The sequence below is a fragment of the Psychrosphaera ytuae genome (genome assembly GCF_017638545.1).
In the GTDB taxonomy this organism is placed as follows: domain Bacteria; phylum Pseudomonadota; class Gammaproteobacteria; order Enterobacterales; family Alteromonadaceae; genus Psychrosphaera; species Psychrosphaera ytuae.
Genome location: NZ_CP072110.1, coordinates 1440674 through 1556016, shown reverse-complemented (window position 1 = coordinate 1556016; position 115343 = coordinate 1440674). Strand labels below are relative to the sequence as shown.

Here is a 115343-nt window from a genome sequence, read left to right as displayed (position 1 = left end):
GTGAAGTTCGCAACTTACAACTAGAGTTATTATTGTTAGCCGATGTGGGTATGTTAGGTCTACCAAACGCTGGTAAATCGACTTTTATTCGCTCTGTGTCAGCTGCTAAACCAAAGGTAGCGGACTACCCATTTACAACGCTTGTACCTAACCTTGGCGTTGTCCGCGCTGGTAATTCATTCGTTGTTGCTGATATTCCCGGTTTGATCGAAGGTGCCGCAGATGGCGCTGGTTTGGGTATTCGTTTCTTGCGCCATTTAGAGCGTTGCCGAGTACTGCTTCATTTAGTCGATATTATGCCGGTTGATGGCTCTGATCCTGTAGAAAATGCTAAAGTGATCGTAAGTGAACTTGAGCAATACAGTGAAAAGCTAGCAGAAAAGCCACGCTGGTTAGTATTTAACAAAATCGACTTGCTACCTGAAGATGAAGCAAATGAGCGCTGTAAAGAAATTGCAGAGCAGCTAGGTTGGGAAGGTCCAATTTATCAAATTTCAGCGTCACAAGGTTTAAATACTAAAGATCTTTGTAACGATCTTTCTGACGCACTTGAAGAAATGCCTCGTGAAGTTGTTGAAGAGCAAGAAGAGAAAGTAGAGTTCCAGTGGGACTCTTACCACAATGATGTTATTGATGACTTCGACGATGACGATGATTTTGACGAAGATGATTATGACGTTGAGGTAATTTACAAGCCTTAATGTCAAACGATTGGTTGGACTTGAATAGAAAGTATTTAACCACATTGATGAAAAAGATATGATAGCCCTCTAATTAAGAGGGCTTTTGTATATTATGACCAAAATTTCACTCATTGCAGCAATGGCGAACGGTAGAGTTATCGGTAAAGATAATGACATGCCGTGGCATATGCCTGCAGATTTAAAACATTTCAAATCAGTTACTTTGGGTAAGCCCGTGGTTATGGGAAGAAAGACATTCGATTCAATTGGTCGTCCGCTTCCTGGCCGTCAAAACATTGTAATTACGCGTAACTCAGAATGGCAACATGAAGGGGTATTGACCGCTCACTCTACTGAGCAAGCTCTATCTCTATTGAAAGATGCGCCAGAGATAATGATCATTGGTGGCGGTCATATTTATGAGCAATTTTTGCCATTAGCAAGCCACTTGTACTTAACTTTTATAGATCTTGATGTAGAGGGCGATACAAGGTTTCCAGATTGGACTGAAGTAGCGGATTGGCAAGAAACAGAGCGTCAAGCTCATGATTCAGATGATAAAAATCCTCATCAGTATCAGTTTGTAACTCTTAAGCGACAAAGCAAATAATTCGCTATGCTACGCAGGTCAGATTTGCTATATTCTGAACAAGTAGTAATGTTCGCAAAAAATTAATAACGAGAAGTATATGAAATTATTGGTATCTTTATTATCAACTGTATTAGTTGTATCAGCGTTATCTACAAGTGCACCAGCACAGGCAGATGTTGCGTCGTTTTTAGCAGGAGTTTGTGACAACGTTGCAACGGATAACAAAAGCCGATTCCGTAAAAAGTTAAAAAATGCGGGTGTAAAACTACGTAACATTTACGACGGTGTTACTTGTGGTGGTGATAACTTAATTCGCTACGCAATGCAAAAGAACGCAGAGTCTGTTGGTGTATTTATGGTTAAGCGCCTTCCTTCATCTCACTTTGATGGGTCTGGTGATTTAGAGTGGGCAAAAGCAAACGGCTTTGGTGACTCTAAGATTGCAGAGGCTATTGCAAGTCGCTAATTTCAGTTAAATATAAAAAAACCGCCATACGGCGGTTATTTTATATTTGTTTTTTGTTATTCAAAGTTATTGGGATCAAATCTAAACTCTATGGCTTCGTTAAGAGGCAGTGGACGGCTAATAAAGTAACCTTGAGCATAAGTCACCCCCAAAGATTTTAAAGAATCAAAGATTTCTTTGGTTTCAACAAACTCGGCAACACTGGTTTTGTTTAAAACCATAGCGACATTACTTATGGCCTCAACAAGGGTTCTGTCAACATCATTACAGATCATATCCTTTACAAATGAGCCATCTATTTTAACAGAGTGGGCCGGCAGCTCTTTTAAATATGCAAAAGTACTAAAGCCTGTACCAAAGTCATCAATAGAGAACTTACAACCTAGCTTACTCAACTGTTCAATCATACGGCGGGTGCCACTAACGTTGGTTAAACTGGCCGACTCGGTCAATTCGAATATAATCCTTTCACCTGCGACGTTGTACTGTGACAGCTTTTCTTCAATAAGTGGTAAAAGTCTCTCATCTGAGAATGCTTGAGCAGATAGGTTAATTGCAACTCGGTGTAATTTAGGATTTTCACTAGCGAGCTTAATAGTTTTGTGGACGACCTGATGATCTAAAAAGCTAATATCTTCAGCGCGTTCTAATGCAGGAATAAACTCATTCGGATAACTCAGTTTGTCAGCTACTTGTAAACGAACTAGGGCTTCGAAGTACGCGACATCATTGTCGTCATAGGACCAAACAGGCTGGAAGTGCATTACTAGGTTGTCGTCAATGATCGCTTGTTGAAGCCTTTGAACCCACTTCATGTTATCTAGTTGCTGGGTTGACTCTGTGTCTCCTTCAACATAGCTATGGGTGCGGTTACGGCCTTTGTTTTTAGCGACATATAAAGCGATATCAGCTTGTCGCAAATACTCGGCAGCGGTTGCTTGGCCATCAATTTCAGAGACTCCGATAGAAGCACTGACTTTATAGGTGTTGTTGCCAAATTGGAAATGGGCATTTGCGATTTGATCACAAATATTATTACCAATATCAATGGCATCTTTGAGCTTGGTCTCTGACAATAAAATAACAAATTCATCGCCACCAACACGGCACAAAATATCAGAGTGACGCAACCGAGTCGAAAGGATTTGAGAGACTTCCTTTAATACAAGATCGCCCATTTGATGTCCTTCTGTATCATTGATGATCTTAAAATGATCTAAATCTATGTACAGTAAACAATGTGTTTCATTGCCCCGAGAAGCAAGCAATGTCATGCGGTTGAGTTCATTGTCGAAATAATAACGATTATAAAGGCCTGTGAGGGTATCGTGCAGAGCCAGATGTTGTAACTTTTCTTCGGCTTTTTTGCGATCGTCAATATTATCGAGGGTGGCTGTTAAGCCGTGAACTCGACCCTCTTTCACTAGTTGGTGAAGTCGCACTTCGACCCAAACCGTCTTGTTCATGACAGTTCGAATTTTTACTTCTGCCGTAGTACTGGTGACATTTGCCATCAAAATATCATTCAATTGATTGCTGAATCGATTGTGACCCAAATCATCAAATTCAATGAATTCCATAAGCGTTAAGTTGAGACTGTCTTGAATGGAAAATCCAGTGAGTTCCTGCCATGCACGATTCATAAACTTAATTCGACCGGCATTATCTAGCTCCATAACTACCGAACTTAGGTTTTCTAATAGTTTGGTGTGAGCATCTGACAGGTTTTTAAACTTTTGCTCGCTTCGCTCTAACTGATTAACCTTAGAAGCAAATTGTTTGTTACTGATAATAAAGTCATTTCGCTGTGCGGCACGTTCACAAATGTTTAGTACACGGTTTTTATTTATAGGGTTATAAATAAAATCACTGGCGCCGTTGGTCATATAAAATTCGGCACGCTCTGTGTCGTCGCGTGGAATTATTACTACGACTGAAATTTCGGGCTTTTCCTGCCGAATACTGTTCATCAAAACAAGCGAGGTTTCATCTGGTAGATCACTGTCCAAAACAACAAGGTCAATATCGTGTTGGCGAATTAATGCGAGTCCTTGCTTTGCACTTTCGGCTTCTAAAGTCGCGAACTTTACATTAAACAGAAGGTTTAGTTCGTCGCTTAGGTCAGGGTCGGCAACCACAGTTAATGTCGTTAATTTAGTAGAAACTGGTAGTTCACTAGAAAAAGCGTCAGCTAATATTGTATTAACTTCATTTAATTCACTTTTTGTGACAACGGCATTTATGCCAAATGATTTTGCGGTTGCTTCAGCGATGCGCTCGCAATGTGTATCGGTTAGTAGGACGATAGGGACTTTTTTGTCAGACTTGTAAATATCTGAACGAATTAAACTGGATAAACTCCAGCCATCTACCTTTCCCGCGTTAATTTCTGAAATGATAAATTGGTATTTTTTACGCTTGAGGTGCTCGATAGCAATACTGCTATCAGGGACGGTATCAATGTCAAACAGTTGTAACGAGTTAATTTTTTCCATTAACAGCCGTTTAGTACGAAAATCAGAGGTGATCAATAAAAGTGGCAGCAACTGCGGCATTTTCCCTACCTAAAAACTTTACCTGAGAGGATACTTTATAAACTAATTCATAAATTAACAAGTTAACATTCGAGTTTCTGTGAATGGTTTTAGTGTGGTTATAAGTCAAACACTGGTATAATTCTGCGCAAATTTTTTTAGTTTCTGTTTTACGTTTATAGGTGTGTTGTGCAAGTCGCAGATTTTCATTTTGATTTACCTGAAAAATTAATCGCTAAATCACCCAAAAAAGAGCGCTCAGCCAGTAGGTTGATGCAATTAAATGGTGAGACGGGCGAGATTACTCATCGTCAATTTGAAGAAATTATCGAATTGATCGAGCCCGGTGATTTGTTGATCTTTAACAATACTAGAGTAATTCCGGCACGCTTATTCGGCCAAAAAAGTTCCGGTGGTAAAGTTGAAATTTTGGTTGAACGTTTATTAGACGAACATTCAGTTTTGGCTCATGTACGTGCCAACAAATCGCCAAAACCTGGCAATGTCATTCACTTTGACGGCGGTATTAGTGCACAAATGGTACAACGTCACGACGACTTGTTTGAGTTGCGATTTGAAGGTGAGACACCAGTATTAAACCTGCTAGAACAACATGGCCACATGCCATTACCGCCCTATATTGACCGCCCTGATACAGAAGATGACAAAGAGCGTTATCAAACGGTTTACAATGAAAAGCCTGGTGCAGTAGCGGCCCCAACAGCAGGACTTCACTTTACTGAAGAATTGTTAGCAAAAATTGAAGCTAAAGGCGCCAAAAAAGCATTTGTGACGCTACATGTTGGAGCGGGTACGTTCCAGTCAATCCGAGTTGATGACGTGACTGAACACAAAATGCACTCTGAATACGCAGAAGTTCCTCAAGATGTTGTTGATGCTGTCATCGAAACCAAAAAAGCGGGTGGTCGGGTTATTGCAGTAGGCACTACCTCTGTTCGTTCGCTTGAATCTGCTGCTTGGAAATCAGAAATGGCCACCAAGCAATTCGAACAATTGACACCATTTACAGGCGAGACAGACATTTTTATCTATCCTGGTTTTGAATTTAAGTTAGTTGACGCAATGGTGACGAACTTCCACCTTCCTGAGTCAACATTGATAATGTTGGTGTCTGCTTTTTCTGGTAAGCAAAACATATTAAAAGCCTATAACGAGGCGATTGCCGAAGAATATCGTTTCTTTAGTTATGGCGATGCAATGTTTTTAACTCGAAAAGAGTTAGAAGGCTAGAAATTCTCGTCTGGTTAGGCGACTTTGAGCAGTGATTTCGATATACTACTGCGCAGTTTTGTAAAGCTGGTTTTGTTCTAAAAACATCCAGCAAGTTGAACACAAAAAAGAGTTTAAAAATGAAGTTTGAGTTAATCAACACTGATGGTAAGGCCCGCCGCGGCAAAATCACATTCGAACGTGGTGTCATCGAGACTCCAGCGTTTATGCCAGTGGGTACCTACGGCACAGTAAAAGGTATGACTCCGGATGAAGTGAAAGAGACCGGCGCTCATATTTGTTTAGGTAATACTTTTCACCTAATGCTTCGCCCGGGAACTGAAATCATCAAAAAACACGGTGATTTACATGATTTCATGAACTGGGACAAACCGATTTTGACCGACTCTGGCGGCTTCCAAGTCTTCAGCTTGGGCGAGATGAGAAAAATCACTGAAGAAGGGGTTGAGTTCCGCTCTCCAATCAACGGTGAAAAAATCATGTTGACTCCTGAGCGCTCAATTGCGGTGCAACGAGACCTAGGCTCTGACATTGTTATGATTTTTGACGAGTGCACGCCTTATCCTGCGACACGTGAAGAAGCGAAAAAGTCTATGGAGCTGTCTTTGCGTTGGGCTGAGCGTTCTAAACAAGAACACGGTGACAGTGAGTCGGCGTTGTTTGGTATCGTTCAAGGTGGCATGTATCCGGATCTTCGCGAAGTATCTTTAGCAGGTTTGGTAGAAATTGAATTTGATGGCTATGCAATTGGCGGTTTGTCGGTAGGTGAACCAAAAGAAGACATGATCAATATTCTAGACACTACTGCCTATAAACTTCCGGAGCACAAACCTCGTTATTTAATGGGTGTGGGTAAACCAGAGGATATCGTTGAAGCGGTTCGTCGTGGTATCGATATGTTTGACTGTGTTATGCCAACGCGTAACGCAAGAAATGGTCACTTATTCATTACTGGTGAAGTAATCAAAATCCGTAATGCTAAACACAAAGACGATACATCGCCTTTGGATCCGCACTGTGATTGCTACACATGTAAAAACTACTCGCGCGCGTATCTTCATCACTTAGACAAGTGTAACGAAATCTTAGGTGCGCGTTTGAATACGATTCACAACCTGCGTTATTACCAACGTGTTATGCAGAGCTTGCGAGATGCCATCGAGGAAAATCGATTGGACGAATACGTAGAAGCTTTTTATGCACGTCGCAACTTACCTGTTCCGCCATTGTCGGAAGAAGGTATGCCTAAAAAATAATTTGCAGTTTTTGGGGCTTTAGTATTGTAGAGTCAGTACAAAGTCCCAATATATTCTTTCATACATTAAAAAAATAATAACCTTTAGGGGAATTTCAATGAGTTTATTTATCTCAAATGCGCACGCAGCAGCACCAGGTGGTGCGGCAGCCGCTGGCCCAGACATGATCATCATGTTAGTTGTTTTTGCACTGATCTTTTATTTCATGATCTACCGCCCTCAATCAAAGCGTGTAAAAGAGCACAAAGCACTAGTTAGCTCGCTAAGCAAAGGCGATGAAGTGCTAACAGCAGGTGGTTTAATTGGCAAAATCACAAAAGTATCTGAAGAAAAAGACTTTGTTAAAGTTGAGCTTTCTGAAGGTAACGAAGTGATGATTCAAAAAGCCTCTATCAACTCAGTATTGCCAAAAGGCACTATCAAGTCGATTTAATATCAAGCCAGTCGCTTTGCGGCTGGTTTTTTGTTTGGATAAAAGATTCGAAAAGGGTTAGTTCGTGTTAAACAAGTATCCGATGTGGAAATACATCATGGTTGTTATGGTGCTGCTGATTGGCGCATTGTACTCAGCCCCTAATTTATATGGTGAAGATCCGGCTGTTCAAGTATCAGGTCTTCGCGGCGCAGAAGTGGATGAAGTGATTCTAGATAGAATCATCAATACCTTAGATGAACAGCAAATCAGCTACAAAAAAACCGAACTGGCTGCAGGTCGATTGTTGATTCGTTTGAAAAACGAAGACCAACAACTTCGCGCAAAAGAAGCAATTTCAGAGAAGCTAGACGATAAATTTGTTGTTGCCTTAAACCTTGCTCCAGCAACGCCTGACTGGTTAGAGTCATTTGGCGCGTCGCCGTTAAAACTTGGCCTTGATTTACGTGGTGGTGTTCACTTCTTGATGGAAGTTGACATGAAAGAAGCCATGAACAAATCATTTACGCAAATGGTTCAAGACTTCAGAGCAGACTTACGCGAAGAAAACATTCGTTATCGCACCATTAAACGAGACATCGCTAAAGACGCGGTGATCGTTCAAGTTCGCAAAGCCGAAGACTTAGATGCTGCTCGTCGCTTTTTACAAAACCGTTACCCAGACCTATCTGTGACAGAAGACTCGTATACAGACGAGCCTGACTTAATGGTCAAGATGACCGAAGAGCGTATTAAGGAAACTCGCCAATACGCGGTTGACCAAAACATCACTATCATTCGTAACCGTGTTAACGAACTTGGTGTTGCTGAGCCTCTAGTTCAACGTCAAGGTTTGGACCGAATCGTCGTTCAGTTACCTGGTGTTCAAGACACTGCTCGTGCTAAAGAGATCCTAGGTGCAACGGCAACACTAGAATTTAAAATGGTTTATGAAAACGGTGACATTAACGCTGCGTTACGTGGCCGTGTTCCTCCAAAAGCAAAACTATACGAAGATGCTGATGGTCGACCTGTATTACTAGAAAAGCGTGTTCGTCTTACTGGTGACCACATTGTCGATGCGCAAAGTGCGTTTGACGAGTACGGTATGCCACAAGTTGTTATCAACCTTGACACCAAAGGTGGTAACAAAATGCAGGCGATGACTAAAGACAACGTCGGTAAGCCAATGGCTGTGGTATTTATAGAGTACAAGCCTACGGAACAAAAAGACGAGAATGGCGTTTCTAAACTCAAGAAAGTTGAACAAGTTATCCAGGTTGCAACGATTCAATCGCGTCTTGGCCGTCGTTTCTCAATTACTGGTATAGACACACCGCAAGAAGCACAAAACTTAGCATTGATGCTACGTGCAGGTGCCTTGATTGCACCAATTCAAATTGTTGAAGAGCGAACGGTTGGTCCAAGCCTAGGTCAAGAAAATATTGACGCTGGTATGAGTGCCGTAATGCTTGGTTTTGCTTTGGTACTGATCTTTATGTTGGGTTATTACAAGAAGTTTGGCTTGGTCGCTAACATTGCACTTGGCGCTAACCTTATTTTGATTGTAGGTGTTATGTCTATGATCCCAGGAGCCACTCTTACATTACCGGGTATTGCTGGTATCGTTCTTACGGTAGGTATGGCGGTTGATGCCAACGTTCTAATCTTTGAGCGTATCCGTGAAGAGCTTCGCGCTGGCCGTAGTCCGCAGCAAGCGATTCACCACGGTTATGATAGCGCCTTCTCAACCATTGCTGATGCCAACATTACCACCTTTATCGCCGCTGTGATTTTGTTTGCAGTTGGTACAGGTCCTGTAAAAGGCTTCGCTATTACCTTGGCGATTGGTATTGCAACATCAATGTTTACTGCCATTGTGGGAACACGAGCTATCGTGAACGCCGTTTGGGGTGGTAAAAAACTTGATAAGCTTTCTATTTAATTGGTGGACGGAAACATGCAGTTATTAAATTTGGAAAAAACCATCAACTTTATGTCAATCCGCCGTTTTACTGGTGCGATTTCAATATTGTTGATCATTGCGTCGTTGGCGTCGTTTGCTATTAAAGGCATGAATTGGGGATTGGACTTTACCGGTGGTAGTTTGATCGAAGTCTCTTTTGATAAAAGTGCGGATTTAAAACAGATCCGCGGTGTGTTAGCAGAAGAGGGTTTTGGTGATGCAACAGTTCAAAACTTTGGTTCGAGTAAAGATGTTCTTATTCGATTAGCACCGCGTAAACGTGCAGATGACGAGTCAAATGGCGAAAAGATTACCGCTGCTATGATTGGCGACAGCATTATGTCTGCGCTTCAAGAAATGGACTCATCTGCGACTAAACGTCGAATCGAGTTTGTGGGTCCAAGCGTAGGTGACGAGTTACGTGAACAAGGTGGCTTGGCAATGCTAACCGCTTTGATCTGTATCTTGATTTATGTTGCTTTGCGCTTTGAGTGGCGTTTTGCCTTGGGCTCTGTATCTGCGTTAGCTCACGATGTAATTATCACATTAGGCTTGTTTAGCGCATTGGGTATCGAGTTTGATTTAACCGTGTTGGCGGCGATTTTAGCGGTGATTGGTTACTCTCTAAACGATACCATTGTTGTATCTGACCGAATCCGTGAAAACTTCAGGAAGATGCGTGACGGCGGACCAGAAGAAATCATCAACGAATCTTTAACTCAGACTCTAAACCGTACTATGGTTACGTCAATTACAACTATTCTTGTATTGATTGCGCTGCTTGTAATGGGCGGTGCATTGATTAAAGGCTTTGCAACTGCATTGCTATTCGGTGTTGTGATTGGTACATATTCATCAATCTACGTTGCAAGTTCGATTGCGTTGTCATTAGGTATCAGTAAAGAAGATCTAATGCCGACAGTCGTAGAAAAAGAAGGTGAAGACCAAGACCAGCTTATGCCATAAGTTGATTTTGGTGAGGTTTGATTAGGCCGGACTATGTTTGGCCTATTACCAAAAAGAAATCATCAGATATAAAAAAAGCGCCCTAAGGCGCTTTTTTTATATACTTTCCGGCATCCTATAAACTGAATCCTTCAGTCCGTCTTCCCTAGGCTCCCTGCTGTCATTTCCTTCGACGTCCTGCTCCCTGTAGTTCCAAGAATTCCATCTCAAAAGCGTCCTGCTTTCCCTTCAATCCTTTGCGCATCCTACGCTTCCAATCCATTTATTCCTGGCGTCCTGCCTTCCTTATTCCATCCTTTTAGTCAGCTCCTGCCTTCCTAACTTATGTCCCTAATCGCATCCAGCGTGTCCATTCCCTGTGTGTTAAATCATTTAACACTCTCGTCGTTAAGTGGGATTAATACTAAATGAAATTTGCTGTGCGAGAAGTTCTAAAATAGAAAAAAGTTTCTTGAAATGATTTTGAAACCCTAATTATTAGTAATTATTTCCTTTTAAAACAATGAGTTGGGAAAAGTTAGTAGGGGTTTTACCCATAAATTTAGGCCAAATCTGCAAGTGTTGTGAGATATATCTCACAAGGTGAGGGGAATAACGACTATGTTTTCCAATTTGGAGTATAATCTTAGTTATTGTATACGCCAAAACCTGAGGGAGAGTTCATTTTGGACGTTGATTTTATTTATGACACTGACAACCGAGTTCACTATATCGAATTTGATGGAGAACACAAAGCTCTCGCAAACTTTTTAAACAGTGAATTTCACCCGGGTAGGTATGAAAGCAAAAGTTTGAAAGAATTTGTCGAGCGATTAGAAGCAGAACAAGGGGATATTTCGTATTCTGAGTGGACTGTGTCCTTTGACCGCAATGAAGTGAGCATCGTCAATAATGCGATAAAAACTCAAGCCCACCCAGCGCATGAGGATACCTATCACGTTATGGAGTGGGAATATCAATACTCGTGTGGGAAGCTCGATATCCTGGCTGTATTAATGGACTGGATTGACTTTATCGAACAAAGTTAAGCTAATTGGTGTTATGCCGTATAAAACTTTAAAGCACTCTCAATTGCTTTTATCTCTTGTACAGACGCATTTTCAAACTCGATGCCTGCGTAAACATGTTCACCTTGTTCTTTTTGCCAAGCAAGGTGTCCTTTTAATACGATTGGGGCTTGGTCTCGGTACTCATTCAAATCTTGGCACGGAAGTTTTAACGAGATGGTCATCGGCTCCAAATCTTTTAATTCCGGAATCGGCTGAGTAAGCAGTAGACCAAGCCCTGTCGTGCTTAAGTCTTTAGATAGACCGTTTAATTCACCAAACTCGCCTTTGATACTGACTAGGTTATGACCTGTTATACGCGTCGCTTTACGTTTACAAAATTCTTGTTTGGCTTTTTGATCGTTAAACTGAACGGACTTATCGATATTTAGACCAGATAACTGGGCATTTAGAGATTGCGTCAAGTTGTTTAATGACGTCGAAATATTTGATGAGTTACTGATCTTCTTACTGTTTGTCGCAATCGTTTTAAATAGTACTTTGAGTAGGCCATTTAACTGATTAAAGCTTAATATTTGTTGTTGCACGACTTGTTCTATTTGTTGGTTTAACTCAGACGTGTCGGTAATGTCAGTTTGCATAGTTTGAACAACATCAGCTGTTTGGGTAATTTGATTTTGGCTCTCGTTAATGTTTTCGACGAGTAACTGCATAGAGGATTGGGCTGTGGTTACTTTACTTAACAGCTCATCTAAGATTTGCGTAATTTGATTAGCTGAGTTTTGTGACCGAACGGCTAACCCGCGAACCTCATCCGCAACAACTGCAAACCCCTTGCCTTGTTCACCTGCACGCGCAGCTTCAATGGCGGCGTTAAGTGCGAGTAAGTTGGTCTGTGCGGCGATGTCTTTTATCGTCGAAAGTATGGAATTGATATTACGACTAAACTCGACTATCTCTTCTACTTGTGCAGAAGTCTCACCGATATTGCCTGACACGTGAGTCAACTGACTGATTGATTCAGTCAGAGAGGTGAAACTTTTTTTCGCTTGTTGCTCTGCTACTAGTGAGCGCTGATTGGCTTCTTGGCTAATTGTTTGAACTTGTTCCGCTACGTTTTGAACCTGGAGGGTAGCTTGGTTAATTTCGCTTTCTTTTGCTTTTTCTGTCTCGGTCATAACTTCTATTTCTTGAGAAATAGTCGCTATCTGAAAGGCACTTTGGCCCATGTGTTTGGTCGAACGCTCAACGTCATTGAGAATTGAATTTAGCTTGCGGATCATTAAGTTAAAACGTCGCTCTAGTTCACCAATTTCATCTTTTGAATGAACCTCTACCGTTTGAGTTAAATCTCCGTGTTCTACCGCTTCTAATGATTTGACTAAGTTTAGTATTGGTTCAACAAAGAGTTGTGCAACTAGCATAATCACAAAAAACTGAAGACCAAACTGTATCAATGTGTCCCATATCGAATTGACGTAGAAATCTGACAGTTGTTGGTTGAGCGTAGCAATAAGGGCAGGATCTGAGGTGTTTTTTGAAACCGTATCGATCACGTGTTCAATTTCATTGGACGCGATGATTCTGTTGTAGACAGTAGTGATCATGGCGATAGCCATAAAGCCGACTTGTAGTTTCCATCGAAGGCTCAGTTTCAACCAAAATTCTTTCATTGTTATACTTATTATTATTTGAATGGTCTATTAAAGGTATACGGCAATCTATGTGTCGGCCTTGGCTTAGATTACTTTAATTTGGAAAGAAAATACAAAAAAAGGCGCTATCTGCGCCTTATTTATTCAAAAATGAGTCATTAATGACAATTAGTGACTGTGGCCACAGCCGCCAGCACCGTGGGCATGACCGTGAGCGATTTCGTCAGCCGTCGCTTCTCTAACGTCAATGATTTCAACGTCAAATTTAAGGTCAACACCAGCTAGAGGGTGGTTACCGTCAACGGTAACAGACTCATCGTCTTTATCAACAACGATGACTGTTTGGTCGCCGTTATCTGTAGTGGCACGTAATTGCATGCCAACTTCAACGTCAAAATCTGCAAACATTTCATTACCAATGCGTTGTACCAGACCATCGTGACGCGGGCCGTAAGCATTTTCTGCATCTACTGCAACTTCAAAAGTATCGCCTTTTTCATGACCGATTAACGCATTTTCTAAGCCTTCAATCAAAAACTTAGAGCCTTGTAGTAATACCAACGGCTCGCTGTCATATGAGCTGTCGATTAAGTTATCTTCTTTATCTTTAACAGCATAGTGCATGGTTACAACTGAGTTATTTGCGATTTTCATAGGGATCCTTAATCTTGTTCTAGGGTGTAGGGAAGAGGCATAATTTGCGCACATATGTCGCTCTCTTCGTCGATGAACAGGTGTTCACTTTGTTCTGTGTCGTTTGGCAATACCACTTGGAATACGGTCTTGCCATTACCCGCTTGACTGGTAATTACTTTACCACTTTTACGGCGACGTTCATTCATTTCTCGATAGATATCTTGGCCAGGCGTTAACTCAACTTCCGTGTCTATTTCTGCAATGTACAGGGCACGTTTGTTTTTGCCTAAATAGCGCATGCGAGCGACCATTTCTTGGCCCATGTAACAGCCTTTTTTAAACGAAATATAATCTAACGCTTGTAGGTTCATCATTTGCGGAACGTATTCACCAATGATGTTGTTATAAAGGTGAGCGCGACCAGAGGCGACTTCAAGTTGCCACCATGTGGTGTGGGCTTCTTTAGAGTCTGTAGCCTTGTCTTCTTGGTTTTGTTTTGAAACAAGAAGTTGATGGCTGGTGGTCAAATCAAAGATAACGTCGCTTTCAGTAATATTGTCAGTAAAACTGTCTGTTAAACCGGTTACCCCGTAAACATACCAGTTAGCACTGTCATCGGTTATGTCAGTTTTGGCAAACACTGCATATTTATTGAGTTCAGCAAGGGTAACCTTGAGGCTGTCTTTTACCATCACCAAAAACAAATCTTGGTTCTGTTCAAACGCTAAAAATGCAGACCAAGCTTTACCTTTAGCATTACAATGGGCTCCTGCGATCCACGCTTTTTCTCGTAATTGAAAAACGTCACAGGTTACTTGACCTTGTAAAAACTCATGGCTTTGTTCGCCGGTTAATTTGATTACGCCAAATTCTGGTAGAGTAACTAATTCGCTCATTATTCTCTTCAAAGTTAATCTTTCCTTTATCTATGGGGGCATTGTACAGAAGAACAAGGTGGGATGGCAGAGTTATGCTATAAGTTTAAAAAAGTGTGATTAATTTTGCTAATAAGACAGTATAATCAAGGCTAAGCAAGAAGAACCAATCAGGAATGCATTACTCATGACAGAATCTAAAGCAAAAGTTGTTTATGTCGATGCCTCAGGCACAAAGTTTCAATTGGACTCCAAACCTAAGTTGAAGTGGGCGTGTCGCCGTGGCATGTTAGAATTAGACGTCTTGTTCGAACCTTTTGTCGATGAAGCATATGATGCATTAGATAATGCCGACAAAATGGCGTTCCAAAAACTATTGGCGTGTGAAGATCCCGATCTTTTCGCTTGGTTTATGGGTCACAAAGAGTGCGAAGACGCTGAGCTAAATCGCATAGTCCAGATCATTCTGAACCGTGTAAAAGCATCTTAATTCAATAAAGAAGCTACAATTGGGTGATGAAACAAAATCACCCTCTCGAAACCTCAATCCCTCTGATTTCCAGCCGACTTAATCAGCGCCACTTAACTTCAATTCGACCTTTATCCGTCACCCGTGCGTTGCTCTACTTTTCTCACTATATGTTGTTGGTGGTGTATTTGACTAAACAGCACTTAGGATCAGTCCACTATGACGTTCTGCGATTTATATTTTCGAGTTATGTGATTTTGTTGTTGGTGTTTTTGGTTGAACTATTGTTATTTGGGTGTTGGCGAACAGCGAGAAGTCAGATAAACAAAAAGGAAGAATATCAGCTGCTTCCTTCTAGTTTGCGAATTGGCCCATTGATGATCTTAGATATTTACTGTAGCCCGTACCGATCAAACAATGCTCCTAATCAGGGTAATCACAAAAGCCAGCAACCAGCCCAAAAGAGCGAGAGAAAGCTCACCATGGGTGATGGGGTGTACTTAGTTTTAGTGGTTTTTTCTGATCAAGTCAGTACCAAGTGTTGGCGGGAATGGTGCTTAAAACTAGCGTTTATCCGCAGCCAATCCTCCTAACCTAACTGATATTTATCCACCTAGACTTTACTCAATATCGTAGGCGAAGAGGTTGGTAACGTTTCTGGATAATCAATGGTGTAATGCAATCCACGGCTTTCTTTACGAGATAAGGCACTTTGAACAATTAGTTGAGCGACTTGCACTAGATTACGCAGCTCCAACAAGTTATTACTAACTCTAAAAGAGGCATAAAACTCATCAGTTTCTTGTTTGATAAGTTCGATACGCTTTAGTGCTTTAATTAGACGTCTATCCGAGCGCACAATTCCGACATAGTCCCACATTAATAAGCGCAACTCATGCCAATTGTGGCTAATAAGAATATCTTCTTCGGAGCTGGTTACTTTGCTCTCATCCCAGTGGGCAATATCACCTGGCTCTGGTTGCTGCTCAAGACGCGTCAAGATTTGCTCAGCGGCCCCTTGGGCAAATACAATACACTCTAACAAGCTGTTACTCGCCATTCGATTGGCGCCGTGTAGACCTGTGTATGCAACCTCTCCAATCGCAAATAAGTTACTGATGTCAGTTTGTCCTTTTAAGTCGGTCATCACACCACCACAAGTATAATGGGCCGCTGGCACGACAGGGATTTGCTCTTTGGTAATATCTATACCCACTTTAAGACAAGCAGCGTAAATCGTTGGAAAGTGCTCTAAGATAAACTCTTCTTCTTTGTGAGTAATATCCAAATACATGCAATCCGCGCCCAAACGCTTCATTTCAAAGTCGATGGCACGGGCAACGATATCGCGTGGAGCTAATTCTTCACGTTCATCAAAATCGGGCATAAAGCGCGTTCCGTCAGGACGACGAAGCTTTGCTCCTTCACCTCTTAGCGCTTCTGAAATTAAAAAGTTTTGGGCTTTTTCGTGATACAAACTGGTTGGATGGAATTGATTAAACTCCATATTAGCGACTCGACAACCAGCTCGCCAAGCCATGGCAATTCCATCACCGCTGGCGATGTCAGGATTAGAGGTATATTGATAAACCTTGCTCGCTCCACCGGTTGCTAAAGCAATAAACTTAGCACGCACGACTTCTACGCGCTCTAAATTGCGGTTCCAGACATAGGCCCCTTTAACGGTTTTGTCAGTGCTACCGTTACTGTCGTCTGCGCTTTTTTCGCTGACTAAGTCCAAAGCATTAAATCGTTCAAATAGGCGAATGTTAGGGTGTGCTTTTACCTTATCGAGTAAGGTCGTTTGCACTGCTTTACCCGTAGCATCTGCCGCATGTAATATCCGACGGTGACTGTGTCCACCTTCTCTAGTTAAGTGATAACGAGAAGAACCATCAGAGTCGGTAACTTGGTCAAAAGGGACGCCTTGGGCTATGAGCCATTCCATAGAGGACTTAGCGTGGCTAGCCGTATATCGAACAGCTTCTTCGTCACACAGGTTTGCACCAGCAATCAAAGTATCTTGAACATGTGAGTCTATGCTGTCGTTTTCATCAAATACGGCTGCGATTCCGCCTTGTGCATAAAGAGTCGAGCCTTCTTTTAAAGCTGACTTACTCAAAACGATGACCTTTGCTTGATCTGCAATACTCAGTGCCAAGGTCAAACCCGCGGCGCCGCTGCCAATTATTAAACAATCTGTGTAGTGCTGAGTATCGTTCGACATTAAATTTACCAAGTAGTCATTGTGTTACACTTTGAAAACCAAAGCAGAAAAAGAGTAAAAGACGTTTAAAACATTCACAAATGGTGGTTGTACGTCTATTTTATAAAAAAAATCAAAATAAATTAGAACTTTTTAAATAAGCGACAGTCATAAAGACAGCAAAAGCCGATATTAGCAGACTTTAGGCGCTAGCTAAAAGCAGGAGTAGTAGCTCTGATGAGCGAGCAGAGTAAAGATTTAGGATTAGTCAGAAGAGCGCAAGCGGGTGATAAAGCGGCATTTGATTTGCTAGTAAGAAAGTATCAAAACAAAGTCGTAAGCTTGGTATCTCGATATTTAGGCAACAACGGCGATGTCCAAGACGTCGCTCAAGATGCATTTATCAAGGCTTATACCGCGTTGCCAGGGTTTAGAGGTGAAGCTGCATTTTATACGTGGCTATACCGAATCGCAGTAAACAGCGCCAAAAACTATTTAATGGCAAAAGGCCGCCGTCCCGCTAATGTGGATGTTGATGCCGAAGAAGCTGAGTACTACGAAACAAGTGATGCATTAAGAACTAACGCATCACCTGAGCGACTTGCGCTAACTGAAGAAATAAAAAAAGTGATTTTCGATACCATTGAACAATTACCGGAGGAGTTGCGTGTTGCGATTCAACTTAGGGAAATCGATGGGATGAGTTACGAAGAGATAGCAACTGCTATGGGGTGTCCAATTGGAACTGTGCGTTCTCGAATATTTAGAGCACGTGATGCCATCGACGCCAAATTACAGCCGCTGTTAGAAAACCGTTAAATGGAGCCATTCGCAATATGACGAATAATTACCAAGAACCATTATCTGCATTATTAGATGACGAGTTGTCAGAATCTGAATTACACGACGCTCTCTCTTCTGCAGAAGTTGACGTTGAGGCCAAAGAGCAGTTTAGCCGCTATGCGTTGATTGGGGATGTAATGAGAAACGAGCAAGAGTTGATAGTGCAAAGTAGCTTTGCAGCGTCAATTCAGCAAGCGGTCGCAAACATTGAGCTTCCTGTAGCAGATGCGATAGTGGAAGAAAGTGCTAAGGCCGAGACTCCAGCGAGTGTAACGGCGATATCTTCCCATCCAAAATGGCGTGAGCGGTTTACCACACTGGTTACTCAGATTGGCAACAGTGCAGCCGCGAAAAGCGGTACTCAATTTGCCATTGCAGCATCAGTTGCGTTAGTTGCGGTGGTTGGAGTTGGCAACATGCAAACAAGTCAAACGGAGCGCGTCTCTTCGCCTGTGTTAAATACGGTACCTATTGTGCAGGACTTAAAACCAGTTTCTCTTGATGGAACACAAAAGAAACCAACAGCAAATCAAGTTACACAATCGCGTATTAATGCTTTGATGGCAGACCATAACCAGCAAGTACGTGCAGCTGAAGAGCAAGCAGAAGAAAAGTCTGACCCTGCATCTGACGCCAATGGACAAGAGCCAATTCAAAATTAATCAGCGATTGTTCAACATACTATAAGTGAATGCTAACGCCTGTGGTAACATCTCATTTGAGGATACGCCCGGGCGTTTTTGTTTTTCAGAGTTTATTTAAGTTTGATGTTGTTTTTTATTGAGGCTCACATCTCTCTCTTCAAAGTCATCAAACTGTGTTAAAGAAGTAGGTGAAAAGTGATCAAAGGAAGCACGACACAACACGTTTTTTTAGTATTAGCACTGAGCTTATTCAGTTCCTTTTCTATCGCAATTCCTCAGCTCAATATCGACCCTGAAGAGGGTGTAAGCACCAATAGTCCGAGTGAACAGCCACCAAGAGCATCTTTAGTCAGTGCTGGCCAAGTCAAGCCTGACCCTGTAACAGACATGTCGGCTAGCGCTGAAAAAATCAACGCTGCGTTTTGGTTAAAAAAACTAAGAACTGCATTAAGAGAAAGTCACTTTGAGGCGGGTATCATGCGTCAAAAAGGACAAAAAACCGAATCGTATCAATGGTTACACGGTACCGTAGGAGAGGGTGAAAACAAAGTTGAAGTTGAGCGCGTCTCGCAACTTGTAGGTGGCGTTGGTACTATGATCCGTCGCGACAATACCATTGCTTTTTTTGACTCAAAAAAAGAGCCTTACGCTGTTCAGGGCAATAGTATTCGCAACTTTATGCCGCCAATTTTCTACCGCAATGCGGGTGAGCTTATTGATAGTTATCAGTTTGTTTTAGTGAGTAAGAGTCAGATTGCAGGACGCTCAGCTCAACTCATTCGAATCGAATCCATTAAGCGCCAAACTTATAACTTTTGGGTTTGGATAGATGTTGAAAGTGGGCTGCCTTTGCGTATGGTTTATGTTGACGATGAAGGCGAAGCGGTCGAGCAAATTGTCATGATGCATTTGTCTGTGTATAACCAACACACAGAAGAGATGGTCAAACTCTCGACTATGGAGCTACCAGAAGCGCCTGCTGCCGTAGCTGCTAACCAACAAACAAATAACTGGATAATTTCTCATATTCCTAAGGGCTTTGAATTGATCAAAAGTGACCGTCATCACGTGTCAATTAGCCGAGAAGTGTCCGATTATTACCTATTTAGTGACGGTTTGGTTGAGTTTTCAATTTATGTTCAGCGACCTTTGGACAACTTCACCAGTCCAGTTGTATTAACCGATGGTGCAACCTCATTTGTGATGATTCATGCTGGTGGCTTTGATGTCACTGTTATTGGTATGATCCCACCGGAAACAGGATTCGAAATAGCTAAAGGTGTATCTGCTAAGTGATAAAAGAACGCGGTCAAGTGGTTCAAATTGACGAACAATTTATTTGGGTTGAAACCGCAATCAAGTCGACCTGTTCGTCCTGTGCTGCCAAGTCAAATTGTGGGACAAGTTCGGTTGCGGAGGCATTTGCGGGCAAGTCTGTGATCAACAAGGTACGCAACCACTTAAAGGCTCAACTTCATGACCAGGTAGAAATCGGGATTCCTGAAGAAAGTTTAATCCAAGGGGCATTTTGGGTTTACCTCGCCCCTTTGATCAGCGCCATATTATTTGCCTTAGGTGCCGAATACTGGCTTTCTAGGTTTATCGACATTGCAGAATGGCAGGTGATCATATTCACTATACTCGGCGGTGCAGTGGGGTTTGGCGTGGCTAAATACAAACTAAAATCCGATGGTCCAGAGCGATATGAGCCGCAATTATTAGAGGTTTTATCTGTAGTTAAGGGGAGTGACGGCTCTCAAGACATTGAGGTCAAACAAGTTAACTAAGACAGAGTTGGCGGCATTCAATTCCACTTCAAGCTCAGGTCCTAATCAAGGACAGTTCTAATTTCTATCGAATCTTTGCCAAACACACTAAAATAGTGGAGAGCAAAGGCAATAACGTGTAAAATTGCGGCCTTTTTATGCATTCTGTATTTATTGAATTCGGATAGTGTTTTGGCTTTTACTTGTTTATAAAAATGCGAGTAAATGTTCACTATCAACAAGAGAAAGATAAACACTAAGAGTACTTATACGCTGCTGAGGCAGCGTGATGTTAACGGTAATAGGTAAAGTACAAAATTTTATGAAGAACATTCGCAACTTCAGTATCATCGCCCACATCGACCACGGTAAATCAACCTTATCAGACCGCTTAATTCAGCACTGTGAAGGATTGACTGATCGCGAAATGAAAGCGCAGGTACTTGACTCGATGGATATCGAGCGTGAGCGTGGTATCACAATCAAGGCACAAAGCGTAACGCTAAACTATAAAGCGAAAGACGGTGAAACATACCAGCTTAACTTCATCGATACACCAGGGCACGTTGACTTTACCTATGAAGTATCTCGCTCACTAGCAGCTTGTGAAGGTGCACTGTTAGTTGTTGATGCGGGTCAAGGCGTTGAAGCTCAGACGGTCGCCAACTGTTACACGGCGATTGAGATGGACTTAGAAGTTCGTCCAATCCTTAACAAAATTGACTTACCACAAGCTGATCCTGAGCGCGTGGCCGAAGAAATTGAAGACATCGTAGGCATCGATGCCGTTGACGCCGTGCAGTGTTCGGCTAAGACAGGTATCGGTATCGAAGACGTACTTGAAGACATCGTCAAAAACGTACCTGCACCAGAAGGTGATCCTGATGCGCCAGTACAAGCGTTGATCATCGACTCTTGGTTTGACCCATATCAAGGGGTTGTATCATTGGTACGTATCAAACACGGCCAGCTGAAAAAGGGCGATAAAATCAAAGTAATGTCGACGGGTGAATCTCACATCATTGACAAGATTGGTATCTTTACGCCAAAACAAACTGATACAGGTATCCTAAGAACAGGTGAAGTTGGTTTTGTTATCTCAGGTATCAAAGACATTTTAGGTGCACCAGTTGGTGATACCCTAACAACAACGGTAAATGCAGCAACCGCACCGTTACCGGGTTTTCAAAAGATTAAACCGCAAGTATACGCGGGTGTATTCCCTGTTAGCTCTGACGACTACGAAGCATTCCGAGATGCACTAGGCAAGTTAAGCCTGAACGATGCGTCATTGTTCTACGAGCCAGAGAGCTCTACTGCACTGGGCTTGGGTTTCCGTTGTGGCTTCTTGGGTATGCTACACATGGAAATCATCCAAGAGCGTTTAGAGCGTGAATACGACTTAGACCTAATCACTACAGCACCGACGGTAAACTACGAAGTATTGACCAAAAAAGGTGAACTATTGAGTATCGATAGCCCGTCTGAGTTACCAGCTGTAGGTGATATCGATGAAATTAGGGAACCAATTTGTAAAGCAGATATCTTAGTACCACAGGAGTACTTGGGTAACGTCATTACACTTTGTGTTGAAAAACGCGGTGTCCAAACGGCAATGAGTTACCACGGTAAGCAAGTTGCAGTAAGTTATGACTTACCAATGGCCGAAGTTGTTATGGACTTTTTTGACCGTTTAAAATCAACCAGCCGTGGTTTTGCTTCACTAGATTACAACTTCACTCGCTTTGAAGCAGCTGACATGGTTCGCGTTGACATTTTATTAAACGGCGAACGAGTTGATGCATTAGCGATGATTTGTCACCGTGATTTTGCACAAGGCCGAGGCCGTGAGCTAGCAGAAAAGTTAAAAGAGCTAATTCCACGTCAAATGTTTGATATCGCAATTCAAGCAGTTATCGGTGTACACGTTATCGCTCGTACAACCGTTAAACAATTGCGTAAAAACGTAATCGCCAAGTGTTACGGTGGTGACGTATCTCGTAAGAAGAAACTCCTTCAGAAACAGAAAGAAGGTAAAAAGCGCATGAAACAAGTAGGTAATGTTGAGTTACCACAAGACGCGTTTTTAGCAATTCTAAAAGTTGGTAAATAATCGGCCATTAGGCCGATTTGTTCACACAGGAAGAACTGAGTATGGCAGGATATTTTGCAGTATTTTTAGTGGTGTTAACCTTGGCTTGTGGCCTTATTTGGCTAATCGATGCAAAGCTATGGGCACCGGCTCGTCGCGCTAAAGTAGAACAAGCATTAGCCGTCGCGGGGGGCACTCTTCCTGATGATGAACTTGAAAAAGTCGCCCCTCAGCCAGTAATTGCGGAAACGGCACAGTCAATTTTTCCAATATTGGCGTTAATTACCATATTTCGTTCTTTCTTATTCGAACCATTTCAAATTCCGTCAGGCTCTATGATGCCAACTATGCTAGTCGGTGATTTTATCTTGGTTCAGAAGTATTCGTATGGTGTTCACGACCCAATTTGGCGTTCAGAACTGATTGAGACTGGCAAGCCTGAGCGCGGTGATATTGCGGTATTTAAATATCCACTTGATGAACGTTTAGATTACATCAAGCGTGTTATTGGTGTGCCAGGCGACAGAGTTATTTATCGCAACAAGCAGTTGTTCATTCAACCGAGCTGTGAACGTCAGCCGGACGATTGTGGCAAACTAAATCGCGTCGAGCTAAACAAAGTTGCTCAGGGTGAGTTTGAGATGATGGGTGTACCTTTGATCACAGCCAAAGAGCAGTTAGGCAATGTAGAGCACGATGTTCTGATTAACCCGAGATATCCAGATATGGCTGAGCAGTTTTATTCGCAACCTGGCACTCGTCAGGGAGAGTGGATTGTTCCAGAAGGGTATTACTTTATGATGGGTGATAACCGCGATAATAGTACTGACAGCCGCTTTTGGGGCTTTGTTAGCGAAGAACAAATGGTGGGTAAAGCGGTCTTCATTTGGATGAGCTTTATCTTTAACGACGGAAAGATCAGCTGGCTACCGGACTTTATTCCAGTAGACATTCGATTTTCACGTTTGGGAAGTGTGCAGTAAACACTTCCTTCTTTGCCGAATGCCACATACTAAGTGGCACAGCAAAGATGATTTAAGACAAAAGAGTAAGCATTGATCAAAAAAGATTACACACAGTTAGGTAAACAACTCGGTTATCAATTTAATAACGAGTCTTTATTAAAACAAGCACTGACTCACCGCAGTGCAAAGGGCGCTCACAATGAGCGCCTTGAATTTATCGGTGACTCTCTTCTCGGGATGTTCGTTGCCGAAGCCCTGTACTTTAATTTCCCTAAAGCGACCGAAGGTGAACTGACTCGCATGCGCTCTCAAATTGTTCGTGGGCAGACGTTGACCAAAATCGCCAAAGCTTTTGAGCTAAGCAATTGGTTGGTCTTAGGTCCAGGTGAAATGAAAAGCGGTGGTTTTAGACGTGATTCAATTTTAGAGGATGCAGTTGAAGCCATTATTGGTGCGGTTTATTTAGACTCAGATATCGAACAATGTAAAAAATTTGTTCTAGGCTTAGTAGAAGAATATTTAGCTGCGGTTGATCCATCAAAAGCATTAAAAGACCCCAAAACACGACTGCAAGAGTGGCTGCAGTCTAGACAGCAACCATTGCCTGTTTATGAAGTGATTGAAACAACAGGCCAGGCACACAACCAGATGTTTACCGTTGAGTGCCGATTAGAGACGGGTGAGTCAATGGTTGCAAAAGGGTCAAGCCGCCGTAAAGCAGAACAAGCTGCGGCAGAAAAAGCATTAGAGGTAATTACAAAGTGAGCAATTCAGATCAAAACCAGGCCGAATTAGATGCCTTGTTAAATAACTTAAACAATCGCGCTGATTTAAGCCAAACCAAAAAGTGTGGTCTCGTTGCCATTGTTGGTCGTCCAAACGTAGGTAAGTCTACGTTGATGAATCACATTCTTGAGCAAAAGATCAGTATTACCTCCAAAAAGCCGCAAACAACGCGTCATCGTATTTTGGGTATTCACACTGAAGGCAACGAGCAAATCGTTTATGTTGACACACCGGGTCTTCACAAAGAAGAAAAGCGCGCCATTAACAAATTAATGAACCGTGCAGCATCAAGTGCCCTTGGCGATGTTGAAGTAGTGTTGTTTGTTGTTGAAGCTCTAAAGTGGACTGAAGATGACGAAATGGTCTTAACGAAGATCCGTCGTTCTAAAAAGCCAGTGATTTTATTGATAAACAAAGTCGATATGATCAAAGACAAAGAGACTTTGATGCCGTTTTTACAGACTCTATCGGCTAAGCACGACTTTGAAGAGATTATTCCAATTTCTGCCGAAAAAGGCACTAACGTTGAGCCAATTAAAGCTTCAGTACGCAACTACTTACCAGAAAATCCATTTTTCTTCCCTGAAGATCACGTAACAGACCGTTCTTCACGTTTTATGGCGGCTGAAATCGTTCGTGAAAAGCTAATGCGCTTTATGGGTGAAGAGTTGCCATACTCTGCAACTGTCGAGATTGAGCAGTTTAAATGGGATGAAAAGATTTGGCGTATCAATGCATTGATTTTGGTTGAACGCGAAGGCCAAAAGAAAATGGTTATCGGTAAAAAAGGCGAAAAACTAAAAGTGATTGGCCGTGATGCTCGTCAGGATCTCGAAAAACTATTAGACGAAAAAGTCTACCTAGAACTTTGGGTTAAAGTGAAAAGTGGTTGGGCTGACGATGAACGTGCGTTGCGTTCGTTGGGATATTCAGAAGACTAATTTATAAGTGGGCAAGTAATGGCAAAGGAACTGGAGTACGCGCCCGCTTTTATTCTGCACACTCGACCGTTTAAAGAAAACCAACTGTTAATTGAAATGTTGGTTGCCGGTGAAGGGCGCATGTCCATCATCGGCTTTAAAGGCAGTAAAAAAAACACCGCGAAGACGGCACTATTCAGACCATTCAGACCACTGGTAATTCAATTTCGAAAAACATCTGGGCTGCGCACGTTAAAAAGTGTTGATGAAAACCAATCATTAGCTAGGCAACTAACTGAACTGAAGGGTAAAGCCTTGTTTTGCGGCTTTTACATCAACGAACTAATATGTCGCTTGTGTAAAGCAGACGAAGACTACCCAGAGCTTTATGCGTTATACACCTATGCACTCAAATACCTAGCTAAAACCCCCGAACAACTCGGTAGCGAAGGGCTTTGGTTAGAGTTGATTTTGAGGCAGTTTGAGTACCGTTTGTTAGTCATGTTGGGATACGGTATTAGTTTTCAGAACGAGTGTGAGCATGGTGTAGAAATTGCGTCTGGAGCAAGTTACGAGCTTAGGCCCGACCGAGGTTTTGTGATGACAAGTGACAAGCCGGGTAGTATTACAGGACACCAAATACTATCTTTGGCTCAACGGTTAGACACAACACTCGATATGGTCGAAAATCCGGATAGTGAAGTATTAAAAGAAGATTTACGAGTGGCTAAAGGAATTATGCGTCTTTGCTTACAGGTTCACTTAGGTGATAAGCCACTCAAATCAAGAGAATTATTTAGAAAATAACAGGTTAAAAACAGGAATTGGAGTAGATATGAGTGAAATTCATTTAGGGGTGAACATTGACCACATTGCAACGTTACGACAAGCACGTGGAACGACGTACCCTGACCCAATCCATGCAGCCGCTGTCGCTGAACACGCCGGTGCAAGTGGCATTACTATTCACTTACGAGAAGACCGCCGTCATATCCAAGACCGCGATGTTTATACTCTAGCTAAAACGATTCAAACTCGAATGAATTTAGAGATGGCAGTGACCGACGAAATGATCGCAATTGCATCCGAAGTTAAGCCACCTTTTGTTTGTTTAGTACCAGAAAAGCGCGAAGAGTTAACCACCGAAGGTGGCTTGGACGTTGTTGGTCAATTCGATAAAGTAAAAGACGCCGTTGAGCGTTTGACGGCGATTGGTTCAAAAGTATCTTTGTTTATTGATGCTGACGAAGCTCAAATCACGGCAGCTGCCAAAACTGGTGCGCCTTATATCGAAATCCACACCGGCCACTATGCCGACGCTGAGACTGAGCAAGAGATGGAAGCTGAACTTGCTCGAATTCAGCACGGTGTTGCCTTTGCCACTCAGCAGGGGATCATCGTTAATGCTGGCCACGGTCTTCACTACCACAATGTTAAGCCGATCGCGGCTATTCCTGATATTTATGAGTTAAATATCGGTCATGCAATTATTGCTCGTGCTGCTATTGATGGTTTGGACAAAGCCGTACGCGACATGAAGACACTAATGAACGAAGCTCGTCAGGGTATTTAACAATGTCTGTGCTAGGTCTAGGGACGGATATAGTTACCATTAGTCGAGTAGAGCAGGCGATTGAAAAATCCGATCGCCTGGCTGAACGGGTTTTGACGGAAACTGAGCTGTCCATTTTTCGTCAACACGCTCAGCCTGGCCGTTATTTAGCCAAACGCTGGGCAGCCAAAGAAGCGGCTGCTAAAGCGATAGGCTTAGGTATAGGGCGCGGAATATCTTTCCATCATTTCGAAATTACCAATGATGAATACGGCGCGCCTCATATGACCTTTTCTGCAAAGGCACAAGATATTGCCAGTCAACGTGGAGTGAAGAGTGTTTTACTTAGTATCAGTGACGAGCAAGACGTTGCGGTTGCGACAGTCGTTTTAAGTAATTAAACCGCTTTTTTAAAACGCAAGTGGCTTTAACCTTGCCGGATCAAACTTTTTGACCATATTATCGAACGACTCAGCAAGTCTTTCTGTTTCTTCAAATACCGTATGCCAGTAGCGAATTCTAGTTGTGGCATCCATTTTTTCAAAGTCAGTTCTATCTGGTATTTTGCTAAACGGCAATTGGCTTACAAATTCATCAGACGGTACCAGCATAACTGTTTTGTCGTAGTGCTTGGCACTGGCAGTACGTTTTAGGTTTTTGTCAAACCAGCCAGCCTTCGGGGTTTTATTAAAATGAGGGTATAGCGTAAGGCCGTCGTTTTGCACAGTAAAATCAAAATGGTAGTCAATGATCCCGCCATCGCGATACATACCTTTTGGAGCTCCTGGAATATCAGGTATACCCAACATCACCATAGGGATAGCACCGCTGGCTAATAATGCCGAATGAAAGTTATCTTGGCTTAATGGTACGGTTTCGGTCGTGAAGACCGCCGTTTCTTGTAAAGACAATGGTTGTGGATTGCTCGAAAAAATGACGCGTTGATATTGCTTTGTTAGGTGTTGTCGGCCGATTGCATTATTGATGAGGCTTTTGGCCAAGCCCAACCCCTGTTTTAATTTGTTTTCATTGGCTACGGAACCTAAACAACGAGCCGTCAAAAAGTGAACTCTACGCTGTGGGTTATCAAGTACTTCCTGGCACTTATCTGTCGGAAGAATATGGCCAAGTAACTGTTGCGCAGCCCTTGTTACACCGGTTGGAGTTGCATCTAACGCAAAATCAGTCGCAGCATAACGATATGCAAGCTCTGATATCGCCTGCACAGGGTCGTTTTGAGCAAGACAAGAGGCTCTAAAAGCACCAGCAGAAGAGCCAATCAAGTCCATTGAGTGAAACGAGTCTTTAAAAAACTCTCCAAACAAATATTTGTCTAAGCCAAATAAGCTAAACCACTTGGGTCCACCAGACGCACCCAAAAACGTGGAAAAATCTTCCGGCCGAAAGCCTCTCTCTAAAATTTGTTGCTTTGCTGCTGGGCCTGCGTAAATGTCTAACACCACTTCCCTCAATACTCTGCCTTTTTGGCATGATACCAAACCGTTTACATTTAGTGACAAATATCATCGTGAATTCATCTAGTTTTGTCTCAAAGGGGATTACTTTTTGAACAAAAATCGGTAACACTAAAAATGTTATTTTATAACTTAAAGACACTCAAAAAGGTCAAGGAAATCTAATGATTAAAAAGTTAATGACAACAGGGATTGCACTTTCGGCTCTTGTTGGCGCGACTGCACAAGCAGACGAGGGTATGTGGCAACCTCACCAATTACCGCAAATCAAAAAACAATTAAAAGCGGCGGGTCTAAAGCTTAATCCAGAAAAAATGGCAGATTTAAGCCAATTCCCAATGAACGCGATAGTAAGCTTGGGGGGCTGCTCTGCATCGTTTTTGTCAGAGCAAGGCTTGGTAGTAACTAACCACCACTGTGCGTATGGCAATATTCAGCATAACTCTACCGCAGAGAACAACTTATTAGTTAATGGCTTTGTTGCCAAAAGCAAAGACAAAGAGCTGGCTGCAACGCCAAACTCTCGTATTTACGTGACTGAATCACTCACAAATGTGACGAAAGATATCAAGTCGTCTATTCCTCATGGTGCCACGGGTGTGGCGTATTTTGATGCGATTGATAAGCGTGAAAAAGAGCTAGTCGCAGACTGTGAAGCATCACAAGATTACCGTTGTAGTGTTTACAGCTTCCACGGTGGCGCAGAATATTTTTTAATTAAACAGCTCGCTATTCGCGATGTTCGCTTAGTCTACGCACCGCCTTCAAGTATTGGTAAGTTTGGTGGTGATACGGACAACTGGATGTGGCCTCGTCATACTGGTGACTGGTCATTTTATCGCGCTTATGTTGGTAAAGATGGCAAGCCAGCTGATTACTCAGAAGATAACGTGCCGTTTAAACCAGATGCATTTTTGAAAGTAAATGCAAATGGCGTTGATGAAGGTGATTACGTGATGGTGTTGGGCTACCCAGGCCGAACAAATCGCTACCGAACCGACGTCGAAGTTGAAAATCAATTTACCAATGTCTATCCGCGTTCTAAGCGCCTTCAAGAAGAGTATATTGATGTTATCAAAGCAAACTCAGAAGAGGGCAGTGACGCTCGTATCAAGTACGCAGGTACGATTGCGGGTTTAGCTAATTACGCCAAAAACTACGGCTCAATGATTGAGAGCTACAACAAAGGCGACATGCTTGAGCGTAAACGTCAGTTAAACAATGACTTAAAAGCTTGGATTAACGCAGATAAAAACCGCAAAGCCAAATATGGTAAGGCCCTCGATACCTTAAATGCACTGATTCTAGAATCGCAAAAAGATCAAGAAGCAGATACGTTGTTAGGTCTTGTGAGTCGTGGCAGCATGATGCGAGTTGCATCTAATTTGTATCGATTAGCGCACGAAAAGCAAAAGCCAAATGTAGAGCGTCGTCGTGGTTTCCAAGACCGTGATATGCGTCGTTTTGAGCAAGGTATGAAAGTGCTCAACAAACGCTTTGATGAGCAAGTAGATAAAGCATTGTTCCTACACTTTGTTAAAGAATACATGACGCTTCCAGCTGAAAAGCGCAACGAGACTTTTGATGTTTACTTTGGCTTAGACCAAGGTTTGGACATGAAGGCATTGGAAGACAAGATCAACAAAATGTACGCTGAGACAGAGCTAACTACGGCAGAAGCTCGTTTGGCTTGGATGGAAAAATCAGTCGAGGACTTTGAGAAAAGTGACGATCCATTCATTCAATATGCAGTTACTATGTATGACGTTGCAATGGCCAAAGAAGAGCAAGACAAAGCGCTAAGCGGTAAATTGCAACAAGCTCGTCCTGCGTATATGGAAGCTATGATCGCCTTTAAGAAAAGCCGTGGTGAAGCCGTTTATGCAGACGCGAACTCTTCACTTCGTATCACTTACGGCAACGTAAAAGGCTACTCACCTCAGGATGGATTATACGCGACACCATTTACCTCACTTGAAGGTATGTTAGCGAAATACATTCCGGGTGACGACGAGTTTGATTTGTTCCCGAACATTCGCGAAGCCATTGCTGCGAAGAAGTACGGACCATACAAAAATGAAAAACTAGGGTCTGTTCCGGTAAATTACCTATCAACCCTAGACATTACAGGCGGTAACTCAGGTTCTGCAACATTAAATGACAAAGGTGAGTTTGTTGGTTTAGTGTTTGATGGTGTTTACGAATCTATCATAGGTGACTGGGATTACGATCCTAAGTTAAACCGTGCTATTCACACTAGCGTACCGTTTATGCTGTGGACAATGGAATACATCGATGGCGCGCAAAACATCATCGACGAGATGACTATTGTGAAGTAAAACTCGATAGCAACCTACTTTGGTGACCTAGTGTTACATGCTATGTCACTAATAACTATTCTAAAAAGCAGTGGACTTCACTGCTTTTTTTTGTCCGATTGGTTATTATGAGCGGTAATAAAATCGAGGAGCCTTTATGTCCAATCACAACGTGATTAAGTTGAGTAAGCTCAAGTTTAGTTACCCGCAAGCGCCTGAACGAACCATATTGTCAATTGGTAGTTGGGAAGTTCAGCGGGGAGAACATGTCTTTTTGTACGGGCCATCTGGGTCGGGCAAGTCAACCTTGCTCAATATTTTAACCGGCATGGTTGAGCCAAACTCTGGCAGTATTGCAATTCTTGATACTGACTTGGCAACGCTTAAAAACAAACAAAAAGACAAATTTAGAGCTCAACACATAGGTTTTGTATTTCAGCAGCTAAATTTGATCCCTTATTTATCGGTACGAGACAATATTTTATTGGCCGACTATTTCACAGCTAAGCCCGCTGTAAAAGAACAGGTCGAAGTTCATTTACTCCATTTAATTGAAAGTTTGCAATTACCCCATTCAATCCTTTCACAACCTGCGTCCCAATTGAGCGTAGGTCAACAGCAACGAGTCGCCATTGCACGCGCTATGATCAATAAGCCAGAGTTATTGATTGCCGATGAACCGACTTCAGCGTTGGACCAAAATAGCCGTGACGCATTTATTGAATTGCTGTTTAAACTCGCTGACGAATCACAAGCGACGTTGGTGTTTGTCAGTCACGACAAAACACTAGCAAGCCACTTTGGCAACGTATTAGATATAGAGTCGATTAACCAAGTACAGGGGCAAGCGCAGGATGTTTGTTAATATCGCCAAACAGAGTTTGGTCAACCGCAAAGGTACCGTGTTACTGACGGTGTTGGCTTTGACCATCAGTATTTTTGTGTTGTTGGCGGTCGAGCATATTCGAGCGCAAGCCAAACAAAGTTTTAGTCGCACCGTATCGGGTGTCGATTTAATAGTTGGCCCTCGCACCGGACCACTTAACTTACTATTGGGCTCAGTGTTTAGGATAGGAGAAACCGGTCAAGCGATCAGTTGGCAAACATATCAAACATTAAAAGATCACCCTATGGTGAGTTGGGCTGCGCCAATTGCATTAGGTGACTCCCACAAAGGCCATCGTGTGCTGGCTACAACTTCACAATATTATGAACATTTTAAATATGGCAACAAACAAGCCCTGAGCTTTGCAATTGGCAATGAGCCACAACAGGATTTTGATCTTGTTTTAGGTGCGGATATCGCCAGTAAATTTAACTACCAGGTTGGTGATGACATCGTCTTGTCCCATGGTACTGGCGTAACCAGTTTTACCCATCATGATGGGACTCCTTTTAAGGTGGTTGGTATTCTCGATAAAACAGGAACACCAGTAGATCAAACGTTACACATTAATTTTCATGGCTTAGCGCTCATGCACGGCGAAGAGCATGAAGAGCATGAAGAGCACGAAGCTCATGGACATCATGGCCACGACCATGATCACAGCGAACATCTCCTCTCTGCGCATAAAGCAGCTGATGTCGACGATAACGAAACAAAAGTATCGGCGATATTCGTAGGACTCAAAGCGCGTTACGCCAGTTTGATCATGCAAAAATGGGCAAACGACTTCAAAGGTGAGCCCATCTCTGCCATTTTACCTGGTGTTGCATTGACTCAACTTTGGCAAATTGTCGGCTCTATCGAAGTGGTTTTACAGGTAATAGCAGGTCTGGTTTTACTAACGACTCTCATTGGCATGAGCACTATGTTACTTGCCACTATGAAAGAGCGGACCCGTGAAATCGCTATTTTTAGAACCCTAGGTGCACGTCCTGTTTTTGTCTTTAGCCTAATTCAACTAGAGGTCATAATCATAACTTTGGTGTCTATGATTGTTGCGGTGGTGGTGTTGTGGCTTGGGATGATGATGGCTCAACAGTACTTAGCCACACAAATGGGGTTATTTATCGATGCTAACGTATTGACCGTTGAGACGCTTTGGCTATTGACCTTTGTTTTATTAGGTAGTGTGGTTATCGGTATGATACCTGCGGTGAAGGCCTATAAGAGTTCGTTGCATACGAGTTTGCAGATAAAGCAGTAAACAGCACTGTTGAAGACAAAAAAAGCGGCATGTTTGTATACTTCATGCCGCTTTTTTATTTACGCTTGAGTAATGTCCCTAACTAACAATTGAACGTTGATGTTTCCTCTAAACTCATTGATATCGAGCTGATAAACGATCTGTGCTTGGTCACAATGGGGATTTGGCCACTGACTAAGGTCGGCATTAAAGTGGATGCCATCAAACAATTGACCATGTCGGTCTGAGAGCACCAGTTTTAAATGCTTTGCGCCGACTAGGCGTTGATTAATAATGGTAAACACGCCATCGAAGGTGGGCTCGGCAAAACCTTGACCCCAAGGTCCTGCATCCGCTAGTTGCTGACAAAAATCAACAGTAAAACAATCTGCAGGTAGCTCACCATCGGTTAAGATGACTTGCGTCAATACATCTTCAGTTAAGTGTTGGTTTAGGACCGTTTCAAAGGCACTTTGAAACTCTGCCAACTTGCTCTCGATGATACTGAGTCCAGCTGCCATCGCGTGACCACCAAATTTTAGGATTACTCCTGGGTACTTAGTGTTTACTTCGTCCAATATATCTCGAATATGTAACCCAGGAATCGAACGTGCAGAGCCTTTTAATTCGCTGTCTCCTGTCGCGCTTACGTCGGCTTTTGCAAACGCAATGGTTGGTCGGTAATACTTTTCTTTAAGTCGACCTGCAACGATACCAATAACACCCTGATGCCAGTCGGGCTTGTACACACAAATGCCCGCAGGTACATCTCCCTCAGATAAGGTAAGGTCGTTTACAACGGCTTCAGCCTCTAGACGCATGCCTTGCTCAATGTCTTTGCGCTCGTTGTTCAAGTCATTGAGATCTTCAGCCATTTTAAGTGCCTGACCATAGTCTTCTGTTAATAAACAACGGATCCCAAATGACATGTCGTCCAAACGACCTGCTGCGTTTAACCTAGGGCCAATAACAAAACCAAAGTCAGACGACTTGACCTTATTGAGGTCTTTGTTGCTCATGGCTAATAAGGCTCTAATCCCCGGGCGGCATAATCCACTTTTAATTCGCGCCAACCCTTGATGCACTAATATACGGTTATTGGTATCAAGCTTAACCACATCAGCAACAGTACCTAATGCCACCAAATCAATATACTCAGCCAAATTAGGTGGAGTAATTTGCATTGATTGATAATAACCTTGGTCGCGAAGATACGCTCTAAAACCCAGTAAGAGGTAAAACGCAACTCCAACACCGGCGATGTTTTTACTGGCAAACTCACACCCAGGTTGATTTGGGTTAATGATCGCATCAGCGTTAGGCAAGATGTGACCCGCTAAATGGTGATCAGTAACAATAACCTTTATGCCTGCCGACTTTACAATGTCGATACCTGCGATACAGGAGATGCCATTGTCGACTGTGATGATTAAATCGGTATCGGTTTTGATCAGATCGTTAGCCAGTTCTGGGCTTAAGCCATATCCATAGTCAAAGCGGTTAGGTACTTTATAACTGACTCGAGTAAAGCCCAGTTTTCGCAACCCCAACATCATGAGCGCCGTGCTGGTGGCTCCGTCGGCGTCAAAGTCACCGACTATGGTGATGTGCTGTTGCTGCAGCAGTGCTTCATGGAGCAAAGGAACGGCATCATCTATACCTTTTAAGGTACTGACGGGTAACAGCTCACCCGCTTTGCGCTTAATTTCGCTTGGGTTTGTAATACCACGACCTGAGTATATTTTGGCGATAACTGGGTGAAGCTCTGAAGAAAAAGCCGTGTCAGAAGTGACACGGCGTTGAATATTTAACGACATATTCTATTAGTACCTACTGCGAAGCTAAAAGTGGTTATTGAACGCGTTGTAAGTCTTGTAATAGAGCCGAAGGTGGCTTGTAACCACCAATGAACTGACCATCTTCTAGAATGATCGCAGGGGTGCCAGTGACACCAGCACTGATACCAAAGTTATAATGCTCGGCGACTTTAGTGTTGCAGTTAGGGGCATCAATATATTGGCCCGCTTTTGCTTCTGTCATTGCTTTTTGCTGATCTGCAGAACACCAAACTGCTTGGATTTGATTAGCGCCTTGTGAGGCCATGCCGCCACGTGGGAACGCCAAATATTGCACTGTAATACCTAAGTCGTTGTACTCATCCATTTGTGCATGCATCTTTTTACAATAAGTACACGTTGTGTCTGTGAAAACGGTAATAACGTGTTTTTGCTCTTTAGCTGGGAACACAATCATTGAGTCTTTATATTTTTCAACGCCTTCTAAACGAAGGTCTGACAAGGCAAGGTCTGTCAGGTTTTGCATACCGTTTTCAACGTCAAACAAACGGCCAGCCATAAAGTATTGACCGTCAACTGACGTGTAAAATACGCCACGAGAAGTCAGAACTTGTTTTAGACCTGGAATCGGTGAGTCTTGGACTTCATTAACCGTAAGACCAATTTTAAGAAGTTTGCTTTTGATCACAGCGTCTTGTGCTTGTTTATCTGTTTTGTCGGCGCTAACCGCCGGATTACTTGCACTAAATAGCGCCACGATGGCAATTATGGCTGTCATATTTAAAATTTTCATAGAGATTCCTGTTTTCCTAACTTCGGATATTGACCGGAGTCTAACAAAGAAAGTTTCTTGATTGTGTGAATTTATTTATAAAATTTGTTTCTAAGCGTAAAACTTAATGCTGTTAATAGTACAGGTGACCCAAAGATAACCTGGTTAACCCCTTGGATGATGTTCTGCATGCACGCTTTTAAGGCGCTCTTTGGCGACATGAGTATATATTTGTGTAGTCGACAAATCGCTGTGCCCTAATAACATCTGAACAACCCTAAGATCGGCGCCGTGATTTAACAGATGAGTTGCAAACGCATGGCGTAATGTATGAGGTGATAAGTGGCATTGAATACCTGCAAGCGTCGCATAGTATTTGATCCTATGCCAAAACGTTTGACGGGTCATTTGAGTACCGCGCTTAGACGGAAATAACACATCAGATTGTGCTTTTAACAAAGCAGGTCTATGCAACTTTATGTAGTCAGCTAACCATTCTGATGCGACTTCTCCCATCGGAACCAAACGTTCTTTTCCACCTTTACCTGTTACCCTCACCACGTTTTGTTGAAGACTGATGTCGCTCATTGTTAACCCAACTAGCTCAGTGACGCGTAACCCGGTTGCGTACAATAACTCGAGCATGGCTCTGTCTCGATACTCCAAGCTGTCGTCTAAGTTTTGGACTGACAATAAGTTATCTATGTCTTGTTCTGACAAAGATTTGGGAATGGGTGGCGCTAATTTAGGGCCTTTGATCAGAGCCGTCGGGTTATCAGTACGTATTTTGTTGGCTAGTAGGTATTTATAAAAGCGTTTAATTGCACTTAAGCACCTTGCGGTACTGCGAGTCTTTAACCCTTGTTCCCCCCTAAAAGCCAAATATGCCTCAATATCCAATTCAGTACATTCGCGCATATTGGTATTCAACGTCGATAGAAAACCAGCAAAATTACTCAAATCGTTTTTGTAAGCACTTAAGGTGTTGTCCGATAGACCCTTTTCTAGCCAAAGATGGTCTATGAACATAGTCATAATTGACTTGTTATCAGCGTCGAGTGCGTTCAAAAATAACTCCTTTTGGCCGCGCGATTCGTAAGTTAATAGAGTGAGCGATGAAAGAACCTTTAGTTGGTCAGTAAAAGTTTGATAAACTCTCGCCGCATTCTCATCTTGTAATTAGTGTTTACTTTACCGAATAGGAGTATTAATGAAAATCGGTTTGTTTTATGGCTCGACGACTTGTTATACCGAAATGGCTGCCGAAAAAATTCAAACGCAGCTCAATACTCTGTTTGATGCTCCTGTCGTCGAAATGTTTAATATAAAAGACACACCATTGGTAGAGATGCTAAATTTTGACTGGTTGATATTAGGTATTTCAACCTGGGACTTTGGTGAATTACAAGAAGATTGGGAAAGTCATTGGTCTGATGTTGAAGCGCTCGACTTAACTGGAAAAACGGTGAGTATTTTTGGTTTAGGCGATCAAGTTGGTTATACAGAGTGGTTTCAGGACGCAGTGGGCATGCTTCATGATTTAGTGGTTGCTCAGGGCGCTGAGCCGATAGGCTATTGGCCAAACACTGAGGATTATGAGTTTGAAGGGTCTAAAGCGCTAACTGAAGATAAAAGCCACTTTGTTGGATTGGCTTTAGATGACGAATCTCAATATGAAAAAACCGACGAGCGTATCGCATCGTGGTGCGAACAATTACTGTCAGAAATCGAAGCTTGATTATAGGGCTGTGTTAGCAACGAAATAACCCTTAAGAGTTGCTTTGCTTTAAGACCTCTTTCACTTGCGCAAAGGTAACTGGACGAATGTCTTTTTTATCGAGGTCGATGAGTTGTAGTTGACCTTGTTTCATCACAATTAGTTTTTCGGTGTTGAGCCACTCAAGGGCCGTCAACGAATCGTCTATAGTGACGATGTGATGTATTTCCTTTTCGTCGAGTTGTATTAAGTACAAGCCGCTCGAACCATTTTTGAGGCGTTTGAGTAGTGCAACTTGTTGGTTTGGGCGATGTACCGCAAAGTTGTAATCCACCGCAAATTTATCTGCCTTAGCTGTAGACGTTACAAGCGACTCCATCTCCCTAATTTCACCCGTTGAAATATTGAGCATGGACAACGCGCCATACTCAAATTTGTCTGACTTAGCGATGAACAATAAGTTATCGTCATCTAAAAATGAAACAGGCGTTTTTTTCTGCTGAAGATCACAGTTTTCCAAGACTTGGTGACTACCTGGTATTAATTGACTTTTAAGAGTTAGTTCGATGACGTTGAGGCGACATGATTTGTCTCCGGTTGTGACAAATGCAATGCGCTGGCCGTTAGGTGAAAAAGCAGGCGAATAAATCTTTTCTAACGCAGACTCAAAAACGATATTGAGCTGCTCAGCCAATACACTTTTTACAAATAGGCGATTTATATTTTGTTGAGCACTGACGTAAGCCAAAAACAAACTATCATCTGAAATCGCTACTGAGTGATTGATGCCACTCTCAGCGTGAATCAATCGCCAATCATTGTTGCTTAGCTCGTGACTGATATGAGTAGTATTACCATGTTCTTGGGAGTTGTTCGAACTGTAGACAAGTTGAACAACAATAAACAGCAAGAGTAAGAGGGTAACAACAAGATAAACAGCACTTTTGCCAAACGGTAAGTGGTTGAGCTGGCCAATGGGGCCATCACCCTGTTCGTCATACCTGAGTGCTAAAGGACTTGCCTCTGATAGCTTTTGATTGTTTGCAGACTGCTTATCAGGCTCATGGGGATATTCTTTTGATAAAAAGGTAGTGTCAATTTTATGAGGTGCGACAAATTGATAACCTGTTTTGGGAATGGTTTTTATGTATTTCCCTTTGGCATCAACGTTCGTTTCGAGTAGCTTGCGAAGTTTAGACACATAGGCTGTGATCGTACCATCAGCACGGGCGTTCTCTATTCCGTATAACTCTTGATAAATATCTTCTCGGGTACAGACCTGCGGATAGCAACGCAAAAGATAACCCAATAACCTTGCGGTTTTTGGATCTAACACGATTTCTTCTTCACTACTAACATACCTCAACGTCAATGTCGCAGGCGTAAACGTCCAGTCAGCTGTGACGTAAACTGTAGTCAATGTTGTACCTCATTAAATTATTAACTAGAAACAGAGTAGCGTGATTAACGAACTTTTTCCGTCAGGTATTTCCCGATACCGAAACTTAAAATGACCTATAATCGGTAATTTTGCAAGATGAAATTAGAATAGTCAAAGAGAGTGTTGGGCATTTCACCCCATCGTTTTATAATCACTCAATAGATATTCATTGAGAGATACGACTTATGCCTAAAAAGAGAGCGTCGGCCTACCACATACTTGTAAAGACAGAAAAAGAGGCGTTAAAGATTAAGGAAAAACTGAAAAAAGGTGGTAATTTTCAGCAACTCGCCAAACAACACTCGACATGTCCAAGCCGTAAAAAAGGCGGTGACTTAGGTGAGTTTCAACAAGGAGATATGGTCAAAGCCTTTGATGATGTGGTATTCAAAAAGGACTTGTACGAAGTCCACGGGCCAGTAAAAACGAAATTCGGCTTCCACTTAATCAAGACGGTCTATCGTACTTAATGAAAGATAAATGGCGTGAGCGCCTCTTTTTAGAAACATCACGCCCTATACGTCACTCTTGTCTATCGATAGACAATTTGGCCTTTTAAAGGGGCCAGTTTTTGTAAAATTTGGTTTTCTTGTTCTACCGTTAGGCCAATGTCACGCATCGCGCCTTGGACGTATTCCACTAAGATAAAAAACTCTTTATCAGTAATATTGTGGTCGGTATGGACATCAACCATGTCTTTTCCTTGATAAACACATGGGCCACCAATCAACTCACACGTTTGTGCAGTCAAGTGTTTACGCAAATGGGACTTTGGCACACCCGTAAAATGATGGCCGATAATAGGGTCGTTATATATTCGCGTCAACGCCAGCCCGAAGACTTTTGACAGCGTTTGTTGGCCGCCAATTTCTTCATATAAATTATTATTTGCTGGCAATTGTGCAGTGCTTGTACAAGCACTCAATGTGATTCCGATTAATAAGAGTGTGAGATATTTCATTATAAATTCGCCGTGATACTCAAATATAAGCCGCTAGTGTCTGGTTGAAAGGGTAGATTGCCCAAATCAACATACGCTGCAGTGATGGACCATTCTTTAGATGGTAGGTAAGTGATAAAAAAGTCAGTCACTGTATCAGTACTTGCTAATCCACCTAAACGGTCGGCCTGTTGTCTGACTTCCATACCAACTATGGTGTTAGTACCTGTGAACATAGCCAAACTTGCCGCCCACTCTAGTTCGTAGCTATCATCAGTCGCTGAGCCAAACCCCAGAAGACCAAATGTATTGGCTTTTGAATATCGAGCGGTCGCGTTTAATAACACGTTTTTACCATTTGCTAATCCCAACCAGACTTTAGTGGCTGATACGTAAACGTCAGTGCCAGAGCCTTCTTTAGCCCCCAATAACATAGGCACGCCAGTATTAGGTGCAGGGATTGCACCGTTATAAAGTGCGAGTGAATTGTCAAAGCTGTTGTTGGTTTTGTATTGAATGCCAACAGAAACTTGTGGCAAAAATGGGTTGGCATCGTAAATCGCATCGCCAAACAACTTGTATTTTGCCCCTATAATGGTTTGTTCAATTTTGGTGCTAGGCGCAATGAGCGCTGGAGTGGGGCCGCCGGTAACGGCGTTAAAAACATTGGTAACAACACCAGAAGAAACATCCAAAGACTGCTTTTGAAGAGAAAATTCAAAGCGGTCATAGGCTCCTACCGCAGCACCATAGGTAGAAAGTTGATATTCACCTACATCTAATCGCTGGACATTAGCGGTTGCATTAACTTCTTCTTGGCTTGCATAACCGGCTATTAATGCCCAAGGAGTGATCCCACCTCCAGCACTGCCCTCAAAACTAGTAATACCACCTGTAGCTAACAGTTTACTGCCCGTGTCCGCCCAAAGTGTTGGGCTTAATAACAATATTGATAACGCAAATACGGCCTGTTTGTTCATTCTTAGGCTCCAATAATTCAAATAGCTTAAGCCTAGAGTGCGATAAAACAATTGATAAATAAAGTAATAAAAAAGCCCGTTGCGCTGAGCAACGGGCTTAGTTGGGTTAGTCACAAGGATGTTCTAACCCGGCCCTTAATAAAATTTAAATATCTGCATTTAACTGCAGGGCAAAAAGCCCTATGAGATAAATGCCCGATTACATTAACTGGCTAGGATTAGTTAATTGATTGACCTGAGTTCAACGAACCACGGCTTGCTGAGCCAGGTGATGACCAGTTAAAGTCATCTGCCAATCGACCAGTACCTTTTAGCTGTAACGAGTGATTTCTGTTTGTAGAAGAAGTCTCGTTCACGTCGATATTTGTCGAAGACATACCAGCTGCAGCACCACTGTTAGCAGTTATAGTTCCCTCGTAACTAATAAACTGAACCACTTCACCTAGGTTATTAACCAAAACCAAACCATCTGGTCCGTTTTGTAATCCAGTCGCTGTAAAGCCAACTGCACCATAACCACTTTGTTCATTGTCGATGCTACCAGATAGGTTGATCGTCATATAAACTTGGCCGTTGCTGCCATTTACAGCCTCAACTTTCCAACCAGACAAGTCAGTACCTGCCGTTCCAGCGATCTCAACAAACTCGTTGCGGTCACTGCCACTGTTGTCGTAGTGGAATTCATTGATCCACGGAACAACAACTGGAGCCGTAACTGTTACTGTTTGTGATACAACATCCGTTGCACCTTGGTTATCGGTAACAGTTAATGTGACAGTGTAATCACCTGCAGTAGCATAGTTGTTGGTTACGGCTGGGCCAGTTGATGTTTTGGCATCACCAAATGACCAGTCAAATGCAACGATAGAACCGTCTGAATCTGAGCTAGCATTAGCGTTGAAGTTACACGTCAGGTTTGTACAGTTAGATGTGAAGCTTGCAACAGGCGCTTGATTCACAGGCGCAGCACCAATAAAGCTTTGGCCAGAGTTCGCCAAACCTGGAGAGTCAGTCTGAGGACCTGTCCACACGAAATCGCTGTATTGACTGCCTGTGCCAGTTAGCTGAAGTGAATAACCCACAGGAGTAGAAGTTGTTTCAGCAACGCCTACGTCCGTTGAAGTTTGACCTGCAGCAGGACCATTAGTTGCCGTCATAGTGCCTTCGTAGCTGATAAACTGAACGACTTCACCTGCTGCATTCACTAATGCTAACCCGTCAGGGCCGCCGTTTTGCATTGCAGAAAAGCTCACATTATAAAAACCAAAGCCATTGCTCTGATTCGTTAACGTACCGCTTAATGTAACCGTTTTATAAGATTCACCATTGCTGCCGTTGTATGCAATTACCTGCCAGCCTGTAAGATCAGTCCCTTCAGTACCTGCGATCTCAACGAACTCATTTACGTCAGTACTCGCATTGTCGTAGTGAAATTCATTGATCCAAGCTAGACCAGCTGCTGGTGTAGAACCTTCGTCTGTTGTAGCAAACACAGAGCTTGTTTGAGCTGACTCATTACCACTAGTATCAACCGCGCTTACTTTGTAGAAATAAGTCGTTGCTGCAGATAGGTTGCTGTCATCAAACATAGAGGTGTTAACCAAACCATTGTTCACTTTAATGTAAGTGCCGTTTGCGGTATCACTGCGGTATACATTGTAGCCCGCTAAGTCTGATTCGCTATTGGTATTCCAAGTCAGGTTAATAGTACCGTTGCCGCCCATGGCTGTTAAGCCTGAAGGCGTTGAAGGTGCCGTCGTGTCACCACCTGTACCGCCACCTAAACCAGAACACTGTGATTCAAATACACAGCTTACATATTCAGGGTGATCAACAAATGGGTTACGGTTACCTTGGTGGCTGAAAACGACATCGTTGTGACGCATTTCAAAGGCATCAACCGGATCGTCTTTGTGCCATTGAAGTAACACTGACTTTAAGCCCATGTAAGCAACGTCAATGTTGACACCTTGGTTTGATTGTTCAATCAAAACACGATCGTCAGTAAGGATAAGGTCAGGTTCAGACACACCTGTCACACCATGAGTTCCGCCTTCATAGCGAACTGCCATGTACATCAATGCACGTGCGACATCACCTTTACGACCATTCCAAGTTTGCCATGAACCAGAAGCAAACGAACCTTCAGTCCAGTTTGATTCGGCTGACGAACCACCGCGACCATTATTGGCTAGTGTTACTTTTTCAGTACAACCTGTGGTGCAGTTAGCATAAGGCTTGTTACTGCGGCTTGAGTTGTAGCTGCTATCCGCGATAAACAAGTGGTGCGCATCGGTATAAGCATAGTTAGAGCTTCCGTCACTAGGGAAGCCATATGATTTTGGCCAGCTGTGTTCACGGTTGTAATTGGTGTTACCACCGCCCGCTTTTGGGTAGCTCGCATTGCGATAAATATCGATGACGTTATTAGGATTGTCAGGATCTTGATCAGCTGCTTCCAAAATATCCCAAGTATCAGTCGAACTAGATGTATAAGGGAAACGCTGATGATCGTCGATGATCGCGTGTAGGGTTGCTTTAAGAGTTGTTGCGTTAGTGGTGTCTACCGAGTTGTAATAACCGGCAGGGGCTTCTGCATTTGCAACGTTTGAGACCATGAATGACGCAGCTGCAATAACAGCCAACGCGTTCTTTTTATTTAAATAAGACATATTTATTATCTTTTTATTTGAGAGCCGTCCCTTGTAGTTTTAGTGTTGGGACTGACTCAGTTTCTTCAGGTAAAAAAAAAGCTAGATTGTTTTAATTAACAACCTAGCTCTCTCGAAAGTCCGCCAATATTTGCTTCCACTGCCGTCGCTTTATAAGAAGGTAACGAGGGAAGAATATTAAGACCGGTTCTTTGCTCCACCTCATCTATCGTGACTTCAGTGCTGCAGTAATAAGTGCTGCGGGCACTGTTTTGCGACATGATAAACGCCGAAGCCTCTACCCAGCCCGAACTACTGACCGTTGCCACGACTTTAAAATAGCCAGATGGAACGGTGTGTTTTTCGTTTGCTTTTGGTAGAGAAGCCCAAAAAAACTCATACAAAGGACCAGTGACGACATAAACCGATTGACCAGTTCGAACAAAATTGCGAACTGCGGTTTCAAGTCGTACCCAAGGACCTTGGTTAAGATCTGAGGACTGTGGAGTGATGTTTGACAGATAATTGGTGTCGCGCCAGTAATCAGTATTACTAAAGCTGGCTAACGGCACTTGGTGACCTCTATCGGTACCAATTACTGCGTGTGCATCCGTGTAGTCTGAAGGTTCAAGCGTGTAACGGCTTAAAATATTCGGGTCCGCTTTCCATGTGCGCGAGCGACTTGGACCGTCAATTGTCATTGGTGTGACTTGGTAAGCTGCCCAATCTGCAAGTTTGGTCGAGCGATTACTGCTCAATTTGTAGATGGGACGCTCAATAACATCGTTACTAGAGGGAGCACCAGAGGGACAACCAAATTGGCTGCAATGAGTAGATGATGCTGTAGTAACAAAGGAAATGAATAAAATGAAAATACTTAATGTAATTTTCATAATATGCTCGCTTTATTTTTTGTTATTAAGGGCAAGCGTACTGTACTTTATTTTCGTTAAGAAATAATTACTTATTTATTACATTTTTAATAGAAAAAATATCTATACCGTTAACATTTTGGTACAGATTATCGTTTTTGAAAATGCAAAATTAATAGCTAAATCGATTTTTTAGATTAAACGCTCTAATTTTATTCAAAACAAACCCATATTTAGGTTTGTAACGTATTGGTCTATATTGAATTTATTATTGTGTTGGAGTGGTTTACTCCAATCAGAGCACCCATAAGTAACTTTTTACTTTCATGCAGAGGATGGATATGAAAAACGATTTGGATTTACACATGTTATTGCGGGTTTTTGAAAAAGTCCGTGAGCACGGTAAGGAAACCGAAGACGGTCATCAACTCGAAGGCATCAAAGCGGCATCTGATTTTGATGGGTACACGGTGTTTTTGTCCGATGTGCAATGTCATTTAACGCTTTTTTTTCACAACAAATATGAATGTGATTACCCCTCAGAAAAAGCCCGTGAGGATTTTGAGAAGCGTCTGAAATATATCGATAAAAACTATTAATTATTGTTTTTTTCTGATGTAGTAACTTAAAAGCTAAAACAAGGATAGTTCAATGAAGTTATTACAAATTCTCTTAGTCGTGTTGTGCGCAGTCGTATTTGACTTAAAGGCATCACAGCCAAAGCCTGATTTAGCCAATGTAGATCACAATCGCTCCGGGCTCTTTGATGTCGGCGGCTTTAAATTATATTTAGAGTGCTATCAACCTGGACCTTCAGAAAAAGACGATTTACCGACTCTAATTCTTGAACAAGGTTTTGGCCGTTGGGGCTCGGATGGAGTTTGGCAAAACAACATAGCGCAGCTTCAGGACGACTATCGCGTATGTCTTTATGACCGCGCTGGCCTTGGCAAAAGTGAGCAAGGTCCAGTGCCATTTACGATAGATGAAATGGCGATTCGACTTGATACCCTGTTACAAAACGCAGACGTAGCTGCTCCATATTATTTTGCGGGTGGTTCCTATGCGTCGTACGTCATTACTTCGTACAACAAGCAATTCCCAAATAAGGTCTTGGGTACGGTGCTGATTGACCCACCAGTGTTTGGTTATTTTTATACTATGGCGACACGTTGGCCTAAGGATTTTCAATCAGACAATGCACGGTTAATGGGGCAATATAAGTTTGAGTTGGCGGTGAATGATCCGCTTTTTGAAAAAGTACCTGAAAAAGTCGACCATGTAGCCAGCTATCATTTATTAAAAGATGCCCAATCTTTTGGCAACAAGCCTGTAATTGTGCTTCGCTCTAAGCCGAAAAATAAGCGTTTTGATCCGCCGCATGTGCCAGCTGAGATCGCTCAACCTATGACAGAGTTATGGGACAGTGCAGACTCAAAATTCAGTAAGCTGTCGAGTAACGTCGAGATAATTTATTCAGAATCTGAGCGCCATCATTTGCATATTGCTGATCCTGAGCTGGTGGTCAGTGCAATACAAAGATTGACCTCAATGACTCCTGATAGCAAGTCCAAACCATAAGTAAAATAAAGCTACTTAAACCAGACCTTCCCGCCTATGAATTTGTAGGCGGGGGCACCTCTGATAAGAGTTTCACGAGCAAATACTGCGTCACAGTTTGGGCATACACAAGGTGTCACGGTAAAGTCTTTGGTGATGCGCTCTTTGAAGCATTTGACCAATGCACCTTTGCCGCCTTTTTTGTATTTAAAAAGTGGCTGCTGACATTGTTTGCAAAATATATCGATGGATTTGGTCGGCGCTTTAGAGCGAGGTTTTGCCATAGGTTTATTGTGATCTTTTTAACTGTCTGTTAACCAATGTGGCCTATGTTAAACTGTTTTGGCGCACAAGGCCCGCTTGCCAATAAATTAAACTTTGCAAACAAATTGAATTCCTCCAACCGGCTGTAACATGAAAAAATCCGACAAAAAACTCGATAACCAAATAAGACAAACACTCACTGAGTTATGCGAATCCCGACTCGAACAAATCGAGGGTTTTGAGTGGCTAACTCATGTGGTTAACTTTAATCGCTTTCCTGAAAGTTTGCGCGTCGTGTGCGTATTTTGCGACGATGAAAGCTTAACTAAAGCCAAACAGTCGGGGACAACGGACAAGATCCAAACTCAAATTACCCAGACATTAGCCAAGCTAAAAATCACCTTTAACAAGCCTGCTAAGCAAATTATCTTTGATACTGAGACTCGCTGCCAAGCCCAGCATGGTGGTAACTGGGCTAAGCGTTTGCAGAGTCTTTAAGTGAATTGTCAATGGTTACAGTGTTTTTAAACTGCGCTTGACCAATTTTAATAGCTCTCGGTCTTGGTTGTGCTCTTCCGCCAATAAGGCCTCATGAAGTACAGACAAGGTTTGTTTGGCCGCTTGCGGTTGTTGGTTTAAAACATAGAGCTGAGACAGTCGATATTGACCCCACGTTTTACTCGGTAAGTCCGGCAGCTGCTCGAGGGCCAAATATCGTTTCATCGCCTTGATGCCATCTTCAAGGTGCTTTTCTGAAAACACTGCATTGCGACCCAATTGATACAGAGCGCTTTGTATGGCGCTTTGTATGGCTCCTTGTTGCTGGTCTGATATATAGCCCGTGGAGGCTGCGCTGTCGTCGAGGTTCGTTGCTCGTTTAAACGCACGGTAGGCTTTGTCATAGTTTTTTAAGTCTTGAAAATAAAATCCAACCGCAAATTGAGCTTGAGGGGAGCTCGGAAAAGACTGCTCTAGTTGACTGATGTAATGCTCTATTTGTTCTTCATTTTCTCGATATTGAGCGACTCGCAACAAGCTCAGTGCCCCTTCAAGAGGCGCGAAGGCTTTGAGTTGCTCGGCGAGTTGTTGAGCTTTTTTAGCTGATCCGCCGGCAATAGCGGGGGCATCTAAATAAAACCCGATCAAACCTTGGTAGCCCGCTACGTATGTGGCGTCTACCTCAAGGGCTTTTTCAAACGCGCGTCTGGATTGTTTGGCAAAGGCGCCGGCCTTAAAAATAGACGCTTGTTTGGCTTGGTAACCACTGACTACTCCTTTCCAATATAAGGCGTCGGTGTTGTCGGGGTCATCTTTTAATAAATCATCTATTAGGGTATTTGCTTGTTGCAATTGATTGTTAGTGATCAGGGTTTGAACCTGCACCAGTGGCTGCGTTATTGGTGGCTGCTTGGTTTCCGTCTGACTTGCTTGCGATGGCGACGGTAAAATAATGGCAATAAGCAAAACGAGTAAAACAAGCACGCTGGTTATAAAAAGCTTTATCCAATCAATCATTTTTGTGTTCCTTTTCTGTTAAAAATAGGGGGTGTCGTTTATCTACTTTTTGTTTGTCGAATGTGCGTGCTTAGCTTGTTAAGCAACACGATACTGTTTTCTGTATTTGACCGCAAAAGTTCGCGAAATCGTCGCGCCGATTACGCCCGGCATAATCCAAAACAAAATTTGATAGTCACCTGGAACGAGATGGTTCAAAAACGACTGACCACCAAATACAAAAAACGCGGTGTAAGCTGCAATGCCCGATGCAACGATGTTAGTGAGGTGTTCGATGATCCACTCTGATTTTTTAAGGTCTCTTTTGTAGATATATCGAAGCATACCCAGCGCTGAAACAATGGAAAGGACACTAAATATTTCGTACAACATACTCGTGCGTTGAAGTCCAACATAGCCCACATAAAAAGCGGAAACGACCAACATACAGATACAAAATAAATGCAGTGGGGTCTTTAGTACATCACGGTTGGCTCTTGCGACAAGCGCCAGCGACGATTGACGAGTGGTACAAAGCACCAAAAACGACAACATAAACAAAAACGCAGAGGATGAGCGACCCACTTCAACAGCTTGGTTGGCTTGAGTCAAAGTCATGAGCCCTTGAGGATCTCGAATCGCCAGGGGATCAATAAACACGAGCGACGACATTAAAATACCGCTCAGCGAAACTGCGGTCATTCCCCAAACAAACCATTGACCCGAACGTTTGTGAAAGGCGCTGCCTTTTTTCTCAATAATGGGTAACCAAAAAATGATCAGCGCTACACTTCCTATCGCAATATGTACGACCAACGCAGTCATATGAATAAGTTCTAACATGATGTCTTCCTTTGTTTTGTTGATGCTGACTACTTTAGGTAGAAGGGGTTGGTTAAAACAGTGCCCAAAGTCACGATTAAAAAATATGACTTTTGGCCTATTTAGCTGTAACTGATTGTTTGACATAATGCTTTGGGGTTTCATGGAGTAGAAAAAGCAATGCAAAACAAGTGGTTCGATTTTAAGTTACACGAAAGTGTAGGCGTCATTACGTGGGGCGTTGTGTTTGCTATCGCGATGAAAATGATGGAAAACGCGGCTCCTGCGATTCAGGCGGATTTGGCCTATATCATCATTGCATTTGTCGGTTATTTGCTGGCTTTTTTGGGGGCGACTCGAGATTTTAATGGTCGATTAAGTCGTCGAGCTCAAGCTCTGTGTTTTACCGTTCAGTTGGGCTGTGCATTTGCGATTTTGTGGATGTTGCCGCTGGATTTTCTGCCTATTTTAACCATTATATGGGCGGCGGTTTCGCTGTCCTTTTTTACCGCTAAACAAGCCATTTTTGTTACCACGTTAGTTGTGATCACTTGGTTTAGTGTCTATGGCATTGTTTGGGAGCAGCGCAGCGCTTTTTATAGTGCGTTTTTGTACTACTCGTTTCATATCTTTGCTTTGATGATGAGCCTTCAAACTAAACGCGCAGAACAGGCTACGGCCGCAGCTAACGCCCTCAACACCGAACTACAGGCGACTCGAGAATTACTTGCCGAATCCACCAAGGTACAAGAACGCACTCGAATTGCCCGAGAGCTACACGATTTATTAGGCCATCACCTCACCGCACTGAATATTAATTTGCAGGTGGCCAGTCACATGATAAGTGCCAACAAGCCTACTGCCGAGCTCAAGCAGCCTGTGGAGCAAAGTTACTTGCTTGCCAAGTTACTGTTAAGTGACGTGCGCGAAGCGGTATCCACAATTCGCGATAACCAGTCGTTGGATTTGAGCAAAGCCATAGCTTTGATAGCCGCGTCATTTCCAGATTTAGAAATCCAAGTCAAAGGCGATAGCCTGCCACAGGACAACATCGAACTGCTCCATGATTTACTCAGGTGTATACAAGAATGTGTCACCAACGCTGTCAAACACGGTCAAGCCAAACAGGTTTCCATCGACTGCCAACAATCGGCACAACAGATTAAACTTGTCATTACTGACGATGGTCATCAGCACAAGTCAGGCACTCAAGCTGAGAAAAGTGAGAGTGTTAGATTAGGCAACGGTTTAACAGGAATGAAAGAGCGTTTGGCTAACTATCAAGGTGACCTTGATGTAGCAATTCAGGATGGCCAATTTAGAGTCGAAATGACCCTGCCACAGCAATCACATCATCTATTGCAGTCTGCGGTACAGCCGCAAGTAAAAGAAGGAACGAATACAGATGATTAATGTACTGTTAGTAGACGATCAAATGTTGGTAAGAGAAGGCATCAAAAGCCTGTTAAAGCTTTCAGATAACGTCTGTGTCGTGGCCGAAGCCAGTGATGGCAGTCAAGTATTAGAGCAACTCGCTACACACAAGGTAGATTTGATTTTACTGGATTTATCCATGCCTAACGTCGATGGCATCGCTACATTAAAGCTATTGCAGGACCACGCTGATGCACCTCCGGTCATTATTTTAACCACCTTTGATGATCACCAACTCGTATTAGAAGGTTTGGCTGCGGGCGCCAAAGGCTACTTACTTAAAGATGTCTCACTCGAGACGTTATGCGAATCAATAGAATCGGTAAAAAACGGCGCGACCTTAATTCAACCGGCGATTACAGAGCGCCTCGTCGCAGGTGTGAAGTCACAAAGTTCAACATTTAGCTACGAAGCCACAAGTGCCGGTCAAACCGACCTATCCCAAAAAGAACTTGAGGTACTGCGTTTGATGGCGTGCGGTTATTCCAACAAAGAAATCTCAGGGGCACTCTACAAATCAGAAGGCACCATCAAAAACCACGTTTCAAACATTCTGGCTAAACTTGGCGTCCGTGATCGAACCCGAGCGGTGCTGAGTGCGATAGAGCAGGGGATATTGAAGTGAGAACCGTTAGGTTACTCAAATTGAAAACCTGTACCTGATCTTCTAGACTCATAAGAGCTACATTACAAAAATTACAATTGATAAACTGTCTACGGGCAGTCGTACTTTGGTTTTGGTTTCAATTCTAAAGTATTTTTTCAGATGCAGAAAAAGTCTATCGATTTTAATGTCTTGAGATATTAAACATCTATCTACTTTATTGTGCTCAAACAAAAGGTGTAACGATGAAAAGCTCATTTAAACTTTCCCTTCTTGCAGTTCTAACTTCGAGTCTTATGGCTTGCGGTGGCAGCTCTTCTGACTCTAATGACGGTCAAAGCTTGGTGGATGCAGAATCTAAAGCTGCGTTTTCACTTGGTGTTAGTGATGCTCCAGTTGATGAAGCCGAATCAGTCTTCATCGAAATCGACAGTATAAGCCTGATTGACACAGCCGAGGGCAGCGAGAATACGACGACCATAGATACATTCACCAACGAGCAAGACGAAGTTGTACAGACCATAAAAGTTGACCTGCTTAGTTACCAAGGAACACAGCAACTTAAGATCATAGATGAAAGCCAAGGAGTTGAATTAACTCCAGGTGAATATGAGTTAGAGTTAAATGTGGTTGATGCTGGCTCCTACGTTTTATTAGACAATGACGCAACCGAACACCCTATTAAGGTACCTAGTAGCCGCCTGAGATTAGGTGCGTTTGCTGTTGTCGAGACTGCGGTTCAAGTAGGCGATACACCAGCTTACACAGTAGAATTTGATTTGCGAAAATCACTAGTTCAACGAGGTAATGCCAATAACAACAACGGTTATATTATTAAACCGAACGGCGTTCGAGTTGTAAGTCTTTACGGTGGTATTGAAGGAACCGTATCGGCAGGCTTAACAAACTTAGGTCAATGCACGGTTTATCTATATGACGAAACGGCCACTGAATACGGTGATCTGTTTGACCCTGAAGATCCAGACTTTGTGGCTCCTGCAGATCCAATCACTGCATCGATTCCACTGGCATCGACAGTCGTCGCGACGGATGGCTCGTTTGCCATTGGTTTTATTGAGCAGGGTAGCTATCAGCTTGCACTAAATTGCGGAACGGATGTTGACGACAATATTCAATATGATGGTTTTGCAATACCGTCATCTGCAGATGGTACAACATTAGATGCAGATGTTTTAACAGTAGAAGTGACGAGCCAAACCACAACGACCGTCAGTTTCTAAATCAATTAAAAAGAAAACGAGCGCAGGTTAAACTGGGCTCGTTTTTTTGTGCTCAAACACCACTGAAGACTGTTTTTAAGATCAAAAATTGATCTTTTTTCCCCACTTTTCCCCACATTTTTCATTACCTTATTTAAATCCCTTATTTCTATTGGATTAGGCGGCAATTTATTGCCGTTTCTTTGCTTGACTTTAGGTTGTTTAACGGCTTAAATTGTGAATTAGTGGGAAATTGTGGGATAAATTGGATCTCACACCCAATAATTTGGTGGAAATAATAACCACAATACGGAGCCAGCATGTTTCGCGGAGCGAACACTTTATCTTTAGACAACAAAGGTCGGTTATCGATTCCTACTCGATACCGAGAGGTTTTGCTGTCTGAGTCTGAAGGTAGAATGGTTTGTACTGTTGATCTACATCAGCCGTGTTTGTTGTTGTATCCATTGATTGAATGGGAAGACGTCGAGGCTATGTTGCGTCAACTTTCTTCGATGAACCCTCATGAGCGCCGTGTTCAACGCGTGTTATTAGGCAACGCTCACGAGGTCGACATGGATAAGTCGGGACGTATTTTAGTACCTGCTCAGTTACGTCAGCATGCTGACTTAGAAAAATCGGTGGTTTTGAGCGGACAGTTAAACAAATTCGAAATGTGGTCTGAAACGCAGTGGCAAGCTCAGATGAAAGAAGACATGGAAACTGAGCTGGCAGGTAATTACGAATTAACCGATCGATTAAAAGACTTTTCGTTTTAATCGACCAAAGCATAAAGCGACAGCAAGATGACAGCACACGTATCGGTATTATTACAAGAATCTATTGACGGCTTAGCGATTAAGCCGGACGGCATTTATATAGATTGCACATTTGGCCGTGGTGGTCACTCTTCTCATATTCTTCAACAACTCAATTCTGAAGGCCGATTGATTGCAATCGACCGCGATCCTACCGCGATTGAAGCCGCGAAGCGTTTTGCTGATGTGAGTAACTTCACGATTGAACATACACCATTCTCTGAATTACTTGCGGTGGCGGAAAAGCACGATGTAGTCGGTAAGGTTGACGGGATCTTAATGGATCTTGGGGTTTCATCTCCTCAATTAGATGAGGCAGATCGTGGTTTTAGTTTTATGAAGCCAGGCCCTCTGGATATGAGAATGGACTTTACTCGCGGTATTTCTGCGGCGGACTGGTTAGCCAAAGCAGACGAAGATGACATCGTTTTTGCCCTCAAAAACTACGGCGAAGAAAAGTTTGCCCGCAAAATTGCCCGTAAAATCGTGAACACGCGAGACGAGTCTCCGTTATTAACGACGACAGATTTAGCCACTTTAGTGGCGTCGACCGTGCCAAAGAGCAAGGTTGAAAAGAAACACCCAGCAACGCGTACCTTTCAAGGGATCCGAATTTATATCAACAGCGAGCTGGTGGAAATTGAAAAAGCATTAGAGTCTTCGCTGCAAGTGTTAAAGCCTGAAGGACGTTTGTCCGTGATTAGCTTTCACTCTTTAGAAGACCGCATTGTTAAGCAGTTTATTCGCAAGCAAAGCCAAGGCAAACAAGTGCCGCGTGGTTTACCTGTGACGGATGAAGAGCTTAACAAAGGTAAAACACTTAAACCGATAGGCAAAGCGATTAAGCCATCGGAACAAGAAATCGCTAGCAATAGCCGTGCGCGCAGCTCCGTCTTGAGAATTGCTGAAAGATTGTCGCAATGAACATAACAATAAAAAATGTCGTCGACACTCAGTTAGCAGGTTTAATTCTAAAAGACATACGTAAGTATTCACTTACAGTGGGGCTTCTGCTGCTCAATGTTGCCGCGGCCACGGCCGTGGTGCACTGGGCACAGTTAAACAGACAGATGGTGATCCAACAGGATGTCTTGTTACAACAACGAGATGACATAGATGTCCATTGGCGCCACCTGTTATTGGAACAACGTGCGTTAGCCGAACACAGCCGTGTCGAGCAAATTGCCCGTGAACGATTAGGGATGAGTCGCCCAACAACTGAGGAAGAGGTGGTGGTAACCTTGCCATGAAGGACTGGTTGAACGAAAAGCGTAAAAAGCAAAACAAATCGGCAACCAAACGCACCAAAAAAGGGGCACAGGCTTCGTCTGTCCAAAAATCCTCAAAAAAGAACATTCACGCCAAACAAAAAACCAAACCAACCATGAATCGCTGGCGTTTTCAATTTGTCATCGCTTGCTTAGTATTGGTTTTTGGCTCGGTGGTTACTCGAGCGGCTTACCTGCAAATTATTCAACCCGAACGCCTGATTAAAGAAGGTGACAACCGTACGGTCAGAGTTAAAAAGTCGTCGGTGCAGCGCGGCATGATCATGGACCGAAATGGCAATGAATTGGCAGTAAGCGTGCCGGTTCAAACCATTTGGGCTGACCCTAAGCGCGTACTTGAATACCCAGAATTTGAAACTGATGTCCGTTGGAAGGCACTGGCTAAAGTCTTACAAATGAGTGAGCAAGCACTGTTAGCTCGTATCACTAATAACCACGACAAACGATTTATTTATCTCAAGCGCAAAACCAATCCTGTCGTTGCTGACTATGTTCAGCAGTTGCGAATTCCGGGCGTTCGTTTGCGTGAAGAGTCAAAGCGTTATTATCCTGCCGGCGAAATTACCGCTCACGTAGTGGGTTTTACCAACATTGATGGTCAAGGCATTGAGGGTATTGAACTTCGTCACAATGAGTGGATGACAGGTACGCCAGGCAAACGCAAGGTCATCAAAGATGCCAAGGGCCGCGAAATCGAAATCATCGAAGAACAAAAGGGCTCTGAACCACAAGACATTACATTAACCATCGATCAACGAATTCAGTCGGTAGTCTATCAAGAATTGAAAAAAGCGGTACAAACCTTTGAAGCGGCATCAGGTAGCGCCATTGTTGTAGATATTGAGACGGCAGAAGTATTAGCGATGGTAAACAGTCCTTCGTTTAATCCAAACAATCGAACAAACGTGCCTGTGCATCGATTTAGAAATCGTGCAATTACCGACACCTTTGAGCCTGGCTCTACAATGAAACCACTGTCGGTGATCAATGCGTTGGAATATGGCTCATACGGTACTCTAGATTTAGTAGATACTTCACCAGGCTACATGCGTTTGGGCGGTCGTCGTGTATCTGACCCTCGTAATCGCGGGTTGTTGAGTTTGGCCGATGTTTTAAAATACTCGTCTAACATGGGCTCGACCAAACTTGCACTGTCAACGCCAAAAGAATCATTTTTAGGCTTGTTTTATGACATGGGCTTAGTGGACTCAAGTGGTATTGATTTGGTTGGTGAGAGTACCGGATTGTTTAATGACCGCCGCCGTTGGTCTGACTCTGAAATTGCCAGTTTGTCATTTGGATACGGTATTTCTGTCACTGCTGCTCAATTAGCAAGAATGTATACGACGCTTGGTGCCGGCGGTATCAGTCGACCTTTATCTATTATCAAGACCGATGTTGAAAAGCCATCAGAGCGTATTATTTCTCAAGACGTTGCTTATAACGTGTTAAACATGATGGAAAGCGTAGTGAGTGAAGATGGCTCGGGTAAAAACGCGATTGTTCGCGGTTATCGCGTGGCTGGCAAAACCGGCACTAGCCAAAAGGCCACTGCAGGTGGATATGGTCATGACTATGTGAATACGTTTGCCGGTGTTGGTCCTGTTTCTGACCCTAAAGTCGCGGTTGTAGTTGTGATCAATGATCCTAAAGGTGACTACTATTACGGTGGTGAAACGGCTGCACCGACCTTTGGCAAAATAATGCAAGAAACCCTGCGTATGTTAAACGTGGCACCGGATGCAGCCGGAGACAAAAAGATTCAGTTAGCGGATATAAGGCAAAAGCATGAAGACGTTAACTAACAGCAACGAAATTGCTCAGCATTTAAAGGCGCACTTAGCAGCTCTTGGAGCATCAGGTGACGCCGTTAATAATCCTATTCAAAGTAACGAAGATGTCGTATCGAGTCGTTTGTTACAAGACAGCCGTCAAATCCGTCAAGGGGACGTGTTTGTTGCTTTAGCAGGACACGATTTAAACGGCGCTGATTTTATCGATGCGGCGATTCAAAATGGCGCAGGCGCAGTGTTGGTTGACGCCGCTTGTGACTATACGCCAGCACCAAATAATGTTAATTCTGATGTTTTGTTCGTAGAGGTTCCTGCGCTTAGAAATTTATTGGGCTCACTTTGCCAATCGTTTTATTTTTCGGGTGAATCAAATCAATCACAGCCTTTGCCGGTAATAGGCGTGACAGGGACCAATGGCAAAACTTCCATTACCCATTTATTGGCGCAAATTGCAGATTTGAGCAAAAGCAATGACGATTTATCACCGTCAAAAAGCTGTGCAGTCATTGGTACTATGGGCACAGGATATTACCAAGCCTTAGTACCGTCAGCTAATACGACACCCGGAATAACTGATGTTTATCGATTGATGGCTGAGTTTCGACAAGACACTCGCCATGATTATATGGCGGTCGCTATGGAAGTATCATCACATGCCTTAGCCCAAGGTCGAGTTGCAGGTGTTGAATTCGAAACTGCAATTTTTACTAACCTGAGCCATGAACATCTCGATTATCACGGCACGATGGAACAATATTTTGCTGAAAAAGCAAAGTTGTTCACAGACTTTAGACCTGCTAATTCGGTGATCAATATTGATGATGAGTATGGGTTAAAACTGACCGACTTACTGCCTATTGAACAACGTGTGATCGCCGTTGGTGAAACCAAACAAACCCTCGCGTTTGCCGAGTACGTCTGGATTAAAAAAGTCGAATGCCATACTTACGGTTTACAAATAGAACTTGAGTGGCAAATCGACGGTGCTAAAGAAACCAGTGTTCTTAACTTACCGCTTTATGGGACTTTTAACGCCGCTAATATTGCAGCGGTTTTTGCGACAGCTATCGTTTCTGGCTGGTCGTTTGAGGCACAGAGTTTTACTGAGTTAGTTCCAGTTCCTGGCCGATTAGAGTTGTTTGTCGAAGACGACTTACCTATTGCGATCGTAGATTATGCCCATACTCCCGATGCACTAGAAGCATCATTAAAGGCAGCTAAAGCGCACCTTGATGGCAACTTATTGCTTGTTTTTGGCTGTGGTGGCGATCGCGATACAAGCAAACGTCCAATGATGGCTAAAGTGGCTGAAAAGTACGCAAACAGTGTCATTGTGACCAATGACAACCCAAGAACAGAAAGCCAAGAACAGATTGTTAATGATATTATCAAAGGCTTTGATAGCCCCGATGCGCACCATATTGAATACGATCGCAAATTGGCGATTCAATGGGCGTTAGAACACGCTCAGCCAGGTGATGCAGTATTAATCGCGGGTAAAGGTCACGAGACCTACCAGATTATTGGTCAACAGGTGTTTGACTATGATGAGCGAAGCTACGTAGCCGGTTTAATGGCTGACTTGGCTCAAAGAAACAATTAAGAAGGTTGCTAATGATAAAAGCAGATTTGAACTGGATTGCTGAGGTATTGGGTGTATCACCTAAGCTACCCAATGACGCCCAGTCAATAGATGGTTCTGCTGTAATCGGTGAGATATCAACCGACAGCCGTACTATTAGTCCCGGACAAGTGTTTTTAGCCCTTAAGGGGCCCAATTTTGACGGGACAAAGTTTGTTGCCGACGTAAAAGATAAAGGTGCGATTGCAGTTGTTGTCGACCGATTGGTCGATGTGGATATTCCACAATTTGTCGTGGCTGATACTTTAAAAGCGTTAGGCGCGTTAGGCAAAGCCGTTAAAGCTGTCGTTAACCCGACCATTATTGCGATGACCGGTAGTGTTGGTAAAACCTCAGTTAAAGAAATGTGCACGGCGATTATGAGCCAAAAAGGCCAAGTACTTTCTACAAATGGCAACTTTAACAATGAAATCGGTGTGCCTCTGACCTTATTGCGATTAGAGCCTCAGCACGAATTTGCGGTAATTGAGTTAGGCGCCAATCACATTGGTGAAATTGATTACACGTCGTCCTTAACTGAACCGCATGTTGCCATTTTAAACAATGTTGCCGAAGCACATTTGGAAGGCTTTGGTAGCTTATTTGGTATTGTAGAGGCCAAAGGTGAAATCTTTAATCACCTACAAGAGGGCGGTGTTGCCATTATTAATGCGGATGCCGAACAGGCTCACAAAGAGTATTGGCTGGGTAATTTAACAAAGCAATTCGAACGCAAAAGCGGTCGGGTTATGCAGTTTGGCTTAAACCAAGCATTCCATGGTGATGTTGATACAACCTATGCGACAGATATCAATTTAAACGATTCGGGTTGTGCAGAATTTGTTTTGCATGCGGCCCCAGCGTTGTTTTCCGAGCAGGTTGAGCCAAAGTCGATAAACATTTCACTTACCGTACCTGGTGAGCACAATGTAAAAAATGCATTGGCAGCGGCGACAGCGTGTTTGCAAATTGGTGCGAGCCTGGACGACGTGCAACGCGGTTTAGCAACCATGGCAAAAGTAAAAGGTCGAGTGAATCTTCAGCCGGTTGATGATCAATTATTGTTAATTGATGATTCATACAACGCCAATGTGCAGTCGGTAAAAGCAGCCATCGATTTGTTATCAACTTATGCAAGCAAACAAATTTTGGTACTTGGTGATATGGCTGAACTTGGTGAAGATGCACAAAAATACCATACCGAAATCGGCCAATACGCAAAACAAAAAGGTATTGAGTCTTTGTACTCTTTTGGCGTGTTGAGTCAAAGTGCCTCAGCTGAATTTAAAGAAAGTGGCTTTCATTTTTCATCCAAACAGGCGTTAGTAAGTCACTTATTAGAACAATTAGAACAGTACCGTCAGGCCGGTCAAAAGGCGACGGTATTAGTGAAAGGATCTCGAAGTGCCAAAATGGAGTTGGTCATAGAGCAAGTCTTTGCAGAACGCAAACGGCAAGAACAAGAATAAAGGCAGAGTAGAGTATGTTAGTTTGGTTGGCCGAGTATTTAACCCAGTTTTATTCTGGCTTTAATGTCTTTTCCTATTTGACGTTTAGAGCGATTTTGAGCGTGTTAACGGCAATGGGCCTGTCGCTTTATTTTGGTCCAAAGTTAATTCGCGCATTACAAAAAATGCAGATTGGTCAAACCGTCCGTGATGATGGTCCAGAGAGCCACTTTAGCAAAGCCGGTACGCCGACAATGGGTGGTATCCTAATTTTGGGGGCTATTGTTGTTAGTACTTTGCTGTGGGCTGACCTGAGCAACAAGTATGTTTGGGTTGTAATGACGGTCGTTGTTGGTTACGGCATCGTTGGCTTTGTAGATGATTACCGCAAAGTGATCCGCAAAGACAGTAAAGGTTTGATTGCTCGCTGGAAGTACTTCTGGCAGTCGGTGATTGCAATTGGCGTTGCCGCGTACCTGTTTTATACCTCTCAAGATCCAAATGAAACGGCATTATTAGTTCCGTTTTTCAAAGAAGTAATGCCACAGCTGGGCATGATGTATTTGTTGGTTGTGTACTTTACGGTTGTGGGTACAAGTAATGCGGTTAACTTAACGGATGGCCTAGATGGTTTAGCAATTGTTCCTACGGTAATGGTAGCGGGTGCCTTGGCGTTATTTGCGTATGTAACGAGTAACGTTAATTTTGCAGAGTATCTCCATATTCCATACATCCCATTGACTGATGAATTGACGGTTGTCTGTACCGCTATTGTTGGCGCTGGCTTGGGCTTTTTGTGGTTTAACACCTACCCAGCTCAAGTATTTATGGGCGATGTAGGTTCGTTAGCATTAGGTGGTGCGTTAGGGATTATTGCCGTCTTGGTCCGTCAAGAGTTAGTCCTTGTGATCATGGGCGGTGTCTTTGTTATGGAAACCCTTTCGGTCATTCTGCAAGTGGGCTCTTATAAATTACGTGGAGAGCGCGTGTTTAAAATGGCACCGATTCACCATCATTACGAATTAAGTGGTTGGCCTGAGCCGCGAGTTATTGTGCGATTTTGGATTATCTCATTGGTATTAGTTTTGGTCGGCATTGCGACATTGAAACTTAGATAACCTCAAACTCATTAACATAGTGAACAAAATATGAAACAAACATCGACCTATTTAACCAGTCTTAGCAATGCCAAGGTTGCCCTTGTGGGCCTTGGTTTGACTGGTATGTCGATGTTGCGTTATTTACTTGAACACAATATTACCCCGGACGTATTTGACTCTCGTGAGACGCCACCGATTAACGCCCAGCACGATGAGCTATTGGCGCAGGTGTCGTGTCAATTTGGGCCTATCCCGACCAAACAATTTAGTGATTACGATTTGGTATTGATCAGTCCGGGTATCAGTCTTAAAGAACCCGCTTTGCAATACGCTAACAGCATTGGTATAGATGTATTTTGTGACATTGAGCTGTTTGCTCGAGTCAATACCAAACCGGTAATTGCCGTTACTGCTTCCAATGGCAAATCAACCGTTGTTGCTTGGTTAACGGATTTTCTAAATCGAATTGGCAAAAAAGCGGTTGCCTGTGGCAACTTTGGCGTACCAGTATTAGACGTTATTGATCAATCGGTAGATGTTTTTGTCATGGAGTTGTCTAGCTTTCAGTTAGATACAACGGAAAGCTTGGTTTGTACCGCGGCTTCGGTTCTAAACATAACGCCCGATCATTTAGACCGGTACGAATCATTTGCAGATTATGCAGCGTCTAAAAGAAAAATATATCGTCACGCACAACTTGTTTTGGCTAATGCCGATGATGAGTTAACTCACCCCCTTCAAGAGCGTCATAGCGAAGACTCCACGGCGGTTCAGTTTTTTGGTTTGCAAAGTCCATTTGAATCTATGATGTGGAGTTACGAGCCAGCTACGGGTGAGCTTATTCATCACCAAAATGTGATTACCAACCTTAACCAAGGTCAAATGCGTGGCCATCATAATGGCCTAAACGCATTGGCCGTGTTAGCGCTTGCGAGTAGCTTAGACATAAACGTCGAGCAACATTTAGACAAGTTACATGCGTTTTCTGGTTTAGTGCATCGTTGTCAGCCAATTAAAGAGTGGCACGGCATTCGATTTATTGATGATTCTAAAGCAACCAATGTAGCGTCAACGATTGCTGCCGTGTCTGGTTTGGCAAACGGCAAAAATATAGTACTTATTGCGGGTGGTGATGCCAAAGGTGCTGACTTGTCTGAGTTAAAGGCACCCATTGAGCCTCACATAAAAGCCCTGATTGCGCTTGGTAAAGACAAAGCCGGTTTTGCTCAAGTGGTAGAGCCAAATGTACTTAGTTTTGTCGATGACATGTCAGAGGCAGTTGAGCGTGCCATTGAAAAAGCACAATCCGGGGACATTGTTTTGTTATCACCAGCTTGTGCAAGTATTGATATGTTCCAAAATTACCAAGCTCGTGCGGCGGCCTTCATCCAAGCGGTAACAATACAAACTAACGAAAGAGAAAAATCCGAGCTAGATTCGACTGAGCACGAGGTGCCATCATGAGCCGCATTGGATTTGGTCTAGTTAATTTAGCTAAGAAAAAAGACGTACCTGTCGAGCCTAAAGCACCAGTTTTATACGACCGAGCTTTGTTAGCACTCACACTAGTGCTTATGTTATTTGGCTGGGTAATGGTGACATCGGCGTCTATGCCAGTGTCTGAAAAACTCTACGGCAACGAATATTACATTTCTATCAAACACGCCGTATTTATTGTCATTTCGATTTGTGCGCTATTCACGGTTGTATTATTCCGTATGGACTGGTGGCAAAAGTACAATGTTTACTTGTTATTTGCCGCGGTCATCCTACTTATTTTGGTGCTTTTAGTTGGCACAACGGTTAATGGTAGTCGGCGTTGGTTACCGTTAGGTGTGTTTAATTTGCAAGCCGCAGAAGTGGCCAAACTGTTTTTCTTTGCGTTTTTGGCTGGGTATTTAGTTCGTCAACACGAACAGTTACTCGAAAACGTAAAGGGCTTTATGAAACCTTTAGGCGTGTTTACTGTCCTAGCCATATTGTTATTACAACAACCTGATTTAGGTACCGTCATTGTGATGTTTGTGACGACGGTCGCTTTGTTGTTTTTGGCTGGTGCAAAAATTTGGCAGTTCGTTGCGTTAATCGCCAGTGGTTTGTTAGCCGTGGTGAGTTTGATTTGGTTGGAGCCGTATCGAATGAGACGAGTGACGGCCTTTTTGGATCCTTGGGCAGACCCCTTTGGCAGTGGTTACCAGCTCACACAATCTTTGATGGCCTACGGCAGAGGTGATTGGCTAGGTCTGGGTTTAGGAAACAGTATTCAAAAGCTAGATTATTTACCAGAAGCTCATACTGACTTTATTGCTGCGGTTGTCGCAGAAGAGTTAGGCTTTTTGGGTTTAGCTGCGCTTGTGATCGTGATGGGCGTTTTGGTTTATCGCATTTTATTAGTAGGCTCTAAGGCGATGGAAAAAGGCCTTCATTACAGTGGTTATTTTGCCTACGCAATCGGAATTTGGGTGGCATTCCAAGTATTTGTAAATATTGGCGCAAGTACAGGCTTGTTGCCAACTAAGGGCCTGACCCTTCCGTTTATATCCTACGGGGGCAGTAGTATTATTGTGTTTTCCGTTGCACTTGCCGTGGTACTTCGCATTGACTATGAGCTTCGTCAAATAGCGCCATCGCCGACTGATCCAAGCCACAAACAAAATAATGACATGGAGGCTGAGTATGAGCCAGCAGTCTAAAGCCGTGATAATGGCTGGCGGTACCGGTGGTCATATATTTCCGGGTATTGCTTTAGCGGATGAACTTAAACAACAGGGTTGGCAAGTTGACTGGATTGGCACCGCAGATCGAATGGAAGCTGACTTGGTACCTAAACACGGTTTACCGATCCACTTTATAGAAGTAAGCGGTGTGAGAGGCAATGGTTTAATTCGCAAGCTAAAAATGCCGTTTATGTTGCTCAATGCCTTTTTACAGGCAAGAGCGATATTAAAGCAGCTTGCACCTGATGTTGTTGTGGGCTTTGGTGGTTATGCTTCAGGCCCTGGTGGATTAGCGGCAAAAAGCCTGGGTATTCCACTTATTTTGCACGAGCAAAATGCCGTGATGGGGATAACAAATCGCTATCTGAGTCGATTTGCTAAAAAAGTGCTACTGGCATTTAACAATACCCGTCAGTGCCCAGAGTCTGATCGAGTTGAGGTTGTGGGAAATCCGGTAAGAGCCGAGATAGCGCAATTAAATAATGTGCTCAAACGCCCAATAAGTGACCACTCACAGACACATATTTTAGTTATTGGTGGTAGTCTAGGAGCTAAAGTACTAAACGAAAATGTCGCCAAGTATGTTGCGCCATTTATGACGTTACGCGGTGGCTTAAAAGTTCGCCATCAAGCGGGCAAAGGCAATAGTGAATTAGTACAAAAAAACTACTCGGAACACGGATTTGATACTGATTCGGTTACGGTGACGGATTTTGTCGATGATATGACAGAAGCTTATCGCTGGGCGGATCTCGTTATTTGCCGTGCCGGAGCACTGACGGTTTCTGAAATCGCAGCGTCGGGTAACGCCGGGATTTTTGTCCCTTTGCCACACGCTGTGGATGACCATCAGACTGCCAACGCTATGAGTTTAGTAGAAAAAGGGGCGGCCAAAATAGTGGCTCAGTCCGAATTAGAACAAAAATTGCCTGAGGTTCTGCACGAGTTATTGCATGCGCCTAATTTGATAGAAGAAATGCAGCTCAAGGCAAAACAAAACGCAAATTTAGGCACGACCGCTCGCATGTTAAGTCTGTGCCAAGCATTTGGAAGTAAGTAATTGAGTATTCAAGATAATATAGTTAACCCAGCTATGCGACGTTTGCAAACGTTGCACTTCATCGGTATCGGTGGTGCTGGTATGGGTGGCATCGCTGAAGTGTTGCTAAATGAAGGTTATTCGGTGACAGGATCAGACATCAACGAAAACAGTGTAGTCCAACGCTTGAAAGGGCTAGGTGCTATCGTGTCAATTGGCCACGAAAAGCGCAATGTCGCCGATGCGAGTGTCGTCGTCGTATCAAGTGCGATAGATGAGACCAACGTAGAAATCATTGCAGCACGAGAGCTTCGAATTCCAATTGTCCGTCGCGCAGAAATGCTAGCCGAATTAATGCGATTTCGATTTGGTATTGCGATTGCTGGTACCCATGGAAAAACAACAACAACGAGTTTGATTGCGAGTATTTTTGCAGAAGCAGAGCTCGATCCAACCTTTATTATTGGTGGCTTGTTAAACAGTGCAGGCACCAATGCTCGGTTAGGTAAAAGTCGTTATTTGATTGCTGAGGCTGATGAGAGCGATGCGTCGTTTTTACACTTACAGCCACTTATTTCGGTTGTGACTAATATCGAAGCGGATCATATGGAAACCTATGACGGCGACTTCGAAAAAATGAAGCAAACTTATATCGATTTTCTCCATAATTTACCGTTTTATGGCCTTGCTACTATGTGTGGGGATGATCCTGAAGTTCGTAATGTGGCAAAAGAGTTAGGCCGCAGAGTCGTCAGTTATGGTTTTGAAGAGCATAACGACTATGTCATTACTAATTTCAAACAAACCGAAACGCGCACGACGTTCACGATTACTCACGAAGGTGGTAGCGTCGATTTATCCCTTAACTTACCAGGTCGACACAATGCGCTAAATGCAACAGCAGCCGTTGCAGTTGCGCACGAAGAAGGCATTGACGATAAGTACATTGTTTCTGCCCTTGAAAAATTTGAGGGAATTGGCCGTCGCTTCCAGCAATACGGGGAGTTTGAAACCGGTAAGGGCTCAGTAAAATTAATGGATGACTACGGTCATCACCCAACAGAAGTTGCAGCTACGATTGAAGCAGTTCGCGCCGCATGGCCGGAACGACGCGTGGTTATGTGTTATCAGCCACACCGTTACAGTCGTACACGCGATTTGTATGATGACTTCACGGAAGTCTTATCAAAAGTTGACTGTCTGTTGTTATTAGAAGTGTACCCAGCCGGTGAAAAACCGATTGCAGGTGCCGATGGTCGCAGTTTGGCTCAGTCAATTCGTCAACGCAATCGAGTAGACCCTATTTTTGTTGCCAAACCAGAAAACATCCCTGCTCAATTAGCACATGTGATCAAAGATGGAGACGTCGTGATTACCCAAGGTGCAGGTAATATTAATTCGGTGATCAAAACCCTAATCGACTGCGAAATGAAAGTTGAAAAAATGCTTGAGGTCACAGAATTATGAGCCAAGTGATTCGCCCTCTTGATTTGACTACTTTTGATGCGGCCGTATTTGGTAAGGTTGCTGTTATGTTTGGTGGAAACTCTGCCGAGCGTGAAGTGTCTCTGGCATCAGGAAAAGCGGTCTTAGATGCGTTACAAACAGTAGGTGTTGATGCCTACCCGTTTGATCCTAAATACGATGATCTTGATCAGTTATTAGAACAAAGCTTTGACCGCGTGTTTATCGTCTTACACGGTCGCGGTGGTGAAGATGGTAGCCTACAAGGTGCATTGACCTTGATGGGCATTCCTTTTACCGGTTCTGGGCCACAAGGCTCTGCGTTTGCGATGGACAAAGTACGCAGCAAGTTTTTATTTAAAGGCGCAGAATTACCAACGGCACCATTTGCAATTGCGCGCAAAGGTCAGGATTTAGATTTGGCGAAAACACTCAGTGAGTTGAACAACAGAGTGATGGTTAAGCCAGCCAATGAAGGTTCGAGTATTGGTATGTCTCAAGCTCGAACTGTTGAAGAGCTAGAGAAAGCGTTAGAAATTGCCTTTCAACACGACTCAGAAGCTTTGATAGAGCAGTGGGTAACAGGTAAAGAAGTGACGGTTAGTATTCTTAATGGCGTTGCTATGCCTCTTATTGAAATGCGAACACCTAACGAGTTTTATGATTACGAAGCCAAGTACAAAAGTTCAACAACAGAGTATTTGTGTCCAGCGCCCTTGTCAGACGAACTGACTGAGTCAATTCAAAAAATTGCAGTTCAAGCTTTTGATCTGGTTGGCGCAAGTGGCTGGGGACGCGTTGACTTTTTGATTGACGAGCAGGACCAACCGTATTTGTTAGAGATAAATACCGTGCCTGGTATGACTCAGAGCTCTTTGGTTCCTAAGTCTGCCGCTCAAGCAGGAATGAGTTTTCAGCAGTTAGTTGTGACCATTTTAAAAGGGTCATTAAGCCAAAGCGAACGCGCTAATTAACTGGTATGACGGCAAGGGATCGGGCGATGACTGAAAAAACCGAAAAAAAGTGGCAACGTTCTGGCTTTTTAGTTGGATTTGTTTTCTTTTTAACGGTTATTTTATTGTTTGTATGGGGTTATAATAGCCTGTTCGATTGGGCTCAAAGTAAAAATGACGCGCCAGTTGATAAGGTGATTGTACATGGTCGGTTAGACTTTTTGGACCGACAAGGCCTGACAGACAAGATAGAGCAACAAATTGATGGCAGTTTTTTTACCATTGACGTTGCCAAGTTACAGAACAATTTATTAGAAAACCCGTGGATTTATGCGGCGTCAATTCGCAAGGAGTGGCCGAGTACGATTCATGTGTTTGTGGTCGAGCAAGACGTGTTTGCTGTTTGGAACAATGACTTGTTGCTCAACCCGTTTGGTGATGTGTTTTATGCGGATGGCATTGAAGTGCCAACGACATTACCCAGATTATACGGCCCTGAAGGCAACGAAAAAGACGTTCTTAAAGGGTATGTGCAAATGCAGCATTTACTGGATTTACACAAGTTTCAAATTAGTGAGCTAGTGCTGTCCGAGCGATATGCTTGGCAGGTCTGGTTAGAAAAAGGCATTCACCTTAATTTGGGGCGTGCTGATAAGATGAAGCGAGTACAACGTTTTGTTGATTTGTACCCACTTTTATCTGAATATGGCGATAAACAAGTCGCCAGAGTGGATTTGCGTTATGACATTGGTTTAGCGGTGTCATGGCTTGAAAATAATAATAAACAAAGTTAAGTGCGTAAGCGAATAATATGAGTCCTAGTGCGAAAGCCAATGATAGAAATTTGATAGTCGGCCTTGATGTTGGAACATCTAAAGTTACGGCTGTCGTGGGTGAAATTACCCCAGATCAACAAATCAGTATTGTTGGCGTAGGTCACCATGCCAGCAGTGGTATGGATAAAGGTGGTGTAAACGACCTTAACCTTGTTATTGGTTCGGTTCAAAAAGCAATAAACGAAGCCGAATTAATGGCGGACTGTCGTATCTCTTCTGTTTATCTCGCCATTAGTGGTAAGCACATCTCTTGTCAAAATGAGAGTGGCATGGTGCCAATTCATGATGCGGAAGTTACAGCAGATGACGTTGAAAACGTTATTCACGCAGCAAAAGCAGTCCCAATGGCTGCTGAGCGTAAAATGCTGCACGTTATGCCACAAGAGTTTTCTGTTGATATGCAAGAGGGCATCAAAAGCCCGATCGGTATGTCTGGTGTGCGAATGGAAGCAAAGGTTCACATTGTTACCTGTTCAAACGATATGGCTAAAAACATCGTTAAATGTGTAGAACGCTGCGAACTTAAAGAAGATCAATTGATTTTTAGTGCCTTAGCCTCAAGTTACTCGGTACTAACCGAAGACGAAAAAGAATTAGGTGTCTGTGTCGTAGACATGGGCGGTGGCACATTAGATATCGCTATTTACGCTAATGGCGCAATTCGCCATTCAGCTGTGTTACCAGTAGCAGGTAACCAAGTAACTAACGATATCGCCAAAATTTTCAGAACGCCGATAGGCCATGCTGAAGAAATCAAAGTTAAATACGGTGTTGCCTATCGCAACTTAGCGAGTGCAGAAGACAACATCGAAGTACCAAGTGTCGGTGGCCGCCCAGCGCGCATCATGTCACGACACACCTTGGCCGAGGTAATAGAGCCTCGTTACCAAGAGATATTCGAACTTATTTTGGACGAGATTCGAAAGTCAGGACTGGAAGATCAAATTGCGGCCGGTATTGTACTTACTGGTGGTACCGCTAAAATGACTGGTGCAGTAGATTACGCCGAGCAAGTCTTTCAAATGCCTGTTCGAATCGGAACGCCGTTAGGCGTGAAAGGACTGACAGAGTACGTGCAAGATCCAAGTTATGCGACCGCAGTAGGTTTGCTGTTATATGGAATGGAACAGCAACAAACAGTTGACGAAGAAAAAACGCAAACTTGGTATCAGATTATTGCAAGTTGGTTCAAAGGCAATTTTTAAAGAATTTATAGACGGAGAGAATGACAATGTTTGAATTAATGGATGATCACAACGAAGAAGCTGTCATCAAAGTATTTGGTGTCGGTGGTGGCGGTGGCAACGCCGTTGATCATATGGTTAAAGAGTCAATTGAAGGGGTGGACTTCATTGCAGCTAATACCGATGCGCAAGCATTGCGTAAGTCTGAAGCTGGCATGACACTTCAATTGGGCTCGGCAGTAACAAAAGGCCTTGGTGCAGGTGCGAACCCTGAAGTAGGGCGTCAAGCTGCAATTGAAGATCGCGAAAACATCGCGGCAGCAATGCAAGGTGCGGATATGGTATTCATTGCCGCTGGTATGGGCGGTGGCACAGGTACTGGTGCGGCACCAGTAGTTGCAGAGATTGCCAAAGAGTTAGGTATTTTAACGGTTGCAGTTGTAACAAAGCCGTTCAACTTTGAAGGTAAAAAGCGCTTAAGCTACGCTGAGCAAGGTATTGACCAGTTGGCCAATCAAGTTGACTCGTTAATTACTATTCCGAACGACAAACTACTTAAAGTACTTGGTCCTAAGACGAGCCTTTTAGACGCGTTCAAAGAAGCAAACAACGTACTTTTGGGTGCGGTTCAAGGTATTGCTGAACTAATCACTCGTCCAGGTTTGATCAATGTTGACTTTGCAGACGTAAAAACGGTTATGTCTGAAATGGGTAACGCAATGATGGGGACAGGTTCGGCATCAGGTCCTGACCGTGCACAAGAAGCTGCGGAAGCGGCAATTGCGTCTCCACTTTTAGAAGACATCGACCTAGCAGGTGCTAAAGGTATCCTAGTTAACGTAACAGCGGGTATGGATTTGACCATTGAAGAGTTTGACTCTATTGGTAACACAGTTAAGGCGTTTGCTTCTGAAAACGCAACGGTAGTCGTTGGTACTGTTATCGATATGGAAATGGACGAAGAGCTTCGCGTTACAGTGGTTGCGACTGGTATCGGCGGTGAAAAGCGCGCGGACATTTCTCTTGTTTCTTCAGGTGCACAAGCTCCTGCTCAGAACCAAGGTTATGCAAGCTCGCGTTCTTCAGCTGCAGTAGCTCACCAAGCACAACCGGTTGCAGAGCCAGAGCAAAAAGCGTTATTAGAAACAGAAGAGAAAAAAGAAGAAGTGGAAAGCTACTTCGATATTCCAGCGTTTTTAAGAAAGCAAGCTGATTAAATTGTGTACTATTGATCTGTGGTCGGATTTCTTGTATAATACGCGCCTATTTTTTAATAGTGTCTGTTTTTTATACACTTAAACGAATTGATGAGGGTTGTTAACGCAAATATGATTAAACAACGCACAATAAAATCACCTGTTACAACAACAGGGATTGGTTTACACAAAGGTGAAAAGGTTACACTTACTCTCCGTCCTGCGGCAGAGAATACGGGTATCGTATTCCTACGCACAGACCTGACGCCTGTTGCTGAGTTCAAATCTACGCCAGAGTTGGTGGGAGATACTCAGATGTGTACGTGCTTGATTAATGATGCTGGCCAACGCTTATCAACGACTGAACACTTGATGGCGGCGATCGCAAGTTTAGCGATTGACAACTTGATCATTGAAGTGGACGCAGCAGAGATTCCGATCATGGATGGCAGCTCACTGCCTTTCATTTATTTGATGCAGCAAGCTGAAATCGTAGAGCAAAACAGCCTACGTCGTTACATCAAAGTGACTAAGCCTGTTCGCGTAGAACTTGGTGATAAATGGGCTGAGTTACGTCCGTACGATGGCTTCAAAATCGACTTCAAAATCGAATTTGACCACCCGGCGATTGCTCAGTCTAACCAGCGTATTGAGTTAGACATCACCGCTGATTCATTTATGAAGAAGATCAGTCGCGCGCGTACGTTTGGTTTTATGCGTGACATCGAATATCTACGCAACAACAACCTAGCCCTTGGTGGTAGCATGGACAATGCTATCGTATTAGATGAATTTCGCGTACTTAACCCAGATGGTTTGCGTTACGACGATGAGTTTGTCAAACACAAGATCCTAGACGCGGTTGGTGACTTGTACATGACAGGTACACCGTTATTGGCTGAGTTTGTCGCATTCAAATCGGGTCACGACCTCAATAACAAGGTGTTGGTCGAGTTGATGAAACAACAAGACTGTTGGGAATACGTAACCTTTGGTGATGAAGCACCTGAGGGTGTACGCCAAGCGATTCCATCATTGGCTTAATCCAAAACCATATTAAATATTAAAGACGCAGCTTAGGCTGCGTTTTTTTATGCGTAAAGATTTCTTTCCCCTAGTTTCAAATCCTAATCCACAAAGGTTTTCTTTGTTTTTTTAACATTTGATATATTGGCGCCCAACAGAGTGGGACGACTATATAAAAATGAAACTCGTCCCAATATTAAACGTCAAATATTAAAAGTTATCTAAATAGGGGAAGGCAATGGCCGACTTGTTTGAAAATCCAATGGGATTAAATGGCTTTGAATTCGTTGAATTCACAGCACCAGAGAAAGGCATTTTAGAGACTGTATTCGCCTCTATGGGTTTCACCAAAGTAGCCCGTCACCGTTCAAAAGACGTTGAATTATGGCGCCAAGGCGACATCAACTTTATCACTAACTACGAAAAAGGCAGCCACGCAGATTATTACGCACAAGAACACGGTGCGTCGGCATGTGGTCTTGCGTTTCGAGTAAAAGATTCGCAGTTCGCTTACAAGCGAGCAATCGAGCAGGGTGCTCAACCTGTAAAAGTTGAAACAGGACCAATGGAATTACACCTACCTGCAATTAAAGGTATCGGTGGTGCTAACTTGTATTTAATCGATCGTTATGAAGAAGGTAATACCATTTATGACATCGATTTTAATTGGATTGAAGGTGTTGACCGTCATCCTAAAGGTTGTGGCTTCCATACACTGGATCATTTAACTCACAATGTTTATCGCGGTCGTATGGACTACTGGGCGAAGTATTACGAAGACCTATTTAACTTCCGTGAGATCCGTTACTTCGACATTAAGGGCGAATACACAGGTCTGTTATCAAAAGCGATGACTGCACCAGATGGTAAAATCCGTATTCCTCTTAACGAAGAAGCTGCTGGCGGCGGCGGTCAAATCGAAGAGTTCTTAATGCAATACAATGGCGAAGGTATTCAGCATATTGCCTTTGCTTGTGATGACCTAATCGCATGTTGGGACCGTTTGAAAGAAGCGGGCATTGAATTTATGACTGCGCCTCCTGCAACATATTACGAAATGTTAGAAGAACGTCTACCAGGTCACGGCGAGCCGGTTGATGAGTTAAAAGCTCGTGGTATTTTACTCGACGGTACGACCGAAGGCGGTCAACCTAGACTATTATTACAAATCTTCTCGGCACCAGCATTAGGCCCAGTTTTCTTTGAATTTATTCAACGTAAAGAAGACGAAGGCTTTGGTGAAGGTAACTTTAAGGCATTGTTTGAATCAATCGAGCGTGACCAATTGGCACGTGGCGTAATTGGTGACGACAAATAATTAAGCCTAAAGAGGTTTTTATGAAAATTACTCGAATTCACCACGTGGCGTATCGCTGTAAAGACGCCAAAGAAACCGTCGAATTTTATCGCGACTTATTGAATATGGACTTTCAATTAGCGATTGCTGAGGACAAAGTGCCTTCGACGGGGGCGCCAGATCCATACATGCATGTATTTTTGGATGCGGGTCAAGGTAACGTGTTGGCGTTTTTTGAGATCCCAAATTCTCCGGATATGGGACGCGACGAAAACACCCCGGCTTGGGTTCAACACATTGCCTTTGAAGTTGAAACTATGGATGAGCTTTTAGAAGCAAAATCTCGTCTAGAAGGTGCTGGTATTGATGTATTAGGCCCAACCGATCACGCCATCTTTAAGTCGATATATTTCTTTGATCCAAATGGTCATCGAATTGAGCTTGCAACGAATACGGCGAAGCCAGGCATGCTAGAAGAGCTTAAACGCGTTGCTCCAGCGATGTTAGACGAATGGGCTGAAACTAAAAAAGCCCCAAATCACGCAGCTTGGTTACACAGTGGCGAAGATTTTAACAGCAAGAATTAAGAGGGATAATTAATGAAATTAGCAACCCTAAAGTCAGGTCGTGACGGTCAACTAGTTGTCGTTAACAATGCGCTGACTAAAATGACGCCTGCAACTGATATTGCAGCGACATTACAACAAGCATTGGATAATTGGAAAGACGTTGAGCCTAAATTAGCGGCGTTATACCAGCAATTAGAAAACGGTGAAGTGGAAGCTCAAGACTTCAACGAGCAAGATTGTCACTCGCCTCTGCCACGCGCTTATCAATGGGCTGATGGTAGTGCATACGTCAACCACGTTGAGTTGGTACGCAAAGCTCGTAACGCTGAAATGCCAGCGAGTTTTTGGACTGATCCTTTGATGTACCAAGGTGGTTCGGATAGCTTTTTAGCACCTCGTTCACCAATCGTTATGCCAACGACAGATGGTTTTGGCGTTGATTTTGAAGCAGAAGTTGCGGTTATTACTGATGACGTTCCTATGGGCGTTTCAGCAGAAGACGCATTGCAGTACATCCGTTTAGTGATGATCGTAAATGACGTGTCGCTTCGCGGTTTAATCCCGAACGAATTGGGCAAAGGTTTTGGTTTCTTCCAATCTAAACCATCAAGTGCATTTGCACCTGTTGCGGTAACACCTGATCAATTGGGCGACGCTTGGCAGGACGGTAAGCTTCATTTGCCATTAGTGTCTCACCTAAATGGCGATATGTTTGGTAAGCCTGAAGCAGGCGTTGATATGACGTTTAACTTTGGTCAACTGATTGCACACGCTGCACGTACACGTCCGTTATGTGCTGGTACAATCATTGGGTCAGGTACTGTGTCTAACAAACTAGATGGTGGCCCGGGTAAACCAGTCAGTGAAGGTGGTGTTGGATATAGCTGTTTAGCAGAAATCCGTATGATCGAAACCATTAATCACGGCGAACCAAAAACATCATTTATGCAATTTGGTGACAACGTTAAGATTGAGATGTTTGACAAAAACGGTCAATCTATCTTTGGTCGAATTGATCAAGACTTAGTAAAACAATAAAGCATAATTGCTCATTAAAGCTAAACTTATGTATCAGAAAAACCTTGCTTTTTAGCAAGGTTTTTTATTTTAAAAGGCAACAACTAGGCGACAAAATCAATCTAATCTGCCATGATGATATGAGATCATTAGGATGAAAAGGTGGTATTCAGACTATGACGGTTTCGACAAATGAACTGTTTGAACTGTTACAAGCGAGCGACGACTTTAAGGAATTAAGTCCGGAGCTACTTATTGAGCTTGCAAAAAGCATGCGACTCGTCGAATTAAAAGGCGGGGATACGTTCTTACGAGAAGGGGATCCAGCGGATTCTTTGTTTTTGTTAGTGTCTGGTCGCTTACGGGTCCATCGCACCGATAAAGATGGCAACAAACTCATGTATAACGAAGTGTTGCCTGGTGATTGTGTTGGCGAAACTAACATGATCTTACATAAAAAGCGGACCGCAGACTTATCGGCAACTCGAGATTCAATCGTTGCAATTCTTGATTACAGTCAATATGAAGAGTTGGTAAAGCGCTACCCAGTCGAAATTAACCGTGCCTTTTCGGCCGCTATTTACAGAGAGTTACGTCACGAGCGTCACATTGGTCGCCGTCGTCGCGCTCAGTCACTGTATCTTCTTCCTATACACCAAAGCATAGACACTCAACAATTTGCGGACCAACTCAAGCTTGCCATGGGCAGAGAGGGTAAAACCGAAATAATCTCTGAACAAGACTTCGATACCGTATTTCAGCTCGGTAAATTGTTAGATGAAAAAGAGCGAAGCAATGACTTTTTGATCATCATAGGTGATGGCACCCTTTCGGATGTCCAAAGAGCCTTTTTTGAACATGCTGATCAATTAGTTTTATTAGCTGATGGCATGGAAGAGATGGCGCTTTCAGAGGCAGAGAAAACCCTCGCCAATCATGAAAACTTTCCGTTGATTCGCCGTCATCTTGTTCTCGTTTATCAGACCGATATTCACCTGTGTGGAGATCGTGTGGCCTGGAATCAAGAGCGCAACGCAGAACGTGTTTATCCAATTAAACACAGAGAAATTCGTGATTACGAAAGGCTTGCGCGATTTATTCTTGAAAAAGCCGTGGGACTTGTACTCGGCGGCGGTGGTGCTCGCGGATTTGCACACTTAGGTGTATTGCGAGCGTTCGAAGAATCAAATATACCTGTTGATATTATCGGCGGGAATAGTATGGGTGCCCTGATAGGTGCCAGCTATGTTGCAGGTATCCCTCGAGAGATAATTCACCAAGAGATTTTAAAACATTCAAAAAAGGGCATGAAACTAACCGTTCCTGTTGTTTCTTTAATGTCCAATTCTAAACTGGCAGGCGCGTTTCAAGATGCCTTGGGTGATACGCTGGTTCAAAACTTATGGACGCCATTTTTTGCCACTGCGTGTAATTTATCAGATGCCGATACTAAGGTGATTGACTCAGGGCCTTTGTGGCGAGCTGTTTTAGCATCTAATTCGCCAGCTGGTCTTCTACCTCCCGTCGTGGTTGATGGAAACTTGTTAGTCGATGGCGCCATTTTAGAAAATGTGCCTGTTGCAGCCATGCGTCAAAAGCTCAGCACACCGCTTGAGCGTCGTCGCGGTAATGGTTTGGTTATCGCGGTAGATGTAGATGTAAAAGGGCGATTTGCGGTTAACGAGCAGCTCGATGAAATATCACCGTGGCAAAAGGTAAAATCACATTTTTCTAAAACCACTGACACCTTACCGGGAATTGTAGACATATTAATGCAAGTGGCTCACGTTGGAGGTTTGTCGCAAAGAGACTATACCAAACGCAGTGCTGACATATATTTAGAGGTTCCCCTTTCCAACTTCAAAATGATGGATTACAAAAAAGCAGAGTCCATCATTGAGGCGGGATATCAATTTGCTCTGGCCGAAATAGACAGACTTAAAGAACAAGTACACCAATAGATGCAGCGCTTACCCTATTCATTACCCCAAAAGGAAATCTGGGCCGAGTGGTTGGCGTGGGGAGACTCGACACACTTAAACATAGGCGGTTTTTCTAAATTACAAGGCCAGCTGAGTGAAGAGATAATGAGAGCGGCCTTGCAATTGTTGGTTGCCGAGAATGATGCTCTACGCCTGGTCCCTTCAATTAAAGGCGATCAAATATTATTACCTTCCTTTGAAGCTGAGCTGAATGTTGTCGATTTTTCTTTAGAGTCCGACCCTCACTCCAGAGCCAAAGAATGGCAAGAAAGTTGGATGCAGCAGCCATTTATCAATAAAAATGCACCGCCAATTCGATACGGGCTATTGAAAGTGTCTGATACGTTCCACTATTTGGTGATCCAGTCTTCGCATATGATCATGGATGGTTGGAGTTTATCCATTGCACCACAAAAGTGGGCCGAATGTTACCGCCGAATTTGTGATGGTAATAATAACTGTGTTCCATCAAGTATTAATTATGAGCGGTTTATCGAGGACTCAATTTCCTACAAAGCGTCTAAGACCTTCAAGCGTGACGAAACCTTTTGGAAAAATAAGTTTCCCGAATTAGGGGAAGCGTTATTTATGGAGCGCTATCCGAGCAAAGGCAGTCAAGATCACACTTTGTCCTCGGCTTTCATTAATTATCACCATGTCCATGATGAAATACGCGACGCGATTATGGTTAGGGCCAAACAATGGGAAGCCACGCCATTTCACGTCTATATGGCTTCGTTAGCTGTGTATTTGTTTGAAAGTTTGTCGGTGGAAGAGGTCACTATTGGTATTCCGGCTCTCAATCGCTCTGGTAATAAGTATAAGCAGACATTAGGTATGTTTGTTGGGGTGTTACCTATTACTATTAAGCGGCCGATATCGGGCTCATTTAAAGATTTAGTCACTCAGGTAAAGGCTGAACTGGTGACAAGTTACCGATATGCAAAAATGCCTTTGAGTGAGCAGTTCAAGCGCTTGAAAGCAGTGAACAAAGGACGTGATCGTCTATTCGATGTGATATTTTCGTTTGAGGTTTTTGAGTTTTCTAGTTTATTTGGTGATGCTTCACTGAGTGATACAAAACAAACTTTTTCTCACTACAGCCGTTACCCCATGGCCATTTCTTTATGTGATTTTGTAGACGCTAAAGATACAGAAATGGTGATTGAATGCTCGGAGCGCTTTTTTTCCGAACAAGAGGCTGACTTAATCGGTGCAAGACTGGTTTATTTATTGAAGCAATTTTGCCTTGAAGAGGCAGAGCTTAGCAAGGTTAACCTATGCACCCCCTCTGAGTCACAGCAGTTGTCACAAGTGCCTCAAGTCCTTAAGCAACAAGAACGGTTTGTCAGTTTTGTCGACTTTGTGTTGAGCCACGCCAAGGTTACTCCAAAGAGCACAGCACTCATTACTCGCGAACAGCAATTGACTTATCAAGAAATGATCAACGCGGCGGTCAACCTTGCCAGTCTGCTCGAAAAGATGGGCGCAAAACAAGGCGACCATCTTGTTCTTGCGTTACACAGGGGACCAGAAGTCGTTGTAAGTATTTTAGCAACGGCATTCATTGGTGCGACATTTATTCCCGTTGATTTAGACTGGCCTGTCAGTCGAGTCGATAACATAGTAACTCAGGCGGCCCCTAAGCTCGTTTTGGTCAATGAAGAAAACGTCCTGCGCTACAGTGATATTCAACCTGAGATGGTCGTTGTAGATTTGCCGGCTTTAATGGCGACTAAAGCAGAGTTAAGTCGCTTGGATACGTATCGAACCTATAAAAATGTACCTGCTTATGTGTTGTTTACCTCAGGTTCTACTGGTGAACCTAAGGGCGTGAGTGTGGGTCATCAGGCACTGTTATCAAGGTTAAATTGGATTGCCGAAGCGTGGGGATTAACAGCCTCGGATCGCAGTTTACAAGCGACACAGGTAAATTTTGATCCATCCTTGGTTGAATTATTAGCACCTTTGTACGCGGGGGGCAGTGTTGCTTTTCCTCCTCCAGGGCGATTACTACCAGAGTGGCTGCCTTCATTTATTGTAGAGTTTGGGGCGACCTTAATGGCATTTGTACCTTCAACCCTCAGAAGGTTCATTGATGGCTTAGAACCTAATCAAATACTACCACTGAGAGTTTGTTGTTGTGGTGGTGAAATTTTGTCGTACGAAATTGCTCAAAAATTCATTAAGGCGACCAACACTAACCTCTACAACGTTTATGGGCCGACTGAAGCAACTATTTTCTGTACAGCCTGGCAGGTTCACCCCAGCAGAATGGAATCGACTTCGATGCCGGTGGGGCGTCCACTGTTTGGCACCAAAATATACATAATCAATGCCCAGAAAAATCTTCAGCCTTATGGCGTCGTCGGTGAAGTATTGATTGCCGGAGCGGGTCTTGCCGATGGTTATTTAGCTAAAGAAGCAGAAACTCGGGCTAGGTTTATTGAGTTAACGTTACCCTCTGGAAAGCAAGTAAATGCCTATCGCACAGGTGATAATGGCTGGTTAGATTGTGATGGCGTATTACATTTTGTCGGTCGAATAGACAGACAAGTCAAACTACGTGGATATCGCATAGAACTAACCGAAATTGAGAATGCGCTGATGTCTCTCGATGGAGTGGAACTCGCCGCGGTTAAAATATCAAGCAATACGGCAAAACCATATTTGAGTGCATGGTATGAGAGCGAAGCTGAATTGTCAGAAGCGACAATAAGAGCAGAGTTAATGGCTCGGTTACCAGATTATATGGTGCCGGAGCGATTGTTGAGAGTTAGTGCTTTACCAGTTACTCACAGCGCTAAAGTTGACTATCAAGCGTTACCTGAAATTGTGGTGAACCAGGGTGTTAATGAATCAAGAGAGCCAATTGGTCCACTGGAAAACAAAATCTTTGAAATTTGGTCAAAGCATATCGAAGCAAAAGAGCTTAATGTAAATAGCCATTTTTTTGAAGCCGGCGGTGATTCATTGTCTGCCGTTATTTGTCTCAACGAACTCGAACAATATGTAGGTCAGAGACTGTCACTTCACCAACTGGTATCGCACCCTACCATTGCAGGTTTGGCGCAGGTGATTAACAGTCAGTTGAATTTACCAGAGTTACTGGTCAGTTTAGGAGACACCACTCGTCAAAAAAGTTTGTACATTGCGGCTTCTGGCAATGGCGATTTAATTCGTTTTCAAGCGTTAGCTCAGTGTTTAAGAGGCAGTGCCGATATCCATATGCTACAGCCGCCAGGTAATGTGGATGATATTAGTATCGAAGAGTTAGCGAGTTTGTACGCCGATAAAATTATCGAGCGAGGAGAAAAGCAAGTTTATCTAGCGGGCTTTTCTGTGGGTGGATTAGTCGCCTTAGAGCTTGCTCAATCGCTTCAGGCAAAAGGAATTGATGTTGGCCATTTATTTATCGTTGATACGATTTTAATGAAACTACCTCGACCAATTACTTGGTGTTGGAAGCGACTCTCACGATTAGTGTCTAACTGGCATGTACCGGCTCAGCGCGTTGCCGGATCGAGGTTTTTAAGTGCCATTCAAGATCACGGCCTGTTAATGCAAGTTAAAGCCATGCGCAACTACGAGTTGAACAGCTATTCGGGCGATGCTGTTTTGATAAAGTCATCAGCCTATAAACTCATACACGGCTGGCTGTTAGGTGGGTGGCGAAAAGTTTTACAGGGACAAAAGCGTGAAATTCAAATCGAAACCTCACACTCAGCGTTTTTTCAGCCAGGTCGAGTAGAGCAACTTGCAGACGTCATCAAAGAAACAATCCGTTAATCGCTCAACTCTAAAGAGGTCAGGTATTGTTTGGGGTTTTTGGGGTAATACTGGGTATAAAGACCTTCGAACGAAGAGAAGGTCTTTGTGTCGCGATACGGAAGCTTCATGAATCCAGAGACGCCCAGACCAGAAATAAGCGGTACTTTTTGGATAATACTTTCCAGAATAGCGACAAACTCAGCTTCTTGTTTTAAGTCCAGCAGCTTGTAGTAGTTGTGTATTTTCATATGGGTTTCAAATACTTCAAAAATAATACAACCTGTGTGGTGGATGACATTAAGCCGTTCTAAATCATCAATGATTGAATCCGGCAACGTCAAAAGCTCATCGGGATCTTGACCATCCTCGAAGTAGGAGTGCATGCGCTCGGGCTTTTCAACGGTCGAGGATATCTTAGCTTTTTCGTAGGCTAATCGAGTGTCAGGCTTGGGCCAAAACTGTTGGTTTGGGTCTTTTCTGTCTAAGTGAATTGTTCGTTTTGCATCAAACAGACACGCTTTAAAAATACCATTTCGTTGGATTGCTCTTGCTAAATAAACTAAGTTATCAACGACTTCACTGAACGACTTTTCGAGACTTTTGTCAAACACACTCAAACTACTGTCGATAGAAACCGACTGCTCGCCCCATTTAATAACCAAACCTCCAACGACCGGAAATTTGCCAAGCCGACTCACAGCAGCAAGAAACGCTTTTTCATTTTCACCCATGCCAGCTAGGTAGTTTTTGTAATAATGCTCGAGTTGTACGTCTTTGATATCGGCCACATGAGAAGGATCGAGGTCTTCCATCAAAAAAGATTTTCGGGAGCTATAAACAACCGTGTCTATATCTTTAGGAGTAGGAGCAAAATGGATGGGTAACAATGCTTTTGCCTGTGGCATAGGAATGTCAGGTAAGTATAAGCTTCGCATCGTTGACATATTTTTTATAAAGTAATCACCAGCTTTGGCTCGAATTTTTGGATCCGGGTCGAGCATGTTGTCCAATACTTCGGCAAACTCTCGTGGTAAACCCAAGCTGCGTGCCGGAATAACTTGGCTACCATATCGGCTACCTTGATTTGAGGCTAGCGCATACAAGGTGCTGGCGACGCCTTGCTCGTCAAATCGGGGGGATGATACATCGCCGGCCATTTGTTCTGGCCCGATAAAATAAACATCACCAAGTCGGCTATTTGATGACTGTAAATCATTAGACAGTAAGTCCATGATATTGTCTTGGGTTGGTTCGCCATTGCAGTCTACCTGAGCAAAGACTGATGAGCCCCAATCGATTAATGAGATTTCGTTATTGGCGTCATAAAAGGTCAAATTAGAAGGTTTGATATCGCCATGGACAATGGGTCGCGCATTCGAGCCGATTCGAATTGTTCGCAAGTATTTTAAGATATCAGCGAGCTGAGCTGCTATGTCGATAATTTGTCGTGGAGTGAGTTTGCCGTGACGCAGGGAGTATTGCTCTAAGTCGATTCCAACTCCACGATCCATCTCAATAATACCCTGTGAGCGATTGACAACATAATGGTGAAAAGTTGGAATTAATGGGTGTGACAGATAACTCATCATTTCCGCTTCTTCTCGAAGGCGCTCTCTTACTGAAGCAGGTAGGGTAATTCTAGAAAACTTAAAGACTTTGTGACGGCCAAAGGCGTCTTCACCTTTAAAGGCAAAACCATAGGCACCTGAACCTAATAGCTCCACTTTGTCGTAGCCTAACTTGTTGAGTTGTTTTTGACAGATCCCTATCCATTGGCGCAGTTTTTTAGAGTCGTTGGTCGATAATAAATAAATCGACTGCTGCTCTGGGATATAAAAGTTTTTTAACTGACTGCCATACATAGTAGGTTCGACGAGTTGTGCCATGATTGATTTGTTTAGCATAAATTAACTCACTACCGAACGCTACCATATGATTTACAAGTCTGATTACAGCCAAGGCTGAGTGGATACTCGTCGACGCTCAAAAGCTTCTATCTCTGAAACGTGTTGCAAAGTCACGTCAATAAAGTCGAGTCCGGCTAATAACCGAGCTTTGACATCGGCGGACAGTACAAACGGCCAAGATTGTTGTTTTTGTCCTTTAGGCTGGCAAATAAGCTGATTGCTGTTCATATCGACATGAACATGAGCAGGGGCAAATTCAGTGGCCAATAGGATTAATTGATTTATGTGCTCGGGTGCCAAAGTGATGGCTAGTATTTGGTTGTTTACACAATTGCCAAAAAAGATATCAGCAAAACTCGGTGCCACAATCACTTCGAATCCATATTGTTTGAGCGCCCAAGGGGCGTGTTCGCGACTTGAGCCACAACCAAAGTTATCTTGGCTCACCAATACGGAAGCACCGGTATATTCTGGGCGATTAAGAATAAACTCGGGATTAGCAGAGCCATCTTTTAGATAACGCCAGTCATAAAATAATGCTTCGCCGAATCCATCTCGAGACACTGAGGTTAAGAATTGTTTTGGAATGATCTGGTCGGTATCGACATTTGCTTTATCAAGCGGGGCTACTAAACCAGTGTGAAATAGACCAGAATGAAAATAATCAGACATATTAGGCTCTCTATTGATTAGGTTGAGTTGTAGCAAGAGCAAGCTTGCCAGTAATTGCGGCGTGTGCAGCCATTAGTGGCGAGACTAAATGAGTACGCCCACCTTGACCTTGGCGGCCCTCGAAGTTTCGATTAGAGGTTGAGGCGCAACGCTGTCCTGACCCCAAACGGTCATCGTTCATAGCAAGACACATAGAGCAACCTGGCTCACGCCACTCACATCCTGCCGCAATGAATATTTGGTCTAAGCCTTCTGCCTCGGCTTGTTGTTTTACTGGCATTGAGCCTGGCACTATCAATGCTTGAACGCCAGTTGCTACATGTTTGCCTTGTAATACACTCGCCGCAGAGCGTAAATCTTCAATTCGACTGTTGGTACAAGAACCAATGAAAACCACATCAATCTCGATGTCAGAAAGTGCCTGGCCTGCCTTGAGCCCCATATAATTGAGTGCGGCTCGCATGGCATCCGCCTTGACCAAGTTGTCTTCTTGGTTAGGGTCTGGAATGTTTTGGTCAATGGCAATAACTTGCTCTGGCGACGTACCCCATGTTGACATAGGTTTTATATCAGCACCGTTTAGCTCGACTAAGGTATCAAATTGGGCATCCTTATCTGATTTTAGAGTTCGCCAAAAGGTCAAGGCGTCTTGCCAGTCGGCGCCTCTTGGCGAGTAAGGGCGGTTTTTTAGGTAATTAAAGGTCTCCTCATCTGGGGCAACAAGGCCGGCTTTGGCACCCATTTCAATACTCATGTTACACAAGGTCATACGTCCTTCCATGGATAACGCGGTAATGGCCTCTCCTGTGTATTCAATAACATGGCCAGTGCCACCGGCAGTGCCCACTTTACCTATGATGGCAAGGGCAATGTCTTTGGCCGTCACGGCAGGATGAGTATGGCCTTTGACTTCAACTTTCATGGTTTTCGGTTTTTTCTGAGGTAATGTTTGGGTTGCCAAAACATGTTCTACTTCTGAGGTGCCAATGCCAAAAGCCAGTGCGCCAAACGCGCCATGGGTCGAAGTGTGTGAATCGCCACAAACGATCGTATGACCTGGAAGAGTGAGTCCTTGTTCTGGGCCGACGACATGAACAATGCCTTGGCGATCGTGATTGAGATCAAAAAGCTCAATGCCAAACTCCTCGCAATTTTGCGCCAACGCCGAAAGTTGGGTTTGAGCTACCTTAGAGGCGGCATCAAATGAACGAACACGGGTTGAAACATTGTGGTCCATCGTAGCGATAGTACGCTCTGGATGACGAACTTTGCGATTGGCGGCTCTCAATCCAGAAAATGCTTGTGGTGAGGTCACTTCATGGACTAGATGTCGGTCGATAAAGAGTAAGTCTGTTGTTGCATTTAAGGCGGTAACTTTGTGTTGTTGCCATAGTTTTTCAATTAATGTTTGCGGCATCACTTATTCCTCCAGGCCTTAGCTATTCGCCATTTTTATGTTTTGATTGTGCTGCTCGACATATTCAGATTTTCCGGCAGTAGCTAAAATGGCTTGAGCGATAGCAGTGCCGACTTGTGAGGTACTTAGGGGGCTGCTATTTTCAATCTTATTTGAAGCCAAATCCGCGGTAACTTGGCCCTTTGCTATGACTTTATTGACAGCGAGTTCGATAGCATCTGCGGCTTCGTTTTGATTGAGGCTGTACCTCAACATCATGGCTGCAGAGAGGACCTGAGCAATAGGGTTAGCGATGTTTTTACCTGCTATATCCGGGGCACTTCCTCCGGCGGGCTCGTAAAGACCGAATTGTTTTTCGTTTAAACTCGCCGATGGTAGCAGGCCCATAGAGCCTGTGATCATAGCGCACTCGTCAGAGAGGATATCGCCAAACAAGTTGTCACATAAAAGCACATCAAACTGACTAGGATCTTTGATAAGTTGCATAGTCGCGTTGTCGATATAAATATGCTCAAGTTCGATGTCAGGGTAGTCTTTACTGATTGCGTTGACTGTTTCTCGCCACAACATACTAGTCATTAGTACGTTCGCTTTGTCGACAGAGGTAACTTTGCGTTTGTTACCTCTGGCTCGTGCTGTTTCGAATGCGATTCGGGCTATTCGAGCTATTTCCGCTTGGTTATAACGTTGCTCATCAAAGGCTTCTTCCATATTGTCTGCGTGAGTTGCTCGGCCTTTTTCACCAAAATAAATCCCACCGGTAAGTTCGCGTATAACCACAATGTCAAACCCTTTGGCGGCGATGTCTGCACGCAATGGACAGGCGCATTGTAACGAAGGGACAAGACGAGCAGGGCGCATATTACAAAACAAACCAAAATGTTTGCGCAGGGGCAGTAAGGAACCTCGCTCGGGTTGTTGATCTGGTGGTAAATGCTCCCATTTAGGGCCGCCGACAGAACCAAACAAAATTGCGTGTGCTTGTTGGCATATTTCTAAGGTTTGTTTGGGTAAAGGGCTACCGGTATTATCGATAGCACAACCCCCGACATCACCATGCTGATACTCTAATTGAAAATCAAAACGTTGTTGGCAGGCATCGAGTACCTCAAGGCAAGCGGCCATGACCTCAGGACCAATACCATCACCCGCCAAAACGGCTATTTTGTAATTAGGCTTCATGACTCACTCCTTGGTGACTTGTTTGGGTAGGTTTTACATTTTGTTGTTTGGCTTGTTCTATTTGTTCGGCTCTGTGCAACAAGTTAAGTACGTTGATATACGCTTTGGCAGAGGCTTCGACGATATCGGTCGCCAATCCGGCACCGTGATAGCGTTGACCAGCGGACTCGACGACGATATCCACTTGACCGATGGCAGACTCACCTTCACCTTTTGCGGATAATTGATACTGCACAAGATTTAGCGGGGTGTTAGTGATTCGATTAATAGCTTTGTAGGTGGCTTCTACGGGGCCGTTACCGGTAGCGGCTTCTGAGGTACTTTGATCACCCATTCTTAACGCCACCGTGGCCGATGAAACTTGATTGGTCGTTGTTGTCGTATTTAAAAAGCTCAATTGGTAATGATCATCAGCTTGTTCTAGTAAATTGTTGTACATCAAGGCTTCTAAGTCATAGTCATAGACGGCGCCTTTTTTGTCAGCCAAATTCAAAAACTGTTGGTAAAACTGATCTAAGTCATATTCTTGCTCTGAGTAACCCAATGTTGTCAGACGATGAGCAATGACATGACGACCTGATCGTGAAGTTAAGTTGAGCTCGTTGGCCTTGATACCGACCTGTGAAGGTTTGATGATCTCGTAGGTGTTTTCTGCTTTTAGCACACCGTCTTGGTGAATTCCTGAGCTGTGTGCGAAAGCATTGTCACCGACAATGGCTTTGTTGGCCTGGACAGGCATATTACAAATTTGCGCCACTTGATGACTGGTACGGACGATTTCTTGTGTTTTGATGCCAGAACTTAGGTTGTATAAGTCTTTGCGAGTGTTGATGATCATGGCGACTTCTTCCAAAGAGCAATTTCCGGCTCGCTCGCCAATACCGTTGACGGTGCACTCAATTTGCCGAGCACCTGCTTGAATCGCAGCCATACTGTTTGCGACGGCAAGACCAAGGTCGTTATGGCAATGCACACTCAAAATAGCTTTGTTGATGTTTGGCACACGGTTTCGCAATTGCTCAATCATGAAGGCGTATTCTTGGGGGGTTGTGTAACCAACAGTGTCGGGCAAATTTATTGTCCTAGCGCCAGCTTCAATGGCCGCATCAACCATAAAACAAAGATCATCTATAGGTGTTCTTGCGGCATCTTCACACGAAAATTCCACATCATCACAGTATTGTCTGGCGAGCTTTATCGAGCCAATCGCGGATGTTTTTGCTTGCTCTAAGCTCATTCTTAATTTGTGTTTTAGGTGAATCGGTGATGTTGCAATAAAAGTGTGAATTCGTGACTGTTCGGCACTTTTAAGTGCATTTGCACATTGAATGATGTCATTTTCGACCGCTCGAGCGAGACCACAAATACGTGGGCCACGGACCTGATTAGCGATTTCCTGAACAGACATAAAGTCTTCTGGAGAAGACACAGGAAAGCCGACTTCCATCACGTCGACATTGAGACGAGCAATGGCATGAGCGAGTTCGAGTTTGGCTCGGCGGGACAAACTGGCACGCAGCGCTTGTTCACCATCTCTGAGGGTAGTGTCGAATATGATCACTCGGTCTTGAGGTGTACCTTCGAGTTTTTCGGTGTGTGTGTCCATCGTCGATTCCTATTTGTCTTAATTTGATAACCAAACGCTATAAAACCAAACGCCATAAACTAAAAAGCCCGGTCTAGGGACCGGGCTTTGCGCGTAATTTTTATGCGAATAAACCCGATCTACCGAACCAATAAGCGCAGCAGTAAAGTAAAAATTGTCAGGTTTTTTAGGGTGATAGAGTTATCTCTAGCACCAACTTTTGAATGTATTGTCGTTTGTTTCAAAATCGCATTTTCCCGTGTAATAACCTGGACGTCGTTGTGGATGTTTTTGTTTTCATCAGTGACGCCCCTTATTTAGAGCTAGCACACTAATTCTGAAACATGCAAGAATTTTTTATTGATTATTTTTCCAAAAGGCATCGAGCAAAGGACTTTTTAGCTGTCGTTTTTTGCAGAAGATCCCCACCACAAAAGACTCTGGCTGTACCAGGGTGTCGAGCATGTCGACCTTATCTCGGACCGGTGATTGTTCAATGATGATCTCAGGCGCAATACTCAATCCACAGCCTAACGCAACCATGCTCACTAGTGCCTCATGACCAGAAACTGTCGAATAGATTCCGGGGTTGTGACCGACTCGCTTGAGCCAATCGTTGAGATGCGTTTGGGCTAAACCGAAGTCTGGCATGACTAGCGGTAAACTACGCCACTGGTGCTTTTGACCTTTTGGGACAATGATTTTTAACGGGACTTCACCAAGGGGTTTGTGACTCAGGTGACTATCGAGCTTCGGGGGAGTGGCAGCAATCACCACATCAGCATCACCGCGTTCCAAAATGGGTAGGGCATCGGAAGCAGCGCCAGTGGTGATATGAAAATCCACCGCTGGGTGCTGGTGGCGAAACTCAGTGATCACCTTAGGCAAAAAATTATACGAGGCCGTCACTGAACAAAAAATCCGAATTTCACCGGTCAGATTGTTTTGTTCTGGATGGAGCTGGCGCTGCAGTCCTTGCCAGCTTTGCAGAACTTCGTGGGCGTAATCCAAAAACAGTTTGCCCTCGGGTGTCAGTTTGACTTTGCGATTATCTCTTTCAAACAGCGACGCATCGAGCTCTTCCTCCATCCGCTGAACCACTCGGCTTAAAGTTGGAGCACTCATGTAGTGACGTTTAGCCGTTTTTGAAAAGTGCAGTTCTTTGGCCAAATCCACAAAAACCTGCAGTGATTTAATATCCATGATGCCTCGATGACTATTAATTTATTTCAAAATATGAAATCTATACTTTCATTTATATCAATTTACGAAATAACGTTAAGTTTTTATAGTCAAATCATCATTTTTTTTCGACTGTGAGAATCGCTGTGAGTAATTATTTCGACCAACTGAGTTTTAAAGACAAGTTAAATCAACTGGGCCAGTGCCGTTTTATGGATCGAAGTGAATTCGCGGATGGCTGTCAGGCCTTGAGTGGCAGAAGTATCGTGATCCTCGGCTGTGGTGCACAGGGCTTAAATCAAGGTCTTAACCTTCGAGATTCTGGCTTGGATGTCAGTTATGCATTGCGCCCCGCCGCCATCAAAGAGCAACGTCAGTCATACAAAAACGCAGCGGGCAATGGCTTTACCGTCGGTACCGTCGAAGAGTTAGTGCCAAGTGCTGACTTGGTATACAACCTAACGCCAGACAAACAGCACACAGCGGCAGTGGATTCAGTTTTGCCTTTGATGAAACAAGGCGCGACGCTGGCTTACTCTCATGGTTTTAACATTGTCGAAGAAGGCAAACAAATTCGTGAAGACATCACCGTCATCATGTGCGCGCCAAAGTGTCCGGGTTCAGAAGTTCGCAATGAATATTTACGTGGATTTGGGGTTCCGACTCTGATTGCTGTTCATCCCGAAAATGACCCGCAGGGTTTGGGGTTGAGCCAAGCGAAAGCATTAGCCTCTGCAACAGGAGGTGACCGAGCTGGAGTGTTAGAGTCGTCTTTTGTCGCTGAAGTAAAGTCCGACTTAATGGGTGAACAAACTATCTTATGTGGCATGTTACAGACAGCGGCAATTTTGGGTTTTGACAAAATGGCAGAAAACGGCGTCGACCATGGATATGCCGCAGAGCTTTTACAACAAGGCTTAGAGACAGTCACCGAAGCACTGAAAATTGGTGGCATTACTCACATGATGGACCGCCTATCTAATCCAGCAAAACTCAGAGCACACAAGTTAGCAAATGAAATTAAAGGGTTACTACGTCCGTTATTCGAAAAACACATGGACGATATTATTACTGGTGAGTTTTCTAAAACTATGATGGAAGACTGGAGTAATAACGATAGAAACTTACTGACTTGGCGTGAAGAAACACTGCAGTCAGGGTTTGAACGTGCACCATCAAACCATGAGCCTCTTGATGAGCAAGCGTACTTTGATAATGGCATCTTTGTCGTTGCAATGATCAAAGCAGGGGTAGAGCTGGCTTTTGAAGTCATGGTTGAGTCCGGCATTTTGCCAGAATCAGCTTATTATGAATCCCTGCACGAAACACCACTTATTGCGAATACGATTGCACGTAAACGTTTGTACGAAATGAACGTTACTATTTCTGACACAGCGGAGTATGGTAATTACTTATTCTGCCATCAAGCTATTCCGTTATTGCGAGAGCACTTGATGCCAACTCTGAGTAACGAAGAGATAGGTAGCGGTTTATCTGTTGACTCTCACTCAGTGAGCAATACTGAATTAGTGGCAGTGAATGATGAAATTCGCCTGCACCCGGTAGAGACCATTGGCAAAACTTTACGTCAGTACATGACTGATATGAAAGCCATAGTTGTTCAAAAGTAAGTGTTCAAAAATAGTGTTAAAAAATAAACGCCTGTAACAAGAGCCCAAAAAAAGAGTAACTAATGCCAAAACTGAGATCCGCAACCACAACACACGGCAGAAACATGGCTGGCGCGCGCGCTTTATGGCGAGCAACTGGCGTTAAAGAGCAAGACTTTGGCAAACCGATAATCGCGGTCGTTAACTCTTTCACTCAGTTTGTACCGGGCCACGTTCACCTGCAGCCAGTTGGACAGCTTGTCGCCGAGCAAATAGAAGCGGCTGGTGGCATTGCTAAAGAATTTAATACCATTGCGGTTGATGATGGTATTGCCATGGGCCACGGTGGCATGTTGTATAGCCTTCCGTCGCGTGAGCTTATCGCTGATTCAGTGGAATATATGGTTAATGCCCATTGTGCCGATGCCATGGTGTGTATATCTAATTGCGACAAGATCACACCGGGCATGTTAATGGCTGCGCTAAGGTTAAATATCCCAGTAATTTTTGTATCTGGTGGACCGATGGAAGCAGGCAAAACCAAGTTGTCAGATCAAGTGATCAAACTGGACCTTGTTGATGCCATGGTTCAGGCCGCAGACCCAAGTGTTGATGACGAGACTGTTAAACAAGTCGAGCGCTCCGCGTGTCCCACCTGTGGTTCGTGTTCCGGAATGTTCACTGCCAATTCAATGAACTGTTTAGTAGAAGCTTTGGGGTTAGGATTACCGGGCAATGGATCAATGTTAGCCACTCATGCTCAACGCAAAGGCTTGTTTGAACAAGCCGGTAAGTTAATTGTTGAGCTGTGCGAACGCCACTATAAACACGATGACTATTCAGTATTACCGAGAAATATTGCCAACCAGCAGGCGTTTAGAAATGCAATGTGCTTAGATATAGCTATGGGTGGCTCGAGCAACACGGTACTCCATTTACTCGCTGCTGCACATGAGGGTGAAGTTGAGTTCTCGATGGATGACATTGACCGTTTATCTCGAGAGGTTCCTTATCTTTGTAAGGTAGCACCTGCAACTAAAGATTATCACATGGAAGATGTGCACCGAGCAGGTGGCGTTATGGCTATATTGGGCGAATTACAACGAGCCAATTTGTTAGACGATTCCGTAGGTCATATTTGTGGCCAACTTAAAGATGTTTTGGCGAAGTGGGATATCAAACAAAGCCAAGATGCCGATGTTTTGTCTTTTTACAAAGCTGGCCCTGCAGGGATTCCGACCACCAAAGCCTTTAGCCAAGATTGTTATTGGCCAGAGTTGGATGACGATCGCGAAGCCGGTTGTATTCGCAGTCGTGAATTTGCATTTAGCCAAGATGGCGGCTTAGCTAACTTGTCCGGTAATATTGCGCCAAAAGGCTGCATTGTAAAAACGGCTGGCGTAGCCGAAGAAAATCTTACTTTTTCTGGTCCTGCGCACGTGTACGAGAGTCAAGACGATGCCGTTAACGGTATTTTAAATGGCGAAGTCGTTGCTGGAGAAGTGGTTGTTATCCGTTACGAAGGCCCCAAAGGTGGTCCAGGGATGCAAGAAATGTTGTATCCGACGAGCTATTTAAAGTCGATGGGATTAGGCACCAAATGTGCGTTGATCACCGATGGACGTTTTTCTGGTGGAACGTCAGGTTTGTCTATTGGCCATGTTTCGCCAGAGGCTGCAAACAAAGGCCCTATTGCGTTGATTCAAAATGGCGATCGAATTGATATTGATATCCCAAATCGCAAAATCGAGCTTGTGGTATCAGAACAAGAATTGAGCAAACGAAAACAACAAATGGAAGCCAAAGGCGACAAAGCATGGCGACCAGAACATCGCGACCGAGAAGTTAGTTTTGCCCTAAAAGCGTATGCTGCTTTTGCAACAAGCGCTGACCAAGGGGCGGTAAGAGATAAGAGTTTATTAAGTTAGTGAAAAGCGTTGACCCAAGTGTTCTACTCAAAGATATATTGTTAGCTCCGATTTATGACATCGTTGAGCACACGCCCCTGACTGAGCTCACAGATTTGTCGGCCCGTACAGGTCATAAGTTGTGGCTTAAGCGAGAAGATTTACAAAAAGTCTTTTCATTTAAGATCAGAGGGGCACACAACAAAATTAAAAAGCTGGCCAAACAGGGTCATCAAAGTGTTATTACCGCTTCTGCTGGAAATCATGCTCAGGGCGTCGCCTTGTCGGCAAGCACATTGGGTTTATCGGCCAAAATCGTCATGCCGATCACAACACCTGGTATTAAGGTAGATGCGGTTAAACGTTTTGGTGGCGAAGCCGTGTTACACGGTGAGACCTTTGATGAAGCGAATGATTATGCTCAGCAACTAGCACAGGAATCGGGCGCTGTATTTGTCCCGCCGTTTAATGACATCGATGTTATAGCTGGACAAGGTACGGTTGCAAAAGAGTTACTGGAACAACACGACCACTTAGATGCTGTGTTTGTGCCGGTTGGCGGCGGTGGTTTGTTGGCTGGGGTTGCCTTTTATATTAAGCAGCTCGCACCTCACATTAAAGTCATCGCAGTTGAAGACGAAACGGCCGCTTCTTTTGGTGCAGCTTGGCGCGCAGGAGAGCCGGTGTTATTGGACTACGTTGGTAGTTTTGCTGACGGTATGGCGGTTAAAAAAGTCGGCAATGTCAGTTTTGATGTGGCAAACCAGTTTATTGACGATTGTATAACTGTTAGTTCGGATGAAATTTGCAGTGCGATAAAGGATATTTTTGACGACCAAAGAGTGTGTGTCGAACCTTCGGGCGCCGTTGCCTTAGCTGGCAGTAAAAAGTGGCTCAAACAACAGGATAGTTCAGATAGCGATATTGATAACAAAGCTCAGCCGGTGATGAACATCGCGGCTATATGCTCAGGTGCCAACCTTAATTTTAATACATTAGGTTACGTATCCGAGCGCACTGAGTTAGGTGCCAATAAAGAAGCGATTTTGGCGGTTAAAATCCCAGAGCAAAAGGGCAGTTTTTTAAACTTCTGTAAAACCTTGGGGCCATTAGCTGTAACCGAGTTTAATTATCGCTTTCAGCCTGACTTAAACGAAGCGGAAATTTTTGTCGGTCTTAAATTACGCCAAGGCCATCAAGAGTTAGAACAAGTGTTTCATCGTTTAGCACAGGGAAATTTTGCTTTTACCGATCTATCGAATAATGAGATGGCTAAATTACACGGACGTCATTTGATTGGAGGTAAGTTGAATGATCAATTTACTGAGCGGCTGTATCGCTTTGAGTTTCCTGAACACGTTGGTGCCTTGTCAAAGTTTTTGAGTACTTTGGGTGATGGCTGGAACATTACTTTATTTCACTATCGCAATCACGGTGCTGCGATAGGACAGGTGTTGTGTGGCTTCAACGTTTCAACGTCAACTGAACCAAACACAACACAACAATTGACGCGCAATATTGAGCGATTACATCAGCATTTAGATGAAACCGGATTTGATTGGTTTGATGAAACCGACAATCCAATTTTTGAGTTATTTTTAAAATAAAAGTGGGAAAGACAATGACGGAAAAGCTTCGGCTCACCGGCGCCCAAATGGTGATCCAATCACTAAAGGAACTTGGAACTGAATTGTTATTTGGTTATCCGGGCGGCGCGGTATTAGATATATACGATGCCTTATATCAAGAGCCTGACATCGAGCATATTTTAGTCCGTCACGAACAAGCTGCAACACATGCTGCGGACGGTTATGCAAGAGCAACAGGTAAACCTGGGGTCGTATTAGTGACTTCAGGGCCAGGCGCAACGAATGCTATTACAGGCATTGCGACTGCGTATATGGACTCTATTCCTATGGTTGTGATTTCAGGACAGGTCCCGAGCTCGGTCATTGGTCAAGATGCATTCCAAGAAACTGACATGATTGGTTGTTCGCGTCCTATCGTAAAGCACAGCTTTTTGTGTCTAAAAACCGAAGATATTCCTGAGTACATAGCTAAAGCATTTTATATCGCTACGACAGGTCGGCCGGGGCCTGTTGTCGTCGATATCCCAAAAGACTTAGTCCATAACACGCCTTTGTATGATTTTGCATTGCCTAAAAATATTGAGATGCGCTCGTACAAGCCAACTAAGAAAGGCCATCAAAAGCAGATCAATAAGGCGGTAGCAACTTTAACTTCAGCTAAGAGACCCGTTATTTATACAGGCGGTGGCCTGATTACCTCAGATAAATCTGCGCAACTAAAAGAGTTAGCTGAGGTTTTAAATGCGCCTGTGACCAATACATTGATGGGGTTAGGGGGATTTCCGGGGACTCACCCACAATTTTTGGGCATGTTAGGTATGCATGGAACTTATGAAGCCAATAGTGCCATGGCGAATGCCGATGTGATTTTGGCGCTAGGGGCAAGATTTGACGACCGAGTGACTAACAACATCGAAAAGTTTTGTCCTAATGCGACGATTATACACGTTGATGTTGACCCTGCTACGATTGCCAAAATTGTGAATGCCCATATTCCAATTGTTGGGGATTTGTCTCAGGTCGTTGATCAGCTGCTTGCTCGTCTGTACGCAATTGGTTATGAGCCAGATACAAAAGCTCAGCAGGCTTGGTGGACCCAAATTGATCAGTGGCGTGCGCGAGACTCTTTGAACTATAAAAAAGAGAGTGTCGACGCAGCACTAACTGAAGGCGACCAACCTAAGGGCTCGATTCAGCCCCAACAGGTTATCGAGGCGTTGTACAAGGTTACTGACGGTGATGCATTTGTGTGCTCAGATGTAGGTCAACACCAAATGTTTGCGGCGCAATATTATCCGTTTGATAAACCAAGACGATGGATTAACTCAGGCGGTGCTGGGACCATGGGTTTTGGTTTTCCTGCCGCGATGGGAGTTAAGTTAGCTTATCCAGATGCTCAGGTGGTTTGTGTATCAGGTGACGGTTCGATTCAAATGAATATTCAAGAATTATCGACCTGTCTGCAATACAATATTCCGGTCAAAATTGTTCTTTTGAATAACTCTTCTTTGGGTATGGTTAGACAATGGCAAGACATGATTTATCAAGGTCGCCACTCTCACTCCTATATGGAATCCTTACCTGATTTTACCAAGCTAGTTGAAGCTTACGGTCATGTTGGCGTTACGATTGATAGTGCTGATTCTTTAGAACAAGACTTGGCAAATGCGTTGTCGATAAAAGACCGCCTTGTATTTATCAATGTGATAGTTAACGAAGAGGAACACGTTTACCCAATGCAAATTAAAGGTGGTGCAGTTAACGATATGTGGATCAGAAAAGGAGAGCGTTCATGAAGCGAATTATTTCTCTGATCATAGAAAACCAACCAGGTGCTTTGTCTCGAGTGGTTGGCTTGTTCTCTCAGCGTAGCTTTAACATCGATAGTTTAACTGTTGCGCCAACCGAAGATGTCTCTCTGTCACGCCTGACTGTTGTGACATCCGGAGACGCTAAAATTGCCGAACAGATCAGTAAGCAACTCAATAAGATCATTGACGTATTAAAAGTATTTGAGTTGACTGAATTATCTCATGTCGAGCGCGAATTGATGCTGATAAAAGTGAAAGCGGTATCGCCGGCACAACGAGATGAATTGAAGCGCACTGCAGATATTTTTAGAGCGCAAATTGTTGATGTCACACCTTCGACCTACACGATTCAAATGGTAGGAGATGGCGAGAAGCTCGACGCGTTTATCAGTACAATTTCACAAGTATTTAACATTGTCGAAACCGCACGAACGGGAGTAATAGGCCTAGGCCGCGGTGAAAAATCAGTGCGTTAACTAACGATTGATAAAGATAAAAAAAGCAGTGCAATAAACGCAATCAAAACGTTTGGGCACTGCTTTTTTATTGAATTCAATATAGACGGGATTAGTCGTCTTGAGGCGGGATAACCCTGACTTTTGCCACTTTATTGTCTGTTACATCAATGATTTCGACCATGTAGTCGTCGATTTCTATCATGATGTTCTCTTCTGGAATGTCTTCCATATATTCAAGAACAAGACCGTTTAGAGTTTTAGGGCCGTCAGTAGGCAGTTCCCAGTTCATTTCTTTGTTGATTTCGCGAATGTTAGCGCCACCTTCAATTACAAATGAACCGTCTTTGAGTTCTTCTACGTCGTCACTCGTATACACAGCCATACCCGTTGTGAAGTCACCCACGATTTCTTCAAGAATATCTTCTAATGTGAACAAGCCTTGGATATCACCATACTCGTCGACAACTAGGCCGATACGCTCTTTATTTTGCTGAAGCTTTTGCATCAGAATAAAGATCGAGGTGCCTTCAGGCGTAAAGTAAATCTCTCGAACGGCACGTAAAAGCTGACTTTTGCTAAATTCATCTTTCGCCAATAAACGCAATGCATCACGAACGTGGATAAAGCCGACAGCATCATCAATGTTGTCTCTGTATAACAATAAACGAGTGTGTTGCGCGTTGGCCAATGCACGTTGAATGTCTTTCCATTCACTGTTGATATCTAGAGCAAAAATTTCGTTTCTAGGTACCATGATATCTTCAACTTTAATGTTTTCGATATCTAATAAGTTCACCAACATGTTTTGTTGTTTGTCTTGAAGTAGGCCACTGGATTCGTTTACAACGGTCCTGAGCTCTTCACTACTCAAGCTGTGCTCTTCGCGGTCCTTAGCACTGACTTTTAACATGACTAAGATACCATTGGTAATAAAGTTGATGAGGATCACAAATGGATACAGTAGTTTCATCAACAGGTTCAGTACGAACGAGCTTGGATATGCGACCTTTTCTGGATGCAGAGCAGCAAGGGTTTTCGGCGTTACTTCTGCAAAAATCAAGATCACAAAGGTAAGCACAACTGCGGCTGCTGCCAAACCGACATCGCCATACAATCGACGACCGATTTCGGCTGCCAAAAACGATGCGCCTACGTTCACTAAGTTGTTTCCGATTAGGATCAGACCAATCAATTGATCAGGTCGAGCCATCAATTTAGAAACTCTTAATGCCCCTTTGTGGCCTTCGTTTTCGAGGTGTTTGAGACGGTACTTATTTATGGCCATCAGGCCAGTTTCAGAACTAGAAAAATAAGCAGAAATAAGAATAAGCACGGCTAACGCAATAAACAGCGAACCCGTTGATATATCGTCCAAGTAATTGGTTCCTATGTAACTTTTAGAAATCTATAATTATTATCTTTTAAGCTAACGTCAAGAAAAAGCCCTAACTTAACAAAATTTCTCTGACGAAGCGGCTACCAAAGTAACCTAAAGATAGAATGATAGCACCTATGATAGTCGCGACGGCACTTTTATGTCCACGCCAGCCATATATTTTGTGACCAACCGTTAATGACGCAAAAATTACCCATGCGATGAGAGAGAGCACTGTTTTGTGGGCATAGTTTTCTGACCACATGCTATCCAAAAATGCAAAGCCTGTAATAAGGGCTGTTGTGAGCAAAGCAACACCTAAAGACATTAATTTAAAGTGTTGGTTTTCGACCACGCTAAGTGGCGGTAAATAACTATTCAGCGATAAGGTTTTTGCTTTTAATTTAGAGTCGATGTAGTGGAATTGCAGAGCATATAAAGAAGCAATAACTAACACACAATAAGCCGCGACTGATAACACTATATGTACGACCATGGGGATAGAAGAGCTTTTTAAACCGCTTGTATATAAAGCTGACTGCTCTGGAGTTAACAACAATAATAAACTCAATAAGGCGCCAAAACCCGTGGTGACCAAAATCATCATGGGGTTGAATTGTTTGATCGAACGCCAAATAATAACAGCATTAATCAAGCTACTGACCAATAAAGACATAGACGCTAACGATAAGTGGACTTGGCCATTGAGGTACAAGGCTTGACGCGCGAGAATTAACTCGAGGGCAGTGGCAAGGACAGCACATAATAATATGATTTTTATGTTGTTTTGGGCTTTGCTGTAAATTGATTTTGCGCAGAGTACAGAGCTACTCAAAAAGCCGATAAAACAAATTATTAGGCCGATAAAGATGACGCTCACCAGTTTTTCCTTAAATAAGAAACATTATCATTAACGTGAGCATGAAAAATAACACGATTCCCAGTAATAGACTAGCTATCAGTAAGACAAAAGCATGAGTCTAGCTATATTTTAATGCCGCACCTGTATATAATCGCCAACAGTATTCTAATTTTTAAAACCAAGAGCAGTGATAGTTCATGTTTAGCAATTTATCCGATCGTTTATCCGAATCACTGAAAAAAATCAGTGGTCGTGGCCGCCTAACAGAAGACAATATCAAAGATACCCTGCGTGAAGTACGTATGGCGTTATTAGAAGCCGACGTTGCGTTGCCTGTCGTTCGTGAATTTGTAAAGGCAGTAAAAGAGCGTGCCGTTGGTGAAGAAGTTGGTAAAAGCCTAACGCCAGGTCAAGTGTTTGTAAAAATCGTCCAGTCTGAGCTTGAAAAAGCCATGGGCGAAAAGAACGAAGACTTAAATCTCGCTGCACAACCACCTGCAGTTGTTATGATGGCGGGTTTGCAAGGTGCGGGTAAAACGACGTCTGTTGGTAAGCTTGCTAAGTTTTTAAAAGAGAAAAAGAAGAAATCGGTTTTAGTTGTCAGTGCGGACGTTTATCGTCCTGCCGCTATTAAGCAGTTGGAAACCTTAGCATCAGAAGTTGATGTTGAGTTTTTCCCAAGTACCGTAGAACAAAAGCCGATTGATATCGTTAACGGTGCAATCGAACATGCGAAAAAGAAATTCTTTGACGTTCTTTTAGTCGATACGGCAGGTCGTTTGGCTATCGACGAAGCTATGATGGACGAGATCAAAGAGTTACACGCGGCGATTAATCCAGTTGAAACACTATTTGTTGTTGATGCAATGACAGGTCAAGATGCCGCGAATACGGCAAAAGCCTTTAACGAAGCATTGCCACTTACAGGTGTGATCCTGACCAAAGCCGACGGTGATGCTCGTGGTGGTGCCGCATTGTCAATTCGTCACATTACCGGTAAGCCAATCAAATTTATTGGTATGGGTGAAAAGACCGATGCTTTAGACCCGTTCCATCCTGAGCGAATTGCCAGCCGAATTTTAGGCATGGGTGATGTTTTATCTCTTGTTGAACAAATCGAATCAAAGATAGACAAGGAAAAAGCAGAAAAAGTCGCTAAAAAGGTCATGAAGGGTAAAGGTTTTGACCTTGAAGATTTCCGTGATCAACTAACTCAAATGCGCAGCATGGGCGGTATGGCGAGTTTGATGGACAAAATGCCGGGTATGGGCAAAATTCCTGATTCGGTAAAAGGTCAGGTTAATGACAAGCAGTTCATTCAAATGGAAGCCATCATCAACTCGATGACACCAAAAGAACGCGCTCATCCTGACTTGTTAAAAGGTTCACGCAAACGTCGTATTGCAGCAGGTAGTGGTACGCAAGTTCAGGACGTTAACCGCCTGTTAAAACAGTTTACTCAGATGCAAAAGATGATGAAGAAAATGAAAGGCGGCGGCCTTATGAAGATGATGCGTGGTTTAGGCGGTGGTGGAATGCCGAAAATGCCTGGCGGATTTCCAAGACTCAAATAACGCTTTTGTTTGAAAATATATATAAGCCAAAAAGGTCGCCATTCGGCGGCCTTTTTTCATTATAGGCAGGCGCAATGTTTATTTTTGGGTTTGATGGCTAAAATATTTGTAGAGTTTATAGCCTGGATATAAATTCAACTTGAAATTTTTCACCAGATCCGTACAATTGCGCGACCTTTTTTAGGGTGTCTAAAAAGGGTGGTGAATATTCACCTTAACCATTAGTAATAATTGAGGAAATTATGGTAACTATTCGTTTAGCTCGTGGTGGCGCGAAAAAACGTCCATTCTACTCAATCGTAGTTGCAGATAGCCGCCGTTCACGTGACGGTCGTTTCATTGAGAAAGTTGGCTTCTTCAACCCGATTGCAGCTGGTCAAGAAGAAAAGATCCGTATCGACCTAGATCGTGTTGAGCACTGGGTTGGTGTTGGTGCACAGGTTTCTGACCGCGTTGCAAAGATCATTAAAGACGCGAAAGCGGCTTAATGTAGCAACATAAGTAAAGGTTTATAAATGAGTCAGTTAAATAATTCAGACGAGTTAATTCTAGTCGGTAAAATTGGTGCCAGTTACGGCATTAAAGGCTGGTTCAAAGTTAACGCCTTTACCGAAGTTCCGGAAGGAATCTTCGAATATAGTCCGTGGTTTGTAACCAATAACGGACAGCAACATCAAGTGAAGGTGACCGATTGGCGCCGACACAACAAAGGCCTTATCGCTAAGTTCGAAGGTGTAGATACTCGAAACGATGCAGAAGCTTGGCTTCACGCAGAAATTTCAGTTCGCGCTGACCAACTGCCTGAATTGGCAGACGATGAGTTCTACTGGCGTGACCTTAAGGGCATGCAGGTAGTAACTGATAAAGGTTACGACTTAGGTAAAGTATCTGGCCTTATGGAAACGGGTTCAAATGACGTACTGGTTGTCGATGCAAACGCGAAAGACGCATTCGGTCAAACAGAACGACTAATACCGTATATTCAGGACGATGTAATTCTTTCAGTCAGTAAGGAAGAAAACACCATAACGGTGGACTGGGATCCGGGATTCTGACAATGAGTTGTCAGTTGTGGTTAGGGGTTATTTCTCTCTTTCCGGAAATGTTTGACGCGATTACCCAGCAAGGTGTAATCAGCAGAGCCATTAAAAACGGTACTATAGAGTTTAATGCGTGGAATCCTCGTGATTTTGCCCATGACAAACATAGTACAGTGGATGACCGCCCTTACGGTGGAGGTCCAGGAATGTTAATGATGGTGCAGCCGCTGACGGATGCGATACACGCAGCCAAACAAGCCGCTGGCGAAGGTGCGAAGGTGATTTATTTGTCTCCGCAAGGTCGCAAGTTGGATCAGCAAGGCGTTAAACAACTAGCACAAAACAAAAAGTTAGTGCTGGTCGCGGGTCGTTATGAAGGGATAGACGAACGGGTGATTCAATCGGAAGTCGATGAAGAATGGTCGATTGGAGATTTTGTTCTAAGTGGCGGTGAGTTACCGGCCATGACACTGATAGATGCAGTGTCGCGAATGATTCCTGGTGTGCTAGGCCATAAGTTGTCAGCCGAACAAGATTCATTTGCAGACGGTTTACTTGATTGTCCCCATTACACTAGACCTGAAGTACTGGCAGGCCAACGGGTGCCAGACGTGTTACTTAGCGGTAATCACGAAAAAATCCGACAGTGGCGCTTAAAGCAGTCACTAGGCAGAACCTGGTTGCGAAGACCTGATTTAATTAACAATCTAGCTCTGACTGACGAACAGAATCGATTGTTGAGCGAGTTCCAACAGGAACACGACAATACCGACAATGTTTAGATATGCAGTGTAATCTAGAAAAGTGAGAATATAATGAGCAAAGTTAGTCAAAACATCATTAAAGCTCTTGAAGAAGAGCAAATGAAGTCTGATGTACCTGCATTTATGCCAGGTGACACAGTAGTTGTAAAAGTACGCGTAAAAGAAGGCAACAAAGAGCGTCTTCAGGCGTTTGAAGGTTTCGTATTAGCGAAGAAAAACCGTGGCCTACACTCTTCTTTCACAGTTCGTAAGATCTCTAACGGTGAAGGTATCGAGCGTACATTCCAAACGCACAGCCCGATTATCGATAGCATCGAAGTTAAACGTCGTGGTGACGTACGTCGCGCTAAACTATACTACATGCGTGAGCGTTCTGGTAAGTCAGCACGTATCAAAGAGAAGTTATCTATCAAGAAGTAATATACCGCAAGGTATTCTTGTTAACTTCGATGAAAAAAGAGGAGCACACTGTGCTCCTTTTTTGTATCCGAAAGAGTATGATTTTGGACGATAAAATCGCCAGTCCCCGCTATTTTTCACTTCTAGGCCCCTCAGCCCTTGCTTTATCGCTTATGAAATCGTAATTTCAAGGTCATCATACATTTTCAATAAACCTCACCATATTATCGTAATAGGGAACACTGTGGCTTTAGATAAATTACGCCTCGAAATCGACGAGATAGACTCTCAACTTGTTGAACTACTTGCCAAACGACAAGCGGTAACCGCGAAGGTCGGCGAGTATAAAAAACAGGTGGGCAAGGCGATTTATGATCCCGAGCGTGAGGCAATACTTATTGGCAAGCGACGAGCGATGGCAGAGTCATTGTCGGTTAATCCTGATTTGATTGAAGATGTACTACGCCGAATCATGCGCGAATCGTATCAAAGTCAGCATAATTCATACCGCTGCTTAAACCCTGGCGCCAATGTCATTGTCATTGGTGGACGAGGCGCGTTAGGCCGACGTTTTGTCGATATGTTTGAGCGTTCTGGTTATCAGACTCGCGTAATAGAAAAAGAAGATTGGCCTGTTGCCGAAGAAGTCTGGCAACAAGCGAATTTGGTTATTGTTGCAGTACCGATCCAAGTCACCGAAGACGTCATTCATCAGTTGCCTAAGTTGCCTGAGGACTGTGTTCTTGCCGATTTAACATCACTAAAAGGTGAGCCGTTAAATGCGATGTTGAGTGCTCACCAAGGGCCTGTGGTAGGTTTACACCCGATGTTTGGTCCAGATGTACCTAACTTTGTAAAACAGGTTGTGGTGGTCTGTCATGGCCGTGAGCCGATGGCTTATCAATGGTTGATTGACCAATTAGCACTTTGGGGCGCAATCTTGGAAGTAGATCAGGCGACAGCTCACGATAAAAGTATGGAGTTGATCCAGGCGATGCGCCACTTTACGACGTATGTTTATGGTCGCTTTTTGGCACGGCAAAACCCTGATCTAGAGCAGTTGTTGAGGTTAAGCTCGCCTATTTATCGACTTGAGCTTGCAATGACAGGGCGCTTGTTTGCCCAAAACTCACAACTTTATGCAGATATTATTTACAATGCTAAAGACATCAAGCAGCTCAGTGCTGACTTCTTCCAAGAGCTGAAGTTTGCTATTGATGATTTGGTTCAAGACGATAAAGAGGCATTTAAAAAAGAATTTGACGAGGTGGCTCTGTGGTTTGGTGATAAGTCTCAAACTTTCTTAGCGGAAAGTCGAACCATGCTTAAAACCGCTCATGATGCCAAATCGGTTAAGTTGAAATAAATGTTTGTTACATATCAATAAATAGTAAATTATCCGACAAGTTTAATGGCTAAATAAAAATACTGAGCTAGTATTCTTTAGGTAACTCCAATTTATAAAAACTCTCATTGTTTAGTGATTTAGAAGGACGCTTTATGTCTACTGAAAACGCCTTGTTGACCATTTTGGTCGAAAAAATTCAAAGCGACTCATTAGTCCTCCCCACTCTTCCTGAAATAGCCATCAAGATTAGAGAGGCGGCAGATGATCCTGACGTAAACCTCAATATGATGGCCGATGTAATCGCACAAGATCCGGCGTTGTCAGCACGATTGGTGAAAGTAGCCAATAGCGCATTTATGGGGCGCTCAGTTAAGGTTGAGTCCCTCAATCAAGCGGTGACCCGTATTGGTTTACGTCAAATTAAAAACATAGCGACTGCAATTGCGATGGAGCAGTTGTTTGTATCTAAAAATGAACTCGTTCGTGATTATATGAACAAAACATGGGAAAAAACTGTCTCGGTTGCGTGCGCATCAATGGCAGTCATGCAACATTGGTCAAAAGAGCACCGTCACAGTTCATTGAATATTGATACGCTTACATTGGCGGCGTTGGTTCACAGTATCGGTGTGTTACCTATATTGACCGAGGCTGAGCGACATGAAGAAGTGTTTGCCAACCCAAGTTTCTTAGAAACGGCGATCAAGAGAATGGCTGGCAAGCTTGGCGGCGCAATAATGCGCTCTTGGGAATTTTCAGGTGACTTTATTGAAGTTGCTGAGAAGTGGAGCGACCTAGCTTACCAAACCAAAGAGATAAGCTACATTGACTTTGTCCGTATTGGGGCTTTCTACACTGATGTTCTTGGTAAAGGTTTAAGTGACGAAGATAAATATCATACATTTATCGACAAAGGCGTATTGGACGACGTTGAGTACTTTAAGTCAGATGAATTTAATAAGTCGTTAAGTGACATCAAGTCGGTGTTTGCTTAATCACACTTTACTTTAGATACAAAAAAGCCAACGCTTGAGAATGTCATCGTTGGCTTTTTTATTATTTAGAATAGAGTTTATTCGCTTGGTGTATCCCAGACTAATGTTAAATCATTGATTAAATTATTTAACTCACCTGTCATTAGCGCGAAGTCAGCATCAAATTTCGCTAGTTTATCATCGTTAGGAACATCATCCGTTTGTTCTTTAACAATGTCCAAAAACTTAATTTGTTTAAGTGCCGCTTCCTCGTTGATCACAAATTTGGCTTTTTCGTCCCACACGAGTCCTAGCTTGTGCACGTATTTACCGTTGCTGATATGAAGCTGAACTTCATCTTCGGTGACATCGTGGTTTTTTAATTTCGCAGATGCCCCTTCTTCATCCAGTGCCTTTAATTCAATGTCACTCGCAAACATAAAGGGTACTGGTAAATCATCTTCTTTTACCCATTGTGTCATAGCGAGCATCAGATCTTGCTCTGGCTTGTGCGGTAAAATAGGCAAAGAGCCTAGGCATTGTCTCAACAATGCTAAAAGGGTTTCGGCTTTGTTGGCACTACTTGAATTGACAACAATCCATTGATTTTTTACATCTATGTAAGCATACAAGCGGCTACTTTTGGTAAAGGCTTTTGGCAACAATTGTTGGATGATTTCTTCTTTAAGAGATTGTTGCTCTTTTTTACCGACTTTTTGACCACGTTCGTGCTGAATAAGCTGAACCTTTTCTTCCAAGGCCTCTTTAACAACAGTTGTAGGCAAAATCTTTTCTTCAGTTTTTAAGCTGATAAGGTAACAAGTGTTTGCCGCGTGTAATAATGCTTCGGTACCAGGAATTGCAGGCACCCAACCTTGTTTCATCTGATCCTGGCTGCCGCAAGGGCGAAACACATGAGTTTGCAGTTGCTCGGCGATTTGCTCAGCGGTGAGATCGAAAGGCTTGGTAAATTTATAAATTAAAGCGTTGTTAAACCACATACTTCACTTCTCAAAAATGTCGGGGCACAGATGATATCAAACCGTCAGTTTATAACACCTAGTTTCACAAAAAAGTATTTAGTCTCTTGCGACCTTTGGAATTTTGATCAGATAAGTTAAGCCTTCCCCAGGTTTACTTGAAGCAGTGATCTCACCGTTTAAGGTTTGTTTAACTAAGTTATACGCAATGTTTGTTCCTAAGCCTGAACCGCCTTGTTCACGACGGGTGGTATAAAATGGCTCAAATAGCATTGTGAGTTCTTGCTCTGAAATACCACAACCATCATCTGAGTACTGAATTTCAATCAAGTCAACTTTGTCTTTGACTCTGATATCTATTTGACCCTCGCGTTTGTCGGCGAATCCATGGATAACACTGTTGAGAAGGAAATTTGTAAAGATCTGTGATATCGCGCCTGCAGGTAAATCTAAGACTAGATCTTCAGGGCAACTAATATTCACTTTGTGAGCGTTCTTCTTGAGCTCAGGTTTGAGTGAAATAGTAATTTCATGAAGATAGTCCTTCACATTAATTTGACGATTTGCCTCACTTGCCTGATCGACGGCAATTTGTTTAAAGCTGGCAATCAATTCACTGGCGCGTTGTAAGTTAGACAAAAGTAAATCAACGCTTTGGTTACTCTCAGTTAAAAACGATTTCATATCAGAAGCACTGAGAGATTGGTCGTGTAGTTTTTTGTCTATGTCTTTTAAACGCTCGGCTAACACACTCGCTGCCGTGACACCAACGCCGATTGGGGTATTCACATCGTGAGTAATACCTGCAACTAAACCGCCTAGTGCAGCGAGCTGCTCTGATTCAACTAGTTTTCCGTGCGCCAATCTCAAGTCTTCGATGGTCTTTTCTAACTCGTGGGTTTTTTCAACGAGTCGCTTTTCAGTTTGTGAACGCATTTCAATTTCTTGTTTGAGCTCACTTTGTTTGGTTTCCAACTGATATTTTTGCTTCTGCAAATCCATCATAGCTTGGCTGAGGTTAGCGGTTTTTTTGGCAACTTCTTGTTCTAGTAACAAGTTTTGTTGGTCGAGCATGTCATTGCTGTTTAACAGCTTTTTCTGGGTTTGCTTGAGTTCGATTTGAGATTCCCAAAACCGCCCCATCATTTTATTAAATGCTTCTTGAATCACCAGTAGCTCAGAACCTTGAACTCGCTTAACGTCGATTATGCTATCTTCCAGTGATTCTAAATCAATATGCTCAATCTGGTCGACGAGCTCCTCTAGAGGGTCGGTTAGATGTTTGCGAAACGCCATTAAAAACAACACTATTAAAAATGTCGTCTTAGCAATGGCACTGCCAAGCATAAAGTAAATCGATAGAATTATTCGGTCAACGACCACATTTCTAGAGGAGTATAGGGTGACATCACCAACTAGGGTGTTGCGGTTGGAAAACTGGAATACCAAAGGAAAACGATAACCGAATAAGCCATTTTCACCTTCAATGAGCTCCCCTTCGGTTACTAACTCTTCACGTTGTTCTACTAGTTTACTTACTTCGCCTTTTTGGGTGAGGAGTTCGCCGGTATCTTCGCGAATAACAACACCTTCAATCATAGGGATAGCGATGAGTCCTTCAGAAATAGAAATGACCTGTGGTGTATTTAGTTCCCAAATGGCTCGAGTTAAACTGGCTGAAAATGTGTTTTCGAGGGTTTGTAATTCATTGCTAATGTAGCTTTTTGTGTTGCGGTACTCCGCAATAACTTGTACACAGGTTACCAAAAACGTTAGTACGAAATACACGGACAAGACACTAAAAAGTAAACGTTTTGAAATGCTGCTACTTTGCTTCATGCAATCTAAAACCTTAATTGAAACTTCCTTGACTGACGTATCCAGACAAGACGGATTTCTTTAGTTTATCTGATTGTAATTTCAATACAAATTTATAACTAAAGAATTGATACAAATAAATTTATTATTTTTCCCACTATAGCCTAGTAGAGAAATTAATAAGTTGCTTAGCTAAGTGATGAAAATCAGTTGGAAATCCTTTGTTTAAGCGTAAAATTAACAGCCTGTTTTATTTTTTCACTACTATTATGATCACAAATCCTTATTGGCAGACGTTTTTTGAATCGCAAGCTCAGCAAAGTTATTTTATTGAGTTGCAACAAGAGATCAAAGCTAGGCGCTCATGTTGTGTTGTATATCCACCTGAGTCACAAGTTTATGCCGCATTTGAAGCCGTTGCGCCGACCGATGTAAAGGTAGTGATTTTGGGCCAAGACCCTTATCACGGTCCAAATCAAGCCAACGGACTTAGCTTTTCCGTTAACAAAGGTGAAAAGATCCCTCCTTCATTACGCAATATGTTCAAAGAGTTAGTCGATGAATTCGACGATTTTACCATGCCAAATCATGGTGATTTGAGCCACTGGGCGGAACAAGGCGTCATGTTATTAAATGCAACATTGACGGTAGAGCAGGGCAACGCCAATGCGCACCAAAAATTGGGGTGGCAGACATTCACGGATGAAGCTATTCGCTATATTAGTGATCAAGTGGAAGGCGTTGTATTTATGCTGTGGGGAGCCTTTGCACAAAAAAAAGAAGCGCTGATTGACGCGAAACGCCATCATATTTTAAAGAGTGTACATCCTTCTCCTCTGTCAGCGAGGAAAGGTTTTTTTGGGAACAAGCACTTTATAACAGCTAATGAGCTGTTAGTTAATCAAGGCAAGAGCCCGATAACCTGGCACTTGCCTTGAGGTAAGTGCAACAGTCTTAAAAATCTAAGTCTGCTAGGTCGTAGTCTAATGAATAGTCTATGTCTTTCAGTTCGTTCCTTAACCGATATTTTTCTTTAATGGATTCGATTTCTCGCCATTTCCGTTTTGAACCTCGTTTTGATCTCTTTGGAGTATCTTGTGTCGAAGTTTCAAATAACTCAGCTAGCCCTTCCATAATGGCCCCCTTAATGTGTAATTATTATTTTCATAAGGATGATGAGTGATGACAAATTAATCACTCAAAATGCTTATCTCGGTTTTATCACAACGGGGGACAAAGTAAAGTCTAAAAGTGAAAAAATTATGAACAAAATGTGAAAAGTTTTTGTTCGATTATCGGTTGGTTTTTAGCAGGTTTTTACCAGAGTTTGTTTTCTCTTTATTAATCCAGTGGTTAACATTACACCGAATAAAATTAGCACGCCGCCAAAAAACATATTGATATAAATTGGCTCGTTCAAAAAAATCCAACCAAAAAACACCCCAAACATCGGGATGAGGTAAGTCACTGACATTGCGGTTGTGGCACTGGTTTGTTCGACTAAGCGATAAAATATTAAATAAGCAATGCCGGTACAAATTGCACCAAGACCTATAAGTGATAACCAAGGCAACAGCTCAATCGACATCAAAAACGCCCAGTTCGTATTCAACATCAAAATAGGAATAACAATGAGAGCGCCTATCACCATGGTTCCTGATGCGACCAATAGCGATGGAATACTACTCAAGCTGTGCTTAGAGTAGTTTGAAGCGATGCCATACAGCCCTGTAGCACCTATCACGGCAGTGATGGCCAACAGGTCATTTGTGTTGTTTGAGATTTGGCCGTCAAACAACTTGTGAGCGGTCAGTATCACCACTCCAATTAATCCTATTACTAGCCCTAACCAGCCTAATTTGTTCAAGCGTGCGCCAAACAAAATGACTCCAAAAAAGGCACCCCACAGTGGTGTCGTTGCATTAACAACAGATGTAAGTCCCGCTTCTAGTGTGAGAGTCGCATACGCAAACAAAAAGAATGGAATGATGGAATTACCTACAGACACCAGAGTTAGGTTTATTATGGTTTGGCTTTTGACGTCCTTTGGCATAGGTTCTAAGTACTTTTTTGCGGTCAGTGCAAAAACAGGTAAAAGAGTAATTCCGGCAATAACGACTCTCAGTGCCGCCATATTTTCTGCACCAAACGCGGGTGAAGCAATACGCATAAATAAAAACGAAGCACCCCAAATGGCCGCTAATAGAACAAGCTCAAGAAAGTGCTTCGGATTCATATATGTGTAAATTCCCTGTTTGTCGTGTTATCGAACTACTTTAGAAAACATGTCGACCAGTTGTTGAGTCGAACTGTCTAAGGAGTCCACTGATTGGCCTTTTAACGCGTCTAGAACACCGTTGCCCAAGACTTTACCCAGCTCAACACCCCATTGGTCAAAACTGTTTACTTGCCATACCACACCTTGAACAAATACTTTGTGTTCATAAAGGGCAACTAAGCTTCCAAGTTGACGTGGGCTTAAGCTCTCCATTAATAATGTATTTGAAGGGCGATTACCAGGCATTAGCTTGTGCTGTGATAATGCTTCCGCTTGTTGTTCATCCATACCACCGGCAATGAGCTTTTGTTTTACTTCGCTTGCTGTTTCACCTTGCATCAAAGCTTGAGTTTGCGCAAAGCAGTTCGCTGCTAACATTTGGTGATGTTCGACATCGTCATGAGAAGGCTTAACAGGCAAAATAAAATCAGCCGGAATAACCGTGTTGCCTTGGTGCATCAACTGATGGAACGCGTGTTGACCATTTGTGCCTTCGCCGCCCCAAATAATTGGGCCCGTCGCATAATCTACCGCTTGGTTTTGCAAATTGGTTGATTTGCCATTTGATTCCATATCCAACTGTTGTACGTAAGCCGGAAAGCCACGTAAGTAGTGGTTATACGGTAACAACACATGCGCCTGACAACCTTGTAAGTTACGATACCAAACACCAAGCATGGCCATGATAACTGGAAGGTTTTGGTCTAGCGGTGCTTCTTGGAAGTGGACATCCATATCGTGACCACCTGCTAAGATTTCAGCAAAGTTGTCATAACCTAGCGCTAATGCAATAGGTAGACCGATTGCCGACCATAACGAGTAACGTCCACCAACCCAGTCCCACATTGGAAAAATGTTTTCTTCGGCAATACCAAACTCAGTCGCTTTTGTGATATTGCTCGAAACACACATAAAGTGCTTGCTGATATCGTCGAAGCTAGCGCCTTGTTGTAACAACCAATCACGGGCCGTTTCGGTATTCTTTAAGGTTTCTTGGGTCGTAAATGACTTTGAGCTCATTACCACAAGCGTTGTTTCTGCATTTAATTCGGCAAGTACGTCATTGATATGGTGGCCGTCAACGTTTGCGACAAAATGAACTCTAAGCGTTTTATTGCGATAAGGCTTAAGTGCCTCTGTAACAATTTTTGGTCCCAAGAAAGAACCACCGATACCGATCGCAACGACGTCAGTAAATGACTTGTTGGTATATCCTTTTAAGCTACCGTTATGGACGCGACCGACAAAGTCTTTGATTTTTGCTAGTGTTTCGTGAACTTCAGGGATGACGTTTTTACCGTCTACCGTAACTGAATCTTGAGCAGGGCGACGTAGCGCAGTGTGCAATACTGCACGTTGTTCTGTGGTATTGATGACTTCACCGGCAAACATGCGTTCGCGTTGAGTCTCAACACCGGCCGTTTTGGCTGAGGCAATTAATGCGTCAAAGGCATCTTGGTCGATAGTGTTTTTTGAAAAATCTAAAGTAAATCCACATGCACTGCGAGTAAATCGTTTGGCGCGTTGAGAATCTTCGGCGAAAAGGGTGCGCATGTGAGTAGATTGAAGGCGTTCAAAATGAGGGACAAGGTTTGACCAATTTGAAGTGCTCATGTTTTTTTCCTTGGTGACATTAAGCAGTAGAAACAAAATCGGTTACTCAAGGTAACCGACTTTTAAGTGTGAAAATGAATTATCGCTTATGCAAGTAAATCCGTCAGTAGTTTTTCTAATTTAACCTGATCTTTAGCGAAGTTACTGATGCCTTCGGCCAGTTTTTGTGTCGCCATTGGATCTTCGTTGTGCTCCCAGCGGAATTGGGCTTCGGTCATAGGCGCTGGACGAGCTTTGATGTCTCCCTCAAAAGACAAGACTTTTGGTAGGGTTTGCTCGATGTTATCTAATTCCTCCAATAGTGCTGGAGCAATCGTAAGACGGTCACAGCCAGCAAGAGCCATGATTTCATCTGTGTTGCGGAAGCTCGCGCCCATTACAACAGTATTGTAGCCGTGCTCTTTGTAGTACTGATAGATATTGCGTACTGAAATGACACCTGGATCTTCTTCGCCCGTAAAGGTCTGCTGTTCACCATTGGCTTTGTACCAGTCTAGAATACGGCCTACAAACGGAGAGATAAGGTAAACACCCGCTTCTGCACACGCGCGAGCTTGAGCAAAGCTAAATAGCAAGGTTAGGTTACAGTTGATACCTTGTTTTTCTAATTCCTCTGCAGCTTTGATGCCTTCCCATGTCGATGCGATTTTGATCAAAACACGGTCTTTTGTAATACCGGCTTTTTCGTACAGGTCGATTAAGCGAAGTGCCTTGGCAACGGTTTTTTCGGTATCGAACGATAAACGAGCATCAACTTCTGTTGAAATGCGGCCAGGGATCAACGCATTAATTTCTTTACCAATAAGAACGGCAAGTTGATCTGCTGCATCTTCTAACTGTTGCTCTGGGTCATTTGATTCTTGTTTGGCAAACGCAACCGCCTGTTCTAAGTAAGTCTTGTACTCAGGGATCTGAGCTGCTTTTAACAAAAGTGAAGGGTTGGTTGTTGCGTCAACAGGACGAAACTTTTTGATGGCGTCAATTTCACCGGTGTCCGCGACAACGGTGGTCATTTCTCTAAGTTGTTTTAAAACACTTGTCATGATATTTCCTGAAAACTGGTTGTGCCGATTTGACGTATTACTGATATGTATGAGATTCCAACAGTATAGTTGGCATTGCGGCATAAGAATGATTTACACTTGCTGGTAAAACTACAAAGAATAACGCATAGATTCAAGCGTGCCGGGTAATAAAAATACAAAATTTATAGAAATTTTAAGTTTTACCCTTTTTTGTTTGTAAAATTACCACATAAACAACATCAGAAACCAATACTGAGGTAGTAATGACGCAAGAAGCGAAAGGCGAAATGATCAACGATAATTTGAAAAGTACCGTTTATATGTTCAGTTTTAGCGGACTTATTCCATTTATATATTTCGCTTTGACGGCTTGGGTGCCATCGCTTCATGTATTTGAGCTTGATCCTGTGAGTTTGTTTCGAATTTACAGCGCGATTATTTTAAGCTTTTTAGCCGGTACGTTGTGGTCTTTTGGTCTTGTTGCGGGTTTGGTACAAAAGCAAGTTGAGATCAGAACTCGAAGCTTGATTTGGTCAGGAATTCTTTTGAGTCTTTTGGCTTGGGGAAATCTGTTTATTTCGGCAAGAGCCGCTTTGTTCGTTGCTGCCATGTTGTTTTTGACAGTCTGGCAAGTAGAACAAAAAACCGAGTTATCTCGTTATTACCCAATGTGGTATGCCAACATGAGAGCGCGACTCAGTATGATAGTAGCGATTGCGCATATTGTGATTTGGTTGACAATCTCTTAACAAATCAAACATTAACGAATACAGAATATTTATTGCGAATAAATAAAGGTGCAGACTAGATGGTTTAGCGCCGTGTTATCGCATTAATAAGTGCAAAAGAGGAACGAAAAACATGTTGTATGTCATCTCTCCAGCAAAAAATTTGGACTATGAAACAAAACCAACAACAGACAAATACACGCAACCAGAGTTAATGGATGACGCACAAGAGTTAGCCAAAGTGTGCAAAACATTAACACCACAAGATTTGAGCTCTTTGATGCACATTAGTGACAAATTGGCAGGCTTAAATGCAGCGCGCTTTGAAGAGTGGCAGCCTGACTTCACTCCAGACAACGCCAAGCAAGCGGTGTTGGCTTTTAATGGTGATGTATACACAGGCCTTGAAGCCGAGAGCTTGAATGAACAGGAACTTGAATACGCTCAGACTCACTTGCGAATTTTGTCAGGCTTGTATGGCCTGCTAAAGCCACTTGATTTGATGCAACCATATCGACTTGAGATGGGTACTAAGTTAGCTAATGACCGCGGTGACAACCTGTATCAGTTTTGGGGTGATATCATCACCAACAAACTAAACGAGCAAATCGAAGCGATAAACGCGCCTTATTTAATTAACCTTGCTTCGAACGAGTACTTTAAGTCAGTGAAGAAAAAGCAACTCAAAGCAGAGCTCATTACGCCAACGTTTAAAGATTGGAAAAACGGTCAGTACAAAATGATCAGTTTTTATGCCAAAAAAGCTCGTGGCATGATGGTTCAGTACATGATCAAAAACAAAGTAGAAACCATGGATGATTTACTTAAGTTCAACATGGACGGTTATGAGTACAACGCAGAGTTGTCAAAACCAGACGCGCCGTGTTTTACTCGAAAGGAGTCTTAGCCTTTAAATCTCCATAAAAAGGAAAACCTATGTGTGGTCGTTTGAATGTCATTGATGACGCGGGAGTTCAAGCATTACTCAAACAACTCCAAATTGACTTGTGGCCAGAGCCATTACAAGAAAGTCGATTTATTCGAGCGACCCAACCGGTTTCTATCGTCCGCACAGTTTATTCTGAAACAAGCCCAACGGGGACTCAACGAGAACTAAACAAAGCCAATTGGTGGCTACTGCAGGAGCGAACGGACACAGGTTTTAAACCTTCTAAATACACCTCGTTTAATACCCGCTATGACAAACTGAATATACCTCGAAGTGCAGGGTACAAACCCTTTCGCGAAACTCGCTGTATAATTCCGGCCAAGGGCTTTGGTGAAACAGAGTTTGTAAACAAAAAGCCACTTCATTACTACGACATGACCGCCGAGTCTAATGAGGCCATTGCCTTTGGTGGTCTATACAAAGAATGGCGACATCCAGAAACCGGTGAATGGAAACTGTCTTGCTCGGTGATCACCTTACCACCACACTCAAAAATTAAAGCCATTCATTCCAAGGCCATGCCGTTGATGTTGCCTCAACAAGGTGGTTGGCTCGATGCCTGGCTTGATCCTAATACTGACCCGCAAACGCTGATGCCACTGATGCAGGCGTATTTACCGCAAAACCTTATTGCCCAGAAAATTGACAAGCCAAGTAGCTATCAAGCCGTCGGTGAGCCCTTTGTAGTTCACCGCGATTGACCCCTTGTCGCGATAAATTTACGTCCAATTCAACAGATTCTGCAAATAACAGTAGCCAGTGCTAGTCCCTTGAGTAAAATAGGGTGTATAAATCTAATAATACAGAACAAAAATAGCAAAAGGGGACATGGTGTGGCTGAGATAGAAAGAGAATCAATGGACTTTGACGTTGTCATTGTCGGTGCCGGCCCAGCAGGACTTTCTGCAGCGATTCGTTTGATGCAAAAAGCAGAAGCGAACGAACAAGAACTAATGGTTTGTGTGGTTGAAAAAGGCTCGGAAGTGGGCGCGCACGTTTTGTCAGGCGCTGTCCTTGACCCTAAAGCGCTTAACGAACTGATCCCTGACTGGAAAGAGCAAGGTGCGCCGTTAAATGCCGCAGTTAGCCACGACGAAGTATATTACCTAACAAGCGATCAAGCGGGCAGTAAAGTACCAAGTTTTGCCTTCCCTAAAACCATGCACAACGAAGGTAACTACGTTGTCTCTATGGGTAACGTATGTCGCTGGTTGGCAGAAAAAGCCGAAGCCATGGGCGTTGAAATCTTCCCAGGGTTCCCAGCTGCTGAAGCACTTTATGATGACCAAGGTCGTGTGGTTGGCATTCAAACCGGTGACATGGGTCTTGACGAAGAAGGCAACCCAAAAGATTCATACATGCCAGGTATGGAGCTTCGTGCAAAATACACGATTTTTGCAGAAGGCTGCCGTGGTCACTTGGGCAAATCACTGATCAATAAATTTGACTTAGACAAAGGCAAATCGCCACAGCACTACGGTCTTGGCTTTAAAGAAATTTGGGAAGTGCCTGCAGACCAGCATCAAGAAGGTTTGGTGGTTCACACTGCTGGTTGGCCAATGTCAGATGGTGCGACAGGTGGTGGTTATCTGTATCACGCCGACAACAACCAAGTGGTGTGCGGTTTGATTGTTGACCTAAACTACTCAAACCCTCACATGAGTCCGTTTGATGAGTTTCAGCGTTTAAAACATCACCCAGTTTATTCAAAGCATTTAGAAGGCGGTAAACGCATTGCCTATGGTGCGCGTGCCATTACCAAAGGCGGTCTGAACTCATTGCCTAAAATGACCATGCCAGGTGGTTTCTTGGTGGGCTGTAACGCAGGTACACTTAACTTTGCCAAAATCAAAGGTAACCACGCTGCAATGAAATCAGCAATGATGGCAGCAGAAGTGATTGCAGATGCATTGAAAAACGGCGATGAAGGTCAAAGCGACTTAACGCAATACGAAGCTGTATTTAACGATTCTTGGTTATACGACGAGTTGTACAGCACGCGTAACTTTGGTCCAGCTATTCACAAGTTTGGTACGGTATTAGGTGGTGCATACAACACTTTGGATCAAAACTTCTTTGGCGGCAAATTACCGTTTAACTTCAAAGACGAAACGCCAGATCACGCAAGTTTAAAACCTGCGGCTGAGTGCAAAAAAATTGATTATCCTAAGCCAGATGGCAAGTTGAGCTTTGACAAATTATCAAGCGTATTTTTGTCAAACACCAACCATGAAGAAGAGCAGCCGGTTCACTTAAAGTTAACCGATGCGAGCATTCCGTTGGCTCAAAATTTACCTAAGTACGACGAGCCTGCTCAGCGTTACTGTCCGGCAGGTGTATATGAGATTGTTGAAGAAGAGTCGGGACCACGATTCCAAATCAACAGCCAAAACTGTGTCCACTGTAAAACGTGTGATATCAAAGACCCAGCCCAAAACATTACTTGGGTAACACCAGAAGGTGGCGGTGGTCCAAACTATCCAAACATGTAATAAACCTGTTTGAAGGTTAAAAAAGCCATACTAAAAAAGCCTCGATTCAAATGAACCGAGGCTTTTTTGTATTGTATGTAGAATTTTATAAAGCACTTTTATCGTGAGGTTTCAGTACTCGGTTTCGTTGAGTCTTTTATCAACGGACTCAAATTGTTCGGCTGCAAAATCATTCCCTAATGCCCTATATCGTCTAGCAAAACCTTCAAGCATAAATGACTCGAGATGTTTTCTTTGCAATAGTATTTCAATAAGGCTCTGTGCCTTTTGCTCTAGGTCTGCTTTGTTCTGCGTTTTATCTACATTTTCCGGGTTGAGTAAATTTGATAACTCGGTAATGGTTGTTGATCTATATTGCTCAGCCGCAGTTTTTGCCAAAGCTTTGGCTTCATTTAAAGCCAATTCTTCATCCACATTTATATCTGGTTTGACTCCGGTTCCTTCCCAGTTTGTGCGTGTAACAGGGTTGTGTGAACGTCGATTTGGAACGATTGTAGCGAGTCCCTCGGGCAATTCGAAAAACTGAATGGGATGAGCACCGCCTCCGGTAACTTCGCCTACTACAATAGCTCTCTGTCTGGCTTGTAAATTATAAGTAAAAGCTTCAGCCGCAGAAAAAGTTCTATCACTGGTTAATATAAACAAAGGCACATCCAAACGCTTATCTCCATTTATTTTATCAACATAGTGACTCTGCCATGAGTCTTTAAACCTGTGATAGGTACTGCCAACTAAGGTGCCTTCTGGTAAAAAATAACTTGTTAAATAATTAACCGGTCGAGCGCCACCACGATTGTCTCGAAGGTCGATGATGATGGCATCAGCGGTTCTTAAATAGATCATTAAGCCATCGACTTGATGGGTTTCTTCACCTCTAAAACCATCTATTTTTACGTAACCTACATTACCTTCAAGCATTTGTATGTCTTGAAAACCACCCTTGCGGAAGTTAGTTAATGCGTTCAAATGTTGCTTTAAAATATCTGTTTCTGAAGAGGTATTGCGAGGACGAGGGACTATGACTCTGAAGTGTTTGTCGTTGAGAATCATCTGTACTTGTTGTTGTAGGTATTGAGCAAACGACTTTTTATCAGTTGGTTTTTGTATTGTAGTACTTTGCTTTAGTTCCTCGAGCAGTTCTTTAGCTTCTTGTGCTTTATCAGCGAGAATATAATGAGTGGTTAATTTGTTCTGCAATGTTTCGATAATTTCGGTTTGTTGTGCAGGTGACAATATTTTTGACTCGTCACTAGCGAAGCAGTAGCTGCAGAATAATAGACTAAAAAGTAATATTTTCTTCATCTGTTCAATCCTTTAGATATTTGGTTAAATGCAAATAGAGCCTTATTGTTTTGATGAGAAAACGCGATAGAGAAGTCGTTATTTTTTTATTAAGAAAAGCTTAAGGTCTTATTAAACAAAGGATAGAGTAGATACCAAATGTCATTGGATTTAGAACGTTTAGCTAGCCAGCCATTTAAATTGGGCGATTTTGTTGTCGATGCTAAACGAGGTGAGATTCGCCAAGCGCAAGAAGTGATTGATATCGAGCCTAAAGTTATGTTGGTTTTGCTTCATTTGACAGCTAATTCGGGCACGGTAGTGGATCAAGAAATCTTGTTTAGATATGTTTGGCCCCAATCTGTTTATAG

The 115343-nt window shown here is 43.3% G+C and carries 104 protein-coding genes (2 of these 104 running past the window's edge); 72 read left to right on the top strand and 32 right to left on the bottom strand.

All coding sequences use genetic code 11. From position 1 onward, the window contains the following. The 3 genes from cgtA to J1N51_RS06790 all read left to right on the top strand — a co-directional run. Window positions 1-701: the 3' portion of an Obg family GTPase CgtA gene (gene cgtA, locus J1N51_RS06800; RefSeq protein WP_208833174.1), read on the top strand. The gene continues 439 nt to the left of window position 1, outside the view; the window shows 701 of its 1140 coding nt (coding positions 440-1140); its start codon lies beyond the left edge, outside the window; its stop codon occupies window positions 699-701. A 94-nt stretch (window positions 702-795) separates the two neighbouring features. Beyond that, the gene (folA, locus tag J1N51_RS06795; protein WP_208833173.1) at window positions 796-1293 is read left to right on the top strand and encodes a type 3 dihydrofolate reductase; all 498 of its coding nucleotides are present in this window, start codon (window positions 796-798) and stop codon (window positions 1291-1293) included. A 79-nt stretch (window positions 1294-1372) separates the two neighbouring features. Further along, window positions 1373-1741 carry a DUF3718 domain-containing protein gene (locus tag J1N51_RS06790; RefSeq protein ID WP_208833172.1) on the top strand — a complete coding sequence of 123 codons (369 nt, stop codon included), beginning with the start codon at window positions 1373-1375 and terminating at the stop codon, window positions 1739-1741. 56 nt (window positions 1742-1797) lie between these two features. Here the strand turns inward: J1N51_RS06790 and J1N51_RS06785 are convergent, their stop codons facing one another. Beyond that, the gene (locus tag J1N51_RS06785; protein ID WP_208833171.1) at window positions 1798-4296 is read right to left on the bottom strand and encodes an EAL domain-containing protein; all 2499 of its coding nucleotides are present in this window, start codon (window positions 4294-4296) and stop codon (window positions 1798-1800) included. 168 nt (window positions 4297-4464) lie between these two features. On the opposite strand from J1N51_RS06785, the gene queA reads away from it, so the two are divergent. The 6 genes from queA (at window position 4465) to J1N51_RS06755 (ending at window position 11154) form a co-directional block, all read left to right on the top strand. Next, the gene (gene queA / locus J1N51_RS06780) at window positions 4465-5526 is read left to right on the top strand and encodes a tRNA preQ1(34) S-adenosylmethionine ribosyltransferase-isomerase QueA (RefSeq protein ID WP_208833170.1); all 1062 of its coding nucleotides are present in this window, start codon (window positions 4465-4467) and stop codon (window positions 5524-5526) included. A gap of 119 nt (window positions 5527-5645) precedes the next feature. Beyond that, entirely contained in the window at window positions 5646-6782 is a 1137-nt protein-coding gene (gene tgt, locus J1N51_RS06775) for a tRNA guanosine(34) transglycosylase Tgt (protein WP_208833169.1), read from the top strand. Between the two features lie 97 nt (window positions 6783-6879). Then, complete coding sequence (yajC, locus tag J1N51_RS06770; protein WP_208833168.1) at window positions 6880-7215, top strand: preprotein translocase subunit YajC; 336 nt, start codon at window positions 6880-6882, stop codon at window positions 7213-7215. Between the two features lie 64 nt (window positions 7216-7279). After that, a complete protein-coding gene (gene secD, locus J1N51_RS06765) occupies window positions 7280-9139 on the top strand; it encodes a protein translocase subunit SecD (RefSeq protein WP_208833167.1) in 1860 nt (619 codons plus the stop codon). A 15-nt stretch (window positions 9140-9154) separates the two neighbouring features. Then, window positions 9155-10126: a protein translocase subunit SecF gene (gene secF / locus J1N51_RS06760; protein ID WP_208833166.1), complete on the top strand. Its 972-nt coding sequence runs from the start codon at window positions 9155-9157 to the stop codon at window positions 10124-10126. 665 nt (window positions 10127-10791) lie between these two features. Continuing rightward, window positions 10792-11154 (top strand): YacL family protein, encoded by a 363-nt coding sequence (locus tag J1N51_RS06755; protein WP_208833165.1) that lies wholly within the window; start codon window positions 10792-10794, stop codon window positions 11152-11154. An 11-nt stretch (window positions 11155-11165) separates the two neighbouring features. Here the strand turns inward: J1N51_RS06755 and J1N51_RS06750 are convergent, their stop codons facing one another. From J1N51_RS06750 to ygfZ, 3 genes are all read right to left on the bottom strand, one after another. Then, window positions 11166-12806, bottom strand: coding sequence for a methyl-accepting chemotaxis protein (locus J1N51_RS06750; RefSeq protein ID WP_208833164.1), 1641 nt, complete (start codon window positions 12804-12806; stop codon window positions 11166-11168). A gap of 150 nt (window positions 12807-12956) precedes the next feature. Then, window positions 12957-13442: an FKBP-type peptidyl-prolyl cis-trans isomerase gene (locus J1N51_RS06745; protein WP_208833163.1), complete on the bottom strand. Its 486-nt coding sequence runs from the start codon at window positions 13440-13442 to the stop codon at window positions 12957-12959. Between the two features lie 8 nt (window positions 13443-13450). Then, window positions 13451-14320, bottom strand: a complete 870-nt coding sequence (gene ygfZ, locus J1N51_RS06740; protein ID WP_208833162.1) for a CAF17-like 4Fe-4S cluster assembly/insertion protein YgfZ — start codon at window positions 14318-14320, stop codon at window positions 13451-13453. Between the two features lie 265 nt (window positions 14321-14585). Here ygfZ and J1N51_RS06735 point away from each other — a divergent pair, with 265 nt between their 5' ends. Together J1N51_RS06735 and J1N51_RS06730 are read left to right on the top strand one after the other, a co-directional pair. After that, a complete protein-coding gene (locus tag J1N51_RS06735) occupies window positions 14586-14789 on the top strand; it encodes an FAD assembly factor SdhE (protein WP_232842892.1) in 204 nt (67 codons plus the stop codon). A gap of 26 nt (window positions 14790-14815) precedes the next feature. Beyond that, the gene (locus J1N51_RS06730) at window positions 14816-15361 is read left to right on the top strand and encodes a hypothetical protein (protein ID WP_208833160.1); all 546 of its coding nucleotides are present in this window, start codon (window positions 14816-14818) and stop codon (window positions 15359-15361) included. A gap of 20 nt (window positions 15362-15381) precedes the next feature. On the opposite strand, the gene nadB is transcribed toward J1N51_RS06730, so the two are convergent. Continuing rightward, window positions 15382-16995, bottom strand: coding sequence for an L-aspartate oxidase (nadB, locus tag J1N51_RS06725; protein WP_208833159.1), 1614 nt, complete (start codon window positions 16993-16995; stop codon window positions 15382-15384). A gap of 216 nt (window positions 16996-17211) precedes the next feature. Between nadB and rpoE the strand changes: the two genes are divergently transcribed. The 11 genes from rpoE (at window position 17212) to acpS (ending at window position 26943) form a co-directional block, all read left to right on the top strand. Then, window positions 17212-17793 carry an RNA polymerase sigma factor RpoE gene (gene rpoE, locus J1N51_RS06720; RefSeq protein ID WP_208833158.1) on the top strand — a complete coding sequence of 194 codons (582 nt, stop codon included), beginning with the start codon at window positions 17212-17214 and terminating at the stop codon, window positions 17791-17793. A 17-nt stretch (window positions 17794-17810) separates the two neighbouring features. Continuing rightward, window positions 17811-18479 (top strand): RseA family anti-sigma factor, encoded by a 669-nt coding sequence (locus J1N51_RS06715; RefSeq protein WP_208833157.1) that lies wholly within the window; start codon window positions 17811-17813, stop codon window positions 18477-18479. A gap of 177 nt (window positions 18480-18656) precedes the next feature. Beyond that, window positions 18657-19757: a MucB/RseB C-terminal domain-containing protein gene (locus tag J1N51_RS06710; protein WP_208833156.1), complete on the top strand. Its 1101-nt coding sequence runs from the start codon at window positions 18657-18659 to the stop codon at window positions 19755-19757. Beyond that, window positions 19754-20248, top strand: coding sequence for a SoxR reducing system RseC family protein (locus J1N51_RS06705; protein WP_208833155.1), 495 nt, complete (start codon window positions 19754-19756; stop codon window positions 20246-20248). The genes J1N51_RS06710 and J1N51_RS06705 overlap by 4 nt, the downstream gene beginning before the upstream one ends. Before the next feature lie 301 nt (window positions 20249-20549). After that, entirely contained in the window at window positions 20550-22340 is a 1791-nt protein-coding gene (lepA, locus tag J1N51_RS06700; RefSeq protein ID WP_208833356.1) for a translation elongation factor 4, read from the top strand. Between the two features lie 41 nt (window positions 22341-22381). Beyond that, entirely contained in the window at window positions 22382-23302 is a 921-nt protein-coding gene (gene lepB / locus J1N51_RS06695) for a signal peptidase I (protein ID WP_208833154.1), read from the top strand. Window positions 23303-23377: 75 nt separating this feature from the next. After that, window positions 23378-24049, top strand: a complete 672-nt coding sequence (gene rnc / locus J1N51_RS06690; protein WP_208833355.1) for a ribonuclease III — start codon at window positions 23378-23380, stop codon at window positions 24047-24049. A gap of 35 nt (window positions 24050-24084) precedes the next feature. After that, the gene (gene era, locus J1N51_RS06685) at window positions 24085-25011 is read left to right on the top strand and encodes a GTPase Era (RefSeq protein ID WP_208833354.1); all 927 of its coding nucleotides are present in this window, start codon (window positions 24085-24087) and stop codon (window positions 25009-25011) included. Window positions 25012-25029: 18 nt separating this feature from the next. Continuing rightward, window positions 25030-25797, top strand: a complete 768-nt coding sequence (gene recO / locus J1N51_RS06680; RefSeq protein ID WP_208833153.1) for a DNA repair protein RecO — start codon at window positions 25030-25032, stop codon at window positions 25795-25797. Window positions 25798-25825: 28 nt separating this feature from the next. Continuing rightward, window positions 25826-26563, top strand: a complete 738-nt coding sequence (pdxJ, locus tag J1N51_RS06675; RefSeq protein WP_208833152.1) for a pyridoxine 5'-phosphate synthase — start codon at window positions 25826-25828, stop codon at window positions 26561-26563. Window positions 26564-26565: 2 nt separating this feature from the next. Further along, window positions 26566-26943, top strand: coding sequence for a holo-ACP synthase (gene acpS, locus J1N51_RS06670; protein WP_208833151.1), 378 nt, complete (start codon window positions 26566-26568; stop codon window positions 26941-26943). 9 nt (window positions 26944-26952) lie between these two features. Here acpS and J1N51_RS06665 read toward each other — a convergent pair whose 3' ends face one another. Further along, a complete protein-coding gene (locus tag J1N51_RS06665) occupies window positions 26953-28002 on the bottom strand; it encodes a patatin-like phospholipase family protein (RefSeq protein WP_208833150.1) in 1050 nt (349 codons plus the stop codon). A 179-nt stretch (window positions 28003-28181) separates the two neighbouring features. Here J1N51_RS06665 and J1N51_RS06660 point away from each other — a divergent pair, with 179 nt between their 5' ends. From J1N51_RS06660 to J1N51_RS06650, 3 genes are all read left to right on the top strand, one after another. Then, complete coding sequence (locus J1N51_RS06660) at window positions 28182-30356, top strand: S46 family peptidase (protein WP_208833149.1); 2175 nt, start codon at window positions 28182-28184, stop codon at window positions 30354-30356. Between the two features lie 136 nt (window positions 30357-30492). Beyond that, window positions 30493-31200, top strand: coding sequence for an ABC transporter ATP-binding protein (locus J1N51_RS06655; protein WP_208833148.1), 708 nt, complete (start codon window positions 30493-30495; stop codon window positions 31198-31200). Further along, window positions 31190-32485, top strand: a complete 1296-nt coding sequence (locus tag J1N51_RS06650) for an ABC transporter permease (protein WP_208833147.1) — start codon at window positions 31190-31192, stop codon at window positions 32483-32485. Before J1N51_RS06655 ends, J1N51_RS06650 begins: the two co-directional genes overlap by 11 nt. 59 nt (window positions 32486-32544) lie before the next feature. Here J1N51_RS06650 and recJ read toward each other — a convergent pair whose 3' ends face one another. From recJ to xerD, 3 genes are all read right to left on the bottom strand, one after another. After that, a complete protein-coding gene (gene recJ, locus J1N51_RS06645) occupies window positions 32545-34281 on the bottom strand; it encodes a single-stranded-DNA-specific exonuclease RecJ (protein WP_208833146.1) in 1737 nt (578 codons plus the stop codon). 34 nt (window positions 34282-34315) lie between these two features. Next, complete coding sequence (gene dsbC / locus J1N51_RS06640; protein ID WP_208833145.1) at window positions 34316-35053, bottom strand: bifunctional protein-disulfide isomerase/oxidoreductase DsbC; 738 nt, start codon at window positions 35051-35053, stop codon at window positions 34316-34318. Window positions 35054-35197: 144 nt separating this feature from the next. Continuing rightward, window positions 35198-36067 (bottom strand): site-specific tyrosine recombinase XerD, encoded by an 870-nt coding sequence (gene xerD, locus J1N51_RS06635; RefSeq protein WP_208833353.1) that lies wholly within the window; start codon window positions 36065-36067, stop codon window positions 35198-35200. A 175-nt stretch (window positions 36068-36242) separates the two neighbouring features. Here xerD and fldB point away from each other — a divergent pair, with 175 nt between their 5' ends. After that, window positions 36243-36770 carry a flavodoxin FldB gene (gene fldB / locus J1N51_RS06630; RefSeq protein WP_208833144.1) on the top strand — a complete coding sequence of 176 codons (528 nt, stop codon included), beginning with the start codon at window positions 36243-36245 and terminating at the stop codon, window positions 36768-36770. Window positions 36771-36801: 31 nt separating this feature from the next. On the opposite strand, the gene J1N51_RS06625 is transcribed toward fldB, so the two are convergent. Next, on the bottom strand, window positions 36802-38169 hold the full coding sequence (locus tag J1N51_RS06625) for a helix-turn-helix domain-containing protein (protein ID WP_208833143.1): 1368 nt from the start codon (window positions 38167-38169) through the stop codon (window positions 36802-36804). Between the two features lie 206 nt (window positions 38170-38375). Between J1N51_RS06625 and J1N51_RS06620 the strand changes: the two genes are divergently transcribed. Further along, window positions 38376-38660, top strand: coding sequence for a peptidylprolyl isomerase (locus J1N51_RS06620; protein ID WP_208833142.1), 285 nt, complete (start codon window positions 38376-38378; stop codon window positions 38658-38660). Between the two features lie 62 nt (window positions 38661-38722). Here J1N51_RS06620 and J1N51_RS06615 read toward each other — a convergent pair whose 3' ends face one another. The 4 genes from J1N51_RS06615 to J1N51_RS06600 all read right to left on the bottom strand — a co-directional run bounded on the left by J1N51_RS06615 (window position 38723) and on the right by J1N51_RS06600 (window position 43654). Then, window positions 38723-39151, bottom strand: a complete 429-nt coding sequence (locus J1N51_RS06615) for a group I truncated hemoglobin (RefSeq protein WP_208833141.1) — start codon at window positions 39149-39151, stop codon at window positions 38723-38725. Further along, window positions 39151-40110 (bottom strand): DUF3034 family protein, encoded by a 960-nt coding sequence (locus J1N51_RS06610; protein ID WP_208833140.1) that lies wholly within the window; start codon window positions 40108-40110, stop codon window positions 39151-39153. Before J1N51_RS06610 ends, J1N51_RS06615 begins: the two co-directional genes overlap by 1 nt. Before the next feature lie 218 nt (window positions 40111-40328). Beyond that, window positions 40329-42782, bottom strand: coding sequence for an endonuclease (locus J1N51_RS06605; protein ID WP_208833139.1), 2454 nt, complete (start codon window positions 42780-42782; stop codon window positions 40329-40331). Window positions 42783-42877: 95 nt separating this feature from the next. Next, window positions 42878-43654 carry a DNA/RNA non-specific endonuclease gene (locus J1N51_RS06600; protein ID WP_208833138.1) on the bottom strand — a complete coding sequence of 259 codons (777 nt, stop codon included), beginning with the start codon at window positions 43652-43654 and terminating at the stop codon, window positions 42878-42880. Window positions 43655-43974: 320 nt separating this feature from the next. Here J1N51_RS06600 and J1N51_RS06595 point away from each other — a divergent pair, with 320 nt between their 5' ends. Both J1N51_RS06595 and J1N51_RS06590 read left to right on the top strand, forming a co-directional pair. Further along, window positions 43975-44232 (top strand): DUF3081 family protein, encoded by a 258-nt coding sequence (locus tag J1N51_RS06595; protein ID WP_208833137.1) that lies wholly within the window; start codon window positions 43975-43977, stop codon window positions 44230-44232. Window positions 44233-44284: 52 nt separating this feature from the next. After that, a complete protein-coding gene (locus J1N51_RS06590; protein ID WP_208833136.1) occupies window positions 44285-45214 on the top strand; it encodes an alpha/beta fold hydrolase in 930 nt (309 codons plus the stop codon). A gap of 11 nt (window positions 45215-45225) precedes the next feature. Here J1N51_RS06590 and J1N51_RS06585 read toward each other — a convergent pair whose 3' ends face one another. After that, window positions 45226-45477, bottom strand: coding sequence for a hypothetical protein (locus J1N51_RS06585; RefSeq protein ID WP_208833135.1), 252 nt, complete (start codon window positions 45475-45477; stop codon window positions 45226-45228). 130 nt (window positions 45478-45607) lie between these two features. On the opposite strand from J1N51_RS06585, the gene J1N51_RS06580 reads away from it, so the two are divergent. Next, window positions 45608-45955 carry a Fis family transcriptional regulator gene (locus J1N51_RS06580; RefSeq protein ID WP_208833134.1) on the top strand — a complete coding sequence of 116 codons (348 nt, stop codon included), beginning with the start codon at window positions 45608-45610 and terminating at the stop codon, window positions 45953-45955. 15 nt (window positions 45956-45970) lie between these two features. On the opposite strand, the gene J1N51_RS06575 is transcribed toward J1N51_RS06580, so the two are convergent. Next, window positions 45971-46972: a tetratricopeptide repeat protein gene (locus J1N51_RS06575; protein WP_208833133.1), complete on the bottom strand. Its 1002-nt coding sequence runs from the start codon at window positions 46970-46972 to the stop codon at window positions 45971-45973. Between the two features lie 78 nt (window positions 46973-47050). After that, window positions 47051-47794: a hypothetical protein gene (locus tag J1N51_RS06570; RefSeq protein WP_208833132.1), complete on the bottom strand. Its 744-nt coding sequence runs from the start codon at window positions 47792-47794 to the stop codon at window positions 47051-47053. A gap of 159 nt (window positions 47795-47953) precedes the next feature. Here J1N51_RS06570 and J1N51_RS06565 point away from each other — a divergent pair, with 159 nt between their 5' ends. From J1N51_RS06565 to J1N51_RS06450, 24 genes are all read left to right on the top strand, one after another. After that, window positions 47954-49186, top strand: a complete 1233-nt coding sequence (locus tag J1N51_RS06565; protein ID WP_208833131.1) for a sensor histidine kinase — start codon at window positions 47954-47956, stop codon at window positions 49184-49186. Continuing rightward, window positions 49179-49832, top strand: a complete 654-nt coding sequence (locus tag J1N51_RS06560; protein ID WP_208833130.1) for a response regulator — start codon at window positions 49179-49181, stop codon at window positions 49830-49832. The genes J1N51_RS06565 and J1N51_RS06560 overlap by 8 nt, the downstream gene beginning before the upstream one ends. 224 nt (window positions 49833-50056) lie before the next feature. Next, window positions 50057-51052: a DUF4382 domain-containing protein gene (locus tag J1N51_RS06555; RefSeq protein WP_208833129.1), complete on the top strand. Its 996-nt coding sequence runs from the start codon at window positions 50057-50059 to the stop codon at window positions 51050-51052. Between the two features lie 299 nt (window positions 51053-51351). Beyond that, window positions 51352-51810 (top strand): division/cell wall cluster transcriptional repressor MraZ, encoded by a 459-nt coding sequence (gene mraZ, locus J1N51_RS06550; RefSeq protein WP_208833128.1) that lies wholly within the window; start codon window positions 51352-51354, stop codon window positions 51808-51810. 27 nt (window positions 51811-51837) lie between these two features. Next, a complete protein-coding gene (gene rsmH / locus J1N51_RS06545; RefSeq protein ID WP_208833127.1) occupies window positions 51838-52773 on the top strand; it encodes a 16S rRNA (cytosine(1402)-N(4))-methyltransferase RsmH in 936 nt (311 codons plus the stop codon). Further along, window positions 52770-53099: a cell division protein FtsL gene (gene ftsL, locus J1N51_RS06540; protein WP_208833126.1), complete on the top strand. Its 330-nt coding sequence runs from the start codon at window positions 52770-52772 to the stop codon at window positions 53097-53099. The genes rsmH and ftsL overlap by 4 nt, the downstream gene beginning before the upstream one ends. Before the next feature lie 134 nt (window positions 53100-53233). Beyond that, on the top strand, window positions 53234-54943 hold the full coding sequence (locus tag J1N51_RS06535) for a penicillin-binding transpeptidase domain-containing protein (protein ID WP_232842891.1): 1710 nt from the start codon (window positions 53234-53236) through the stop codon (window positions 54941-54943). Next, window positions 54927-56534, top strand: a complete 1608-nt coding sequence (locus J1N51_RS06530; RefSeq protein WP_208833124.1) for a UDP-N-acetylmuramoyl-L-alanyl-D-glutamate--2,6-diaminopimelate ligase — start codon at window positions 54927-54929, stop codon at window positions 56532-56534. The genes J1N51_RS06535 and J1N51_RS06530 overlap by 17 nt, the downstream gene beginning before the upstream one ends. Window positions 56535-56545: 11 nt before the next feature. Then, on the top strand, window positions 56546-58021 hold the full coding sequence (locus tag J1N51_RS06525) for a UDP-N-acetylmuramoyl-tripeptide--D-alanyl-D-alanine ligase (RefSeq protein WP_208833123.1): 1476 nt from the start codon (window positions 56546-56548) through the stop codon (window positions 58019-58021). 14 nt (window positions 58022-58035) lie between these two features. Beyond that, the gene (gene mraY / locus J1N51_RS06520) at window positions 58036-59118 is read left to right on the top strand and encodes a phospho-N-acetylmuramoyl-pentapeptide-transferase (RefSeq protein WP_208833122.1); all 1083 of its coding nucleotides are present in this window, start codon (window positions 58036-58038) and stop codon (window positions 59116-59118) included. 30 nt (window positions 59119-59148) lie between these two features. After that, window positions 59149-60564 carry a UDP-N-acetylmuramoyl-L-alanine--D-glutamate ligase gene (gene murD, locus J1N51_RS06515; RefSeq protein ID WP_208833121.1) on the top strand — a complete coding sequence of 472 codons (1416 nt, stop codon included), beginning with the start codon at window positions 59149-59151 and terminating at the stop codon, window positions 60562-60564. After that, entirely contained in the window at window positions 60561-61793 is a 1233-nt protein-coding gene (gene ftsW, locus J1N51_RS06510) for a cell division protein FtsW (RefSeq protein WP_208833120.1), read from the top strand. Before murD ends, ftsW begins: the two co-directional genes overlap by 4 nt. Beyond that, window positions 61777-62877 (top strand): undecaprenyldiphospho-muramoylpentapeptide beta-N-acetylglucosaminyltransferase, encoded by a 1101-nt coding sequence (gene murG, locus J1N51_RS06505; RefSeq protein WP_208833119.1) that lies wholly within the window; start codon window positions 61777-61779, stop codon window positions 62875-62877. Before ftsW ends, murG begins: the two co-directional genes overlap by 17 nt. A gap of 33 nt (window positions 62878-62910) precedes the next feature. Beyond that, complete coding sequence (gene murC / locus J1N51_RS06500) at window positions 62911-64323, top strand: UDP-N-acetylmuramate--L-alanine ligase (protein WP_208833352.1); 1413 nt, start codon at window positions 62911-62913, stop codon at window positions 64321-64323. Then, window positions 64320-65294 carry a D-alanine--D-alanine ligase gene (locus J1N51_RS06495; RefSeq protein WP_208833118.1) on the top strand — a complete coding sequence of 325 codons (975 nt, stop codon included), beginning with the start codon at window positions 64320-64322 and terminating at the stop codon, window positions 65292-65294. The genes murC and J1N51_RS06495 overlap by 4 nt, the downstream gene beginning before the upstream one ends. A gap of 26 nt (window positions 65295-65320) precedes the next feature. Further along, window positions 65321-66067 (top strand): cell division protein FtsQ/DivIB, encoded by a 747-nt coding sequence (locus J1N51_RS06490; RefSeq protein WP_208833117.1) that lies wholly within the window; start codon window positions 65321-65323, stop codon window positions 66065-66067. A gap of 17 nt (window positions 66068-66084) precedes the next feature. Continuing rightward, complete coding sequence (ftsA, locus tag J1N51_RS06485) at window positions 66085-67314, top strand: cell division protein FtsA (protein ID WP_208833116.1); 1230 nt, start codon at window positions 66085-66087, stop codon at window positions 67312-67314. A gap of 26 nt (window positions 67315-67340) precedes the next feature. Further along, the gene (ftsZ, locus tag J1N51_RS06480; RefSeq protein WP_208833115.1) at window positions 67341-68510 is read left to right on the top strand and encodes a cell division protein FtsZ; all 1170 of its coding nucleotides are present in this window, start codon (window positions 67341-67343) and stop codon (window positions 68508-68510) included. Between the two features lie 111 nt (window positions 68511-68621). Continuing rightward, a complete protein-coding gene (gene lpxC / locus J1N51_RS06475; RefSeq protein WP_208833114.1) occupies window positions 68622-69533 on the top strand; it encodes a UDP-3-O-acyl-N-acetylglucosamine deacetylase in 912 nt (303 codons plus the stop codon). Window positions 69534-69753: 220 nt separating this feature from the next. Further along, window positions 69754-70833 (top strand): 4-hydroxyphenylpyruvate dioxygenase, encoded by a 1080-nt coding sequence (hppD, locus tag J1N51_RS06470; protein ID WP_208833113.1) that lies wholly within the window; start codon window positions 69754-69756, stop codon window positions 70831-70833. A gap of 20 nt (window positions 70834-70853) precedes the next feature. Next, window positions 70854-71399, top strand: a complete 546-nt coding sequence (locus J1N51_RS06465; RefSeq protein ID WP_208833112.1) for a VOC family protein — start codon at window positions 70854-70856, stop codon at window positions 71397-71399. A gap of 12 nt (window positions 71400-71411) precedes the next feature. Then, on the top strand, window positions 71412-72419 hold the full coding sequence (locus J1N51_RS06460) for a fumarylacetoacetate hydrolase family protein (protein WP_208833111.1): 1008 nt from the start codon (window positions 71412-71414) through the stop codon (window positions 72417-72419). Between the two features lie 155 nt (window positions 72420-72574). Then, complete coding sequence (locus tag J1N51_RS06455; protein ID WP_208833110.1) at window positions 72575-74359, top strand: patatin-like phospholipase family protein; 1785 nt, start codon at window positions 72575-72577, stop codon at window positions 74357-74359. Further along, a complete protein-coding gene (locus J1N51_RS06450; RefSeq protein ID WP_208833109.1) occupies window positions 74360-78169 on the top strand; it encodes a non-ribosomal peptide synthetase in 3810 nt (1269 codons plus the stop codon). It abuts the gene before it with no gap. On the opposite strand, the gene J1N51_RS06445 is transcribed toward J1N51_RS06450, so the two are convergent. The 6 genes from J1N51_RS06445 to ilvY form a co-directional block, all read right to left on the bottom strand. After that, window positions 78166-80055, bottom strand: coding sequence for a protein kinase domain-containing protein (locus J1N51_RS06445; protein WP_232842878.1), 1890 nt, complete (start codon window positions 80053-80055; stop codon window positions 78166-78168). The genes J1N51_RS06450 and J1N51_RS06445 overlap by 4 nt on opposite strands. A gap of 45 nt (window positions 80056-80100) precedes the next feature. Further along, the gene (leuD, locus tag J1N51_RS06440; RefSeq protein ID WP_208833108.1) at window positions 80101-80730 is read right to left on the bottom strand and encodes a 3-isopropylmalate dehydratase small subunit; all 630 of its coding nucleotides are present in this window, start codon (window positions 80728-80730) and stop codon (window positions 80101-80103) included. Window positions 80731-80740: 10 nt separating this feature from the next. After that, entirely contained in the window at window positions 80741-82147 is a 1407-nt protein-coding gene (leuC, locus tag J1N51_RS06435) for a 3-isopropylmalate dehydratase large subunit (protein WP_208833107.1), read from the bottom strand. An 18-nt stretch (window positions 82148-82165) separates the two neighbouring features. Continuing rightward, window positions 82166-83329 carry a 3-isopropylmalate dehydrogenase gene (leuB, locus tag J1N51_RS06430; protein WP_208833106.1) on the bottom strand — a complete coding sequence of 388 codons (1164 nt, stop codon included), beginning with the start codon at window positions 83327-83329 and terminating at the stop codon, window positions 82166-82168. Beyond that, on the bottom strand, window positions 83319-84935 hold the full coding sequence (gene leuA / locus J1N51_RS06425; protein WP_208833105.1) for a 2-isopropylmalate synthase: 1617 nt from the start codon (window positions 84933-84935) through the stop codon (window positions 83319-83321). Before leuA ends, leuB begins: the two co-directional genes overlap by 11 nt. A 336-nt stretch (window positions 84936-85271) precedes the next feature. Continuing rightward, complete coding sequence (gene ilvY / locus J1N51_RS06420; protein WP_208833104.1) at window positions 85272-86084, bottom strand: HTH-type transcriptional activator IlvY; 813 nt, start codon at window positions 86082-86084, stop codon at window positions 85272-85274. A gap of 158 nt (window positions 86085-86242) precedes the next feature. On the opposite strand from ilvY, the gene ilvC reads away from it, so the two are divergent. The 5 genes from ilvC to ilvN all read left to right on the top strand — a co-directional run bounded on the left by ilvC (window position 86243) and on the right by ilvN (window position 93489). Beyond that, the gene (gene ilvC, locus J1N51_RS06415) at window positions 86243-87727 is read left to right on the top strand and encodes a ketol-acid reductoisomerase (RefSeq protein ID WP_208833103.1); all 1485 of its coding nucleotides are present in this window, start codon (window positions 86243-86245) and stop codon (window positions 87725-87727) included. Between the two features lie 62 nt (window positions 87728-87789). Beyond that, window positions 87790-89634, top strand: a complete 1845-nt coding sequence (gene ilvD, locus J1N51_RS06410) for a dihydroxy-acid dehydratase (protein WP_208833102.1) — start codon at window positions 87790-87792, stop codon at window positions 89632-89634. Beyond that, window positions 89634-91220, top strand: a complete 1587-nt coding sequence (gene ilvA, locus J1N51_RS06405; protein WP_208833101.1) for a threonine ammonia-lyase, biosynthetic — start codon at window positions 89634-89636, stop codon at window positions 91218-91220. The genes ilvD and ilvA overlap by 1 nt, the downstream gene beginning before the upstream one ends. A gap of 14 nt (window positions 91221-91234) precedes the next feature. Then, a complete protein-coding gene (locus J1N51_RS06400; protein WP_208833100.1) occupies window positions 91235-92998 on the top strand; it encodes an acetolactate synthase 3 large subunit in 1764 nt (587 codons plus the stop codon). Further along, on the top strand, window positions 92995-93489 hold the full coding sequence (gene ilvN, locus J1N51_RS06395; protein ID WP_208833099.1) for an acetolactate synthase small subunit: 495 nt from the start codon (window positions 92995-92997) through the stop codon (window positions 93487-93489). Before J1N51_RS06400 ends, ilvN begins: the two co-directional genes overlap by 4 nt. A gap of 91 nt (window positions 93490-93580) precedes the next feature. Here the strand turns inward: ilvN and J1N51_RS06390 are convergent, their stop codons facing one another. Further along, a complete protein-coding gene (locus tag J1N51_RS06390) occupies window positions 93581-94846 on the bottom strand; it encodes an HlyC/CorC family transporter (protein ID WP_208833098.1) in 1266 nt (421 codons plus the stop codon). A gap of 70 nt (window positions 94847-94916) precedes the next feature. After that, a complete protein-coding gene (locus J1N51_RS06385; protein ID WP_208833097.1) occupies window positions 94917-95726 on the bottom strand; it encodes a cytochrome C assembly family protein in 810 nt (269 codons plus the stop codon). A 179-nt stretch (window positions 95727-95905) separates the two neighbouring features. Here J1N51_RS06385 and ffh point away from each other — a divergent pair, with 179 nt between their 5' ends. The 7 genes from ffh to J1N51_RS06350 all read left to right on the top strand — a co-directional run bounded on the left by ffh (window position 95906) and on the right by J1N51_RS06350 (window position 101828). After that, a complete protein-coding gene (gene ffh / locus J1N51_RS06380; protein WP_208833096.1) occupies window positions 95906-97282 on the top strand; it encodes a signal recognition particle protein in 1377 nt (458 codons plus the stop codon). A 242-nt stretch (window positions 97283-97524) separates the two neighbouring features. Continuing rightward, window positions 97525-97770 (top strand): 30S ribosomal protein S16, encoded by a 246-nt coding sequence (gene rpsP, locus J1N51_RS06375; protein ID WP_208833095.1) that lies wholly within the window; start codon window positions 97525-97527, stop codon window positions 97768-97770. Between the two features lie 27 nt (window positions 97771-97797). Next, entirely contained in the window at window positions 97798-98337 is a 540-nt protein-coding gene (gene rimM / locus J1N51_RS06370; RefSeq protein ID WP_208833094.1) for a ribosome maturation factor RimM, read from the top strand. A 2-nt stretch (window positions 98338-98339) separates the two neighbouring features. Then, window positions 98340-99104: a tRNA (guanosine(37)-N1)-methyltransferase TrmD gene (gene trmD / locus J1N51_RS06365; RefSeq protein ID WP_408635891.1), complete on the top strand. Its 765-nt coding sequence runs from the start codon at window positions 98340-98342 to the stop codon at window positions 99102-99104. 33 nt (window positions 99105-99137) lie between these two features. After that, on the top strand, window positions 99138-99506 hold the full coding sequence (gene rplS / locus J1N51_RS06360) for a 50S ribosomal protein L19 (protein ID WP_208833093.1): 369 nt from the start codon (window positions 99138-99140) through the stop codon (window positions 99504-99506). A 223-nt stretch (window positions 99507-99729) separates the two neighbouring features. Then, window positions 99730-100851 (top strand): bifunctional chorismate mutase/prephenate dehydrogenase, encoded by a 1122-nt coding sequence (gene tyrA, locus J1N51_RS06355; protein WP_232842877.1) that lies wholly within the window; start codon window positions 99730-99732, stop codon window positions 100849-100851. A gap of 134 nt (window positions 100852-100985) precedes the next feature. Continuing rightward, a complete protein-coding gene (locus J1N51_RS06350; RefSeq protein WP_208833092.1) occupies window positions 100986-101828 on the top strand; it encodes an HDOD domain-containing protein in 843 nt (280 codons plus the stop codon). Window positions 101829-101905: 77 nt separating this feature from the next. On the opposite strand, the gene rdgC is transcribed toward J1N51_RS06350, so the two are convergent. Both rdgC and J1N51_RS06340 read right to left on the bottom strand, forming a co-directional pair. Beyond that, complete coding sequence (gene rdgC, locus J1N51_RS06345; protein ID WP_208833091.1) at window positions 101906-102808, bottom strand: recombination-associated protein RdgC; 903 nt, start codon at window positions 102806-102808, stop codon at window positions 101906-101908. Between the two features lie 78 nt (window positions 102809-102886). Further along, window positions 102887-104626 (bottom strand): sensor histidine kinase, encoded by a 1740-nt coding sequence (locus J1N51_RS06340; protein WP_208833090.1) that lies wholly within the window; start codon window positions 104624-104626, stop codon window positions 102887-102889. 248 nt (window positions 104627-104874) lie between these two features. Here J1N51_RS06340 and ung point away from each other — a divergent pair, with 248 nt between their 5' ends. After that, complete coding sequence (gene ung, locus J1N51_RS06335; protein WP_208833348.1) at window positions 104875-105543, top strand: uracil-DNA glycosylase; 669 nt, start codon at window positions 104875-104877, stop codon at window positions 105541-105543. A gap of 16 nt (window positions 105544-105559) precedes the next feature. Here ung and J1N51_RS06330 read toward each other — a convergent pair whose 3' ends face one another. From J1N51_RS06330 to tal, 4 genes are all read right to left on the bottom strand, one after another. Then, window positions 105560-105739 carry a DUF3545 family protein gene (locus J1N51_RS06330; RefSeq protein ID WP_208833089.1) on the bottom strand — a complete coding sequence of 60 codons (180 nt, stop codon included), beginning with the start codon at window positions 105737-105739 and terminating at the stop codon, window positions 105560-105562. A 172-nt stretch (window positions 105740-105911) separates the two neighbouring features. Then, complete coding sequence (locus J1N51_RS06325; RefSeq protein WP_208833088.1) at window positions 105912-106841, bottom strand: DMT family transporter; 930 nt, start codon at window positions 106839-106841, stop codon at window positions 105912-105914. Window positions 106842-106868: 27 nt separating this feature from the next. Beyond that, window positions 106869-108497, bottom strand: a complete 1629-nt coding sequence (gene pgi / locus J1N51_RS06320) for a glucose-6-phosphate isomerase (protein WP_208833087.1) — start codon at window positions 108495-108497, stop codon at window positions 106869-106871. 86 nt (window positions 108498-108583) lie between these two features. Further along, a complete protein-coding gene (gene tal / locus J1N51_RS06315; RefSeq protein WP_208833086.1) occupies window positions 108584-109540 on the bottom strand; it encodes a transaldolase in 957 nt (318 codons plus the stop codon). 245 nt (window positions 109541-109785) lie between these two features. Here tal and J1N51_RS06310 point away from each other — a divergent pair, with 245 nt between their 5' ends. The 4 genes from J1N51_RS06310 to J1N51_RS06295 all read left to right on the top strand — a co-directional run bounded on the left by J1N51_RS06310 (window position 109786) and on the right by J1N51_RS06295 (window position 113691). Continuing rightward, window positions 109786-110271 carry a DUF3429 domain-containing protein gene (locus J1N51_RS06310; RefSeq protein WP_208833085.1) on the top strand — a complete coding sequence of 162 codons (486 nt, stop codon included), beginning with the start codon at window positions 109786-109788 and terminating at the stop codon, window positions 110269-110271. Between the two features lie 112 nt (window positions 110272-110383). After that, complete coding sequence (gene yaaA / locus J1N51_RS06305; RefSeq protein ID WP_208833084.1) at window positions 110384-111157, top strand: peroxide stress protein YaaA; 774 nt, start codon at window positions 110384-110386, stop codon at window positions 111155-111157. Between the two features lie 29 nt (window positions 111158-111186). Beyond that, on the top strand, window positions 111187-111900 hold the full coding sequence (locus J1N51_RS06300) for an SOS response-associated peptidase family protein (RefSeq protein ID WP_208833083.1): 714 nt from the start codon (window positions 111187-111189) through the stop codon (window positions 111898-111900). A gap of 141 nt (window positions 111901-112041) precedes the next feature. Continuing rightward, window positions 112042-113691, top strand: a complete 1650-nt coding sequence (locus J1N51_RS06295) for an electron transfer flavoprotein-ubiquinone oxidoreductase (RefSeq protein WP_208833347.1) — start codon at window positions 112042-112044, stop codon at window positions 113689-113691. Between the two features lie 111 nt (window positions 113692-113802). Here the strand turns inward: J1N51_RS06295 and J1N51_RS06290 are convergent, their stop codons facing one another. Continuing rightward, window positions 113803-114993 (bottom strand): S41 family peptidase, encoded by a 1191-nt coding sequence (locus tag J1N51_RS06290; RefSeq protein WP_208833082.1) that lies wholly within the window; start codon window positions 114991-114993, stop codon window positions 113803-113805. 138 nt (window positions 114994-115131) lie between these two features. Between J1N51_RS06290 and J1N51_RS06285 the strand changes: the two genes are divergently transcribed. Further along, window positions 115132-115343, top strand: partial view of a winged helix-turn-helix domain-containing protein gene (locus tag J1N51_RS06285; RefSeq protein WP_208833081.1) — the beginning only. 1894 nt of this gene lie beyond the right edge of the window; 212 of the gene's 2106 nt are visible here — the first part of the coding sequence; the start codon lies at window positions 115132-115134; its stop codon lies beyond the right edge, outside the window.

Bases quoted from the DNA above. Each gene is read 5' to 3' on its own strand.
- folA (WP_208833173.1), top strand. From the start codon at position 796: ATGACCAAAATTTCACTCATTGCAGCAATGGCGAACGGTAGAGTTATC.
- J1N51_RS06790 (WP_208833172.1), top strand. From the start codon at position 1,373: ATGAAATTATTGGTATCTTTATTATCAACTGTATTAGTTGTATCAGCG.
- J1N51_RS06785 (WP_208833171.1), bottom strand. From the start codon at position 4,296: ATGCCGCAGTTGCTGCCACTTTTATTGATCACCTCTGATTTTCGTACT.
- tgt (WP_208833169.1), top strand. From the start codon at position 5,646: ATGAAGTTTGAGTTAATCAACACTGATGGTAAGGCCCGCCGCGGCAAA.
- yajC (WP_208833168.1), top strand. From the start codon at position 6,880: ATGAGTTTATTTATCTCAAATGCGCACGCAGCAGCACCAGGTGGTGCG.
- secF (WP_208833166.1), top strand. From the start codon at position 9,155: ATGCAGTTATTAAATTTGGAAAAAACCATCAACTTTATGTCAATCCGC.
- J1N51_RS06750 (WP_208833164.1), bottom strand. From the start codon at position 12,806: ATGAAAGAATTTTGGTTGAAACTGAGCCTTCGATGGAAACTACAAGTC.
- J1N51_RS06745 (WP_208833163.1), bottom strand. From the start codon at position 13,442: ATGAAAATCGCAAATAACTCAGTTGTAACCATGCACTATGCTGTTAAA.
- ygfZ (WP_208833162.1), bottom strand. From the start codon at position 14,320: ATGAGCGAATTAGTTACTCTACCAGAATTTGGCGTAATCAAATTAACC.
- J1N51_RS06735 (WP_232842892.1), top strand. From the start codon at position 14,586: ATGTTAGAATTAGACGTCTTGTTCGAACCTTTTGTCGATGAAGCATAT.
- J1N51_RS06730 (WP_208833160.1), top strand. From the start codon at position 14,816: ATGAAACAAAATCACCCTCTCGAAACCTCAATCCCTCTGATTTCCAGC.
- nadB (WP_208833159.1), bottom strand. From the start codon at position 16,995: ATGTCGAACGATACTCAGCACTACACAGATTGTTTAATAATTGGCAGC.
- rpoE (WP_208833158.1), top strand. From the start codon at position 17,212: ATGAGCGAGCAGAGTAAAGATTTAGGATTAGTCAGAAGAGCGCAAGCG.
- J1N51_RS06715 (WP_208833157.1), top strand. From the start codon at position 17,811: ATGACGAATAATTACCAAGAACCATTATCTGCATTATTAGATGACGAG.
- lepA (WP_208833356.1), top strand. From the start codon at position 20,550: ATGAAGAACATTCGCAACTTCAGTATCATCGCCCACATCGACCACGGT.
- lepB (WP_208833154.1), top strand. From the start codon at position 22,382: ATGGCAGGATATTTTGCAGTATTTTTAGTGGTGTTAACCTTGGCTTGT.
- recO (WP_208833153.1), top strand. From the start codon at position 25,030: ATGGCAAAGGAACTGGAGTACGCGCCCGCTTTTATTCTGCACACTCGA.
- pdxJ (WP_208833152.1), top strand. From the start codon at position 25,826: ATGAGTGAAATTCATTTAGGGGTGAACATTGACCACATTGCAACGTTA.
- acpS (WP_208833151.1), top strand. From the start codon at position 26,566: ATGTCTGTGCTAGGTCTAGGGACGGATATAGTTACCATTAGTCGAGTA.
- J1N51_RS06660 (WP_208833149.1), top strand. From the start codon at position 28,182: ATGATTAAAAAGTTAATGACAACAGGGATTGCACTTTCGGCTCTTGTT.
- J1N51_RS06655 (WP_208833148.1), top strand. From the start codon at position 30,493: ATGTCCAATCACAACGTGATTAAGTTGAGTAAGCTCAAGTTTAGTTAC.
- J1N51_RS06650 (WP_208833147.1), top strand. From the start codon at position 31,190: ATGTTTGTTAATATCGCCAAACAGAGTTTGGTCAACCGCAAAGGTACC.
- recJ (WP_208833146.1), bottom strand. From the start codon at position 34,281: ATGTCGTTAAATATTCAACGCCGTGTCACTTCTGACACGGCTTTTTCT.
- dsbC (WP_208833145.1), bottom strand. From the start codon at position 35,053: ATGAAAATTTTAAATATGACAGCCATAATTGCCATCGTGGCGCTATTT.
- xerD (WP_208833353.1), bottom strand. From the start codon at position 36,067: ATGACTATGTTCATAGACCATCTTTGGCTAGAAAAGGGTCTATCGGAC.
- fldB (WP_208833144.1), top strand. From the start codon at position 36,243: ATGAAAATCGGTTTGTTTTATGGCTCGACGACTTGTTATACCGAAATG.
- J1N51_RS06620 (WP_208833142.1), top strand. From the start codon at position 38,376: ATGCCTAAAAAGAGAGCGTCGGCCTACCACATACTTGTAAAGACAGAA.
- J1N51_RS06615 (WP_208833141.1), bottom strand. From the start codon at position 39,151: ATGAAATATCTCACACTCTTATTAATCGGAATCACATTGAGTGCTTGT.
- J1N51_RS06610 (WP_208833140.1), bottom strand. From the start codon at position 40,110: ATGAACAAACAGGCCGTATTTGCGTTATCAATATTGTTATTAAGCCCA.
- J1N51_RS06605 (WP_208833139.1), bottom strand. From the start codon at position 42,782: ATGTCTTATTTAAATAAAAAGAACGCGTTGGCTGTTATTGCAGCTGCG.
- J1N51_RS06600 (WP_208833138.1), bottom strand. From the start codon at position 43,654: ATGAAAATTACATTAAGTATTTTCATTTTATTCATTTCCTTTGTTACT.
- J1N51_RS06595 (WP_208833137.1), top strand. From the start codon at position 43,975: ATGAAAAACGATTTGGATTTACACATGTTATTGCGGGTTTTTGAAAAA.
- J1N51_RS06590 (WP_208833136.1), top strand. From the start codon at position 44,285: ATGAAGTTATTACAAATTCTCTTAGTCGTGTTGTGCGCAGTCGTATTT.
- J1N51_RS06585 (WP_208833135.1), bottom strand. From the start codon at position 45,477: ATGGCAAAACCTCGCTCTAAAGCGCCGACCAAATCCATCGATATATTT.
- J1N51_RS06580 (WP_208833134.1), top strand. From the start codon at position 45,608: ATGAAAAAATCCGACAAAAAACTCGATAACCAAATAAGACAAACACTC.
- J1N51_RS06575 (WP_208833133.1), bottom strand. From the start codon at position 46,972: ATGATTGATTGGATAAAGCTTTTTATAACCAGCGTGCTTGTTTTACTC.
- J1N51_RS06570 (WP_208833132.1), bottom strand. From the start codon at position 47,794: ATGTTAGAACTTATTCATATGACTGCGTTGGTCGTACATATTGCGATA.
- J1N51_RS06565 (WP_208833131.1), top strand. From the start codon at position 47,954: ATGCAAAACAAGTGGTTCGATTTTAAGTTACACGAAAGTGTAGGCGTC.
- J1N51_RS06560 (WP_208833130.1), top strand. From the start codon at position 49,179: ATGATTAATGTACTGTTAGTAGACGATCAAATGTTGGTAAGAGAAGGC.
- J1N51_RS06555 (WP_208833129.1), top strand. From the start codon at position 50,057: ATGAAAAGCTCATTTAAACTTTCCCTTCTTGCAGTTCTAACTTCGAGT.
- mraZ (WP_208833128.1), top strand. From the start codon at position 51,352: ATGTTTCGCGGAGCGAACACTTTATCTTTAGACAACAAAGGTCGGTTA.
- rsmH (WP_208833127.1), top strand. From the start codon at position 51,838: ATGACAGCACACGTATCGGTATTATTACAAGAATCTATTGACGGCTTA.
- ftsL (WP_208833126.1), top strand. From the start codon at position 52,770: ATGAACATAACAATAAAAAATGTCGTCGACACTCAGTTAGCAGGTTTA.
- J1N51_RS06535 (WP_232842891.1), top strand. From the start codon at position 53,234: ATGAATCGCTGGCGTTTTCAATTTGTCATCGCTTGCTTAGTATTGGTT.
- J1N51_RS06530 (WP_208833124.1), top strand. From the start codon at position 54,927: ATGAAGACGTTAACTAACAGCAACGAAATTGCTCAGCATTTAAAGGCG.
- J1N51_RS06525 (WP_208833123.1), top strand. From the start codon at position 56,546: ATGATAAAAGCAGATTTGAACTGGATTGCTGAGGTATTGGGTGTATCA.
- mraY (WP_208833122.1), top strand. From the start codon at position 58,036: ATGTTAGTTTGGTTGGCCGAGTATTTAACCCAGTTTTATTCTGGCTTT.
- murD (WP_208833121.1), top strand. From the start codon at position 59,149: ATGAAACAAACATCGACCTATTTAACCAGTCTTAGCAATGCCAAGGTT.
- ftsW (WP_208833120.1), top strand. From the start codon at position 60,561: ATGAGCCGCATTGGATTTGGTCTAGTTAATTTAGCTAAGAAAAAAGAC.
- murG (WP_208833119.1), top strand. From the start codon at position 61,777: ATGAGCCAGCAGTCTAAAGCCGTGATAATGGCTGGCGGTACCGGTGGT.
- murC (WP_208833352.1), top strand. From the start codon at position 62,911: ATGCGACGTTTGCAAACGTTGCACTTCATCGGTATCGGTGGTGCTGGT.
- J1N51_RS06495 (WP_208833118.1), top strand. From the start codon at position 64,320: ATGAGCCAAGTGATTCGCCCTCTTGATTTGACTACTTTTGATGCGGCC.
- J1N51_RS06490 (WP_208833117.1), top strand. From the start codon at position 65,321: ATGACTGAAAAAACCGAAAAAAAGTGGCAACGTTCTGGCTTTTTAGTT.
- ftsA (WP_208833116.1), top strand. From the start codon at position 66,085: ATGAGTCCTAGTGCGAAAGCCAATGATAGAAATTTGATAGTCGGCCTT.
- ftsZ (WP_208833115.1), top strand. From the start codon at position 67,341: ATGTTTGAATTAATGGATGATCACAACGAAGAAGCTGTCATCAAAGTA.
- lpxC (WP_208833114.1), top strand. From the start codon at position 68,622: ATGATTAAACAACGCACAATAAAATCACCTGTTACAACAACAGGGATT.
- hppD (WP_208833113.1), top strand. From the start codon at position 69,754: ATGGCCGACTTGTTTGAAAATCCAATGGGATTAAATGGCTTTGAATTC.
- J1N51_RS06465 (WP_208833112.1), top strand. From the start codon at position 70,854: ATGAAAATTACTCGAATTCACCACGTGGCGTATCGCTGTAAAGACGCC.
- J1N51_RS06460 (WP_208833111.1), top strand. From the start codon at position 71,412: ATGAAATTAGCAACCCTAAAGTCAGGTCGTGACGGTCAACTAGTTGTC.
- J1N51_RS06455 (WP_208833110.1), top strand. From the start codon at position 72,575: ATGACGGTTTCGACAAATGAACTGTTTGAACTGTTACAAGCGAGCGAC.
- J1N51_RS06450 (WP_208833109.1), top strand. From the start codon at position 74,360: ATGCAGCGCTTACCCTATTCATTACCCCAAAAGGAAATCTGGGCCGAG.
- J1N51_RS06445 (WP_232842878.1), bottom strand. From the start codon at position 80,055: ATGCTAAACAAATCAATCATGGCACAACTCGTCGAACCTACTATGTAT.
- leuD (WP_208833108.1), bottom strand. From the start codon at position 80,730: ATGTCTGATTATTTTCATTCTGGTCTATTTCACACTGGTTTAGTAGCC.
- leuC (WP_208833107.1), bottom strand. From the start codon at position 82,147: ATGCCGCAAACATTAATTGAAAAACTATGGCAACAACACAAAGTTACC.
- leuB (WP_208833106.1), bottom strand. From the start codon at position 83,329: ATGAAGCCTAATTACAAAATAGCCGTTTTGGCGGGTGATGGTATTGGT.
- leuA (WP_208833105.1), bottom strand. From the start codon at position 84,935: ATGGACACACACACCGAAAAACTCGAAGGTACACCTCAAGACCGAGTG.
- ilvD (WP_208833102.1), top strand. From the start codon at position 87,790: ATGCCAAAACTGAGATCCGCAACCACAACACACGGCAGAAACATGGCT.
- J1N51_RS06400 (WP_208833100.1), top strand. From the start codon at position 91,235: ATGACGGAAAAGCTTCGGCTCACCGGCGCCCAAATGGTGATCCAATCA.
- ilvN (WP_208833099.1), top strand. From the start codon at position 92,995: ATGAAGCGAATTATTTCTCTGATCATAGAAAACCAACCAGGTGCTTTG.
- ffh (WP_208833096.1), top strand. From the start codon at position 95,906: ATGTTTAGCAATTTATCCGATCGTTTATCCGAATCACTGAAAAAAATC.
- rpsP (WP_208833095.1), top strand. From the start codon at position 97,525: ATGGTAACTATTCGTTTAGCTCGTGGTGGCGCGAAAAAACGTCCATTC.
- rimM (WP_208833094.1), top strand. From the start codon at position 97,798: ATGAGTCAGTTAAATAATTCAGACGAGTTAATTCTAGTCGGTAAAATT.
- trmD (WP_408635891.1), top strand. From the start codon at position 98,340: ATGAGTTGTCAGTTGTGGTTAGGGGTTATTTCTCTCTTTCCGGAAATG.
- rplS (WP_208833093.1), top strand. From the start codon at position 99,138: ATGAGCAAAGTTAGTCAAAACATCATTAAAGCTCTTGAAGAAGAGCAA.
- J1N51_RS06350 (WP_208833092.1), top strand. From the start codon at position 100,986: ATGTCTACTGAAAACGCCTTGTTGACCATTTTGGTCGAAAAAATTCAA.
- rdgC (WP_208833091.1), bottom strand. From the start codon at position 102,808: ATGTGGTTTAACAACGCTTTAATTTATAAATTTACCAAGCCTTTCGAT.
- J1N51_RS06340 (WP_208833090.1), bottom strand. From the start codon at position 104,626: ATGAAGCAAAGTAGCAGCATTTCAAAACGTTTACTTTTTAGTGTCTTG.
- ung (WP_208833348.1), top strand. From the start codon at position 104,875: ATGATCACAAATCCTTATTGGCAGACGTTTTTTGAATCGCAAGCTCAG.
- J1N51_RS06330 (WP_208833089.1), bottom strand. From the start codon at position 105,739: ATGGAAGGGCTAGCTGAGTTATTTGAAACTTCGACACAAGATACTCCA.
- J1N51_RS06325 (WP_208833088.1), bottom strand. From the start codon at position 106,841: ATGAATCCGAAGCACTTTCTTGAGCTTGTTCTATTAGCGGCCATTTGG.
- pgi (WP_208833087.1), bottom strand. From the start codon at position 108,497: ATGAGCACTTCAAATTGGTCAAACCTTGTCCCTCATTTTGAACGCCTT.
- tal (WP_208833086.1), bottom strand. From the start codon at position 109,540: ATGACAAGTGTTTTAAAACAACTTAGAGAAATGACCACCGTTGTCGCG.
- J1N51_RS06310 (WP_208833085.1), top strand. From the start codon at position 109,786: ATGACGCAAGAAGCGAAAGGCGAAATGATCAACGATAATTTGAAAAGT.
- yaaA (WP_208833084.1), top strand. From the start codon at position 110,384: ATGTTGTATGTCATCTCTCCAGCAAAAAATTTGGACTATGAAACAAAA.
- J1N51_RS06300 (WP_208833083.1), top strand. From the start codon at position 111,187: ATGTGTGGTCGTTTGAATGTCATTGATGACGCGGGAGTTCAAGCATTA.
- J1N51_RS06290 (WP_208833082.1), bottom strand. From the start codon at position 114,993: ATGAAGAAAATATTACTTTTTAGTCTATTATTCTGCAGCTACTGCTTC.